The sequence below is a fragment of the Pseudomonas sp. MWU16-30322 genome, from assembly GCF_020515535.1.
Lineage (GTDB): Bacteria > Pseudomonadota > Gammaproteobacteria > Pseudomonadales > Pseudomonadaceae > Aquipseudomonas > Aquipseudomonas fluorescens_H.
Window position 1 is genome coordinate 55,826 of the sequence record NZ_JAIWYL010000001.1, and the last position, 115,343, is coordinate 171,168.

General features: G+C 61.3%; 91 protein-coding genes and 2 pseudogenes (2 of these 93 running past the window's edge). 55 read left to right on the forward strand and 38 right to left on the reverse strand.

All coding sequences use genetic code 11. The annotated features are described in order from the left end of the window. The 3 genes in view from LCH64_RS00295 to LCH64_RS00305 are tightly spaced (each overlapping or abutting the next) and all read right to left on the reverse strand, a layout consistent with a single transcriptional unit that may run on beyond the window. Positions 1 to 173 carry the 5' end (the start) of a glutathione S-transferase gene (locus tag LCH64_RS00295; protein ID WP_226499129.1) on the reverse strand. Its footprint begins 412 nt before the window's first position, so the window shows 173 of its 585 coding nt (coding positions 1-173); it begins with the start codon at positions 171 to 173; its stop codon lies off the left edge, out of view. Continuing rightward, on the reverse strand, positions 170 to 3,811 hold the full coding sequence (locus tag LCH64_RS00300) for an AAA family ATPase (RefSeq protein WP_226499130.1): 3,642 nt from the start codon (positions 3,809 to 3,811) through the stop codon (positions 170 to 172). The genes LCH64_RS00295 and LCH64_RS00300 overlap by 4 nt, the downstream gene beginning before the upstream one ends. Continuing rightward, a complete protein-coding gene (locus LCH64_RS00305; RefSeq protein ID WP_226499131.1) occupies positions 3,808 to 5,052 on the reverse strand; it encodes an exonuclease SbcCD subunit D C-terminal domain-containing protein in 1,245 nt (414 codons plus the stop codon). Before LCH64_RS00305 ends, LCH64_RS00300 begins: the two co-directional genes overlap by 4 nt. Before the next feature lie 307 nt (positions 5,053 to 5,359). Here LCH64_RS00305 and LCH64_RS00310 point away from each other — a divergent pair, with 307 nt between their 5' ends. Then, positions 5,360 to 5,662 carry a hypothetical protein gene (locus LCH64_RS00310; protein ID WP_226499132.1) on the forward strand — a complete coding sequence of 101 codons (303 nt, stop codon included), beginning with the start codon at positions 5,360 to 5,362 and terminating at the stop codon, positions 5,660 to 5,662. An 82-nt stretch (positions 5,663 to 5,744) separates the two neighbouring features. Here the strand turns inward: LCH64_RS00310 and LCH64_RS00315 are convergent. After that, positions 5,745 to 5,943: pseudogene (locus LCH64_RS00315) on the reverse strand (DUF899 family protein); the annotation flags it as partial. Between LCH64_RS00315 and LCH64_RS00320 the strand changes: the two are divergent. The 3 genes from LCH64_RS00320 to LCH64_RS00330 all read left to right on the forward strand — a co-directional run bounded on the left by LCH64_RS00320 (position 5,937) and on the right by LCH64_RS00330 (position 7,191). After that, positions 5,937 to 6,194 (forward strand): hypothetical protein, encoded by a 258-nt coding sequence (locus LCH64_RS00320; protein ID WP_226499133.1) that lies wholly within the window; start codon positions 5,937 to 5,939, stop codon positions 6,192 to 6,194. The pseudogene LCH64_RS00315 and the gene LCH64_RS00320 sit on opposite strands and share 7 nt — an antisense overlap. A gap of 175 nt (positions 6,195 to 6,369) precedes the next feature. Continuing rightward, a complete protein-coding gene (locus tag LCH64_RS00325) occupies positions 6,370 to 6,672 on the forward strand; it encodes a hypothetical protein (RefSeq protein WP_112997813.1) in 303 nt (100 codons plus the stop codon). A 150-nt stretch (positions 6,673 to 6,822) separates the two neighbouring features. After that, positions 6,823 to 7,191, forward strand: coding sequence for a hypothetical protein (locus LCH64_RS00330; protein ID WP_226499134.1), 369 nt, complete (start codon positions 6,823 to 6,825; stop codon positions 7,189 to 7,191). Positions 7,192 to 7,326: 135 nt separating this feature from the next. Here the strand turns inward: LCH64_RS00330 and LCH64_RS00335 are convergent, their stop codons facing one another. From LCH64_RS00335 to LCH64_RS00365, 7 genes are all read right to left on the reverse strand, one after another. Beyond that, complete coding sequence (locus LCH64_RS00335; protein ID WP_226499135.1) at positions 7,327 to 8,964, reverse strand: BatD family protein; 1,638 nt, start codon at positions 8,962 to 8,964, stop codon at positions 7,327 to 7,329. Beyond that, positions 8,961 to 10,703, reverse strand: coding sequence for a tetratricopeptide repeat protein (locus LCH64_RS00340; RefSeq protein WP_226499136.1), 1,743 nt, complete (start codon positions 10,701 to 10,703; stop codon positions 8,961 to 8,963). The genes LCH64_RS00335 and LCH64_RS00340 overlap by 4 nt, the downstream gene beginning before the upstream one ends. Beyond that, positions 10,700 to 11,779, reverse strand: a complete 1,080-nt coding sequence (locus LCH64_RS00345) for a VWA domain-containing protein (RefSeq protein WP_201137400.1) — start codon at positions 11,777 to 11,779, stop codon at positions 10,700 to 10,702. The genes LCH64_RS00340 and LCH64_RS00345 overlap by 4 nt, the downstream gene beginning before the upstream one ends. Further along, on the reverse strand, positions 11,772 to 12,269 hold the full coding sequence (locus LCH64_RS00350) for a DUF4381 domain-containing protein (protein WP_003225681.1): 498 nt from the start codon (positions 12,267 to 12,269) through the stop codon (positions 11,772 to 11,774). The genes LCH64_RS00345 and LCH64_RS00350 overlap by 8 nt, the downstream gene beginning before the upstream one ends. Further along, on the reverse strand, positions 12,266 to 13,210 hold the full coding sequence (locus LCH64_RS00355; protein ID WP_103520886.1) for a DUF58 domain-containing protein: 945 nt from the start codon (positions 13,208 to 13,210) through the stop codon (positions 12,266 to 12,268). The genes LCH64_RS00350 and LCH64_RS00355 overlap by 4 nt, the downstream gene beginning before the upstream one ends. 5 nt (positions 13,211 to 13,215) lie before the next feature. Continuing rightward, positions 13,216 to 14,175 carry a MoxR family ATPase gene (locus LCH64_RS00360; protein ID WP_003218556.1) on the reverse strand — a complete coding sequence of 320 codons (960 nt, stop codon included), beginning with the start codon at positions 14,173 to 14,175 and terminating at the stop codon, positions 13,216 to 13,218. Between the two features lie 268 nt (positions 14,176 to 14,443). Continuing rightward, positions 14,444 to 14,797, reverse strand: coding sequence for a hypothetical protein (locus tag LCH64_RS00365; protein ID WP_007959333.1), 354 nt, complete (start codon positions 14,795 to 14,797; stop codon positions 14,444 to 14,446). A 505-nt stretch (positions 14,798 to 15,302) separates the two neighbouring features. Here LCH64_RS00365 and LCH64_RS00370 point away from each other — a divergent pair. Continuing rightward, complete coding sequence (locus LCH64_RS00370) at positions 15,303 to 20,198, forward strand: NAD-glutamate dehydrogenase (RefSeq protein WP_226499137.1); 4,896 nt, start codon at positions 15,303 to 15,305, stop codon at positions 20,196 to 20,198. A gap of 167 nt (positions 20,199 to 20,365) precedes the next feature. On the opposite strand, the gene LCH64_RS00375 is transcribed toward LCH64_RS00370, so the two are convergent. From LCH64_RS00375 to LCH64_RS00390, 4 genes are all read right to left on the reverse strand, one after another. After that, positions 20,366 to 21,079 carry an ATPase gene (locus LCH64_RS00375; RefSeq protein ID WP_226499138.1) on the reverse strand — a complete coding sequence of 238 codons (714 nt, stop codon included), beginning with the start codon at positions 21,077 to 21,079 and terminating at the stop codon, positions 20,366 to 20,368. A gap of 240 nt (positions 21,080 to 21,319) precedes the next feature. After that, a complete protein-coding gene (locus LCH64_RS00380) occupies positions 21,320 to 21,721 on the reverse strand; it encodes a cupin domain-containing protein (RefSeq protein ID WP_103520890.1) in 402 nt (133 codons plus the stop codon). Positions 21,722 to 21,919: 198 nt separating this feature from the next. Continuing rightward, complete coding sequence (locus LCH64_RS00385; protein ID WP_226499139.1) at positions 21,920 to 22,213, reverse strand: putative quinol monooxygenase; 294 nt, start codon at positions 22,211 to 22,213, stop codon at positions 21,920 to 21,922. Between the two features lie 123 nt (positions 22,214 to 22,336). Continuing rightward, complete coding sequence (locus LCH64_RS00390) at positions 22,337 to 23,770, reverse strand: PLP-dependent aminotransferase family protein (RefSeq protein WP_003225666.1); 1,434 nt, start codon at positions 23,768 to 23,770, stop codon at positions 22,337 to 22,339. 315 nt (positions 23,771 to 24,085) lie between these two features. On the opposite strand from LCH64_RS00390, the gene LCH64_RS00395 reads away from it, so the two are divergent. Then, positions 24,086 to 24,526 carry a carboxymuconolactone decarboxylase family protein gene (locus LCH64_RS00395; protein ID WP_226499140.1) on the forward strand — a complete coding sequence of 147 codons (441 nt, stop codon included), beginning with the start codon at positions 24,086 to 24,088 and terminating at the stop codon, positions 24,524 to 24,526. Between the two features lie 293 nt (positions 24,527 to 24,819). Here LCH64_RS00395 and LCH64_RS00400 read toward each other — a convergent pair whose 3' ends face one another. Further along, on the reverse strand, positions 24,820 to 25,134 hold the full coding sequence (locus LCH64_RS00400) for a hypothetical protein (protein WP_226499141.1): 315 nt from the start codon (positions 25,132 to 25,134) through the stop codon (positions 24,820 to 24,822). 207 nt (positions 25,135 to 25,341) lie between these two features. On the opposite strand from LCH64_RS00400, the gene LCH64_RS00405 reads away from it, so the two are divergent. Genes LCH64_RS00405 through LCH64_RS00415 form a run of 3 tightly spaced genes read left to right on the forward strand, consistent with a single transcriptional unit; the run spans position 25,342 to position 27,525 of the window. Further along, positions 25,342 to 26,007, forward strand: coding sequence for a secretin and TonB N-terminal domain-containing protein (locus tag LCH64_RS00405; protein ID WP_226499142.1), 666 nt, complete (start codon positions 25,342 to 25,344; stop codon positions 26,005 to 26,007). Beyond that, complete coding sequence (locus tag LCH64_RS00410; RefSeq protein ID WP_003225656.1) at positions 26,004 to 26,555, forward strand: RNA polymerase sigma factor; 552 nt, start codon at positions 26,004 to 26,006, stop codon at positions 26,553 to 26,555. Before LCH64_RS00405 ends, LCH64_RS00410 begins: the two co-directional genes overlap by 4 nt. A 31-nt stretch (positions 26,556 to 26,586) precedes the next feature. Beyond that, positions 26,587 to 27,525, forward strand: a complete 939-nt coding sequence (locus LCH64_RS00415) for a FecR domain-containing protein (protein ID WP_226499143.1) — start codon at positions 26,587 to 26,589, stop codon at positions 27,523 to 27,525. A 326-nt stretch (positions 27,526 to 27,851) separates the two neighbouring features. Here LCH64_RS00415 and LCH64_RS00420 read toward each other — a convergent pair whose 3' ends face one another. Both LCH64_RS00420 and gspH read right to left on the reverse strand, forming a co-directional pair. Continuing rightward, positions 27,852 to 28,460 (reverse strand): prepilin-type N-terminal cleavage/methylation domain-containing protein, encoded by a 609-nt coding sequence (locus LCH64_RS00420; protein ID WP_226499144.1) that lies wholly within the window; start codon positions 28,458 to 28,460, stop codon positions 27,852 to 27,854. Next, a complete protein-coding gene (gene gspH / locus LCH64_RS00425; protein ID WP_096797248.1) occupies positions 28,457 to 28,909 on the reverse strand; it encodes a type II secretion system minor pseudopilin GspH in 453 nt (150 codons plus the stop codon). The genes LCH64_RS00420 and gspH overlap by 4 nt, the downstream gene beginning before the upstream one ends. A gap of 133 nt (positions 28,910 to 29,042) precedes the next feature. Between gspH and LCH64_RS00430 the strand changes: the two genes are divergently transcribed. The 4 genes from LCH64_RS00430 (at position 29,043) to LCH64_RS00445 (ending at position 32,310) form a co-directional block, all read left to right on the forward strand. Further along, the gene (locus LCH64_RS00430; protein WP_226499145.1) at positions 29,043 to 29,474 is read left to right on the forward strand and encodes a type II secretion system protein N; all 432 of its coding nucleotides are present in this window, start codon (positions 29,043 to 29,045) and stop codon (positions 29,472 to 29,474) included. A 342-nt stretch (positions 29,475 to 29,816) separates the two neighbouring features. Beyond that, the gene (locus LCH64_RS00435) at positions 29,817 to 30,662 is read left to right on the forward strand and encodes a hypothetical protein (RefSeq protein ID WP_226499146.1); all 846 of its coding nucleotides are present in this window, start codon (positions 29,817 to 29,819) and stop codon (positions 30,660 to 30,662) included. Then, positions 30,659 to 31,024, forward strand: a complete 366-nt coding sequence (locus tag LCH64_RS00440) for a hypothetical protein (RefSeq protein WP_226499147.1) — start codon at positions 30,659 to 30,661, stop codon at positions 31,022 to 31,024. Before LCH64_RS00435 ends, LCH64_RS00440 begins: the two co-directional genes overlap by 4 nt. Before the next feature lie 254 nt (positions 31,025 to 31,278). Further along, positions 31,279 to 32,310, forward strand: a complete 1,032-nt coding sequence (locus LCH64_RS00445) for a retron St85 family RNA-directed DNA polymerase (RefSeq protein ID WP_226499148.1) — start codon at positions 31,279 to 31,281, stop codon at positions 32,308 to 32,310. A 243-nt stretch (positions 32,311 to 32,553) separates the two neighbouring features. Here LCH64_RS00445 and LCH64_RS00450 read toward each other — a convergent pair whose 3' ends face one another. Next, positions 32,554 to 34,335 carry an AAA family ATPase gene (locus tag LCH64_RS00450; protein ID WP_226499149.1) on the reverse strand — a complete coding sequence of 594 codons (1,782 nt, stop codon included), beginning with the start codon at positions 34,333 to 34,335 and terminating at the stop codon, positions 32,554 to 32,556. A gap of 681 nt (positions 34,336 to 35,016) precedes the next feature. Between LCH64_RS00450 and LCH64_RS00455 the strand changes: the two genes are divergently transcribed. Continuing rightward, positions 35,017 to 35,376: a hypothetical protein gene (locus tag LCH64_RS00455; RefSeq protein ID WP_095136351.1), complete on the forward strand. Its 360-nt coding sequence runs from the start codon at positions 35,017 to 35,019 to the stop codon at positions 35,374 to 35,376. Positions 35,377 to 35,623: 247 nt separating this feature from the next. On the opposite strand, the gene LCH64_RS00460 is transcribed toward LCH64_RS00455, so the two are convergent. Continuing rightward, positions 35,624 to 36,262 carry an EcsC family protein gene (locus LCH64_RS00460; protein WP_047293947.1) on the reverse strand — a complete coding sequence of 213 codons (639 nt, stop codon included), beginning with the start codon at positions 36,260 to 36,262 and terminating at the stop codon, positions 35,624 to 35,626. Positions 36,263 to 36,507: 245 nt separating this feature from the next. Continuing rightward, a complete protein-coding gene (gene gspI, locus LCH64_RS00465; RefSeq protein ID WP_226499150.1) occupies positions 36,508 to 36,882 on the reverse strand; it encodes a type II secretion system minor pseudopilin GspI in 375 nt (124 codons plus the stop codon). 148 nt (positions 36,883 to 37,030) lie between these two features. Here gspI and gspG point away from each other — a divergent pair, with 148 nt between their 5' ends. The 9 genes from gspG to LCH64_RS00510 all read left to right on the forward strand — a co-directional run bounded on the left by gspG (position 37,031) and on the right by LCH64_RS00510 (position 59,901). Then, entirely contained in the window at positions 37,031 to 37,489 is a 459-nt protein-coding gene (gene gspG / locus LCH64_RS00470) for a type II secretion system major pseudopilin GspG (RefSeq protein ID WP_027613117.1), read from the forward strand. Between the two features lie 8 nt (positions 37,490 to 37,497). After that, positions 37,498 to 38,451 carry a type II secretion system minor pseudopilin GspK gene (gene gspK / locus LCH64_RS00475; protein ID WP_226499151.1) on the forward strand — a complete coding sequence of 318 codons (954 nt, stop codon included), beginning with the start codon at positions 37,498 to 37,500 and terminating at the stop codon, positions 38,449 to 38,451. Further along, the gene (gene gspL, locus LCH64_RS00480; protein ID WP_226499152.1) at positions 38,448 to 39,632 is read left to right on the forward strand and encodes a type II secretion system protein GspL; all 1,185 of its coding nucleotides are present in this window, start codon (positions 38,448 to 38,450) and stop codon (positions 39,630 to 39,632) included. The genes gspK and gspL overlap by 4 nt, the downstream gene beginning before the upstream one ends. Further along, positions 39,625 to 40,173, forward strand: a complete 549-nt coding sequence (gene gspM / locus LCH64_RS00485; protein WP_226499153.1) for a type II secretion system protein GspM — start codon at positions 39,625 to 39,627, stop codon at positions 40,171 to 40,173. Before gspL ends, gspM begins: the two co-directional genes overlap by 8 nt. Next, entirely contained in the window at positions 40,170 to 42,548 is a 2,379-nt protein-coding gene (gspD, locus tag LCH64_RS00490) for a type II secretion system secretin GspD (RefSeq protein ID WP_226499154.1), read from the forward strand. The genes gspM and gspD overlap by 4 nt, the downstream gene beginning before the upstream one ends. Positions 42,549 to 42,983: 435 nt before the next feature. Further along, positions 42,984 to 44,390: a type II secretion system ATPase GspE gene (gene gspE / locus LCH64_RS00495; RefSeq protein WP_103486397.1), complete on the forward strand. Its 1,407-nt coding sequence runs from the start codon at positions 42,984 to 42,986 to the stop codon at positions 44,388 to 44,390. Next, positions 44,390 to 45,601, forward strand: coding sequence for a type II secretion system inner membrane protein GspF (gene gspF, locus LCH64_RS00500; protein ID WP_226499155.1), 1,212 nt, complete (start codon positions 44,390 to 44,392; stop codon positions 45,599 to 45,601). Before gspE ends, gspF begins: the two co-directional genes overlap by 1 nt. 471 nt (positions 45,602 to 46,072) lie before the next feature. Further along, the gene (locus tag LCH64_RS00505) at positions 46,073 to 47,182 is read left to right on the forward strand and encodes a substrate-binding domain-containing protein (RefSeq protein ID WP_226499156.1); all 1,110 of its coding nucleotides are present in this window, start codon (positions 46,073 to 46,075) and stop codon (positions 47,180 to 47,182) included. Positions 47,183 to 47,394: 212 nt separating this feature from the next. After that, on the forward strand, positions 47,395 to 59,901 hold the full coding sequence (locus LCH64_RS00510) for a filamentous hemagglutinin family protein (RefSeq protein WP_226499157.1): 12,507 nt from the start codon (positions 47,395 to 47,397) through the stop codon (positions 59,899 to 59,901). A gap of 64 nt (positions 59,902 to 59,965) precedes the next feature. Here the strand turns inward: LCH64_RS00510 and LCH64_RS00515 are convergent, their stop codons facing one another. From LCH64_RS00515 to LCH64_RS00525, 3 genes are all read right to left on the reverse strand, one after another. Further along, positions 59,966 to 60,235 (reverse strand): type II toxin-antitoxin system RelE/ParE family toxin, encoded by a 270-nt coding sequence (locus LCH64_RS00515; RefSeq protein ID WP_045122487.1) that lies wholly within the window; start codon positions 60,233 to 60,235, stop codon positions 59,966 to 59,968. Continuing rightward, positions 60,225 to 60,416, reverse strand: a complete 192-nt coding sequence (locus tag LCH64_RS00520; RefSeq protein WP_003225628.1) for a hypothetical protein — start codon at positions 60,414 to 60,416, stop codon at positions 60,225 to 60,227. Before LCH64_RS00520 ends, LCH64_RS00515 begins: the two co-directional genes overlap by 11 nt. Positions 60,417 to 60,687: 271 nt before the next feature. Further along, positions 60,688 to 61,635, reverse strand: coding sequence for a transporter (locus LCH64_RS00525; protein WP_226499158.1), 948 nt, complete (start codon positions 61,633 to 61,635; stop codon positions 60,688 to 60,690). A 210-nt stretch (positions 61,636 to 61,845) separates the two neighbouring features. Between LCH64_RS00525 and LCH64_RS00530 the strand changes: the two genes are divergently transcribed. The 11 genes from LCH64_RS00530 (at position 61,846) to LCH64_RS00580 (ending at position 72,604) form a co-directional block, all read left to right on the forward strand. Then, positions 61,846 to 62,883: an AraC family transcriptional regulator gene (locus LCH64_RS00530; protein ID WP_003225624.1), complete on the forward strand. Its 1,038-nt coding sequence runs from the start codon at positions 61,846 to 61,848 to the stop codon at positions 62,881 to 62,883. Between the two features lie 232 nt (positions 62,884 to 63,115). Continuing rightward, positions 63,116 to 64,003 carry a Dyp-type peroxidase gene (locus tag LCH64_RS00535; protein WP_003225622.1) on the forward strand — a complete coding sequence of 296 codons (888 nt, stop codon included), beginning with the start codon at positions 63,116 to 63,118 and terminating at the stop codon, positions 64,001 to 64,003. A gap of 25 nt (positions 64,004 to 64,028) precedes the next feature. Further along, entirely contained in the window at positions 64,029 to 64,994 is a 966-nt protein-coding gene (locus LCH64_RS00540; protein WP_226499159.1) for a Gfo/Idh/MocA family oxidoreductase, read from the forward strand. Positions 64,995 to 65,220: 226 nt separating this feature from the next. Next, the gene (locus LCH64_RS00545; protein WP_047597718.1) at positions 65,221 to 65,967 is read left to right on the forward strand and encodes a GntR family transcriptional regulator; all 747 of its coding nucleotides are present in this window, start codon (positions 65,221 to 65,223) and stop codon (positions 65,965 to 65,967) included. A gap of 1 nt (position 65,968) precedes the next feature. Next, a complete protein-coding gene (locus LCH64_RS00550) occupies positions 65,969 to 67,699 on the forward strand; it encodes a fumarate reductase/succinate dehydrogenase flavoprotein subunit (protein ID WP_003225617.1) in 1,731 nt (576 codons plus the stop codon). A gap of 25 nt (positions 67,700 to 67,724) precedes the next feature. Further along, positions 67,725 to 67,970, forward strand: coding sequence for a ferredoxin family protein (locus LCH64_RS00555; protein ID WP_007959413.1), 246 nt, complete (start codon positions 67,725 to 67,727; stop codon positions 67,968 to 67,970). Between the two features lie 205 nt (positions 67,971 to 68,175). Next, positions 68,176 to 69,600, forward strand: coding sequence for an ABC transporter substrate-binding protein (locus LCH64_RS00560; RefSeq protein ID WP_226499160.1), 1,425 nt, complete (start codon positions 68,176 to 68,178; stop codon positions 69,598 to 69,600). 139 nt (positions 69,601 to 69,739) lie between these two features. Next, entirely contained in the window at positions 69,740 to 70,522 is a 783-nt protein-coding gene (locus LCH64_RS00565; protein ID WP_226499161.1) for an ABC transporter permease, read from the forward strand. Continuing rightward, positions 70,522 to 71,370, forward strand: coding sequence for an ABC transporter ATP-binding protein (locus LCH64_RS00570; RefSeq protein WP_226499162.1), 849 nt, complete (start codon positions 70,522 to 70,524; stop codon positions 71,368 to 71,370). The genes LCH64_RS00565 and LCH64_RS00570 overlap by 1 nt, the downstream gene beginning before the upstream one ends. Next, a complete protein-coding gene (locus tag LCH64_RS00575; RefSeq protein ID WP_226499163.1) occupies positions 71,367 to 72,329 on the forward strand; it encodes a HEAT repeat domain-containing protein in 963 nt (320 codons plus the stop codon). Before LCH64_RS00570 ends, LCH64_RS00575 begins: the two co-directional genes overlap by 4 nt. Continuing rightward, positions 72,326 to 72,604, forward strand: a complete 279-nt coding sequence (locus LCH64_RS00580) for a DUF971 domain-containing protein (RefSeq protein WP_103521660.1) — start codon at positions 72,326 to 72,328, stop codon at positions 72,602 to 72,604. Before LCH64_RS00575 ends, LCH64_RS00580 begins: the two co-directional genes overlap by 4 nt. Before the next feature lie 55 nt (positions 72,605 to 72,659). On the opposite strand, the gene LCH64_RS00585 is transcribed toward LCH64_RS00580, so the two are convergent. Continuing rightward, positions 72,660 to 73,397: a TorF family putative porin gene (locus LCH64_RS00585; RefSeq protein WP_226499164.1), complete on the reverse strand. Its 738-nt coding sequence runs from the start codon at positions 73,395 to 73,397 to the stop codon at positions 72,660 to 72,662. Between the two features lie 184 nt (positions 73,398 to 73,581). Then, on the reverse strand, positions 73,582 to 75,324 hold the full coding sequence (locus LCH64_RS00590) for an amidohydrolase (RefSeq protein ID WP_226499165.1): 1,743 nt from the start codon (positions 75,322 to 75,324) through the stop codon (positions 73,582 to 73,584). 103 nt (positions 75,325 to 75,427) lie between these two features. Here LCH64_RS00590 and LCH64_RS00595 point away from each other — a divergent pair, with 103 nt between their 5' ends. From LCH64_RS00595 to LCH64_RS00630, 8 genes are all read left to right on the forward strand, one after another. Continuing rightward, positions 75,428 to 76,345 (forward strand): LysR family transcriptional regulator, encoded by a 918-nt coding sequence (locus LCH64_RS00595; protein WP_226499166.1) that lies wholly within the window; start codon positions 75,428 to 75,430, stop codon positions 76,343 to 76,345. Positions 76,346 to 76,551: 206 nt separating this feature from the next. After that, complete coding sequence (lexA, locus tag LCH64_RS00600) at positions 76,552 to 77,169, forward strand: transcriptional repressor LexA (RefSeq protein WP_226499167.1); 618 nt, start codon at positions 76,552 to 76,554, stop codon at positions 77,167 to 77,169. Continuing rightward, complete coding sequence (gene imuA / locus LCH64_RS00605; protein WP_226499168.1) at positions 77,169 to 77,786, forward strand: translesion DNA synthesis-associated protein ImuA; 618 nt, start codon at positions 77,169 to 77,171, stop codon at positions 77,784 to 77,786. The genes lexA and imuA overlap by 1 nt, the downstream gene beginning before the upstream one ends. A 7-nt stretch (positions 77,787 to 77,793) precedes the next feature. Beyond that, entirely contained in the window at positions 77,794 to 79,209 is a 1,416-nt protein-coding gene (locus tag LCH64_RS00610) for a DNA polymerase Y family protein (protein ID WP_226499169.1), read from the forward strand. Then, complete coding sequence (locus LCH64_RS00615; RefSeq protein ID WP_226499170.1) at positions 79,206 to 82,283, forward strand: error-prone DNA polymerase; 3,078 nt, start codon at positions 79,206 to 79,208, stop codon at positions 82,281 to 82,283. Before LCH64_RS00610 ends, LCH64_RS00615 begins: the two co-directional genes overlap by 4 nt. Before the next feature lie 284 nt (positions 82,284 to 82,567). After that, a complete protein-coding gene (locus LCH64_RS00620; protein ID WP_167734216.1) occupies positions 82,568 to 83,254 on the forward strand; it encodes a CsgG/HfaB family protein in 687 nt (228 codons plus the stop codon). A 28-nt stretch (positions 83,255 to 83,282) separates the two neighbouring features. Beyond that, positions 83,283 to 83,651, forward strand: coding sequence for a DUF4810 domain-containing protein (locus tag LCH64_RS00625; protein ID WP_226499171.1), 369 nt, complete (start codon positions 83,283 to 83,285; stop codon positions 83,649 to 83,651). Beyond that, entirely contained in the window at positions 83,648 to 84,307 is a 660-nt protein-coding gene (locus LCH64_RS00630) for a DUF799 domain-containing protein (RefSeq protein WP_003225580.1), read from the forward strand. The genes LCH64_RS00625 and LCH64_RS00630 overlap by 4 nt, the downstream gene beginning before the upstream one ends. A 150-nt stretch (positions 84,308 to 84,457) precedes the next feature. Here LCH64_RS00630 and LCH64_RS00635 read toward each other — a convergent pair. Next, positions 84,458 to 84,535, reverse strand: a pseudogene (locus LCH64_RS00635) (flavin reductase family protein); the annotation flags it as partial. A 123-nt stretch (positions 84,536 to 84,658) separates the two neighbouring features. Between LCH64_RS00635 and LCH64_RS00640 the strand changes: the two are divergent. The 3 genes from LCH64_RS00640 to LCH64_RS00650 all read left to right on the forward strand — a co-directional run bounded on the left by LCH64_RS00640 (position 84,659) and on the right by LCH64_RS00650 (position 90,415). Then, complete coding sequence (locus LCH64_RS00640; protein ID WP_045122485.1) at positions 84,659 to 85,348, forward strand: GntR family transcriptional regulator; 690 nt, start codon at positions 84,659 to 84,661, stop codon at positions 85,346 to 85,348. A 133-nt stretch (positions 85,349 to 85,481) separates the two neighbouring features. Further along, positions 85,482 to 87,593: a PAS domain-containing hybrid sensor histidine kinase/response regulator gene (locus tag LCH64_RS00645; RefSeq protein ID WP_226499172.1), complete on the forward strand. Its 2,112-nt coding sequence runs from the start codon at positions 85,482 to 85,484 to the stop codon at positions 87,591 to 87,593. Between the two features lie 188 nt (positions 87,594 to 87,781). Continuing rightward, positions 87,782 to 90,415: an excinuclease ABC subunit UvrA gene (locus tag LCH64_RS00650; RefSeq protein WP_226499173.1), complete on the forward strand. Its 2,634-nt coding sequence runs from the start codon at positions 87,782 to 87,784 to the stop codon at positions 90,413 to 90,415. A gap of 194 nt (positions 90,416 to 90,609) precedes the next feature. Here LCH64_RS00650 and LCH64_RS00655 read toward each other — a convergent pair whose 3' ends face one another. The 7 genes from LCH64_RS00655 to LCH64_RS00685 all read right to left on the reverse strand — a co-directional run bounded on the left by LCH64_RS00655 (position 90,610) and on the right by LCH64_RS00685 (position 96,804). Further along, positions 90,610 to 92,553 (reverse strand): response regulator, encoded by a 1,944-nt coding sequence (locus LCH64_RS00655; protein WP_226499174.1) that lies wholly within the window; start codon positions 92,551 to 92,553, stop codon positions 90,610 to 90,612. Beyond that, positions 92,543 to 93,418, reverse strand: a complete 876-nt coding sequence (locus tag LCH64_RS00660) for an ATP-binding protein (RefSeq protein ID WP_003225574.1) — start codon at positions 93,416 to 93,418, stop codon at positions 92,543 to 92,545. Before LCH64_RS00660 ends, LCH64_RS00655 begins: the two co-directional genes overlap by 11 nt. Next, entirely contained in the window at positions 93,411 to 94,421 is a 1,011-nt protein-coding gene (locus tag LCH64_RS00665; RefSeq protein ID WP_226499454.1) for an ATP-binding protein, read from the reverse strand. Before LCH64_RS00665 ends, LCH64_RS00660 begins: the two co-directional genes overlap by 8 nt. Next, the gene (locus LCH64_RS00670; protein ID WP_027613681.1) at positions 94,418 to 94,822 is read right to left on the reverse strand and encodes an anti-sigma regulatory factor; all 405 of its coding nucleotides are present in this window, start codon (positions 94,820 to 94,822) and stop codon (positions 94,418 to 94,420) included. Before LCH64_RS00670 ends, LCH64_RS00665 begins: the two co-directional genes overlap by 4 nt. Further along, the gene (locus LCH64_RS00675; protein WP_003225568.1) at positions 94,819 to 95,181 is read right to left on the reverse strand and encodes an STAS domain-containing protein; all 363 of its coding nucleotides are present in this window, start codon (positions 95,179 to 95,181) and stop codon (positions 94,819 to 94,821) included. The genes LCH64_RS00670 and LCH64_RS00675 overlap by 4 nt, the downstream gene beginning before the upstream one ends. 4 nt (positions 95,182 to 95,185) lie before the next feature. After that, entirely contained in the window at positions 95,186 to 96,037 is an 852-nt protein-coding gene (locus LCH64_RS00680) for an STAS domain-containing protein (protein WP_226499175.1), read from the reverse strand. A gap of 245 nt (positions 96,038 to 96,282) precedes the next feature. Further along, the gene (locus tag LCH64_RS00685) at positions 96,283 to 96,804 is read right to left on the reverse strand and encodes a DUF4142 domain-containing protein (RefSeq protein WP_003225564.1); all 522 of its coding nucleotides are present in this window, start codon (positions 96,802 to 96,804) and stop codon (positions 96,283 to 96,285) included. Between the two features lie 204 nt (positions 96,805 to 97,008). On the opposite strand from LCH64_RS00685, the gene LCH64_RS00690 reads away from it, so the two are divergent. Further along, the gene (locus LCH64_RS00690) at positions 97,009 to 97,251 is read left to right on the forward strand and encodes a DUF465 domain-containing protein (protein ID WP_027613686.1); all 243 of its coding nucleotides are present in this window, start codon (positions 97,009 to 97,011) and stop codon (positions 97,249 to 97,251) included. 108 nt (positions 97,252 to 97,359) lie between these two features. Further along, on the forward strand, positions 97,360 to 97,524 hold the full coding sequence (locus tag LCH64_RS00695) for a hypothetical protein (protein WP_226499176.1): 165 nt from the start codon (positions 97,360 to 97,362) through the stop codon (positions 97,522 to 97,524). Positions 97,525 to 98,318: 794 nt separating this feature from the next. Here LCH64_RS00695 and LCH64_RS00700 read toward each other — a convergent pair. The 4 genes from LCH64_RS00700 to LCH64_RS00715 all read right to left on the reverse strand — a co-directional run bounded on the left by LCH64_RS00700 (position 98,319) and on the right by LCH64_RS00715 (position 103,535). Further along, positions 98,319 to 99,389, reverse strand: a complete 1,071-nt coding sequence (locus LCH64_RS00700) for an SMP-30/gluconolactonase/LRE family protein (protein ID WP_226499177.1) — start codon at positions 99,387 to 99,389, stop codon at positions 98,319 to 98,321. After that, entirely contained in the window at positions 99,386 to 100,531 is a 1,146-nt protein-coding gene (locus LCH64_RS00705; RefSeq protein ID WP_226499178.1) for an SRPBCC family protein, read from the reverse strand. Before LCH64_RS00705 ends, LCH64_RS00700 begins: the two co-directional genes overlap by 4 nt. Positions 100,532 to 100,643: 112 nt before the next feature. Next, on the reverse strand, positions 100,644 to 101,507 hold the full coding sequence (locus LCH64_RS00710) for a LysR family transcriptional regulator (RefSeq protein WP_045122483.1): 864 nt from the start codon (positions 101,505 to 101,507) through the stop codon (positions 100,644 to 100,646). A 309-nt stretch (positions 101,508 to 101,816) separates the two neighbouring features. Next, the gene (locus LCH64_RS00715; protein ID WP_226499179.1) at positions 101,817 to 103,535 is read right to left on the reverse strand and encodes a hydrogenase maturation protein; all 1,719 of its coding nucleotides are present in this window, start codon (positions 103,533 to 103,535) and stop codon (positions 101,817 to 101,819) included. 296 nt (positions 103,536 to 103,831) lie between these two features. On the opposite strand from LCH64_RS00715, the gene LCH64_RS00720 reads away from it, so the two are divergent. From LCH64_RS00720 to yejB, 8 genes are all read left to right on the forward strand, one after another. Then, positions 103,832 to 104,341 carry a sigma-70 family RNA polymerase sigma factor gene (locus tag LCH64_RS00720; protein ID WP_003225554.1) on the forward strand — a complete coding sequence of 170 codons (510 nt, stop codon included), beginning with the start codon at positions 103,832 to 103,834 and terminating at the stop codon, positions 104,339 to 104,341. After that, on the forward strand, positions 104,338 to 105,285 hold the full coding sequence (locus LCH64_RS00725) for a FecR family protein (protein WP_226499180.1): 948 nt from the start codon (positions 104,338 to 104,340) through the stop codon (positions 105,283 to 105,285). The genes LCH64_RS00720 and LCH64_RS00725 overlap by 4 nt, the downstream gene beginning before the upstream one ends. 90 nt (positions 105,286 to 105,375) lie before the next feature. Continuing rightward, positions 105,376 to 108,297, forward strand: a complete 2,922-nt coding sequence (locus tag LCH64_RS00730) for a TonB-dependent receptor (protein WP_226499181.1) — start codon at positions 105,376 to 105,378, stop codon at positions 108,295 to 108,297. A gap of 269 nt (positions 108,298 to 108,566) precedes the next feature. Further along, complete coding sequence (locus LCH64_RS00735; RefSeq protein WP_226499182.1) at positions 108,567 to 109,043, forward strand: antitoxin Xre/MbcA/ParS toxin-binding domain-containing protein; 477 nt, start codon at positions 108,567 to 108,569, stop codon at positions 109,041 to 109,043. Continuing rightward, positions 109,040 to 109,543, forward strand: coding sequence for an RES domain-containing protein (locus LCH64_RS00740; protein WP_226499183.1), 504 nt, complete (start codon positions 109,040 to 109,042; stop codon positions 109,541 to 109,543). Before LCH64_RS00735 ends, LCH64_RS00740 begins: the two co-directional genes overlap by 4 nt. A 116-nt stretch (positions 109,544 to 109,659) precedes the next feature. Then, positions 109,660 to 112,302, forward strand: a complete 2,643-nt coding sequence (locus LCH64_RS00745; protein ID WP_226499184.1) for a TonB-dependent receptor — start codon at positions 109,660 to 109,662, stop codon at positions 112,300 to 112,302. Positions 112,303 to 112,530: 228 nt separating this feature from the next. Next, on the forward strand, positions 112,531 to 114,381 hold the full coding sequence (locus LCH64_RS00750; protein WP_226499185.1) for an extracellular solute-binding protein: 1,851 nt from the start codon (positions 112,531 to 112,533) through the stop codon (positions 114,379 to 114,381). Beyond that, positions 114,368 to 115,343, forward strand: the 5' portion of a protein-coding gene (gene yejB, locus LCH64_RS00755; RefSeq protein WP_103484770.1) for a microcin C ABC transporter permease YejB. Its footprint extends 89 nt past the window's final position; 976 of the gene's 1,065 nt are visible here — the first part of the coding sequence; the start codon lies at positions 114,368 to 114,370; the stop codon falls past the right edge of the window. Before LCH64_RS00750 ends, yejB begins: the two co-directional genes overlap by 14 nt.

The following is a 115,343-nucleotide window of genomic DNA, read 5'->3' on the forward strand; positions in this document are numbered from 1 at the left end:
CGACCCTCCGCATCCAGCACCGGCACCGTGCCCTTGGGCGAGATCGCCAGCATCTCGGCCGGTTTGGCCTTGAGGCTGACTTCGACGATCTCCACCGGTACGCCCGAATAACGCAGAGCCATTCGCGCGCGCATCGCGTAAGGGCAGCGGCGGAACGAATACAGCGTGTTCATTTCACCTCCAGTGTGCTCAAACCGTTGCCTTGGCGTTGTACCTGAATCTGCACCGGAATCCGTTCGTGCATTTCCTGTACGTGGGAAATCACCGCGACCTTGCGCCCCTGCGCCTGCAAGCCGTCGAGTGCATCCATGGCCAGTTGCAGCGACTCCGGATCGAGGCTGCCGAAGCCTTCGTCGATGAACAGCGATTCGATCTTCAGCGTGCTCGACGCCATCGATGCCAGGCCCAGTGCAAGGGCCAGCGACACCAGGAAGGTCTCGCCGCCGGACAGCGAATGCACCGAGCGCAATTCGTCGCCCATCTCGGTATCCATCACCAGCAGGCCGAGCATGCTGCCGCCGCGTTTCAGGCGATAGCGTTTGACCAGTTGGCGCAACTGCACGTTGGCGTGATGCACCAGCAGATCAAGGTTGTAGGCCTGGGCGATCTTGCGGAAGGTGTCGCCGGTGGCCGAGCCGATCAACGCATTCAAACGCGCCCAGCGCTGATACTCGGCATAGGCATCGGCGATCTGCTGCGCGAGTGCCTGATTGGCGTTTTGCCGGCGCTGATCTTCGGCCTGTTCGGCGCGCAGTTCGGCGCACTGTTGCTCGCTGAGGTTGAACTGGTTCTGCAGGTCGGCGAGGGCGCTGGCGAGTTGTTCGGCATCAAGATTGCCGTTGTGCTGCGCCTGATGATCGGCCAGACGCTGATCACGTTCCTGCAGCAGCACTTTGGCCTGTTCGATGGCTTTTTCGTTGTGCTGCAAGCGCTGGCGCAATTCGCTGAGCTGCGTGTCATCGACGCGCAGCAAGTCTTCGAGACCACCGTCATCCAGCTCCGGATGACGTCCGCGCCAGTCGGCAATTTTCTGCGTCAGCTCATTGTCTTCGCTTTGCAGTGCCTGCAAGCGTTCCTGCTGCGCTTTGAGCTCGGCGCCCACCTGCACCCGTTGCGTGCGCACGTTCTGCAGTTCCGCAGCCGTGCTGGTCTCGGCGTTGCGCGCCTGCTCCACGGCCTGCTCCAGTTGCTGCTGCCAGTGCTCGGCGCTGCTGTGTTCGCCCAGCAGTTGCGCGAGTTGCGCCTGACAGGCCTGTTGCTGTGCGGCCAGTGCGCTGAACTGCTGCTCGGCGCTTTGCAATTGCTGGACGCGGCTGTGCTGGCGATCCTGTTCCTTCTCCAGGGTTTGCTGGCGTTGTTGCTGTTCGGCCAACTCTTCCTTTTGCTGATCGACTTGCGCCAGACGCTCGGCAATCTGCCGATCCAGCTGCATGAAGGTCGCCGCCGGCTCGACGCGCAAGGCTTCGAGGGTGTCGGCCGGCAGCAGGCTGGCGAACGCGGTGAGCTCTTCGTCGAGACGCTGACGGTCGCTGCTCAGTTCGCGTTGTTGGTTGCTCAGGTGATGCGCCGCTTGCTGATGCGCGGTTTCGGCGTTGCGCAGTTGCTGGGTCAGGCGCGCCGCATCCTGTTGCAGGGTGAGCAGGGCGCTCTGGCGTTGTTCGTCCTGCGTGATGCTCTGGTTCAGTTGATCGGTTTGCCGGGTCAGCCAGGCGTCACGCTTGTCGGCATCCTGATTCAGCAACTGAGGGGCCAGCGGATGCGCCTCCAGACTCGGCGCCAGTGCCTGAAGCTGGGCGGTCAATTGCTCCTGCTGTTGCAATAGCTCTTTCTGTCGGGCGATCACGCCACCGACTTCGGCGCGCAGCTCGGTGAGTTTTTCCTTGAGCTGATCCACCGCTTGCTGCGCGCTGGCCTGCTCGGACTCATCGTGACGGCCGAGGCTTTGCAGCAGCGCTTCCGGCTGATGATACGGATGTTTGTTGCTGCCGCAGACCGGGCAGGGCTGGTCGTCCTGCAACTGCGCGCGCAACTCTTCGACACTGGCACTGCGCGCCAGACGCTGGCGCTCGAGCAGTTCACGGGTGACGCTGAGGGTTTGCTCGGCGATGGTCAGTTCGGCTTTGCTTTTCACCCCATCCTGGGTCAGGCGTTCGCGTTCCTGCTGCGCGTCGAGCAGGCGCTGTTGCAGCTCGGCGCCGCGTTTTTCCAGCTCCTGCTGACTGGCCCAAAGCCGCGTCAGGTCTTCGATGGCGCGCAGCTGTTTGCGGTTGTCCTGCAACAGAGTGCCGAGGATGCCGATCTGCTCGGCGACCGCATCCGGCTCGGCGCCGGCCTCCTTGAACAGCACTTCCAGTTGCTGCTTTTGCGTGGCCAGCGCTTCGGCGCTTTGGCTTGCATTCTGTTCGAGGGTCGCCAGTTCGGCTTGCCCTTTGTTCAGTCGATTACCGATCAGCATCAACTGTTGCAGGCGATCGCGGTAGGCATTCCATGCATCGCTGAGCGGTGCCAGATGAGCACTTTGTTCGAGCTCGGTGGCCATTTTCTGCAGGCGTTCAGCAACTTCAGCCTGTTTTTCCTGCAAGGCTTGAATGGCGCTCTGGCCTTGCGTGCAGGCCTGCTCGGCGGCTTGGCGCGCGTCGGCGCTGAGGGCGGTGTCTTTGGCGAGGCGGGCGAGGGTGCTCTGCTCTTCGAAAGCCTGACGCAGCAGCGGGGCGCTTTCGCTGTTGCGCTGCTGCGCTTCGGTCAGGGCGATTTTTGCCGCATCGAGTGCCTGCTCCAGTTGCGTCTGACGCTTATTGAGTTCGCCATGCTGGCGGGTGTGCGCGGCAATTTGTGCGGCCAGCGGCGTCAGTTGCGCATCGAGTTCAGTCTTGCGCGCGAATTGGTGCCGTTGCGGGGCGAGTTGTTCCAGGCGCGTCAGCTTCAGGCGCTCGCAGGCCAGGCTTTCCCACTGTTGCTGCGCACTGTGCAGTTGTTCGGCAGCCGCTTGCTGCGCGTCCTGCAACTGGCGCAAATCCTTGAGCCAGCTGTGCTGTTGTTCCAGTTGCTTGAGCTGCGCTTGCTGCAACTTCAATTGCTGCTGGGCAGCGTTGAAACGCTCATCCAGTTCGGCCCGGGCTTCGGGGGCGAGCGGAGTGACGCCGGTGGCTTGATCCTGCAGCAGCTTGTGCGCTTCGCGGGCTTCTTTGGTCTTGTCGAACGCGCGGCGGCCGAGGCGGGTGTAGAGCGCGGTGTCGGTGAGTTTTTCCAGCAGTTCGCTGCGGTCGTTGTCGTCAGCCTTGAGAAACGCACTGAACTCGCTCTGAGCCAGCAGCACGGCGCGGGTGAACTGTTCGAAGTTCAGACCGAGTGCGGCTTCGAGCTGGGTCTTGTACTCGCCTTTCTGACTGGCGAGCAGTTGATCCTGATCGATGTCACGCAGGCTCTGACGGCTGGCCTGCAACTTGCCGCCAGCCTTTTCCCGGGCGCGGTTGGCTTCCCAGCGCGCACGGTAACGGCGGCCGTCGACGCCAACAAAATCCACCTCGGCATACCCTTCGCCGGTGCCGCGCCGCAGCAAGGTGCGCGGGTCGCCGGTGGCGATTTCACCGTCAGCGTCCGGCACCTTGGCATCGCGACCGGTGTTGTTCAGGCGCGGGACCGCACCGAACAGCGCCAGGCACAGCGCGTCGAGCAGGGTACTTTTCCCGGCGCCGGTCGGCCCGGTGATCGCGAACAGCCCGGCACTGGCCAGCGGTTCGGCGGTGAAATCAATCTCGAACGGCCCGGCCAGCGAGGCGAGGTTCTTCAAGCGAATGGCGAGAATCTTCATGGCTGCTCGCCCTCCAGTTGCACGTCTTGCAGCAGTTCGGCGAAGTCCTTGAGCGTCTGTTCATCGACCTCGTTGCCGTAATTGTCGAGCCAGGCGCGACTGAACAGTTCCTGCGGGGTGAGTTGATCGAGTTCGATCAATGCGCTGCCTTCTTCGGCACCGTCAGCACCGCGATTGCCGGCGTATTCGGCGGCAATCCGCACCAGGCGCACGGCCTTGCCTTGCAGGGCGTTTTCCACTTGATGGCGCAGATCCGGCTGTGGCTCGTCGAGGGTCACGCGCACTTCCAGCCATGGCTGGCGCTGGGTTTCAGCGAGCAGATCAATATTCGGCAGGTCGGCCAGTTGCAGCAGGATCTCCGCCAGCGGCGCCGGGCCGATGCGTTGCAGGTTGACCGAGCGCGGGATCAGTTTCGGTTCAACGCTGACCAGCGTTTCACCGTCGAGGATGACGTCGAGAATCTGGTGCTGATAACCGATCTCCGAGAACGACAACGGAATCGGCGAGCCGCTGTAGCGAATGCGCTCTTCACCGTTGACCTTCTGCGGCTTGTGCAAATGGCCGAGGGCGACGTAGCTGATGCTCGGCCCGAACAAACTGGCGGGCAGCGCTTCGGCATTACCGATGATCAGGCTGCGCTCGGAGTCTTCCGAGACCGAGCCGCCGGCCATGTGCGCATGGCTGATGGCGACCAGCGCCTGACCCGGTTGGCGCTTGGCATTCGCCGCTTCGATCAGCCATTCATGCACCTGACCGATGCCGCGCAGATAGTTGTCGCCGAGGTGTGCACCGGTCACTTCCGCCGGACGCAGGAACGGCAGCGCCAGGCACCATGCGGCGATCTCGCCTTGGGCATTCGGCAGTGGCAGCAGCAGACGTTCGGCGTCGAGTTGGCCGTCATCCAGCCACAACACCCGACCCAGCGCATGGGTGCGCAAACGGCGCATCAACGGCGCTGGCAGCTCGATGCGCGAGCCGGAATCGTGGTTGCCGGCAATCATCACGATGGTCAGCAACGGTTGCTGCTCGTGGGCGCTGACGATGAAGTCGTAGAGGCGTTCCTGGGCTTTGACCGGCGGATTGACCGTGTCAAAGATGTCCCCGGCAATCAGCAGCACATCCGGCTGCGCCAGTTGCAGTTGGCGCAGCAGCCATTCAAGAAAGCACGCATGCTCGAAATCGCGCTCCTGGCCATGCAGGTTTTGCCCAAGGTGCCAGTCGGAGGTGTGGAACAGACGCAAGGTGGACTCCGCTACAGAAATAGGTGATGGCCGCGGGGGGAAATGATGGGCGGCTAAAGAGGGGGGAGTTTACAGATTATTGCGTCAGGAGGGCTGACCGTGGCTCAGCAGGACGGTGGTATGGACGCGCAATTTGGCCATGATCGTTTATCGACAACTCAATCTGTTAATTGACGCCAAAATAGTGGCCATCTAATATCTCGGGATCTTCTCGACCTGATTCGTTGCAAGTGTTCTACACGATTGACGGTAAAACGAAATCTGTAGTGTTTGAGAACGAAGCCCGAAAAATACCGGAGATAATCGAGTGATCACAGATGATCTAGAAATCGTCAAAAAAATTTTTCAGATGGTCGAGGGGGGTGTTGTTCACGGCTACGATGCCTTCCGTTACGAGATCGAGATGGGTGAAGGGTTTATGGAGGCCGAACTGACGGTAGAGAAAGACGGTGTTGAGGTAACGGACGCTGAAATCAATTTCGATGTCTCCGACATATATTTTTTGGCAAAAGATTTAAAGGCTAATGCCGTGAAACGTGGCGAGCCATGGAAATCATTTGTGATGTCTTATCGTGACGGCGAGCAAGTGAAGACAAAATTCAACTATTGATCCGCGAAGTCTTTGCAAAAAGTTATCTTGCTATCTGAAAAACCGGCGGCACTGGTCGTCCGTTTCCAGAGTTGACGCCATTTCACTTATGGCAGCAACTCGAGGCTTTTTCATTTTCATACCGATCATGATGCGCCCCCATCCATGATCTCATCCTCATTCCTGCCCTTGGGTATGAGGTTGAAGTAGTTGTCTGCATCGACCAGCATGTCCACGCCGCGGGCATAGGTTGAATACGTAGGGAAAATCTCGCCCTTTGCATCACGATGGTAAGGTGACAGATTTATTTTTGACGAACCAGTTCCATAAAGAGGTTTATATGCTTTGCCTAAGGTGTCAGCAGGACTATATTGTTAAGGCGAAAATCAAAGCAACCGAAGCTTTTATTTTTACTTGTCCGGAGTGTGATGCAACGTGGTTCAAGATCGAAGAAATTGGGGTTGCGCCTTTTTTGGATTTCGCTACTTACATGAATAGTATTGGCCTTGCCGGAATGTGGGAAGAGTTAGAGGTTATTGCTGAAAGAGTATGAGTTTCAGTAATTTCGGCTCGAGGAGTAAAAGGTCAGCGCGTTGTCAGGGGCAAATGGGGACAAACCACTTTTAGAAAGCACTGCGAAAACGTAGTCTGTCCCCGTTTTACATTGACGGTAAACACAAAGCCGTGGCTTTTAAAAATGAACCTCATCAAATTCCGGAGGTAATAGAGTGATTACAGAGGACTTCGAACTCGTTAAATCAATTTTTGAACTGGTCGAGACCGGAATTGTTCACGGTTATGAGTCCTTTCGATACAGCATTGAGTGGGGGGGGAACTATATGGAGACCGACCTCGCTGTGGAAAAAAATGGCTCAGAAATTTGGGACGCTGAAACTGATTTCAATCACTGGAAAATCTATGTGCTTGTAGAAAAGCTACACGAGCATGCGGTTGCTCGCGGTGAGCCATGGAAGTCCTTTGTCCTGTCTTATCGCGAAGGCGAACAGGTCAAAACAAAATTCAACTATTAGACGGTGATGCGTATTCCAGGCATCCAGGGTGCAGCGGGCGGTATTGCCGGCCGCTGACTTTCCTTTGATTTGCTGATCACCTCCGGTGGTCGTAACTTGAAATCATTTCCGCTTCATACCGATGCGGTTTGAAACTGCTGGAGAATGGAGATGCGGGTTGAAAGCTTGTTCAATCAGGCCAGAGGAATGGTTAAAGGGCTATATTTTCATGCGATGGATGAACTTGGTTTTCGTCCGGAGCAAGCTTTTGCCTATGCTCAGGATGATCTGGAACTCTTGATGCGCAAAGATGCGCCCGGTCCGAATGCGATTCTTCAAACCGCCATTTACATGGAAGGACTTCGCCGCGGCATGCAGCTGTCAAAAGAAGATCCATACACGAGTGATATGTTGGGGATTTTGGCGCAGACCTACAGCAAATGCAGCGTTGAGAGCCTGATCGAGGCAGATGTCGATGACGAGGAGTTGAAAATTATCCAGTCAGATATGGAAACTGTGCGGAAGTTTTTTCTACTTTAAGTGGTCAAGTCAAATATCGTTTGAAGGTCGATTGAATCGACCATTCAACATCAAAAGATCGCAGCCTGCGGCAGCTCCTACAGGGAATAAATGCCCACTCTGTAGGAGCTGCCGCAGGATGCGATCTTTTGCTTTTTACTTCGGATAAAGCGGTGGCAACCCACTGTCACCCACCGGATCCTGCACCCGCTCCGCCGCCGGAATGGTGCGGATTGCCCGCCACAGATCTTCGCCTTGCCAATGCTGCCCCGTCTCGCTGTACAGCGCACCATTCAGCCCATCCAGCGCATCCGACAACGGCACAAACCGCGCCGCCATATCGGCAAGGGTTTCCGGTTGCTGCCGCGCCCATGCATCGAGTGCCTGACGCGTCGCTTGCGGATCGTTGGCCTGGCTCGCACGCTTGATGTCGTCCAGCAGTGTGCGCGGGCTTGGGCCGGTTTGTGCGGCGCGGTGCACCGCCGGTTGCCAGCGCGCGCGCCACCACAGGCCGAAGCCGAGGAGGGTGGTGCAGGCGAGGATCAGGGTGCTGAGTTTCCACCACCACAGCACATCGTTATCGACGACGCTCGGTTGCAGATTGCCGGCCGGGGTGTCGACCTGCAGGCTCGGGTTGTTCGCCACTTGCAGGGTGCGCGCCGGCAGGCTGGTGTGTTCCAGATGATCTTCGAAGGTGTTCCACCAGATCACGTCGACGCTCGGCAACTCGATCGCACCGCTGCGGCTCGGCACCAGCGCTTCGCGTTCTTCACGGCTGCCGATCAGGCCGCGCTCGCCGCTCTGGTTGCTCAGCACCGGTTGATCCGGGTAACGGCGCAGGCCGTTGGCGTCGGTGGCGGGCAGGGCCGGCAGTTGCGAACTGGCCAGGCCTTCGGCTTTCAGGGTCAGGCTGCGGGTCAGGGAGTCGCCGACCTGAGTGTGATCCGGCTCCGGATTCCAGCTTTCGCTCAGACTCAGGCTGCGGGCGGGCAGCCAGGGTGCGTCGGCCGGGTAAGTCAGCGGTTTCGGTTTGACCGTCAGCGGAATCTCCGAGGAACTGACGCGCAGCAGCTTGCCCGGTTTCGGGCCTTGTGCGGTCGCGTCCTGGGCGGGCTGGGTATCGACCAGCGTGGCACTGAACGTCTGCGGGGCGATGGTCAGCAAACCGCTGTGCTGCGGATAGATCGCGTAGCGCATCTCGATCACGCCATGACGCACGCCGTTGATGTCTTTCTCGTAGGTGCGCGTGTCGCCCAACTGCTCGATGCGCGCATCGGCGATCTGCAACGGGGCCAGGCTGCTGTCGTCGTACAGCGACACCGAATGATAGATGCGCAGGGTCAGGATCGCCTGCGCCTGCACATACACGCTGGACTGGTCGAGGCTGGCCTCGATAAACACCGGATCCGGATTGTTTTTCTCTTCGCGGGTATCGCTCTCGACCACTTGCACGGTGATCGGCTGGCTCTGCACATCACCCAGTTGCAGCGGCGGAATGGTCACGCTGCCGTTCTCTTTCGGCAGCAGGGTGATGATCCAGCGCGTGGTCGCACGATTGTCGCCATTGAGGGTGTTCAACTGGTTGACCTGGCGCGTGCCGCGCACCTCGAACAACGGTTCCAGCGGCGTCAGGTCGGGCTTGCCGAACTGCGTGACATCGTTGGTTTCGAGAGTGAGTTCGACCGTCTCGCCGGTGTTCAGGCGACTGCGATCCACGCTGGCCGTCAGCTCGGCCGCCTGGGCGGTGGCCATGCAGATCAGCAGGGGCAGCAAGAGAGCGGTGAAGCGGGTCATCGAGTTTTTCCCTGATCCTGATGTTGTTGCTGTTCGTACCAGAATTTGCGTCGCAGCAATTCCCCCGGGTTGTCCGGAATCTTGCCCAGCCATTGTTCCAGTGCCTGACGCTGTTCGCCTTCGAGGGTGTCCTCGCCGGGTTGCAGGATCGGCGCAGTATTCGGTGATTCATCCGGCAGGTTGCCCGGCACTTCGTTGGGTCCCGGTTGCGGTGGTGTGGTCGGCGGCGGTTCGTTGGCCGACTCGCCGGGCTGGGCCTCGCTCGGGGTGTCACTGTTGACCGCCGGTGGCGGCGCGGTCGCTGGCGGTGGTTCATCGCCGGGTACGTTCGGCTGGGCCGTTTGCGGCTGCGGCTGCGGCTCGGCCGGCGGCGGGGTGTTCTTCTGCTTGAGCAGGTTTTCCACCAGAGCCTTGTTGGTCAGCGCCGGACGCAAGTCCGGTTGCAGTTCCAACGCTTGTTCGTAGGCATCGATGGCCGCTTCCAACTCGCCACTTTTCGCCAGGGCGTTGCCACGATTGTAGTGGGCGCGGGCATCGCTGCCTTCGGCGAAACGCTGAGCGGCGCCACTGTAATCGCCGGCTTCGTACAACGCCAGCCCTTGCCACTGGTGATCTTCGAAGTGCTCGGCGGCTTCGGCCGGGCGCTTCTGCTTGAGCAGGTGCAGGCCCTGTTGGTCAGGGCGCAGCCACAGGTCTTCGAAGTCGAAAGCGTAGCTCGGCTGGGGCAGACAAAACAGCAATGGCAGACAGAACAACCAGCCACGGCGTCCGGCGCAAGCGGCCAGCAGCAACAGTGGCAACAACAGCCAGTAACCCTGATCGGCCCAAGTGTCGAGGCGCACGGTCTGGCCATCGTTGCGCAGACTGCGCGGGCCATCGAGCAGGCCGAGGGCGCGCAAATCGCTCTCGTCCAGCCGCGCACTGTGGTAGTCGCCGCCGATGCTGGCGAGGAACGCGCCGAGGCTCGGGCTGTCGAGTTGCGGCACGCGGATCGCGCCTTGTTCATCCTTGAGGAAACTACCGTCCTCCTGAGCAATCGGTGCGCCTTCAGCGGTGCCGATGCCGAGCATCAGCAGTTGCGCCGATTGTTTGCCGAGGGCGCGGCGGATGCCTTGGCGTTCTTCTTCACTCAGCGACGAGCCGATCAGCAGAATCCGCCCCTGACCGAGGGCGCCTTGCTTGAGCAATGTCAGCGCCTTGATGACCCCGAGGTCAGCGCGGTTGCCGCTTTCCGGCATCAACGACGGCTTGAGGGCGTCGAGCAGATTGCGACTGGTCGCCAGGTCATCCGACAGCGGCACCAGCGTGTGCGCACTGCCGGCGTAGACGACGATCGCGGTCTGCGCATCGCTGCGTGCCTGCAACAGGTCGAACAGTTTGCGCCGGGCCTGTTCCATTCGAGTCGGCGGTGAGTCGGTGGCGAGCATTTCCGGGGTCAGTTCCAGCACGACGACCAGCGGGTCGGCAGGCTTCTGACTAGTTTGTTCGACCCGCTCCCAGCTCGGTCCGAGCAGGGCGACAATGGTCAGCAGCCACGCCACGCCAAGGGCGACCCACGGCAGCTTACTGTCGCGACCGTTACCGCCACTGAGCAGCGTCGAGTGGAACGCCGGCGGCAGAATCATCTGCCAGCGCCCGGCGCGTTTCTGTCGGTGCCAGAGTTGCCAGAGCAACCAGCCCAGCAGCGGCAGGAGTAGCAGCCACCAGGGGCGGAACCAGTGCGGCCAGAGCGCGATCATCGGCGCCTCCGCAGACGCAAACGCTTGAGGCGTTCGCGCCAGTCAGGCAGCGGACTTTGCAGATACAGCTCCTTGGTGAACAGGCGTTGCAACGGGTTGTCCGGCCACAACTCACGGGCGACCAGCAGCAGACTGAACAGCAAGGCCAACGCCAGCGGCCACTGATACAAGGCTTGTGCGGGGCGCGCCTGGGTCGGTTGCTGAGTGACCGGTTCGAGCTGGTCGAGGGTGTTCTTGATCGCTTGCAGCTCTTTACCATCGCGGGCACGAAAATACTGACCGCCGGTGGCTTGGGCGATGGCTTTGAGCGCCGGCTCATCGAGATCCAGGCTCGGATTGACCCCAAGCAGGCCGGTGCTGCCGCTGGCTTCAGGGTCGGCACCGATGCCGATCGGGTAGATTTTTACGCCTTCGCTGGCAGCCAGTTTTGCCGCGGTCAGAGGATCGATTTCGCCGCCGTTGTTGGCGCCGTCGGTCACCAGGATCAACACTCGGCTCTGTGCCGGACGCATGCGCAGGCGTTTCAGCGCCAGACCGATAGCGTCGCCGATGGCGGTGTTTTTGCCGGCGATGCCGATGCGCGCTTCATCGAGCCAGACGCGCACGGTGTGGCGGTCGAAGGTCAGCGGCGCTTGCAGGTACGCCTGACTGCCAAACAGGATCAGACCGACACGGTCACCGTCGCGGCTTTCAAGAAAGTCGCCGAGCAGATGCTGGACCAGCGTCAAGCGGCTGACATCTTCGTCCTGCCACTGCATATCGGGGAAATCCATCGAGCCGGACACATCCACCGCCACCAGCAGATCACGCCCGCTGGCGGCTATCGGCAGCGGTTCGCCCAGCCACTGCGGGCGCGCGGCGGCAGCCAGCAGCAACAGCCACAGCAGCAGGAACGGTGCTTGCTGGCGCCACGCCGGCAGATTGGCTCGGGCACGCCGACGGGCGAGGCCTTCCAGGTCGCTGAGGAAACTCACTTTTAAGGCGGGTTCGCCACTGTCGGCCACCGGCAGCACGAGGCGCATCAGCCACGGCAGCGGCAACAGCAGGAAAATCCACGGCCAGGCAAACTCAAACATGCTTGCGGATCCAGGTGTCGACGGCTTGGGTCAGGCCGGCAATGGCTTTGTCGTCGAGTTTGCACTCGGGTTTGTAGGCGCCTTCGACCAGTACCATCCAGCGCGTCAGGCCGGCTGCCGGGCAGCGGTTGTCGAGAAACGCCAGCCATTTGCGGCCGTTGAGCGTGTGGCTCTGGCTGTAGGGGTAATGGTTGCGGCACAGGCGTTTGAGCAGGCCATTGAGTTGTTGCAGCCAGGCGCCGGCGGGTGCGCCGTCGTAAGGTTTGGGCATCTGCGCCAGTTCGGCGAGGGCGGCGATGCGCACCGGGTCGAGCGGTTGTTCGGCGCGCACGATCGGGCGTTTCTTGATCGGAATGAACCGGCGCAGGCGCCACGCGGCGAAGCCGAGCAACGGTAACAACAGAAGCAGCAACCACCAGCCCGGCGCCGGCGGCCAGAAGGCAATCGGTGGCGGGGAAATCAGCGGTTGCAGTTGTTCGAGGCCGTTCATCGTCCTGTCCCCGGACGCTGCGGATTGAGAAACTCGCGCATCTGCTCGACCATCTCGCTTTGCGTGCTCAGCGGCATCAGCAATACCCGCAGTTTCTGCGCGAGCAGCTCCCAGCGGGCGATGCGTGCTTCGGCCTGGGCGCGATACGTCTGGCGCAGCTCGAAATTCAGCGTATCGAGTTCCAGTTGCGCGCCGCGCTCGGCGAATCGTAATAGCCCGGCGGCGGGCAGGGCGTGATCCAGCGGATCGGACAGCGGCAGCAGCAGCAAGTCGCAGTGCCGTGACAGCAGGCTCAGTTGTTGTTCGGCGCTGTCCGACAATGCGCGCTCATCGCAAATCACGATGGCCAGGCTGCCCGGGCGCAGCACCTCGCGCGCGCGGCGCAGGGCCACGCCAAAGGCATCGTGATCCGGTTCGCGTTCGGTATGCAGCGACTGGTTGACCTTGACCAGCCGGTTGAGCAATTGCAGCAGGCTTTGTTTGCTGCGCCGGGGTTTGATTTCGTAGTGCTCGTTGTCACCGAACACCAGTCCGCCAACCCGGTCGTTGTGGCCGAGGGCCGCCCAGCCGATCAGCGCCGCCACTTGCGCCGCCAGCACCGACTTGAACATCAGCCCGGAGCCGAAAAACAGCCGGGTGCTTTGCTCGACCATGATGAAAATCGGGCGCTCGCGTTCTTCATGGAACAGCTTGGTGTGCGGCTCCTGGGTGCGCGCCGTCACGCGCCAGTCGATGGTGCGTACGTCGTCGCCGGCCTGATAGACCCGCACCTGATCGAAGTCGACGCCACGGCCACGGAATTTCGAGTGATGCAGACCGATCAGCGGACTGCGCTGACTGGGTGTGGAAAACAGCTGCACTTCGCGCACACGGTGGCGCATCTCGATCAGGTCGGTGAGGCTGATGCGGATGCCCGGTTCGGACGGCAGGGGGGCGTTCATGGGGGTCAAGCGACGGCTACGACGTCGAGAATCCGCTGCACCACCCGATCCTGATCGATGCCGGCGGCTTCGGCTTCAAACGACAGAATGATGCGGTGACGCAACACGTCGAACAGCACGGCCTGAATGTCCTCGGGGCTGACGAAATCGCGACCGGCCAGCCACGCGTGAGCACGGGCGCAGCGGTCGAGGGCGATCGAGCCGCGCGGGCTGGCGCCATAGGCGATCCACTCGGCCATTTCCGGGTCGAATTTGGCCGGCGTGCGCGTGGCCATGACCAGTTGCACCAGGTATTCCTCCACGGCGTCGGCCATGTACAGGCCAAGGATTTCCTTGCGCGCGGCGAAGATCGCTTGCTGGCTGACCCGGCGCTCGGGTTTGGTTTCGCCATTGAGGGCTTCGCCACGGGCCTGTTGCAGGATGCGGCGTTCGACGGCGGCGTCGGGGAAGCCGATTTTCACGTGCATCAGGAAGCGATCGAGCTGCGCTTCGGGCAGCGGGTAGGTGCCTTCCTGCTCGATCGGGTTCTGCGTGGCCATCACCAGAAACAGCGGTGACAGTTCATACGTGCTGCGTCCGACGCTGACCTGACGCTCGGCCATTGCTTCGAGCAGCGCCGATTGCACCTTGGCCGGGGCACGGTTGATTTCGTCCGCCAGTACCAGGTTGTGGAAGATCGGCCCTTGCTGGAACACGAAACTGCCGGTTTCCGGGCGATAGATCTCGGTGCCGGTGATGTCGGCCGGCAGCAGGTCCGGGGTGAACTGGATGCGATGGAACTGGGCTTCGATGCCCTCGGCGAGTTCTTTGATCGCTTTGGTCTTGGCCAGACCCGGAGCGCCCTCGACCAGCATGTGGCCGTCGGCGAGCAGGGCGATGAGCAAACGCTCGATGAGTTTTTCCTGGCCGAGAATCTGCGTTGAAAGAAAGGTTCGCAGCGCCAGCAGCGCTTCACGATGTTCCATCGGTGACTGTTCCTGGAAAGGGTGGCCGCAGGCGTTCGGATAACGCCGTGGCTGGGGGCGTTACTTTAATCCATCGAGGGGGGTGGCGACTAACGGCATTTTGCGCAAAGTGCGGGAAATGACTGGGGCAATTGTTGGAATTTTGTAGCCGGGAAGTGATTGGTTGACTGTTCCGGCCCTATCGCGAGCAGGCTCACTCCTACATAGGGGCGTCGTACACCGTACTGTAGGAGTGAGCCTGCTCGCGATGAGTCCCTTGAAGACGCCATCAAATCTGGCTAATGAAAGTGCCAGTCCCATCAAGGATGTTCTTCAGGGTTTCTTCAACTTCAGCCAGATCAACCATGTCCGGATTGAAGGTGATTTCCAGCACATCATCGCCATTCAGCGCATCGGCATCCGCCGCCGCGATCTCGATCTTCAGCAGAGTCTTGGTCAGGGTGACTTTCACGCCGTCCAGCGTCGAAGGCTCGCCATCCAGGGTGATCTCCAGCTCGTCCTCGTCCGGGTAGCGGCTCATCAGAAACATGTCGCCCTTGTCGCTGTGGCAGCAGAGCATGGCCATGTTGTCTTCTTCGTCGTCGCACGGGTTGACGATCAATAGGGCGGTGGTCATTTGCATGGGGAATTCCTGCCTCGGCGGGCGTGTTGGTCGCAATTGGGCGCGATTCTGCCAGTCCTCGGGAATTTCTGCATGTGAGAGTGTCAGAGGATGTGTCGTGAACGCGACACAGGTCAATGGTCACTTCTGGCACAGATGTACCGTGAATACGGGCATTCGAGCCGGCGTTTTGCGCCATGAATGCTAGTGTTTATCGGTGCCGAACCCCTTGTTTACGTGCCAATGACCGAATATGTCGCAGCACCGCAAGCAGACACATTGTCGCACCCATTAAGCTGCGCAACGGATGAGCACCCGTAAAGGCATTGTCGGCAGCCCTGACAGTCGTTTTTGCAGATGCTCATTCAATGGAAGGTGAATGTGACCTGAGTGTCGTGTCCAGCTTCACCCACCTGTCACCCTGTTTCCTCTGCCCGAGAATCAGGAACAGGGCGACGGAGGCCCCGAAAGGGGTTTTGCAAGCGACGCTTTCCATCAATAACAAGCCCCAAGCGGAGTACCACAGATGGCGTTCTTCACCGCAGCCAGCAAAGCCGACTTCCAGCACCAACTGCAAGCGGCACTGGCGCAGCACATCAGTGAACAGGCACTGCCACAAGTGGCGCTGTTTGCTGAACAATTCTTCGGCATCATTTCCCTGGACGAGCTGACTCAACGTCGCCTCTCCGACCTCGCTGGCTGTACTCTTTCTGCGTGGCGCCTGCTTGAGCGCTTCGATCACGCGCAACCGCAAGTGCGCGTCTACAACCCCGATTACGAGCGTCATGGCTGGCAGTCGACCCACACCGCGGTTGAGGTGCTGCACCACGACCTGCCGTTCCTGGTCGACTCGGTCCGCACCGAGCTGAACCGCCGCGGCTACAGCATCCACACCCTGCAGACCACCGTGCTCAGCGTACGTCGTGGCAGCAAGGGCGAGCTGCTGGAAATCCTGCCGAAGGGCAGCACCGGCGAAGGCGTGCTGCACGAGTCGCTGATGTACCTGGAAATCGACCGCTGCGCCAACGCGGCCGAACTCACTGTGCTGAGCAAAGAGCTGGAGCAGGTGCTCGGTGAAGTGCGCGTCGCGGTCGCTGATTTCGAGCCGATGAAGGCCAAGGTGCAGGAGATCCTCACCAAGCTCGATCACAGCGCATTCGCCGTCGATGCCGACGAAAAGACTGAAATCAAGAGCTTCCTGGAATGGCTGGTGGGCAACCACTTCACCTTCCTCGGCTACGAAGAGTTCACCGTTGTCGATCAGGCCGATGGCGGTCATATCGAATACGACCAGAATTCCTTCCTCGGCCTCACCAAACTGCTGCGCACCGGTCTGACCGACGAAGACCGTCACATCGAAGACTACGCGGTGAACTACCTGCGCGAACCGACCCTGCTGTCGTTCGCCAAGGCTGCGCACCCGAGCCGCGTACACCGTCCTGCCTACCCGGACTACGTGTCGATCCGTGAAATCGACGCCGACGGCAACGTCATCAAGGAACACCGCTTCATGGGCCTGTACACCTCCTCGGTGTATGGCGAGAGCGTGCGGGTCATTCCGTTCATCCGTCGCAAGGTCGAAGAAATCGAACGCCGCTCCGGCTTCCAGTCCAAGGCTCACCTGGGCAAGGAACTGGCGCAGGTACTCGAAGTGCTGCCGCGTGATGACCTGTTCCAGACCCCGGTCGACGAGCTGTTCAGCACCGTGATGTCGATCGTGCAGATCCAGGAACGCAACAAGATCCGCGTGTTCCTGCGCAAAGACCCGTACGGTCGCTTCTGCTACTGCCTGGCCTACGTACCGCGCGACATCTATTCCACCGAAGTGCGCCAGAAGATCCAGCAGGTGCTGATGGAGCGCCTGAAGGCCACCGACTGCGAGTTCTGGACCTTCTTCTCCGAGTCCGTGCTGGCTCGCGTGCAGCTGATCCTGCGTGTCGATCCGAAGAACCGCATCGACATCGACCCGCTGCTGCTGGAAAAAGAAGTCGTACAGGCCTGCCGCAGCTGGCAGGACGACTACGCCGCACTGACCGTCGAAAGCTTCGGCGAAGCCCACGGCACCAACGTGCTGGCGGACTTCCCGAAAGGCTTCCCGGCCGGCTACCGCGAGCGTTTCGCGGCGCATTCGGCCGTGGTCGACATGCAGCACCTGCTGAGCCTGAACGAAAAAAATCCGCTGGTGATGAGCTTCTATCAGCCGCTGGGCCAGGTGTCCGGCCAACGCGAGCTGCATTGCAAGCTGTACCACGCCGATACCCCGCTGGCGCTGTCCGACGTATTGCCGATTCTGGAAAACCTCGGCCTGCGCGTGCTCGGCGAGTTCCCGTACCGTCTGCGCCACACCAATGGCCGCGAGTTCTGGATCCACGACTTCGCGTTCACCGCAGCTGAAGGTCTGGAGCTGGATATTCAGCAACTCAACGACACTCTGCAGGACGCATTCGTCCACATCGTGCGTGGCGATGCCGAGAACGATGCGTTCAACCGTCTGGTGCTGACCGCCGGTCTGCCATGGCGCGACGTCGCGCTGCTGCGTGCCTACGCCCGTTACCTGAAGCAGATTCGTCTGGGCTTCGACCTGGGTTACATCGCCAGTACCCTGAACAACCACACCGACATCGCTCGCGAGCTGACCCGGTTGTTCAAGACCCGTTTCTACCTGGCGCGCAAGCTGGGCAGCGATGATCTGGAAGACAAGCAACAGCGTCTGGAACAAGCGATTCTGACCGCACTGGACGACGTTCAGGTGCTCAACGAAGACCGCATCCTGCGTCGCTACCTGGACCTGATCAAAGCCACCCTGCGCACCAACTTCTATCAGACTGATGCCAACGGCCAGAACAAGTCGTACTTCAGCTTCAAGTTCAACCCGCACGCGATTCCAGAGCTGCCGAAGCCGGTACCGAAGTTCGAAATCTTCGTTTACTCGCCACGCGTCGAAGGCGTGCACCTGCGCTTCGGCAACGTTGCCCGTGGTGGTCTGCGCTGGTCCGACCGTGAAGAAGACTTCCGTACCGAAGTCCTCGGCCTGGTGAAAGCCCAGCAAGTGAAGAACTCGGTCATCGTGCCGGTGGGTGCGAAGGGCGGCTTCCTGCCGCGTCGTCTGCCACTGGGCGGCAGCCGTGACGAGATCGCGGCCGAGGGCATCGCCTGCTACCGCATCTTCATCTCCGGTCTGCTGGACATCACCGACAACCTGAAAGACGGCGCGCTGGTGCCGCCGGCCAACGTCGTGCGTCATGACGACGATGACCCGTACCTCGTTGTGGCCGCGGACAAGGGCACTGCAACCTTCTCCGACATCGCCAACGGCATCGCCATCGACTACGGCTTCTGGCTGGGCGACGCGTTCGCCTCCGGTGGTTCTGCCGGTTACGACCACAAGAAAATGGGCATCACCGCCAAGGGCGCGTGGGTCGGCGTACAGCGCCACTTCCGCGAGCGCGGCATCAATGTTCAGGAAGACAGCATCACAGTGGTCGGCGTGGGTGACATGGCCGGTGACGTGTTCGGTAACGGCCTGTTGATGTCGGACAAGCTGCAACTGGTGGCCGCGTTCAACCACATGCACATCTTCATCGATCCGAACCCGAACCCGGCGACCAGCTTCGTCGAGCGTCAGCGCATGTTCGACCTGCCGCGTTCGGCCTGGACCGACTACGACACCAGCATCATGTCCGAAGGTGGCGGTATCTTCTCGCGCAGCGCGAAGAGCATCGCCATCTCGCCGCAGATGAAAGAACGCTTCGACATCAAGGCCGACAAGCTGACCCCGACCGAACTGCTGAACGCCTTGCTCAAGGCACCGGTGGATCTGCTGTGGAACGGCGGTATCGGTACTTACGTCAAGGCCAGCACCGAAAGCCATGCCGACGTGGGCGACAAGGCCAACGATGCGCTGCGCGTGAACGGCAACGAGCTGCGCTGTAAAGTCGTGGGCGAGGGCGGTAACCTCGGCATGACCCAACTGGGTCGTGTGGAATTCGGTCTCAATGGCGGCGGTTCCAACACCGACTTCATCGACAACGCCGGTGGCGTGGACTGCTCCGACCACGAAGTGAACATCAAGATCCTGCTGAACGAAGTGGTTCAGGCCGGCGACATGACCGACAAGCAACGCAACCAGTTGCTGGCGAGCATGACCGACGAAGTCGGTGGTCTGGTGTTGGGCAACAACTACAAGCAGACCCAGGCTCTGTCCCTGGCGGCGCGTCGTGCCTACGAGCGCATTGCCGAGTACAAGCGTCTGATGAGCGATCTGGAAGGCCGTGGCAAGCTGGACCGTGCCATCGAGTTCCTGCCGACCGAAGAGCAGATCAACGAGCGCGTTGCGGCAGGCCATGGCCTGACCCGTCCCGAGCTGTCGGTGCTGATCTCGTATAGCAAGATCGACCTCAAGGAACAGCTGCTGAACTCGCTGGTGCCGGACGACGACTACCTGACCCGCGACATGGAAACGGCGTTCCCGCCGACCCTGGTCAGTAAGTTCTCCGAAGCCATGCGCCGTCACCGTCTGAAGCGCGAGATCGTCAGCACCCAGATTGCCAACGATCTGGTCAACCACATGGGCATCACCTTCGTTCAGCGACTCAAAGAGTCGACCGGCATGAGCCCGGCGAACGTGGCGGGCGCTTACGTGATCGTGCGTGACATCTTCCACCTCCCGCACTGGTTCCGTCAGATTGAAGCGCTGGACTACCAGGTCAGCGCTGACGTGCAACTGGAGCTGATGGACGAGCTGATGCGTCTGGGCCGTCGCGCTACGCGCTGGTTCCTGCGTGCCCGTCGCAACGAGCAGAACGCTGCCCGTGATGTGGCGCACTTCGGTCCGCACCTGAAGGAGCTGGGTCTGAAGCTCGACGAACTGCTGAGCGGCGAAATCCGCGAAAACTGGCAGGCGCGTTATCAGGCTTACGTCGCGGCCGGTGTGCCGGAGTTGCTGGCGCGTATGGTGGCGGGTACCTCGCACCTGTACACCCTGCTGCCGATCATCGAAGCCTCCGACGTGACCGGGCAGAACCCTGCCGAAGTGGCCAAGGCCTACTTCGCCGTGGGCAGTGCGCTGGACATCACCTGGTACCTGCAACAGATCAGCGCGCTGCCGGTTGAAAACAACTGGCAGGCCCTGGCCCGTGAAGCGTTCCGTGACGACGTGGACTGGCAGCAACGTGCGATCACCATCTCCGTCCTGCAACAGGGCGACGGCACGCTGGACGTGGAAGCACGTCTGGCGCTGTGGATGGAACAGCACGAAGGCATGATCGAGCGCTGGCGCGCCATGCTGGTGGAAATCCGTGCTGCGAGCGGCACCGACTACGCCATGTACGCCGTTGCCAACCGCGAACTGCTCGACCTGGCGTTGAGTGGGCAAGCGGTAGTGCCTGCAGCTGCTGTGAATGCCGAGCTTGAGCTGGCCTGAGTAGACGCTGAATGAAGAAGCCCCGGTGTCGTGAGATGCCGGGGCTTTTTTATGTCTGTGGGTTTTGTGGTGTTTATTCTGGCCTCATCGCGAGCAGGCTCACTCCTACAGTTGGAATGCGTTTTCCCTCTGTAGGAGTGAGCCTGCTCGCGATGAGGGCCTGACTATCAATACAACTTATGTGCTTGTTTACTATCGAGCATCGACACTTTATCTGTCGCTCTGGTCAATAAATTACCGAGCGACTGGTCAAACTTCTGCAAGGCTCTTACTTGTACATCTTCCTGTTGATTGATATCGGCCACGATCTCTTCCGAACGTTTGAAGTCCGCCCATACCGGCGTCAACTCTTTCGCCTCGGAACCTTTCGCCGTACCGATGTAGTTCAACTTCGCATCATAAAAATCCGCACTGACATCGGCTTTGATGTCGGAACTGCGCGAAGTGATCAGTTGGCTGTGGGTATCGACGATCGCCACCACATCGGGGTTGGCCGCACGCAGGCTTTGCATGTCCGGGTACACCGTCACCGAGCCGAACTGCCGTTGCAGCGAGGCCTTGACCCAGTCCACCGCCATGTCGGGTTTTGAGGTGGCGACGTAGGCGTCGTGGATCGGCTGCACCAGCAGGCTCTGGCCGAAACCGGTGCCGGCGTTGGCCTGGTAGTTACGCAGGTATTCGCGGTTGGTCTGGGTGCTTGGGCTGTAGACCACGCCCAACGACACGCCGGGACCACTTTTTACCTGAGCGGCGCTGCTGCGCCCGACCGGTTGGGTAAACAATGTATCGAGGGACGAGACCGCTTGTGGCGCGGTGGGTACTGAACAGGCGGACAAGGCTAAAACCGATATCGCCAAGGTGCTGGCAAACGCAAGTTTCATGGTGAGTCTCCCGTGAAGCAACTTCAGTCGAAAGTCATTGTTGTCGCGGCTGTTTGTGATGGGCGCACGACAGTTAACTCAGACTAAACCCGCCAAGCTGTAAATAACCTGACAATTTCCCCGCTAATGATCGTGCGATAGTTTTATTTGCTTTAAGTCGAATCGGTTAATTGCCTGGGGAAATAAAAAGGCGCGAAACGATGTTTTGCGCCTTTTTATTTATGGCTGTGCAAACAACCATCAGTTTTTCAAGGGGATCAGCACTTGCTCGTCCGGGGCCAACACCATGAACACCAGCAACTTCGCCGGTTTGGTTTGGCTGGCGTTTTTCGACACCAGATGTTCGGAGCCGGCCGGTTCATACCAGAATTGGCCCTTCTTGTAGGTGATTGCCTGTTCGCCCTTGACCTGGGAAATCACTTCGCCCTCGAGCACGTAGGCCATGGCGGTGCCGTCGTGTTTGTGGGCGATGGACGATTGGCCGGGCTGGTAATCGACTTCGATCATCATGGCTTTCTTGCCGGGGGCGTTTTTCAGCATCTGGTCTTGCAGCACCGTGACTTTCTCGGACGGATCGTGGGCCAGCGCAGCGGCAGACAGGGACAGGGCGAGAACGGCGGTGAAGAGGTGCAGGGCTTTCATGGCGGATCACCTGTGGGAGGAGGGGGTGGTGATCACAGTAGTCTGCGGGGCGGGGTATTCAAACGGCCAATATTCGGGAAGATCGGGTGACCAATCAGCATTGCGGCGGTGCGGCGGAATACGCCTTCGCGAGCAAGCCCGCTCCCACAGTTGATCGCATTCCAATGTGGGAGCGGGCTTGCTCGCGAAGGGGGCAGATCAGACGATTGGGAAGCTATTGAAATCCACACTATTGGCCAGACGGCTATCGATCAGATCGATAAAGCCCTGCGCCTCAGGCCGGCTGAAGTGCGCCTGCATCGCCGCTTCCGACTGCCAGCGCGCACTCACGGTCCAGCGGTGGCTGTCCTCGGGGCAGCGGTCGACCATGTAGGCATCGCAGCCCGGTGTCTGGCGCAGGGTGTCGACGATCTTCTGCAACTGCCGGCCAAGTTCTTCCGAACGGCCGGTGGCGGCGCGCACCTGCACGGTGTTGATCACTTCGTTGGACATTGCTCACACTCCTGAATCAGGCCGGACGAATCCTGCTCATTGAGGGATAACGCCAGTGCAGAATAGGCCTGCACCCCGTGATCACCAATAACCAATCGGCGGTTAATCGCCCAGACCAATGATTCACGCCACTTGTTGCAGAATGTCGCGCAGGCGATCCAGAGCGGTGTCGATATCGAGGGTTTCAATGGCGCCGAAGCCAAAGTACAGGCCGCTCTTCACCGGTTGCTGGTAATGGAATCCGTCGATGGAATACAGCCCGACCTCGACTTTTTTCGCCAGTTCGATCACCAGCGGCAGGTCGATCGGCACCTTGCACAGCACCGCCATGTGGAACCCGGCACTGGGCGGTATCGCCTCCAGCCACGGCGCCAGATCCGTGGCCATGCGCGCCAGAATCCGCTCGCGGCGCTGGGCGTAAATCGCGTGGCAGCGGCGAATATGCTTGAGCAGGCAACCTTCAGCGATGAACTTGGCCAGCGCCCATTGCGGCAGGGTCGAGGCGTGCAGGTCGGTCAGCTGTTTGGCGCGGATCACCGCTTCGAGGATCGCCGGCGGCAGGATCGCGTAACCCAGGCGCAGCTCCGGTAGCAGAGTCTTGGAGAAGGTGCCGACGTAGGCCACAATGCCGCGCTGATCAAGGCTGAACAGAGAGTCCGTCGGCCGCCCTTCGTAGCGGAACTCGCTGTCGTAGTCGTCCTCGATGATGATCGCGCCCAGCTCATGCGCCCGGGCCAGCAAGGCCTCGCGGCGCGCCTGGCTCATCGGCATGCCCAGCGGAAACTGGTGCGACGGGGTGACGTAAATCAGCCGCGTGCCCTCGGGAATCTGTTCGACCACAATGCCTTCGGCATCCACCGGGATTCCGACCACTTCGGCGCCGTGGGTGCCGAACAGCAGGCGCGCCGGCGGATACCCCGGGTCCTCCATCGCCACCCGACTGCCGGGGCTGATCAGCACGCGGGTGATCAGGTCCAGCGCCTGTTGCGCGCCGTTGCACACCACAATGTCTTCGTCCTGACAGTTGATCCCGCGCGAAAACGCGATGTGCCGGGCAATCGCATTGCGCAGCGCCGGCAGACCCTCAGGCACGCTGTAGAAGCCCTTGGACCCGGCCATCTGGCGCATCGCGTGCGACACGCAGCGGCGCCAGTCGTCATGCGGGAACTGGCCCTTGCTGGTGGCGCCGCCGATGAAGTCATAGCGCAACGAACCTTCCAGCGACGGGTGGCGCAAAAACACCGGGAGATTGCGCCAGCGCTCGATCACCTCGGCGCTGGCCAGTTCGGTGTGGCTTTGCTTGCGCTGAATCTGCGCCGGGCGGGCGTTGACGTAGGTGCCTTTGCCGATCACCCCGGTGAGGAAATTTTCGTAAGTCAGTTGCGCGTAGGTGTCGGAAATGGTCTTGCGCGAGATCCCCAGTTGCTCGGCCAGCAGACGACTGGGCGGCAACTGCGTGCCGGCGGCCAGACGCCCGGACTCGATGGCGCCGCGCAGCTGGTTGTACAGCTGGCCGGCGAGGTCCTTGCGGCCATTGATCACGACGTGAAGTTCCATACCGACGCGGCTCCGGGGGGGGCGATTGGGGTGTCGGCCAGATTACCGCTGTTGCGTGATTGGCAGTAGTTGCGCAGCACAAAAACCCGAAATTGGTCACCGTCCCCCCTTGTAGGAGTGAGCCTGCTCGCGATGAGGTCGGCACATCCAACATGGCGGTGACTGAATGACCGCTATCGCGAGCAGGCTCACTCCTACAGAGTTGTGTGTTTGGCGGGCGGCAGTGGTGTAGCGATATTCCGTGGAATTGGGGCTGTAACGCCAGCGCATCAGCGCTTACCGTGAACTCATCATTCCGCTTCCCCGAGACCTGCCATGTCCCCGCGTCTGGACTACTACAACGCATCGCCCAAGGCGATGAAAGCGATGATCGCCATGGAGGCGCTGACCAGCGACCTGAGCATCGAAGCGCCGCTGTTGCAACTGATCAGGATCCGCGCCTCGCAGCTCAACGGCTGCGCGTTCTGCACCGACATGCATTCGGTGGACGCGCGGCGGGCCGGGGAGAGTGAGCGGCGTTTGTATGCGATCGCGGTGTGGCGCGACAGCGGCTTTTTCAATCCCCGTGAACGCGCCGCACTGGGCTGGGCTGAGGCCGTGACGCTGTTGGCGGAAAGTCATGTGCCGGACGAGGTTTACCAGTTGGCCAAAGCGCAATTCAGTGAGGCAGAACTGGTGGATCTGACCATGGCCGTCACCACCATCAACAGCTGGAATCGTCTGGCCGTTAGCTTTCGCCAAACCCCAAGCGACTGACGTGCACAAAACCCTGTGGCGAGGGAGCTTGCTCCCGCTCGGCTGCGCAGCAGTCGCAAAACCTTTGCATGCGGTCTGTCAGTTAAAACCGGTTCGGCAGATTTGGGGGCGCTGCGCACCCCAGCGGGAGCAAGCTCCCTCGCCACAAAGTTTGGTTTTCAGTTTGGTGGGCGGTGAGCTTTCGTCAGCCCCAAAGTGACTGAAGATCAAAAGATCGCAGCCTTCGGCAGCTCCTACATTCGATCCCATGTAGGAGCTGCCGAAGGCTGCGATCTTTTGACTTTGATGTTTCCCTAATTCGGTGGGCGCTGTGGTTTGACTGACGTCCCGAAGGTGTTGCCCATCCGCGTACTTGTCGCCGCCGGCGTTACGAGGCCAACCTGATTCGGTGGCCGTTTGTTCACGGGAACGTTCATTGCTTCCTGATTCTTCTGCGCAGCGGCAGCGCCCTCGGGATTGTTGCCCATCTGCTGACTCAGGCAATCGTAATTCGGCGCCTTGTAGCCGCCCACCGTCACCTCCACACAGCCCAGCGGCTGTTCGGCGTGGGCACTGGCGAAGGCGCTCAGCAGCAGCCCGCCGAGGGCGAATTTCCACAGTGATTTCATGCAAGCCTCCTGGCCGGCCCGAAGCGGCCGTTCTCTGATTGCAGTCTAGTGCAAGCCTTGCGCGAATCCCGTGATGGTTTTTTTGCACCGCCCGTCACACCAGATTCATAAACAGCCATCAGGATGACGGTTTTCAGGGGTACGTCAGCCGTGCAGCGAGGCAGTTCCAGGGACGGTCTTCAGCGTTCAGCGACTCTCGTGCGCCGGGTGAGTCTGGGGCTGCTGCTTGGCTGGTTGAGCAGTGCTGCGACAGCCGAACCCGCGCCCGCCGACTTGCGCATGACGCTGCACATCCCGGCGCAGGACCTGGCCCGGGCGCTGGATCAGTACAGCCATGCCACCGGGGTGGCGGTGCTGGTCGACAGTCAGTTGAGTCGTGGCCGGCGCTCATTGGCGGTCGATGGCGAATACACCGCTGCCGACGCCTTGCGCCGTTTGCTCGGCGGCAGTGGCCTGATGGCGCGTTATGCCCGCGACGATGCGTTCACCTTGCAGGTGGCGCAGGTCGAGGACGTGCCGTCGGCCCTGGACAAACCCACGCCGGCCAGCGCCGCCGTGAGTCGCAGCTACGCCACCGCGGTGCAAGCGGCGATCGAGCGCAACCTGTGCCGTTCGCCACTGACTCGCCCAGGCAGTTATCGCGCGGTGTTACAGGTCTGGGTCGGGCGCGACGGCGTGGTGCAGCACAACCGGTTGGTCACCACCACCGGTGATGTACGGCGCGATACCGCGCTGGTAGAGAGCTTTCGCAATCTCAGGATCGACCGGCCGACGCCCAGCGCGTTGCGTCAGCCGGTCACGTTGCTGTTGTTACCGGAGTCGTCAGGGAAACGCATGGAATGCACCAAATGGGAAGGAGTTTCCGGGGGATGAAAGACACCGGACAAGGTTCGATGGTCCAGCTGTTCCTGACGTCCTACGAGGACTTTCGGGTGCGCTTGCGCAGGCGTCTCGGTTCGGAGGATCTGGCCAACGACGTGCTGCACGAAACCTACCTGCGGGTCGACCGCATGGAAACGCCGCCGAACCTGCTGCGGCCCAACGCCTACCTCTATCGCATGGCCCTGAACATCGCCGCCGACCGCCGTCAGGCCGATGCGCGCCTGCTCACCGGTGAGGAAGTCGAAGAGCTGCTGCAAATCGGCGACGAGGCGCTGGACCCGGCGCGAGTGGTCGGCGGGCAAAAGGAAATCCAGTCGCTGCTCAGCGCCCTCTATGAGCTGCCCGCGCGGCGTCGCAGAATCTTCATCGCGGCGCGTCTGGAAGAGGCGCCGCACCTGGAAATCTCGCAGCGCTTCGGCATTTCCACGCGCATGGTCGAGAAGGAAATCAAAGCCGCGTTGGGGCACTGCGCAGCGAAACTGGAAAGAAAAGTGTTTCAGCGGTTCGGTCGCGGGGCCGGAAAACCGTCATCTGAATAGTGCCCGATCAATTCGTTGAGAACCTGCGCGTTTGAACATCTTTCGACTGACACCTGCCAAGCCATCGGCGGCCGAGAATCTGCACAACGAAGCCCACGACTGGTTGATCTTGCTGACCTCGGGCCGCGCCACCGTGGCCGACGCCCGGGCGTTGCGCGACTGGTGCGCGCAAAGCGCCGAACATGCCCGCGCTTTCGAAGAGGCCAAGGTGTTGTGGCACAACCTGCAGCCTGCCGCTGAAATGCTGCAATCGCCTCGGCGCTTCGGTCGACGGGCGTTTCTCGGTGGCGCCATCGCGGCGTCGGCGGCGTTTTTGCTGGTGCGCGGAACGATTCCAGGAGGCTTTGGTGGCCTCGGCGCCGATTACATCACTGAGGTCGGCGAACAGCGCCGGGTCGAACCGGCCGATGGCGTGAGCCTGGAACTGAATACACAAACCCGCATCAACCAGCGTTCCGGCGATGACGGCGTGCAGGGTTTCGAACTGGTCAGCGGCGAAGTCGAAGTACAGACCGCGCGGTTGCCACTGGCGATGCAGGCCGGGGGCGGGTGGTTGCGGGCGAGTCAGGCGCGGTTCAACCTGCGTAACACCGATCAGCAAGTCTGCGTGACCTGCCTGGATGGTTCGGTGGACGTCAATGTCGATGGCCGCAGTTTGCGCTTGCAGCCCGGTGAGCAACTGACCTACGACGGGCAACAGGTGGGCGCGGTGCAGAGCGTCGACACCGCAGCGGTGATGAACTGGCGCCAACAGGTACTGGTATTCAACGGCGCAACCCTCAGCCAGATGATCGACGAGATCAACCGCTACCGCCCCGGCATGTTGCTGCTGCTCAACCGCGACCTCGGCCAACGCCGCGTCCAGGCCCGCTTCAGCCTCGACCAACTCGCCGGCGTCGCCCTGCTGATCCGCGACGCCTACGGCGTCAAATGCACCGAACTACCCGGCGGCGTCGTCGTCCTCAGCTAAAACCCCACCCCCCCCCTGTGGGAGCTGACTTCCCAGCGATGACGGCCTGCCAGCCAACCAATCTCTCCCAGACCGCATACGATCCAATTGTAGGAGTGAGCCTGCTCGCGATGTCAGCCCGACAGCCGACCAATATCTACCGGCTTGTGGGAGCTGACCTGCCAGCGATGACAGCTCACAAGCCAACCATTCCCCAACTGACCAAACCCAATCCAATTGTGGGAGCGGGCTTGCTCGCGAAGGCGCCCGTCCAACCACACCATCATCAACTGACCCACCGCCTTCGCGAGCAAGCCCGCTCCCACAGGGTTTTGCAGTGATGCTAGCTACTGCAGCGGCCCCATCACCTGCCGATACCGCTCCACCCCCTGCGCCGTCTCCCGCATCAACCGCACCTCCAACCCCAACGGATCCTCCCGCCGATTCCCATTCAACTGCCGCCACCCCTTATCCACCTCCCAAACCCGCACCTGCACATCACTCACCCCATCCAACACCGCCACCCCAGCCCCCGGCGCCGGCAACGGATAACGACTGCGCGCCTCAGCCACCGCCCGATACAACGTATCCCCCTTGACCCACCACCGCACCCGCTGCAACGCCCCAGGCTGATCCGCCGCACGGCGAATAATATCCAGCCGAAACCCCTTGCTATCACTGCTCCGCACCGTCAGCGCAGGCGGCGCACTCGGCGGTTCATCATCCACGCCAACCTTCTTCGGCTCAGTCAACTCAATCCCCGCGCGCATCTCCACATCACGTTGCAACTGATTCAACGCCCGCAACAAACTGTCACTCTGCTCACTGCTCGCCTGCAAATGACTGTCCGCCCGCGTCACACTGTCCAGCCCGCGCCACGCAATCAAACTGACCACCGCCATCAGCAGAATCGCGACCATCACCTCGATCAGGGTAAAGCCCCGTTGAGCGTTCATTGCACACTGATCCTTCCACTGGCATCACGCAGCACACTCAGCCGATTGAGCCCATCAGACAAGGTCAATTGCAGCGGCGGATTAATCCACTCGGCGTTAAGCACCACCTTCTGCTTCGGCTCCACCCGCACCTCCAGCTTCGGACTCTGCCAGGTGCGCGGCCGCAACTGCGGGTCATCCTTGAAATGCTCAAACCCCCGACCACCGTCACTGCGCCGACTGAAGCGAAAGCCCTTGCCATCACTCACCCACACAATCGGCCGACCATCCGCCCGCGCCTCCGCCTGCGCCACCTGCAGCAACTGCGCCACACGCTCGGCGTCCTTGCGCAGCAACTGCAGCGGATCCGGCTTGATACTCAGGCTGATCGCCGCACTGGCAATCCCGATGATCACCAACACCACCATCAACTCGATCAGCGTAAAGCCCTGTTGCTTACCCACATTCATCGGTTGCGCGCTCCGTTGCGTCCTGCCCCGTCCCAAAAAAACATCCTGCACGGCCAACATGTAAGCCGTGTGAAATAAAACCGTGAGAATTGCCGCGTAGCCTGTCAGCAGGGACAAAAAGGAGATTCAGCCCATGATACTCACCACCCGCATATCCCCCCCGCAAACCGTCCAGGCCCTCGCACTGCTCGCCGCCCTGGTCGGCGTCGCGACCTGGTCGTCGCTACTCCTGACCTCCGCCGAATCCCACACCCCACCAGCGCCCCCGCAAATGCTCGCGGCGCGCAGTGACAGCCCGGCGTTGCAGTGGTTTTCCAACCAGACGGCACCGATGGACATCAAGGTGAGCGGGGTGATGGCGGGAGGTCGCGGGGCGGTGGCGATTTTGAGTTTGAACGATGGACCGCCGAGGAGTTTTTTGCAGGGGGAGCGGGTGGGGCCTGGGGTGAAGTTGGTGGCGGTGGAGGGGGATGGGGTGGTGATTGAGCAGGGGGGGGAGCGGGTGCGGTTGGAGGTGGAGAGGTTGGGGGAGGGGGTGGTTTTGCCGAGCCTTATGAGGCCCTGATTCGTTGAAGCGGAGTCGTTATTTTTGCCGATTAGTTGAATGCCGGTTCAAGGTACTCCAAAAGCAGGGAGCCGATACGCAAGGGAGTGCTTCTTGCCGCTTCCGGTCTGATGCAGGTAATCGAGAATGTCCGCTACCGGCCAAAAGCAGACTGTTGCGCAGGGTGTCCTAGCAGGCCTCTGTTGAGGCTTAGAAGTGTCTACGAAACCCGGGGCGATTCAGCATTATCCAACGCACCTTGGAAGGTATTGATCGGCGCTATAATGGCTTGTGGCTATTAATTTAACTGCTATGATACCGATTCTTGTCAAAGCGTGATCAGGTCAGGCGTGTAGCGCACCAATGAAAAAAGAACACTTTAATTTGATGCTTAATATAATCAGAAGTCAGCCATGGCTGGAAGGTAAGATTGATGAGCTTGAACATGTTCTTTTTTCTGATTGTCAGTGCAGTACATCAAGACAGCTTGTCTCTGATATAATAGATAGATTTCTTTATATAAATCGAGAAGATAACTATAGACTTATAAATGACCTCGCCAGCGAAATAGTTGCCAAGTATTATGATCGGGAAGCTAGTACGCTAATAACTGCGATGGGTACCGGCTCCGCAACTGACAGTTCGCAACTTGTAGCCTACACTATAAAGCCGATTATGGAGAAAAAAAAGTGGCGACGTCATGCGATAATTAATGATTTTGGAGATGTATACAAACAATACAAAAAAACCAAACACAACCACATAGTGCTAATCGATGAGTTTGTTGGCTCGGGGCAAACCGTTTTAGGTAGAGTTGCGTCAATCCATAGGCAGTTAACAACCGCTGGGGTCGTGGATTATTCTATTGCGGTGAAAGTATTAGTCTCTACTGAGTTTGGTCTTGGGAATGTGACTGCCGCTGGCATCGATATGACTGCGCAAAGGCTTGTCAAGAAGGGCATTGATGACTATTACCCATCAGGAGAGGCTGCTCAGCATCGCGACTTAATGCGACTTGTTGAGGGAAAACTTTCCACTGAGTATGAAGGCAGAGCAATGCCGAGCCTCGGTTATAATGAGGCCCAAGCAACATACTGTCGAGAAGATGGAAACGCCCCCAACAGTGTTTTTCCTATTTTCTGGTGGGCTTTCAATAGTGATGGCGAAGATAGGCATGTATTAATGACTAGGGCTATGGGGGATGCATGAATTTTAGTCCTGAAGTGCAACGCGATCTCATACTTGCCGATGTTAAGTTGTTATACATTATTTTGGCGTCATCAGGTGGGTTGGAACCGTTCACTATTTATCGTAGGAGTAGATTTTCGCTAAAGTTTTTTCTTGAAAGGTATGCTCGACTTCTAAAGTTAAACTTAATTGTCGAAAACTTAGGTGTGGCGCGTTTGTCAGTGGCAGGCGAGATAAATGCTAAAGCAGCATTACCTAGATTAGTTTCAATGAAAAAAGAGTGGCGCGAAGCACCTCCGGATTTTTTACGTCCGAAGCTTTTGGATGATTACTACATACCTAATGTGGACCTTTTAAGCAAAAAACGCTTTCAACCGAAATAGGAATGCAGTATTATCGCGCGGCCTGCAGAGGCTAGTACGTTGGAGTGTAGTCGCTCCCCGGGTAAGGTTCCCGATAACCAAGTTGTAGTGACTTCAGCGATGAAGCGCACTGAAGCCACTACACTTACAAAACGCTTCGCGTTTTGACGTTGCTCCACCCATCCGCAATTTCGCTGCGCGAAATTACAGATGGGTAAAACAAAGTCAAAAGCCAAGCTGCTAAAGTAAAGAAGGTAGCCTCTGCAGGTTTTTTTATGAATGAAGCTCTTATAAAACAATGGCTTGCACACTTCAGAAAGAGAGGGGTGTCGGGACCGCTTATTGATGTCTATGCAGTATATATTAGGACTCTTATAGGTAATTCAGTTCCTGTTATTTTTGAGTTTGAACATTTGTCTCGATTGATAGGAATCGATCAGGCTCGTTTCCGCGCAATGGTGAATTCAAGCTCTTCTTTTTATAGAACCTTTCATATTAAAAAAAGACTAGGCGGGCTACGTGAAATAAGCAGTCCGTTCCCCTCTTTGCTTATTTGCCAAGATTGGATATATAAAAATATACTATTAAATATACCAGTCCATTCCTGTGTTCACGGATATGTACCTGGTAGATCAATATTCACTAATGCCGCCCCACACTTGAATTCTAAGTGTATATTGAAGATGGATATAAAAGATTTTTTTCCTTCAATTAAGATTGACTGGGTCGCAAATTTTTTTAATCAGCTAGGATATGCCGATAACGTATCATTCTACTTGGCGGCCTTGTGCTGTAAAGATGGTTGCCTTGTTCAAGGGGCGTCAACCAGCCCGTACTTAACAAATATATTGATGCGTGGATTGGATCACAGGCTTTATAAACTCGCTCAAAGTTATAGTATGAAGTACACTCGCTATGCAGATGACTTGACTTTTTCTGGTGAATATATCCCCCATACAGTTATTGAGGTTGTCGACTCGATAGTGTCCGACTTCGGATTAGAAGTTAATACTGACAAAACTAGACTGCAAATAGACAGAAATCAGAAAATTGTCACAGGTCTATCTGTTGCTGGTAAATCAATAAGCATGCCGAGAAGCTTTAAGCGTGAATTAAAGAAAGAATTGCATTTTATTCAGAAGTATGGCTATCAATCGCATTTGTCAAAAAAGAAAATAAGAAAACCTTTTTATATTGACTCTCTTATAGGCAAGGTGAATTTTTGGTTGCAAGCGGAGCCTGCTGATACATATGCAATAAAATCTCTATTTATGCTGCATGAAATACAGAAGGGCAATTCTATTTAGGTCAGCGGTTTTATAAGTCTTAGGCTTATTGTTTCTCTAATTGAATCACCTCTTTTCGTAGATGGCTCATAACCTCAAAACGATGACCGCGTACTTCTCATGTAGGGCAACTGAGGTACGTCTTCTTCAAGGTGATAGACGGTGACTAAGCGGCTGCTTTTGGCCGACTTCCGCCTTTCGTGCCAGACAGGTGGAAGTTGGTCAGAATAAGACGTTCGACAAGGTAGCCATCGACGGATGCGTTCACTCAATTGCTCTCAACCACTCCAAGCAAGCCTTCAGCAACGGTGCCCTAGCTTCAGTCGATGCACCATCAGCACTGCGCAGAAAATCCTCTTGCTCAAGAATGGCTTCCTCACCTTTTTCGTGAATACCGAATACATCTTCGATACATCCAATAGGCCATACCCATGTAGTTCGGGTCAGAAGTTCGTGATGAACTGCTTCCGCTAATTTGAGGCCTTCAGCGTCACGTGCGAAAAGTGCCCAAGTATCTGCGGCTCTAAATCCACTAGCATTGACGGGTAGGCCGTTCCCACCCAGCGGTACACCGTGCTCTGCTCCAACTCTGGCCAAGACGTTTTTCACTTTGGCCATATCCTCACCGTCTTTTGATAACCAAGACTCTGCTCCACTTCGAGCGTGTGTGAAAGCAAAATCCAAATCTGCAATTACTCCACAGGTGATACCCATAGCTGAGAGTACCGAAACACCTTTAGGGATGCTGGAGCAACTGCCTAGCGCCACAAAACAGATGCGATCAAGTTCTGGCCTCGATCCATACAGCTTTTCGTACACCAATGGCAGCAGACGCTGATCGGTTTTACCTTCACAGAGAATTACTTTCTCAGCGAAGTAAATGTCAGCAACGTTGCCTAACTCGAAAAGAGTCCGCGATTGAGCCTGAGCTTCCTCCATCGCAGCAGCAACAGCTTCGCGTAACTGTGCGCGGACGACAGAGCCATCAACAGGATGCCTACGAACGATGACTGTATCTGGAGCGTTATCCCTGTTAAGCATTAAGGGAGAATGAGTGGTGAATACTACCTGAAAGCCCACCACCGAAAGTTGCTTAAGCGCTTCTCGAAGCTTGCGGACTCCTTGAGGGTGTAAGAAAAGTTCCGGTTCATCAATTAGCAGCATCCGCCTAGAAATTCCCGGTTCGGTGATTTGGCGCAAATCTGCCAGCAACCGAATCAGCGCCATTTGAATCGCTCGTTGTGCGCCACTTCCTACCTGGTCAAATCGTCGACGATCACCGGACGCTTCGTCGGTAACGTGTAGGTCTCCCGATTTGAAGAATTCTTTTACATCGATTGAGGGGACGTCTAAATCCAAGCGCAATCCTGGAAAGAACTCTCCAAGCGCAGCGGTAGCGTTATTGTCAAAGCTGGCTAATACTGGAGATCTCTGATCGCCATCAACCCTCAATATACGTCGAACTGCTTCCAATGCTTGCGTGACCTCGACATGTGCTGTGAGGATTGGCGTCATGATCTCATCTAGCAGCCCGCGAATAGTGCTGCCAGCTTTTCCTTTTCCTAGATCCTCCGGCACATCGTCCATAGCTTGAATATGAAGAGCTTCAGGAAGCAAAGCAGAAACAACTGATGGCAGTCCCGTTGGGTATGCGCGCCAAGTTGTAGGAATGCCATTTGCGTCCTTTTCATCAGGTTGCCAAATTTCCTGAACTGGCTTAGAGGTGCCTGTGCCTGTGGTACGAATCCATAGCTCTCCGTTAACGCAATAGGGTTCAATAGCTAGGCGATGTCTTGGCTCTGGAATTAACGCGATCAATTCTGGAGTTATTCCACAAATACAGGCGCTGAGCACTATTGGCAGCGCCGGGTCAGAGACATCATTTTTGGCGAACGCTTTGGGCGCTAGAACAATTCGGATTGCATCTAGTACTGTGGATTTACCAACGTTATTTTGTCCCACCAGAGGAGTGAAGTTGCCTAGGGATAAAGATACGTTCTTACAGGCCCGAAAGTTTTGAATGTGGATCTGGGTTAATCCATGCATTTCGCTTTCTCCTTGTTTCCCTAGCTCTGAAGGCCAGGACTCTGGAGATGAAGCGTAGAACCCTTTTGTCTGATGGGTTTTTTAAATACGGTTTTTTTGAATAGCAAAGACTTGTTTGACACTGCAGGGTCAGGTGGGTCTCCTATTTTACAAACCCTACGAATGCCCGCGTCTGCCCGAAAGCGGTTGTAAGTATGCGGCAGCTATTGGCCGGAAGCGGTTCCTTGCCGATGTCCGCGTCTGGCCGAAAGCAGCCATCCCATCGGGTCTGAGATGTAGTCCAAAAACGCAAGCCAGCTGGCCCGATGAGTGTATGGATCTATTTAGGGGATATCCTCCGCAGTAAGGTCAAGGTAAACATCGGCGTTTAAAAAGACATCTCCAGATACTCACTCGGGCTACACATCCTTGCGCCATTGCCTACAGCTACGCCAGAATCCGCCGGCTTGTGCGCCTTGGGGGCGGGTTCTATTGTGGTTCGGTCGCTGAATGTTCAGTGACCGGGTTTAGCAGCTCGCCAATTTTCAAGGCACGCAGGTTCCGCCATGACGTTATGGTGGCTTTGCGTGGGGCACTTCGGTGCGCCGGGATCCTTGAGCCTGGTCTGCTAACCCGCGTAAAGCCGCCACCTCTTCGTTTAGCAGCGATGGCTGACGGCTCCATTTCTCAAGGAGCTTCACCATGATCAAACCAACACCCAATCCACCCGAAACCGCCTCGGTTTCCCCCTACGAATCCATCGACTCAAAAAAACTCCACGAAGCTGCCGACCGCGCGCTCGACCATTACCTCTGTCCGCCCGGTTCCACGCCGCCGCCACGTAAAACCCGTGGGATGTATGCCGTGACGGCGGACAACAAAACCGAAGAGCTGCTGGTCGATGCCAGTGAAACGCTCGCTTCGGCCAAAACCCTCGCGCAGAACATCGCCAGCCTGTTGCCGGTGTCGCAGCGTCATGCGCTGGCGGGGATTGCGCAGTTGATCATGCTCGGGGAGTTGGCGGTGAATCGGGCGTTGGATAATTTGCAGTTGCCGGGGTGATGCGGGTGTCGGGATCACCTGGTGATTGATCGGGTGTTCCATTCTGGCGCCTTCGCGAGCAGGCTCGCTCCTATAGGGTTTTATGCTGATTGCAGATTTAGTGTAAGTCGCTGAAACCGGTGGGAGCCAAAGACAGAGGGGACGGATTTATTTTCGGAAAATAAATCCGTCCCCTCTGTCGCGTTTGCTGATTTTGGCTCTGCATTCCCTTGAAAACGGGAAATGCAGCTACCGCTGAGGTGGCCCGTTATGCAGTCGCCACATCTTTTGGTGTGAATGTATCGCGCGCTACATTACCGATGGTGTTGGTCGTGTAGGCATCGAAACTTCCGCCAATCAAGCCTCCCAGCAGCGGCACGGCTTTGCCAAGATTGATCACGCCTTTTTCACCAAACTTGGTGAACAGCTTGAAGCCGACCTTTTTGTTTATCTCGAGCAACGTCTTGCCGGAAATCGACTTCACGGCATTCATCGCGAGTTTGTTGCCCACGACAATACCGATGTCTTTCAGCACTTCTTTGGCGGAGTTGGCGGTGAGACAGGCGAAAACGAGGGTCTTTACCTTGTCATCCTTCACGTCGTAGCCACCCAGGTGGGCGATGGCGGCGATCATGCGAATTTGCACGAAAAGCACACTTGTGATGTTGGCGGGCAACGCTACGGGCAGTGTAATCAATCCACCCAAGCCGGTAATGAAGCCTGAGGTGGCCGATTTGGTGTTTTGCCAGCGAATCAGTGAGTTAGCTTGATCGTAAGCAGGGCTTTCTTCCTTGGCGTAGCTGGCTGCGAGCTCCTCGGCGGAATCAAGACCGGAGAACCCATTCACAGATCTCTCGTAGGCCCAATCAAGGACCTGCATTATCTTTTCTTGACTTATCAGTTCCATCTTCAGTCTCAGCGCATGAATAGTGGCCTTATGATGCCATGTCTGCCGGCTTATTTGCATCACTTCGCTTTGAACAAATTCCCTCCAAATACTTTCGCCGCCGCGCTGATGGCATAACTCCACTTTTTAAATACTCGCCCAGACCCCGCGATTACATGCAGCGGGACAGAGGGAACGCATTTGCGGGCTCGATAAACGCCAGCGTTTAAAAGGCAAAGTCAAAAGATCGCAGCCTTCGGCAGCTCCTACAGGGGGGGATTCAACAGGGTTTCCAGGCGGGCCAGCGGCGGGGCGTCCTGGTTGCGGTTGAAGACCTGGATGCCGACCTTGAGCAATCGGCCATTCTCTGCCGCTGCGATTACCTGCTCACACCGCAACAACAACCGTCCCTGATCACAATCAACGGCTTTCACACCGGTCGGCAATCGGCCTTCCAGTTGCAGCTCCGCCATGCGTGTTTGCGCTACGATCATGGCAATGGAGCGATCCCGTAGAACTCCGCTGCTTTGGGTCATAAGCCCGGCCACGCGTACGGCCGCCGACATCGCCACGGCGATGATCGCCAGCGCCACCAGCACTTCAATCAGGGTGAAACCCGTTTCTCGGGAACACGCGCGCATAAAAGGCCCAAAGCCAAAACACAGCCCTCGACCCTAACCCCCGTCCTTGACGGCTTGACGACGAAAACTCCCGAGGATTTTCAACATCCCTGACATATCTTCTTGCAACACTGCGCGTCGAATCGAATCAAGCCAAGGGAATGTCGAGATGGATATCGCGCAGTTCAAACAGCCCGGACGACCGAGCCGGATGCCCCGTGGGCAGCAGGGTTTTACCCTGATCGAGATCATGGTGGTGGTGGTGATTCTCGGGATTCTGGCGGCGATGGTGGTGCCCAAGGTGCTCGACCGGCCGGATCAGGCGCGGGCCACGGCGGCGAAGCAGGACATCGGCGGTTTGATGCAGGCGCTGAAGTTGTATCGCCTCGATCACGGTACTTATCCGAGCCAGAGTCAGGGTTTGAAAGTGCTGGTGGAGCGTCCGGCGGATGCGAAGAACAGCAACTGGCGTTCGTACCTGGAGCGCCTGCCGAATGACCCGTGGGGTCGTCCTTATCAGTACCTCAACCCCGGCGCGAATGGCGAGATCGATATCTTTTCCCTCGGTGCCGACGGTCAGCCTGACGGCGACGGCGTGAATGCCGATATCGGTTCCTGGCAGCTGTAAGGCCGGTGATGAACAGCCAATCGAACCAGCAGGGGATGGCGATCATCAGTGCGCTGTTGATTGCGGCGGTGGTCGCGGTGATTGCGGCGGGGATGTTGACCCGGCAGAGCGTTTCGACTCGTGCGCTGGAGGCGGATCAGCAGCGGGTGCAGGGGCGCTGGGTGTTGCACGGCGGTCTGGAGATCAGCCGGCAATTGCTCTGGGATGCGCGGCAGCGTGATCCGCTGACCCGACTCGATCAGCCGTGGGCGCAGCGTTTGAACGCGCAGGGTTTCGAGGGGCGGCTGGAGGATGAGCAGGGCAAGTTCAATCTGCGCAATCTGGTGGCCAACGAGCGTGTCGATGAGGCGCAGGTGCAGGCGTTTCAGCGGCTGTGCGAGTTGATCGGTATCAGCGCCGGGTTGAGTCAGCGCATCAGTCAGCGGGTGATCGGCTCTTATCCGTACCTGTTGAATCCGCAGATTGCCGAAAACACCGCGAGCAAAAACGGCTTTGACAGTGGCCGCGCCACGTCGCCGAATGCGTCGCGCAAACCGCAGAATCCGAAGTTGCCGATGCTGCGCAGTGTCGAGGATCTGCGCAGCATCGAGGGCGTGAATGACGCGGTCATTGGCAAACTGGCGCCGTACCTGACGGTGATCCCGGCGACCACTTGGCTCAATGGCAATACCGCCACTGCGCCGGTGTTGGCCGCGTATGTGCCGGGGTTGTCGCTGGAGCGGGCGCAGGCGCTGATCAATGAGCGTGACGCCGGGCGCTGGTTCATCAACCGTGGCGATTTCGTCAATCGCTTGCGCATGCCGAACCTGGAGCTGACCAGCGTCAAGGTCGGCATCACCAGCGACTGGTTTCGCCTGCGCGGTGAGGCGCGGCGTGATCAGCGTCGGGTCAGCCTCGATGCGTTGCTGCACCGCAGCGAGGATCGTCTGCCGCAAGTGATCTGGTCGCGGGTGGGCGTATGAGTCAGTTGCGTGTGAGTTTGCCGCCACTGGCGGGGTTGAGTCTCGACAGTGAAATGGACTGCGCGTGGCTAGACCGGCAGGGGCAGGTCATTCGTGAGCAGCGCCAGACTTTTAGCCAACTGGGGCAGTTAGCGAAACAGCCACCGCTCAGCGTTTTTCTGCACCCGGCGGACAGCCTGCTGGCGAGCATCGACTTGCCGCCGTTGCCGGCGAACAAGACCGCCGCAGCCGTGCAATGCGCGGCGCAGGCCCTGATGCTCGGCGACAGCAACGACATGTACATCGCTCACAGTTCGCGGGACGAAGCCGGGCAGGTGCAGATCGCCTGGGCGCCGCGTCAGCGTTTGCTGCACCTGGGGCAACTGCTGAAACAGTCCGGTCTGAATCTGCGCGGCTTGTACCCGGCGGCGTACAGTTTGCCGGTGCTGCCGGGCACGGTGGCTTGTCGGCAGGACGGCCATTTGTTGCTGCGCGAAAGCGTGCAGGTGGCGCGGGTGCAGCCGCTGTTCGACGAGGAGATTGGCGATTGGCTGCTGAGCTGCGGCACGCCGCTGCACTGGATCGGTTCTGCACCGCCGCCGCAAGCGCAATTGCCGATGGCTGAGGCGCAGCGCTGGACAGGGCCGTTGCCCGGTTGGGGCCTGCAGGGTGCGGTGCAACAGCAGCGCAGCGAGCATCGTGGTTGGGGCCGGGCGCTGGGACTTTGCGCATTGGCGGTGGCGGTGTGGGTCATCGGCTTGAACCTGTATGCCGCCCGTGAAGCCAGTCAGGGCCAGCAGCTCAAGGCGCAAATGGCGCAGCGGGTGAAGCAGGCCTTTCCCGAGTTGCCGGTGATCCTCAATCCGCTGCAGCAGGCGCGTCAGCAATTGGCGGCGCGGCAGAAGGGGGCGGCGGAGGATCCGGCGCAGCCGTTCAATCGGCTGGTGTTGCAGGCCGGCAGCGGCATGCCGTTCATGGCCGGCACGGTCGAGCGCCTGACGTTTGTCGACGGCACCTTGCAGTTGAGTTTGTTGGCGGATGCCCGGCGCAGCACCAATGACAAGGACAAGGATTGGCAAGCCGCATTGGCCCAGGTCGGGATCAGTGCGACGGCCGATGATGAAGGCTGGCTGCTGCGACCGAGCGCCGAAGTCACGACCCCCGACGAAAGCGCTGACGACAGCGGAGCAGAAGATGAATAAGGCATCGCTCGCGGTGTATCGCGCCCGTTGGCAGCGTTTCAGTGCGCAACTTCAGGCGCGCTGGCAAGCGCTGGCCCTGCGCGAAAAACGCATGGTCGGCGGCATGGCGGCGCTGCTGCTGGCGCTGTTGGTGTGGGTCGCATTGATTCAGCCGCCACTGAAAAAAATCAGCTATTGGCAAGCCGAAACCCCGAAGTTACGCGCCCAGACCGAAGCCCTCGAAGTGCTGTTGCGCGAGGTCAGCGTGCGTCCGCAGGGGCAAAGCGTCGAGCAGTCTCTTGAGCAGACCCTGCAGGCCAGCGGCCTGGCCGGGCACTACCAATTACAGGCCGGGGAGGCCGGCGCATGGCAGTTGACGTTCGACGCGGCGCCAGCCGATGCGCTGCTCGACTGGCTGTTGAGCACCCCGGCACAGCTTTCTCTGCAAGTGGTCGAGGCCCGTCTGCAACGCGCAGACAACACTTCGACCGAAGTCACCGCCGGCACATTGTCAGGCACCGTTCGCATGGATCAGGCGCTGGGCGCTAAGGAAGCTTCATGAAGGGGTCAGGATCCAAACCGGCGCGCATGGCGTTGCCGATGCTGCTGATGGCGTTGAGCGCGTGCAGCAACACCACCACGCCGCCGAACCAGCCGCCGTTGCTGGTGGACAGCGAACTCGGCCGGCCACTGGCCAACACCCAGCGCAGCGGCGATGCGCTGCTCGATCGTCAACGCGCCCAGGCGCAAGCGGCGCCGCAACCACGGCAGATGCACAACATCACTGAGCGTGCGCGCAGTGGCGCGGCTCCGCGCAGCAGCACGCTGGCGAGCAACCCGTTGGGTGATCAACCGGTGACGCTGAATTTCGTCGACGCCGATATTCAGGCGGTGGTGCGCGCGTTGTCGCGTTCCACCGGCCAGCAGTTTCTGGTCGACCCTCGGGTCAAGGGCAGCCTGACGCTGGTGTCGGAAGGTCAGGTGCCGGCGCGCCAGGCTTACGACATGTTGCTCGCGGCGTTGCGCATGCAGGGCTTCAGCGTGGTCGATGTCGGTGGCGTTGCGCAGGTGGTGCCGGAGGCCGATGCGAAACTGCTCGGCGGCCCGATCTACAGCGCCGACAAACCCGCTGGCAACGGCATGCTCACCCGCACGTTTCGCCTGCAATACGAGAACGCGGTGAACCTGATTCCGGTGCTGCGCCCGATCGTGTCGCCGAACAATCCGATCAATGCCTACCCGGGCAACAACACTATCGTCGTCACTGATTACGCCGAGAACCTGACCCGCGTCGCCCAGTTGATCCAGACCATCGACAGCCCGAGCGCGATCGACACCGACGTGGTGCAGATCCAGAACGGCATCGCCGCTGACATCGCGCCGATGGTCGCGGATCTGCTCGACGCGCCGGGCAACGATCCGACGCAGAAAATCGCGGTGATTGGCGATCCGCGCTCCAACACCATCATCATCCGCGCCGGCAGCCCCGAGCGCACCGAGCTGGCGCGCAATCTGATCTACAAACTCGACAACGCGCAGAGCAATCCGAGCAACCTGCACGTGGTTTATCTACGCAACGCGCAAGCGGCGAAACTGGCGCAGGCGTTGCGCGGGCTGCTCACCGGCGAGAGCGACAGCGGCACCAGCGACAGTGCGCGCTCGGTGCTCAGTGCCATGGGCAGCAACGGCAACAATGGCGGTTCGAGCGCGCAGAGCGGCACGCAAAGCAGTGGCAACACCTCGACCACCTCAAGCACTGGCAATACCGGCGGCAGTTACGCGCAGGGCAGCAGTGCGACCAGCAGCGCCGGCAAACAGGCCAGTGAACAGAACGTTGCGTTCAGCGCCGGCGGGGTGACGATTCAGGCCGACGCCACCACCAACACCTTACTGATTTCCGCGCCGGACCCGTTGTATCGCAATCTGCGCGAGGTCATCGATTTGCTCGACCAGCGTCGTGCGCAAGTGGTGATCGAGAGCCTGATCGTTGAGGTCGGCGAGGACGATGCCAGCGAGTTTGGCGTACAGTGGCAAACCGGTAATCTCGGCGGCAAAGGCGTGATCGGCGGGGCGAACCTCGGTGGGGCAGGGATCAATCTCAACGGCAAGACCAGTCTCGACGTGCTGCCGCAAGGCTTGAACGTCGGCTACGTCAACGGCACGGTCGACATCCCCGGCATCGGCAAGATCCTCGACCTCAAAGTGCTGGCCCGAGCGTTGAAGAGCAAGGGCGGCACCAACGTGCTGTCGACGCCAAACCTGCTGACCCTCGATAACGAAGCGGCGAGCATTTTTGTCGGCCAGACCATTCCGTTTGTCAGCGGCAGCTACGTTACTGGCGGTGGTGGCACCAGCAACAACCCGTTCCAGACCGTGACCCGTGAAGAGGTGGGGTTGAAGCTGAATGTGCGGCCACAGATTTCCGAGGGCGGGACGGTCAAGCTTGATATCTATCAGGAGGTCAGCAGCATCGACGAGCGCGCTTCGGCCAGTGCGGCGTCGGCGGGCATCGTCACCAACAAACGGGCGATCGACACCAGCATCCTGCTCGACGACGGCCAGATCATGGTCCTCGGCGGCTTGCTGCAGGACGGCTACAGCCAGAGCAACGAAGCGGTGCCATGGCTGGGGACGCTGCCGGGGATCGGTGCACTGTTTCGCAACGAACGCCGGGCAATCACCAAGACCAACCTGATGGTGTTCCTGCGCCCGTACATCATCCGCGACAGCGAAGCGGGGCGCAGCATCACCCTCAACCGCTACGACTTCATGCGCCGCGCCCAGGGCGGGCTGCAACCGGAACGCAGCTGGGCAATGCCGGACATGCAGGCGCCGCAGTTGCCGACGGCGGCGCAGGGGGTTCCGAGTTCGGTTCCGGCTTCGGGACCCCGTGCGACCATCAAAGCTGTGCCGATCGAAGGGAGCACACGCTTTTGAATCCCTCCATCAATCTGAAAATTTACTCTGTGGTGAGGGGATTTATCCCCGCTGGGCTGCGCAGCAGACCCAAAGCCTGCTACCCCATTCTTCCAGATTCACCCTGCATGCCGGATTTACGGGGGCTTCGCCCCCGAGCGGGAGCAAGCTCCCTCGCCACAAAAACATGTCCAGACCCTGGAGTTGGGGAGAGCATGAGATGAGTTCGCTTCCCTGCGCTTGGTCCAAGGCCATGAACTCGGTCCGCAAGCTGAAAAACATTCCTGTGGCGAGGGAGCTTGCTCCCGCTGGGCTGCGCAGCAGCCCTAAAACCTGCTACCCCATTCTTCCAGATACACCCTGCATGCCGGATTTACGGGGGCTTCGCCCCCGAGCGGGAGCAAGCTCCCTCGCCACACAAACATGTACAGACCCTGGGGTTGGGGAGGGCATGAGATGAGTGCGCTTCCCTACGCCTGGGCCAAGGCCCAGCGCATTCTGTTGTGCGACGGCGTGCTGACCGTGTGCCCATCGACGCCGGGCTGGTCGATCAGTGAGGTGCGGCGCCAGTTCGGTGAAACCTCGCTCAAGCGCGTGCGCGATGACGAGCTCGACGGCTTGCTCGCCACCGCCTATGCCGACACCGGCAGCGCCGCCGCTGTGGTCGGTGCGGCGGAGAACGAAGTCGATCTCGACCGGCTGATGCAGGACATGCCGGAAATCACCGATCTGCTCGACACTCAGGACGGCGCGCCGGTGATCCGCATGATCAACGCTTTGCTCACGCAGGCCGCGCGGGACGAGGCCAGCGACATTCACATCGAACCGTTCGAAACCCATTCGGTGGTGCGCTACCGGGTCGACGGCACCCTGCGTGATGTGGTCTCGCCGCGCAAGGCGCTGCACGGCGCGCTGGTGTCGCGGATCAAGATCATGGCCCAGCTCGACATCGCCGAAAAACGCTTGCCGCAGGACGGCCGTATCGCGCTGCGTGTGGCTGGGCGGCCGATCGATATTCGCGTGTCGACCGTGCCCACCGGGCATGGCGAACGCGTTGTCATGCGCTTGCTCGACAAGCAGGCGGGGCGCCTGCATCTGGAAACACTGGGCATGGACGCGCAGGTGCTGGCCAAACTCGATCACTTGATCCGCCAGCCCCACGGCATCGTGCTGGTCACCGGCCCCACCGGCAGCGGCAAGACCACCAGCCTGTACGCTGCGCTGGCGCGCCTGGATGCCAGCACCAGCAACATCCTCACCGTCGAAGACCCGGTGGAATACGACCTGCCGGGGATCAGCCAGATTCAGGTCAACGCCAAGATCGACATGACCTTCGCCCTGGCCTTGCGGGCGATTCTGCGCCAGGACCCGGACATCATCATGATCGGCGAAATCCGCGATCTGGAAACCGCACAAATCGCCGTGCAGGCCTCGCTCACCGGGCACCTGGTGCTGGCGACGCTGCACACCAACGACGCGGTGTCGGCGGTCAATCGCTTGATCGACATGGGTGTCGAACCGTTTCTGCTGGCCTCGTCGATGCTTGGTGTGCTGGCCCAGCGTCTGGTGCGACGCCTTTGCAAAGAGTGCAAACAGGAAGATCCGGCTGCGCCGGGAACGTGGCGGCCAGTGGGCTGCCCAGCGTGCAATCACACCGGCTATAGCGGCCGTACCGGCATCCACGAATTGTTCTGCATCGACGACGACATCCGCACCCTGATTCACCAAGGGGCAGGGGAGCAGGCCTTGCGTGCGGCGGCGTCAAAGGCCGGGATGTTCAGCCTGCGCGAGGACGGCGAGCGCTGGATTCGCAGCGGTGCCACCGCCCCTGAAGAAATTCTCCGTGTGACCCGGGACGCCTGATGAATCGCTATCGTTTTGAAGCCGCCGACGCCACTGGCAAGATCGAGTCCGGGCATCTGGAAGCCGACAGTCAGGGCGCCGCGTTTGGCGTGTTGCGCAGCCGTGGGTTGACTGCGTTATCGGTGCACAAGGAGAGCAACGTCGCCCAGCATGGCGGCGGTGGCCTGTTCAGTGCGCGCCTGTCGGATAACGATTTGGCCTGGGCTACGCGGCAACTGGCGAGTCTGCTCGGTGCGAGCCTGCCGCTGGAAGCGGCACTCAGCGCAACGGTGGAGCAGGCCGAGAAAAAACACATCGCCCACACCCTCAGTGCAGTGCGTGCAGACGTGCGCAGCGGCATGCGTCTGGCCGAATCGCTGGCCGCACGGCCACGGGATTTTCCCGAGATCTACCGCGCGCTGATCGCCGCCGGGGAGGAGTCCGGTGATCTGGCGCAGGTGATGGAGCGACTGGCGGATTACATCGAGGAGCGCAATAACCTGCGCGGCAAGATCCTGACTGCGTTTATCTATCCGGGGGTGGTCGGGCTGGTGTCGATCGGCATCGTGATTTTCTTGCTCAGTTACGTGGTACCGCAGGTGGTCAGTGCGTTTTCCCAGGCGCGGCAGGACTTGCCGGGGCTGACGTTGGCGATGCTCACCGCCAGTGATTTCATTCGGGCGTGGGGCTGGTTATGTGCGGCGCTGATCGCGGGCGCTTTCTGGAGCTGGCGCCTGTACCTGCGCAATCCGGCGGCACGTTTGAGTTGGCATCATCGGGTGCTGAAATTGCCGCTGATCGGACGTTTCGTCCTGGGCCTGAACACCGCACGCTTTGCCTCGACGCTGGCGATTCTCGGCGGTGCCGGCGTGCCGTTGTTGCGCGCGCTGGAGGCGGCACGGCAGACGCTGTCCAATGATCGCCTGAGTCTGAGTGTCAGCGACGCCACGGCCAAGGTTCGTGAAGGGGTAAATCTTGCGGCGGCGCTGCGGGTGGAGAATGTGTTTCCGCCGGTATTGATTCACCTGATCGCCAGCGGCGAGAAAACCGGCGCACTGCCGCCGATGCTCGAACGGGCGGCGCAGACTCTGTCCCGCGATATCGAACGGCGGGCAATGGGCATGACCGCGTTGCTCGAGCCGCTGATGATCGTGGTGATGGGCGGGGTGGTGCTGGTGATTGTGATGGCGGTGTTGTTGCCGATCATTGAGATCAACCAGTTGGTCCAGTAGTGGTGTGTCTGAGGGTTTGAGGTTGTCTGGACTGGCCTCTTCGCGAGCAAGCCCGCTCCCACATTTGAAATGCGTTCCCCTGTGGGAGCGGGCTTGCTCGCGAAGAGGCCCATCAGGGCAATAAATTATTCAGATTTTTTCCAGGACTTCAGCATCACCCGACCCTGATTTCCCCCATCCTCGGGTTCTCCTTTCTGTCATCTGCAACCACCCCGCAACGGCTGCAGCCAGTTTCAGCAAAACCCCCGATCCAGACCCCTCGCAATCCCCCACAAACACCCGAGAAAACCACCGGAAAATCAGCCCGCAGCTCCCGAGGTTTTTTCCTTTATCTGTCACCGGAAACTGCGAATTTCTCAGTGCGACTTAACCACGGACCCCGCTTGCGAAGGTCAGCGGTGAGTCTTCCCAGTGTCATGCAAGACCCCTGAAAACCTGTGTTCACAACCATCGTTGAAAAGGAGATTCTTCATGTTCAAGCGCACTCTGATCGCAGCTTCCCTGACCGTCGCCGCGCTGGCTTCCGCTCAAGCCATGGCCGTTACCGGTGGTGGCGCTACTCTGCCAGCCGCTCTGTACAAAGGTTCGGCCGACAGCATCCTGCCTGTCAACTTCAGCTACGCCGCCGTGGGTAGCGGTGCCGGCAAGACTGCCTTCCTGACCAACGTTGCCACTGGCTTCGGCACCACCGGTACTGTGCACTTCGCCGGTAGCGACTCGGTACTCAGCGCTTCGGAAATCAGCACCTACAACACCAACTTCGGCGCTGCCTACGGCCCGCTGATCCAGCTGCCATCGGTTGCCACTTCGGTTGCCATCCCGTACAAAAAATCCGGTCAGACCGCGCTGAACCTGACCAGCGCTCAACTGTGCGACGCTTTCTCGGGCTCCGTCACCACTTGGGGCGGCCTGCTGGGCACTGCTGACACCACCCCGATCCGCATCGTTTATCGCAACGTGTCCAGCGGTACTTCGGAAATCCTCACCCGTCACCTGAACGCGGTCTGCCCAACCAAGTTCACCACCAACTCGACGTTCGTCAACGCCCGTCCAGCCGGTTCCACCCTGCCATCGAACTGGGTTGGCGTCGCCAACACTGCTGACGTGGCACCTGCTGTGGCCGCGGTTGACGGTTCGCTCGGCTATGTCGGTCCGGACGGTGTAGACGCCACCAGCAACGCGCTGGTTGCCCGCGTCAACAACGTTCAGCCAACTTCCGCCAACGTTGCACTGGCACTGTCTTCGGTGACCCCACCTTCGACCGCTGCCCTGGCTGCCGACCCGACTCGCTGGTCGCCAGTGGTGGCTAACCCGGCCATCGGTTACAAACTGGCAGCCTACACCAACTTCATCGTCGGTCAGTGCTACAAGGATGCAGCCGTGGCCAACGACGTGAAGGCTTTCCTGACCACGCACTACAACACCACCACCAACGACCTGGCGGTCAAGAACCACGGTTTCGTGACCGTGCCTGCCGCCTGGAAAACCAAGGTGTACGAAACATTCGTCAGCAACGCTGCCGGCTACAACCTGGACATCAACAACACCAGCGTCTGCAACACCATCGGTCGTCCTTTGTAAGACGTTCGATTCAACCCGCAAGACGAATGGCGGCCCTTCGGGGCTGCCATTTTTTTTGCCCGCACAAGTCGCCTGCGCCCCGCGAATACTCCGCCAACATGAAGTTTGTGTGACATCCGTTCGGTCGCGGGCCGCGCCAACTGCCTATGTCGTAACAGCAGGTTTTTGCAGGCCTGCGGCCTCGTGTGGCAACTCAAAAGGATCTCGTAGTGATGCTCGCTCGCCCATCCCGTCGTCGTAGCAACGCCCAGTCATTCAAGCGTGAACTCGCGGAGCCGGCGCTGTGGTTGCTCAAGCCGTTGGCACACGCCGTGGCGTTGTGTCTGGTGGCGGGCAGTGCGCAGGCGCAGACGGCGTTCAGCCCGGGCTGGTTTGCCGCCAAGGGCGCGGCACAGCAAGCAGCCGCTGCGCGTCCGAGCGTCGGTGGTTTGCCGGGAATGACCCCGCCATTGGCGCAGCAGCAGAAAGCCAGTCAGCAGTTGCAGCGTTCGATCCAGACCCTGAACAACACCGTGGCTGCGATTGCCGCGCAACAGGCAGCCCAGGCCGCCGGACGTGCCACGGCGCTTGGCACTGTGCAAACGGTGCCGGATGGCTTGGGCGAGGGTGGCCTGAAGGTCGATAACAGCCTCACGCAAGGTTGGCAGAACGCCAAAGGCCCGCAACAGACTCAGGCCGACGGCAAGACCACGGTGAAGATCGAGCAGACTGCCGACAAGGCCATCCTCAACTGGGAGACCTTCAACGTCGGGCGTAACACCAGCGTCGAATTCGCCCAGCAGTCGGACTGGGCCGTGCTCAACCGGGTCAACGATCCGAATGCGCGCGCCAGTCAGATTCAAGGTCAGATCAAGGGTGACGGCACGGTGATGCTGATCAACCGGAACGGCATCGTGTTCAGCGGCAGCAGTCAGGTCAACGTGCGCAATCTGGTGGCGGCCGCCGCGAATATCACCGACATCCAGTTCCGTGAACGTGGCCTGTATTTCGACAGCAACGGCACGCAGCCGACGTTCACCGAGGCTGCCGGCAAGGTGCTGGTGGAACGTGGTGCGAGCATCGCCACGCACAAACCGGCGGCGTCCACCGATGCTGGCGGTTATGCCTTGCTGCTCGGCAGCGAAGTGCAGAACGACGGCAGCATCAGCACCGCCAAGGGCCAGACCGTGCTGGCCGCCGGTGATCGCTTCTACATTCGCAAGGGTTCGGGCACCGAAGGCAATGCGCTGTCCACGACCTTCGGCAGCGAAGTCATTCCGGGCTTCAAGGCCGGCGTTGCTGCGGGCAAGGTCAGCAACAACGGCCTGATCCAGTCCGCCACCGGCGACATCACCCTGACCGGCCACGAGGTGGTGCAGAACGGCGTATTGCTCGCCAGCACCTCGGTGGCGACACGCGGCACGATTCATCTGAGCAACCCGAGCACCGACAGCAGCGGCAGCGTCACGCTGGGGCAGGGCAGCGCGACGGCGATCATGCTCGACAGCAGCGACCTGACGGCGCTCGACAGCCAGCATGACGCCGCCCTGACCGGCGTCAGTGCGAACAACCGGATTCGTGGCGACCAGTCGCGCATCGAGATCCAGAGCGGCGGCAGCGTCGAGTTCCAGAACGGCTCGATCACTCTGGCCACCGGCGGCCAGGTCGCTGTCAGCGCACAGCGCCGCAGCCTGGTGCGTGACGGCGCGTTGATTGATGTGTCAGGTGCGGTTGGCGTCAACGTGGCGATGGAAAGCAACAGCATCAAGATCAACGTGCAGGGCAACGAGCAGCGCGATGCGTCGGTCAACCGCGAGAAGGGCGCGCTCAACAGCAACGACATCTGGGTCGATGTGCGTGAGCTGGTGTACGTCCCGGCCGGCACCAACGGCTATGCCACGGATCGCTGGTACACGGCCGGTGGCTTGCTTGAAGTCGGCGGCTATCTCGGCACTCAGGGTCACAGCATCGGCGAGTGGATGGCCCAGGGCGGTACGGTGAGTTTTGCCGGCAATGACGTGGTCACCGAGAAGGGCTCATTGATCAATCTGTCGGGCGGCACACTGGATGTGCAGGGCGGCGAGATTCGCCAGAGCTGGCTGCGCGGCGCCGACGGCAAACTGTACGAAGTCTCCCGTGCCCCGGGGGATCTGCTCTACACCGGACTGTACAAAGGTTATGAAGACAGCAGCGAGCGCTGGGGCCAGACCCGTTATTACTACAGTCCGCTGATCGCGCCGCGCTCGCGTTTCGAATCGGGTTACACCGTGGGACGCGACGCCGGGCAACTGGTGATCTCCACCGCCAACGCCGTACTCGATGGGCAGATGCTCGGCGAGGTGTATCAGGGCGAGCGGCAGAACCAGGCGCCACAAGCGGTACTTGATGGTTATGACCAGAGCCAGAACGCACTGGCGCGTCGTGCGCAACTGATCGTCGGCAGCTATGACCCGGCCTACGTGGCAGCGGCCAGTGGCCTGTTGTACTCGCTCAATCCCCTGCTTGATCAAGTGCAGATTGGCGGCCAGCGTCCAGTCACCGGCACTGACCCGGATCTGACCGGAGCCGTGGCGGACTTGCGCAAGGGCAAGCTGTTTCTTGATAACGATCAGCTCAACGGTTTCCGTCTCGGCGCGCTCAAGGTCGCGGCCCGGGACCAGATCGCTGTCGCTGGCGCGCTGGGTGTCGACAACGGTGGCGACCTCACCCTGTATGCGCCGGATGTGCAGATTGACGCCAACCTGAGTGCGCGCAGCGGCAGCTTGCATCTGGGCAACGTGCTCAACCAGTTCAATGGCACCGAGCGTACCGATACCCGGCTCACGGCGAAAACCGACAAGGTCACGCAAGTGGCGGTGGCCGCAGGCGTACACCTCGATACCCGTGGGGTGTGGAGCAACCTGCGCACCAATCCCGACGCCAGCGCCGGCCTCGGCGCTCTCAACGGTGGTCTGCTGTCGATCCGCAGCAGTGGTGATATCGACATTGCCTCTGACAGCCTGCTCGACGTTTCTTCGGGCGGCGCGCTGCTCGCCAACGGCAAGACCCAGGGCGGCAAGGGCGGCGATCTGACGCTGGAGTCCAGTGCGATTTCCGCACCGGGCCAATCGCATTTGCGCCTGGAGGGTGAACTGCGTGGCTATGGCGTCACGGGTGGCGGCACGCTGACCGTGCAGGCCAACAGGATTCAGATCGGCCAGGCCGACACGTTGCCCGCGACCAACACTCTGCAACTGTCTGCGGACCTGTTCGGCAAGGGTTTCTCGGCTTACAACCTCATTGGCTTGAACGGCCTGGACGTCGCCGAAGGTACTGCGATTGATGTGACGATGCCGGTCTATCGCTATGCGGATTCGGCACCCAATCAGGCCAGCGGCGTCGATCCGCAATCGGCGCTGGAGCTGTGGACGCCGGCGCTGTACCAGGAGGATCCGACCAAGGGCGTCCTGACGCAGCGCGGCGGTGCCAGCCTGACGCTGCAAGGCGGGGCCAGTCTGATCAACCTGATCGATGCGGCCAACAGCCCGCTGAGCATTGGCCGCGGCGCGCGCATCAGTGTCGATCCTGGCCAGAGCATCAAACTGCGCGGGGCCGGGCAGATCACCGTGGACGGCGAGCTCAATGCCTGGGGCGGCACGATCGACATTCGCCAGCAGCAATTGGGCTCGATCAAACCGGCCACCTCCGATCAAAAGGCTGACCCGAACGCACACAACCGTTCGATCTGGATCGGTGAACACGCTGTGCTCGACGTGGCCGGGCGGGCCAGCACCGCCGTCGATGCGTTGGGGCGCCGTTACGGTCAGGTCGGCAAGGGCGGCAGTATCATCCTTGGCGGCGAGATCGACGCGAAACTCGCCACGGCCACGGCGGCCGATGCTTACGTGATCGTGCGCCAAGGCGCGCGTCTGGACGCTTCCGGCAGCGAAGCGCTGCTCGACATCGCCGGTCAAGGCCCGACCCGCGTCGCCACGGACGGCGGGCGCATCAGCCTGAGTTCCTACAACGGCCTGTTCATCGACGGTGATCTGCGGGCAACGGCCGGTGGCGTCGGGGCGGCGGGCGGGCGTCTGGAGATCGCTCTGGAAACGCCGCTGTACGCCGACTCGGCGGATAACAGCGTACGAGCGCTGAGGGAGATGATCATCGGCCAAGGCATGTCTGAAGAGCGGCTCGCGGCGGATCTGCGACCGGGGCAGGGCGCCGCTGGCTTGCGCTATGGACAGGCGCGCTTGAGCGCCGATGGCCTGATGTCTGGCGGCTTCGATAATCTGAGCCTGTTGAGCAACGGCTTGCTGTCATTCGATGGCGACGTCAACTTGCACATGAATCAGAGTCTGAGCCTGTACGCCGGTGCGCTGTCGCTGGCTGAGTCGGCGCAGGACGCTACGCGTGTCGACGTGAGCGCACCGTATCTGCGCTTGTCCGGTGTTGGCAGCTACTACGGCATCGTCGGTGCGATTCGGCCACGCTTGACGAATAACCCGACCACGCAGTTGTCGCAGGCGCAGTTCAACGCCTCGGCCGACTTGCTGGATCTGGGCAATGGCCTGTCGTTCGGTACTCAGGGTTCGATTCTGCAACTCAAGGCGCCGGCCGCTGAATACAGCCGTCGGGCGTTCGGGCAGGTGAGTCTCGACAGCCGTGGCGATCTGCGTTTCCTGGCACCGACCGATGGCGCGCAGAAGTCGCGGTTGTGGACCCCGGGCGACTTGAACCTGAGTGCTGCGCAGATCTATCCCGCCAGTGGTGTTCAGGCCGAGGTGCGCGTCGGTTATCAGGGCGCCGTGCCGGTTTCCCGACACACCTTGCGCATCAGCGGCCACGGCGCGGCACCGGCAGCGATGCCGTATTCGGTGTTTGGCAGGCTGGAACTTTCAGCAGCTTACATCGAGCAGGGCGGCGTGCTTCGTGCGCCGCTCGGCATGATCACCCTGGGCGACGATTTGCTGACGACCACCCGCGAAGTTCGCTTGTTACCCGGCAGTGTGACCTCGGTCAGTGGCGCCGGATTGGTCATGCCTTATGGCGGTACCACCGACGGCATCGACTATCGCTATGACGGCAAGTCTGTGGAGTTGAACGGCATCACTGGCGAGACCGCTGGTGTGTCGATGCGCTCGCAATTGATCGATGTACAGCATGGCGCATTGCTTGATCTGTCGGGTGGCGGTGACCTGCGTGGCGCCGGTTTCGTGTCCGGACGCGGCGGGTCCACCGATGCTCGGTTCAACCCGCTGGTGCGCAACGCCACCGACGGCACGTTCAGCCTGCCGGGGCTGGCGAGCAATCCGGTGTACGCCATCGTGCCGGGCAATCAAAGCATTTACGCACCGATGCTCGCCGAAGGCGGCGCGGTTGATCCGCGTATCGGCCAGCAAATCACTCTCGGTGCCGGTGTCCCGGGGTTGGCCGCTGGCACCTATACGCTGCTGCCTTCGACCTTTGCCCTGTTGCCCGGCGCGTTCCGGGTCGAGGTCAATGGCCAGGCGACGGCGGCAGCACCAGGAGCGGCGTTGGCGCTGCGCAATGGTTCATGGACCAGCAGCGGGCAGCTGTCGATCGCCAACACCGGTTTGCGCGACAGCCTCGCCAGTCAGGTCATCCTGACCTCCGCCGACGTGTTGCGTCGTTACTCGCAATACAACGAAACCAGTTTCACCCAGTTCATTCAGAGCGATGCGGCACGCCGCGGCGTACCACGCGCGCTGGCACCCATGGACGGCAAAACTCTGGACTTGCGTCTGGTGGCCGGTGGCGAGCAGGACATCGCCTTGCAGTTCAACGGGCGCGCGCAATTCAATGCTGCCGAGGGAGGGCTGGTCGGCACGGCGGCGGTGCGCAGTGGTAACGCCCGCACCCGCTTCGAAATCCTCGGGGCCGGTCAGGCGCCGACCCAGGATTTCGACGGCATTTCGCTGTACGCCGACACCCTCAACCAGTTGGGCGCCGCACGCTTGACCCTCGGCGCGTTGCCGACGGTGAACTACAACACCGCCGGCAACATCATCAACTTCACTGGCGACACCAGCGACATCGTGTTGCGTCAGGGGGCCGTCCTTTCGGCACCGGAAGTCTTGTTGCGCACCAACTCCGCGCAGGGCGCGATCACCATCGAAGCCGGTGCCGGCATCAACACGCTGGGGCGCGGCAATGTCGCTTACGACTCGACGGCCGGCTACATCTATCAGCCCGGTGCCGCGAGCCTGTTGGTGATGTCCAACGGCTGGACCAACGTGCTCGCTCCCGAGGCGGGCAGCAATGCTTTCGGCGCTGGCGACATCCGCATCGGCGTCTGCTCGACGGGGCTGTGCAACAGCCCGACCCAGCTCTATTCCAACGGCAGCATTACCGCCGCCACCGACCGACAGTTCGAACTCGGCGAAGCGGTGCGCTTCGGCACGCGTCACCTGGCGCTGGCCGTCGGTGCGGTGAACGCCGGCAGTGCCGAAGCGCTGGCCGCTGCGGGTAACCGGGTGCCGGCCGGGCTGACCTTGAACCAGAACGTGCTGGATCGCCTGATGCGCGGTGATAGCCAATTCGGTGCGCCCGCTCTGGAAACCCTGAGCCTGACCACCCGCGATGCCTTCAATCTGTACGGCAGCGTGACCCTCGACACCCTGGATCCGCAGACCGGACAGAGCAAATTGCAGAATCTGCTGCTCGCCACCCCGGCGATTTACGGGGCGGGCAATGCCAATGATGTGGCGACCATCCGCACCGCCAACCTGATCTGGAACGGCGCGACTCAGGATCCGGGCAGTGTGATCGCTGGTGGCGCCGACACCGGCAGCGGCACGCTGGAGATTCAGGCTCAACGTATCGAACTGGGTTACGGCCCGATGCCGCAACCGAACGGGCTGGATCACAACAGCCGTCTGGCGCTGGGGTTTGCCAACGTCAACCTGACGGCCAGCGAACGCATTACCGCCAACCACAAGGGCAGTCTGGCGGTATATCAGGAACAGGGCGCTTACGATCCGCTCAAGGGCTACCTCTACAACGGCGGCAACCTCAATCTGCGTACGCCGTTGCTTACCGGCGAAGCGGCGTCGGTCAACCTGCTCAAGGCTGGCAACAACCTGACGCTCAGCGGCACTGGCGCCGGCAATTCTGCCGCGGCGGATGCCCTGGGCGCCGAGTTGAATCTGCAAGCCGAGCGCATTGTGCTCGACAGTCGTATCGCGCTGGCCAGCGGCAAACTGGCGGTCACGGCCGAGCACGATCTGACCCTCGCCAGCGGCGCGCAGCTGGACCTTGCCGGGCGCACCTTGCCGTTCAACGATGTCAGCAAGTACAGCTGGGGCGGCGATGTGTCGCTGTTGAGCCATAGTGGCAATATCCGCCAGGCGCCCGGTTCGCGCATCGACCTGTCGGCGAAAAACAATCAGGCCGGCAACCTCAGTGCGGTCGCGTTGGCGAGCGCGGCGGGCATCGTCGACTTGCAGGGTGAAATTCGCGGTGGCAGCAGCGGCTATTACGACGCTGGCGGCACGCTGGTGCCGTACAAGTCCGGTGGCGTGGAGATTCGCGCCCAGCGTCTGGGCGCAGACGCGAGTGAACAGTTCGCCGCCCTCAATCAGCGTCTGAATGCCGGTCAGGTTTTCGGCAGTCGCAGCTTGCAGCTCAAGCAAGGTGATCTGTTTATTGGCGACGGCATGAAGGCGAGCGAGGTCAATGTATCGGTGGACGCCGGCAAGCTGACGGTCGGTGGTCTGATCGATGCCAGTGGCGAGCGTGTCGGCAGCATTCGGCTGTCGGCCAGGGACGGTCTGACCCTGGCCGGCAACAGTGTGCTCGACGCCCATGGCCGCGTGTTGCGCGTCGACAGTTACGGCAAGATCATTGATGCGCCGAACCGCGCGATGGTCGAACTCAACTCCGGTGACGGCGTGTTGACCCTGGCTTCCGGCGCACGCATCGACTTGCGTCATGGTACCGATGCGGTACCGGGGTATCTGGCGGGGCAGCATGACCAGATGCTGCGTGGCACGCTGGAACTGAACGCACCGCGCCTGGGTGTCGGCGACATTGCCATCGATGCCAGCGGCACCCTGACTATTCAGGGCGCGCGTTCGATCGGCCTCAATGGCATGCGACGTTACACCGATGCTCGCGATGGGCTCGATCCGGCGGTCAGCGGTCGGCCTTATCAAGTGATCGATCAGGCCCTGTTCGAGCGTATCGATGGCGACAGCACTACGTTCATCAATGCCGCGCTGGGCAACACCGATCTGCTGCAACGCAAACTGGCGGGGCTGAACAATGCCACTTACGCCGATGCGTTCCATCTGCGTCCCGGGGTCGAGATCGCCAGTAAAACCGCCGATGGCGATCTGGTGGTGGAGGGCGACATCGATCTGTCCCGTTACCGCTATGCCAGCCTCAACCCGCACACGCAGAATGTCGCCGGCGTCTACGGCTCGGGCGAGTCCGGCAGTCTGGTGATTCGCGCCGGCGGTAACCTGGATATCTACGGCAGCCTCAACGACGGCTTCGCGCCGCCACCGGAAACCGCTGACGATGCCGGCTGGAAACTGTTGCCGGGCGTGCAACCGTTCGGTGGCGACCTGATTGTGCCGGGCACCGGCGTGACGCTGGCTGAGGGTACGCAGTTCCCGTCGGGTACCACGCTGAACTACGACTTGCCGATCCAGGCCACCACGCTGGTCAGCGGCACGCTGTTGCCGGTTGAGGTGCAACTGGCCACGCCATATACCTTCAATGCCGGCACCGTGTTGGCGGGCGCCGTGCACGACGCATCGGGCAATCTGTTGTACGCCGCCGGAACGCTGCTCAGCGAAAACCTGACCTTGCCCGCCAACAGCCGTCTGGGCGCCGGCATTCGCTTGAACCGCAATACCGCTTTGCAGGCGATCGACTGGCCAAAAGGTGTACCGCTGCCGGGGGCGTTCGACGTCGATACCGGCAGCAGCAAAAACCTGCTGTTGCGCGGTTCGCTGGCGCTGTTGCGCGGCTCGTTGATTCCGTCCATGACCAACGTGGTTCTGGCTGACGGCGCTGCCTTCGTCGAACTGCGTCCGTTGGCCGGGACACGCCAGGGCGCGAACTGGGCGCTGGCAAGCATGTTGCCGGCGGGCAGCTCGTCGTGGTCGATGCGCGTGGTGGCGGGCGCGGATTTGGGTGCGGCGGATAACCGTGCGGTGCAGCCGCTGACCCGCGAAGGCAACCTGCGTCTGGCGGACACTCATTACGGCGCCAAGGTGACGCAGGGCAATCCGAAACCGGTGTGGTCGGAGACCAATCAGTACGGCTTTCCGGCCTTTGAACCGGTGCCTGAAGAGTATCTGGTGCTGTGCGACATCGACCCGGGAGCCTGTGCCCCGATGGCGCGCTGGACCTGGGCGCCGGGCAATATGTTCGGGTTCCAGGATTACGCGCCGATTCCCGAAGAGTATTTGGCCCTGTGCGACAGTTATCCGGAAGTCTGTGTCGAGAGCAATCCGGCGACCAGTGCGCGAATCCACAGCCAGATGTTCAGTGTGCTGCGCACCGGCACCGGCGATCTGGACCTGTTGGCGGCGGGTAACCTGAGCATGAATTCGCCGTTTGGCGTGTACACCGCCGGTACGCAGTCGAGCGATGTCGATCCACGTTTCAATCAAGTGCGCGGACGCCTGTCGGATGACGGATCAGTGCTGGGCAGCGCTGGTGCTGACTCCGAGAAGTGGGTCAACGGCGGCACCGAAAGCCTTTATCAGGCCTGGTACCCGCAAATGGGCGGCAACCTGACGGTCAGCGCTGGCGGTTCTGTTTCCGGTGACAGCCTGGGGCGTCGGGAGACCGCTACCGGTGGCACTTACCGGGAGCAGCAGTCGAGCGTGGCCGTGGGTAACTGGCTGTGGCGTCAGGGCACCGGCAGCAGCGATGTGCCGACCGCGTGGTGGATCAACTTCGGCAGCTACGCCAGTCAACCGCTGCCGGATGAAGGCGCCGACGCCGCGCCATACCTGGTGGGATTCACCGGTTTCGGCACGCTGGGTGGCGGCAACATCAGTCTGCGCGTCGGTGACGATGGCGGCATGCTCAGACCGCTAGGTGATTCCCGGGTCAATCTGCGCAGTCAGGGGCTGATCGTCGCCGTGGGCAGCACCGGTCGGGTCGGCAGCGATGGCCGTCTGGAGTTGACCGGTGGCGGCGACATGGATATTCGCATCGGCGGCACGCTCAATCCGTCATTGCAGGCCCGGGCGGGTGCGCTGGGTACCAGTCAGCCGAAGCACGACCTGCAAGGCGCCCTGATCAATCTGCGCGGCGCTGCGCAATTGACCGGCAGCGCGGTGGGCGGGATCAACCTGCAATACGGCGCGAACAAGTCAGTTCACGATGCCCGTGAAACCCGCGCGGCCGATCCGTTTACCTCGACCAGCAGCAATGCTTCCGGTGGCCTGGTGCTGATACCCGGTGACTCGGGCATGCGCATCAACACCCGGGGGGATCTGGTGCTGGGGGGCGCGGTGGACCCGGGGCGGGTGCAGTTGCAGAACGCCACGCCGCTGTTCGACAGCGACGGCACGGCCAGCAAGGGCGGGATCCTCAGCGGTTTCTCGCTGTGGACTGCGCACACGGCCATTGATCTGTTCTCGGCCGGGGGCAACCTCACGCCGAGCACGCAATTGGCCGAAACCGATACCAACGGGCCACTCACCGGTCACAACACCTCGCCCACCGACAGCCGTTTCGTCTACCCGTCGATACTGCGTGCGGTGGCCGCACAAGGTTCGATCTATGCCGGGTCGTCGGCCACCTATGGGGTGGGCAATGAAGCGCCGGCGATGGGTTATTCGCTGCTGTTGGCACCTTCGACTGCCGGTCAGCTCGAGTTGCTGGCCGGTGATTCGATTTATGCCGGCGGCTATGCGATCAACCAGTCCGGTGCCAGCCCGTTGGCGATTGCCACACCGTTCGCCCCGGCGTTCAACGGGTTTGCCAGCAACAAGTCGCAAACTCCGTTCATCAGCAACAGCGGCAGCGATGGCGTCGCGGCCGATGCCAACAGGCGTTACCCGCTGTTCGCGTTCGGCAGTAACACCTATTCCGGTCTGAATGACGTGCAGGGGCCTGCGCGCTTCTATGCGTTGACCGGCGATCTGGTCGGCGTGCGCAGCGGCGAGACCCTGCGGGCGAGTGATTCGCTGCGTACCTGGTACGAAGCTGCCGGCCCGGTGTGGATGCTGGCCGGTCGCGACATCGTGGCGTCCGGCACCAACCTGGGCAGTCCGACGACGTCTGCCAAGGACGGGGTCGGCACCACCAAGGACACGATCTACTCCACCGGCAACCTGTTCGTGCATAACGATCCACGGGATGTTTCGAAGGTTTCAGCCGGGCGCGACATTCTGTACAGCAGCTTCGACATCGCCGGCCCCGGCACGCTGGAAGTCAATGCCGGGCGCAATATCCTCATGGAGGATCGCGCCAGTATCACCAGCACCGGGCCGCTGGCGCCAGGTGACAAGCGTGCGGGGGCAAACGTGGTGTTGCAGGCCGGGGTTGGTGTGCAGGGGCCGGATTATTCGCGGTTCATTGCCCGTTATCTGAATCCGCAGAACGTTGCCAATACGGACGTGGCGCTCAGTGCGCAACCGGGCAAAGTGGTCAAGACCTACCTCGACGAGTTGCAGAGCTGGCTCAGCCTCGGCTACGGCTTCAGCGGCAATCAGGAGCAGGCGCAAGCGTTCTTTGTCGCGCTGCCGAGTTCCGCGCAGGCGATCTTCGCGCGGCAGGTGTACTTCGCCGAATTGCGCGCCGGCGGCCTGGAATACAACGACGTCGACGGCCCGCGCAAAGGCAGTTACCTGCGCGGTCGCAACGCCATCGCCGCGCTGTTCCCGACCACCGATGTGGCGGGCAATCCGCTCCGCTACGACGGCGACATCACGCTGTACGGTGGTGCCGGGGTCAAGACCCTGTTCGGCGGCGACATTCAGATACTCACGCCGGGCGGCGGTCAGGTGTTCGGCATCGAAGGCGCAGCACCACCGTCCACGGCGGGGATCATTACGCAGGGTTCGGGCAACATTCAGCTCTACTCGCAGGGCAGTATTCTGTTGGGGCAGAGCCGGATCATGACCACCTTCGGCGGCTCGATCCTGGGCTGGTCGGCAGAGGGCGACATCAACGCCGGTCGCGGCTCGAAAACCACGGTGGTCTACACCCCACCGAAACGCGTGTACGACACCTGGGGCAACGTAACCCTGTCGCCATCGGTGCCGAGCACTGGCGCGGGTATCGCCACACTCAACCCGATCGCTGAAGTGGCACCCGGCGACATCGACCTGATTGCTCCGCTGGGCACCATCGATGCGGGGGAGGCGGGCATCCGCGTCTCGGGCAACGTCAACATCGCCGCGCTGACCGTGGTCAACGCCGCCAACATTTCGGTGCAGGGCAAGGCGACGGGTGTGCCTGTTGTGTCGGCGGTGAACACCGGGGCGATCACCTCGGCAAGCTCCGCTGCCTCTTCAGCGACCCAGGCCGCTGAGGACGTGGCGCGTCAGCAGCAAGCAGCGGCGCGGCAGAGCCAGGCATCGGTGTTCACCGTGCAGGTGCTGAGTTTCGGCAACGAGCAACTGGCGCCGAACCGCGATGGAGCAAGCCGTGCGCCGGCGACCGGATACAACCCGAACAGCCCGGTGCAGGTGTTGGGGGCAGGGGCGCTGGATGAACAGGCGAAACAGCAGTTGACCGAGGAGGAGCGGGGCCAGCTGACGTTGTAAAAGACTCTCGTGTAGTACTTTGGGCGGCCGGTGGGTCGCCCTTTTTTTGTGTGGGTGGGAAAGCTTAGGGATATGCTTGTCGAGCGTGCAAAAGGTTGAGAATCTCGATCCGGTCGGTCACCCGATAAACCACGACGTAGTTGGGATGGACAACGATTTCCCGTGTACCGGCGACCTTGCCGAAGCGATAAAGGTAGGGGTGAAGTGGGAGGGCGGAGGTAGCCGCTTCGATGGCGGCGTTCAGTTGACTGGCCGCAACGGCGTTACGGTCAGCGATGTAGTTCAGGGTTTGCCAGAGTTGAGTGCGAGCTTCAGGTCGCCAGTCAACCCGCACTGTTTTTGTTGAGTTTCGATTCGATGAGGGCGCGCATCTCGGCCATCACCTGCTCGTGGGGGATGTTGGGCCGCGGATCATCCATCGAGGCCTGTACCTGTGCCCGGAACCAGCGATCGTAGCTGGCGGCCTGCTCTGGGGTTTCGAAGTCTGAAACGATAAGTGAAAGTTCGGCGCTCATAGTGACCTCCATGATCAATGTGAAGCAGTCTAAGGGGGATGTGGCTCGCTGTCGTCACTGGCAGGACGAAGTGCCCAGTATCCATTGGGGCGATTGATAACGCAGTCAGACGTTTCCGTGGATCAGGTGGGCATTTCCACGGGGCCTGTAGGCTTCATCACATCTGTGGGAGCGGGCTTGCTCGCGAAAGCGCCGTGTCAGGCAACGTATGGGTTACTGACAGACCGCTTTCGCGAGCAAGCCCGCTCCCACAATGGAATGGCGGCGCAGGTCAGAAGGCGTAGGGGATGCTGACCTTGGCCCAGAGCATGTCGCCTTCCGGCCGGTTCTCCACGTCAAATTCCCTGGCCCAGCGAATCTCCGCGCTGGCGTACTTGAGAAAGGTCAGGTGCAACGCCGGGCCAATCGCGAAGACTTTGCCGCGCACGCCGTCGTCCACATCCTGCCCCGCGAACTGCACAGTGTGGCCGAACTGTTTGTCGTCGGTGGTCTGCTTGAGGTAGTAGCCGTTGAGGCCGAACATCACATCGTCGGTGATCCTGTAGCTGGCCGAGTAATCGAAGTGGAAGATCTGCCCGGACTTGTAGTCGGTGTCCTTGTTCTTTTCGTTGAAGCTGTAGGTGGTCTTCATCGACACTTCGGTCTTGTCGGTCGGCAACCAGGTGAAGGAGAACAGCGGCTTGTAGGTGTAGAAATTGTTGCTGGTGTTGGCCAGCCGATCGACGCTGTATTCACCCGTGGGCACCGTGACTTCAAGGGCTGCGCCGAGGGTCAGGTTCTTGCCCATGTCCCACAGGATGATCGGCGCAATGGTGGTATCGCCCATGCCTTCGCGGGTATCGCTGAGGCCGTAGACCGAGACTTCCTGCTTCAGCCAGGGCTGGGCGATGTAGCCGGCCAGACGTCCGCCGAACACTCGTACCGGGCTCAGGTAATCAATACGCGGGATCACCGCTGTGGATTCGATCTCGACATTCGGCACCTTGCCGCCCAACGAACTGATGTTGAGCTTCGTCGACTTGTAATGGTTGTAGTAGAGGTTGAACGCGACCATGTTCTCCGGAAGGCTGTCGACCTCCAGCGGCAGCATGAAGAAACCATCGGTACCGGGGCCGATGTTGTCGACCCCGGCTTCGGTGGCCAGGGCCGGCAGGGCCGCTGAGCAACCGAGCAGAGTCAGTGCCAGACGCAAGGGGAATGTGGCGCGGTTCGGGCTCATGGCTGTCCTCATTATTATTGTGTTGGGACGTGGCGCCGGTACGCAGAACGTCCGGCACCATAGAAATAAGCGCTTGGCGTGCGACGGGGCAGGGTATTGGCGGACAGTTAGGGGGGCTTCTGCGGACAGTCGGCCAACCCTGTGCTAACTTCCTTCGACATAACCGGTTACAAAAATAACAATCAAGCGTGATCCGGAATGTCAGTCCCCATGAACGTAAAAGTCCAAGACCCCACTTTTGAACTGGCGCTGGTCTCGCCGTTTCTCCTGCAAACCCTCGCCGAAGTCGCGCAGAACAAAGGCATCGACCCCGAAAGCCTGTGCCGTGGCCTGGGGTTCACCTTTGAAGATCTGCAGGATCCGGCGCAACGCATTTCCTACCGTCAGGCCGTGGCGATGATTCAACGCGCGCTCAAAGTGCTGCCCAATCAGGGGCTGGGGCTGTGGGTCGGGGCGCAGAATGTGTTGGGTACGCTGGGGTTGCTCGGGCACGTGCTGTCGCTGTGCAAGACCTTGCGTGATGCCTTTGCCTTGGGTATCCGCCACCAGCACACCTCCGGCGGAATCGTGGTGTCCAGTGTCGATGTGGTCGGCGATCAGGTGCACCTCGATGCCGAATGTCGCTTGCCGTTCGCCGATGTGCAGGTGTTCGCCGTCGAAGAGTTTTTCGCCAGCCTGCTGGTGTATGGCCGGGCCTTGGTGGGCCATGAGTTCAAGGCGATTGCCGTGGAGTTCGTGCACGCTGCGCCGGATTACCTGAGCGAATACCACCGCTTGCTCGGACCTGATGTGCGCTTCGGCTGCCTGCACAATCGCATGCTGATCGATGTCCAGTGGCTGGACGTCAACCTGCCCAATCATCATTCGCTGGCGCTGCGTCAGGCGGTTGCCTTGCTGGAGCTGGAAGCGGCGCAGGTACATCAGAAACTCGATCTGATCCAGGCAGTGGAACGGGCGATTGCCCGGGACTTGAGCCGGGGCAGCCATATCGAAAAAATCGCCGGCGACCTGAACATGAGCAGCCGCACCCTGCGCCGCCGTTTGACCGAGCATGCACTGACGTTCGAGGCGCTGCTGGAACAGGTGCGCCAGGCGCGGACCATGAGTCTGCTGGCCAATCCTGAGATGCCGATTGAACGCATCACCGAAGAGGTTGGCTACAGCGACGTGCGCAGCTTTCGCCGAGCATTCAAGCGCTGGACGGGGATGAGCCCGAGTGCGTGGCGCCAGGATGCAAGCACCGCTTAGACATCGGTCCCCTGTGGCGAGGGAGCTTGCTCCCGCCGGGCTGCGCAGCAGACCCAAAACCTGCCACGCCATTCCTCCAGACACACCTTGCCGGCGGGGTTTGCGGGTGCTTCGCCCCCGAGCGGGAGCAAGCTCCCTCGCCACAGGCTTCCGTGCGCCACTCACCAGTATTTCAACCCCACAAACCCTCCGGCTACAGGTAAACTCCCGCGCACTTTCCCAAGGAGTTCACATGAGTTACTACCAGCCGGGCATTCTCGCCACCCCTGTTCCTGCGCAAGCACGTCACCTGTTTTTCGCCCTTGAGTCGGTAGCCGCACTGCCGCAGGCGATCGACAACCTGATGAATCTGGTGGACGGCAAATCGGCTGTGATCGGTTTCGGTGAATCCCTGACCAAGGCCCTGAATGTGCAGATCGACGGCCTGCGCAGCTTCCCGGCCATGACTGGCGTCGGCGTGGAAAACCCGTCGACCCAGCACGCACTGTGGGTCTGGCTGCACGGTGTCGACCGTGGTGAATTGCTCAATCGCTGCAACGCCTTCGAAGCCGCGCTGGCCCCGGCGCTGCGTCTGGTCCAGGCCCAGGAAACCTTTCGCCACAAGGACGGCCATGACCTGACCGGCTACGAAGATGGCACCGAAAACCCGCACGATGACGCCGCGATTGCCGCCGCGTTGCTGGGCGAGGGCGCTGATGGTCTGGTCGGTGGCAGTTTCGCCGCGATCCAGCAGTGGCAGCACGACCTCAAGGGTTTCCACAAGCTGTCCGCCGAAGACAAGGACAACATCATGGGCCGTCGCCTCAGCGATAACGAAGAGATCGACGACGCGCCGGTCTCCGCCCACGTCAAACGTACCGCCCAGGAAAGCTTCGCCCCCGAAGCCTTCGTCGTGCGTCGTTCGATGCCGTGGATCGAAGGCGAGCGTGCCGGTCTGATGTTCCTCGCGTTCGGTGTTTCGCTGGACGCCTTCGAAGCCCAGCTGCGGCGCATGAGCGGTCTGGAAGACGGCATCACTGACGGTCTGTATCGCATCAGCCGGCCGATCACCGGCGGCTACTACTGGTGCCCGCCGCTGAAGGACGGCCACCTCGATCTGCGCGCGTTGCGCATCGGCTGAGTGTTTCAAACAAAGGGAGTTGAGCATGGACGTGGTGCGTTGGGGCATGATCGGTTGCGGCAGCGTCACGGAACGCAAGAGCGGGCCGGCCTTTTACAAGGCGCCCGGCTCGGCGCTGGTGGCGGTGATGGGCCGCCGCCTTGAAGCGGTGACCGATTACGCCGCGCGCCACGGCATCGCCCGGGTTTATACCGATGTCGATGCATTGATCAACGACCCCGAGGTGGACGCGGTGTACATCGCCACGCCCCCCGACAGTCACCACGCCTACAGCCTGAAAGTCGCCGCCGCCGGCAAGCATTGCTGCGTCGAGAAACCGATGGCGCTCAACGCCAGGCAGAGTCGTGAGATGCAGCAGGCGTTTGCCGCCGCCGGTTTGCACCTGTTTGTGTCCTACTACCGCCGTTCGTTGCCGCGTTTTGCCCAAGTGCGCCAATGGCTGGCGCAGGGCCGCATCGGCGAGGTGCGGCACCTGAGCTGGACGCTGACCAAGGCCCCCTCGGCGGCGGATCTGGACGGCAGCGCCAACTGGCGAACCGACCCGAACGTGGCCGGTGGCGGTTACTTTGCCGACCTGGCCAGCCATGGTTTCGACCTGTTTCAGTACCTGCTCGGCGATATCGTTGAAGTCGCCGGTTTCACCGCGCGCCAGGCCGGTTTGTATGCGGCGGAAGACGCGGTCAGCGCCAGTTGGCGCTTCGCCTGCGGAGCACTGGGCATGGGCTGCTGGAGCTTTGTCGCGGATCGGCGCGAGGACCGGGTGGAGATTATCGGCAGTGGAGGGCGCATCAGTTTTTCCGTATTCGATGAGCATCCGGTCCAGCTATTTGCCGACGAACAGATCAGTCTGGAAATCCCCCATCACGAACACATTCAGTGGCACCACGTCCTCGGCATGAATGCGCATATTCGTGGTGATTCGCAACATCCGGCGGTGGCCGAACAAGCCCTGAAGACCGATTGGGTGATGGACCAGATCCTCAAACGGTAGTGATCCTCAAGACCACAACATCATTTCCTTGTGGGAGGGGGCTTGCTCCCGAAGAGGCCGGCATTGCTGGCATTTCCATCGCCTGACACACCGCCTTCGGGAGCAAGCCCCCTCCCACAAAGGTCTGTGTGTCGTCGTGTCTAAGGTTATGCCCAAACAATATTTCTCAAGCTTGTCATAACGTCTCTAAGATCACGTCATAACTCGTTATAACAAGTGATCCCTGATGACCGATAACGTCCTGTCCCTCAGTAGCGTCCCGCTGCACACCCAACTGCGTGACGTCCTGCGCGCACGCATTCTTGACGGCGAATACCCGCAAGACAGCCAGATGCCGTCCGAAAGCGAACTCGGCACGCTGTTCAAAGTCAGCCGCATCACCGTGCGCCAGGCGCTGGGTGATCTGCAGAAAGAAGGGCTGATCTTCAAGATCCATGGCAAAGGCACCTTCGTCGCCAAGCCGAAAACCTTTCAAAACGTCAGCAGCCTGCAAGGCCTCGCCGAGTCCATGACCGGGCGCGGCTACGAGGTGATCAACCGTCTGCGCAGCTTCAAATTCATCCCCGCCGACAAACGTGTCGCCGAACGCCTGCAAGTCGCCGAAGGCGAGACCGTGGCACAGATCAAACGCGTTCGGCTGATCAACCGCGAGCCTATATCGCTGGAAATCACCTACCTGCCCAAAGCCATCGGCGAACGGCTGGAGAAGGCCGATCTGGTGACTCGCGACATCTTCCTGATTCTGGAAAACGACTGCGGCATCGCCCTCGGTCACGCCGATCTGGCGATCGACGCGGTGCTGGCTGACAGCGACCTGACCCAGGCGCTGAACGTCGAGGCCGGCTCGCCGATCATGCGCATCGAGCGTCTGACCCACGACGCCAACGGCCAGCCGCTGGACTTCGAACACCTTTACTACCGTGGCGATGCGTTCCAGTACCGCCTGCGGATCGACCGGCAAAAAGGGGCGTGACATGACCCGCAAGACCTTGGAACAGGAATACGACATCGTCGTGATCGGCGGTGGCACCGCCGGCCCGATGGCGGCGATCAAGGCCAAAGAGAAGAACCGTGATTTGCGCGTGCTGCTGGTCGACAAGGCCAACGTCAAACGCAGCGGCGCGATCAGCATGGGCATGGACGGCCTGAACAACGCGATCATCCCCGGCCACTCGACGCCGGAGCAGTACACCAAAGAAATCACCATTGCCAACGACGGCATCGTCAATCAGGCGGCGGTGTACGCCTACGCCACTCACAGTTTCGAAACCATCGAGCAACTCGACCGTTGGGGCGTGAAGTTCGAGAAGGACGAGACCGGTGATTACGCGGTGAAAAAAGTCCACCACATGGGTGCCTACGTGCTGCCGATGCCGGAAGGGCACGACATCAAAAAGGTCCTTTATCGCCAGTTGAAACGTGCGCGGGTGAGCATCACCAATCGCCTGGTCTGCACCCGTTTGCTCACCGACGAGGAGGGCGCGGTCAACGGCGTGATGGGCTTCGATTGCCGCAGCGCTGACTTCCATGTGATCAAGGCCAAAGCGGTGATTCTCGCGTGTGGCGCGGCCGGACGCTTGGGGCTGCCGTCCTCGGGCTACCTGATGGGCACCTACGAGAACCCGACCAATGCCGGCGACGGCTACGCCATGGCGTATCACGCCGGGGCCGAGCTGGCCAACCTCGAATGCTTCCAGATCAACCCGTTGATCAAGGATTACAACGGCCCGGCCTGCGCCTATGTCACCGGCCCGCTCGGCGGTTACACCGCCAACAACAAGGGCGAACGCTTCATCGAGTGCGATTACTGGAGCGGACAGATGATGTGGGAGTTCCACCAGGAACTGGAAAGCGGCAACGGCCCGGTGTTCCTCAAACTCGATCACCTGGCCGAGGAAACCATCCAGAACATCGAGGAAATCCTGCACAGCAACGAACGCCCGAGTCGCGGCCAGTTCCACGCCAATCGCGGCACCGATTACCGCACGCAGATGGTCGAGATGCACATCTCGGAGATCGGTTTTTGCAGCGGCCATTCGGCGTCCGGGGTGTGGGTCAACGAGCGTGCCGAGACCTCGGTGAAAGGTTTGTACTCGGCGGGTGACATGGCCGCTGTGCCGCACAACTACATGCTCGGCGCGTTTACCTACGGCTGGTTCGCCGGGCACAACGCGGCGGATTTTGTCGCCGGGCGTGAGTTTTCCGCGCTGGATGCCGCACAGATCGAAAAGGAGCAAGCGCGGGTCTACGCACCGCTCGATCGAGAGCACGGGCTGCCGCCGGCGCAGGTCGAGTACAAGCTGCGGCGCTTCGTCAACGACTACCTGCAACCGCCGAAAGTGACCAAAAAAATGCAGATCGGTCTGCAGCGCTTCAGCGACATCGAACGCGACCTCGAGCAGATGAAAGCCAACAACGCTCACGAGCTGATGCGCGCCATGGAAACCAGCGTGATCCGCGACTGCGCGGAAATGGCCGCACGCGCTTCGCTGTTCCGCGCCGAGAGCCGCTGGGGCCTGTACCACTACCGCGTCGATCATCCGCAGCGCAACGACAGCGAGTGGTTCTGCCATTGCCATTTGAAGAAGGGTGAAGACGGCCGCATGACCAGTTTCAAGAAACCCGTCGAGCCGTACATCATCCCGCTCGATGCCGAAGAAATGCAGGCTTACGACCGCTTGCGCGTGGGCGCGTTCGCCGCTTGATGCATCACCAGAGAGAGTCCGAACCATGGCCTATCAAGCCCAGGAAATCTTCTTCCGCTCCAACGCCCCGGTCACCGTGGACGAGGACAAATGCATCGCCGAAAAAGGCTGCACCGTGTGCGTCGACGTCTGCCCGATGGACCTGCTGGCGATCAACCCGGCCACACAAAAGGCCTACATGGCGTTCGATGAATGCTGGTACTGCATGCCCTGTGAGAAGGATTGCCCGACCGGTGCCGTCAAGGTCGAAATCCCCTATCTCCTGCGTTAAACGCTTTCCCCTGTAGGAGTGAGCCTGCTCGCGATAGCGGTGTGTCAGACAACACATCGACATCCAATACACCGCTATCGCGAGCAGGCTCACTCCTACAGAGATCTACGACACCCTAAAGCTACCCGGAAACCCCGGACGCTAATTTACAGACCCCCTCGTTTCCCACCGCGCCCTGATCGCGGCGGAGACGAACATCCTATAAATGATTCGAGGGGAAACACTCATGTTGCGTGCAGCAATCGCCGGTCTGGTACTGGCTTCATTCACCCTGTCGGCCTCGGCCGAAACCATCCGTATCGCCATCGGCACCCAGGACACCACCATCAACTGCGCCGCCGGCGGACTGTTGATTCGTGAGCTCGGTCTGCTCGACAAATACCTGCCGCACGACGGCGCCTATAAAGACGCGAAATACGACGTGCAGTGGAAGAACTTCACCAGCGGCGCGCCGCTGACCAACGAAATGGTCGCCGGCAAACTCGACTTCGGCGCCATGGCCGATTTCCCTGGCGCGTTCAACGGTGTGGCGTTCGAAACCGCCGGCAAGCACAGCCTGTTCATCAGCGTGTTGTCGGGCAGCATCAAGGGCAGCGGCAACGGCATTGTGGTGCCGAGTGCGTCCGGGGTGCGGTCTCTGAGCGAACTCAAGGGCAAGACCATCTCGGTGCCTTTCGCCTCGACCGCCCACGGCATGCTGCTGCGCGCGGTGGCGGAGCAGGGCTGGGATCCACTGAAAGACGTGAACATCATCGCTCAGCCACCGGAAGTCGCCGGCTCCGCGTTGCAGGCCGGCAAGATCGACGCCCACGCCGATTTCGTGCCGTTCGCCGAGCTGTTCCCGAGCCGTGGTTTCGCCCGCAAGATCTACGACGGCGCCCAGGCCAATGCGCCGACTTTCCACGGCGCGCTGGTCGATCAGGCCTACGCGAAACAGTACCCGGAAATCGTCGTCGCCTACCTGCGCGCGAGCATCGAGGCCAACCAGTTGCTGGCCGCTGAACCTGAGAAGTACAGCGAGCTGATCGCCAAAGTCACCGGCGTCGATGCCGAGGTCAACTACCTGTTCCACGGCCCGCTCGGCGTGCAGACCCGCGACCTGAGCTGGAAGCCGGAGTACCGTCAGGCAGTGGGCACGGCGATCGACACCCTGAAGCTGCTGAAGAAGGCTGATCGCGGCCTCGACCTCAACACCTTCATCGACGATCAGTACATCCGCGCCGCCTTCAAGGCCTCGAATCTGGACTACACCGCGCAACTCGCCAATTACGCGCAAACACCGTTGAAAGCGCTGGATGCGGCCAGCGGCAAAGCGATCACTGACTTCAGCCACGTCGCCGAAATCTGGGTGCGCGGCGAAGACAAGGTGCGCCAGTACGCCTCGGCTGAATCCGCGTTCACTGCGCTGGCCGCGTTGAAGCAGGAAGGCAAAAACATCCGCGCGGTGTATGCCCAGGCCAGTGACAGCGGGATCAAGTTGCTCGCCGATCAGGCGTGGTTCGCCAGTGATGCCAAGGGCCGCCTGAGCGCGTTTCTGCTCAAGGGCCAGGCCCAGCAATTTGCGGCGGCGCAGGGTGGCAAGGTCTTCGATTTCACCGATGCCACGACCCAGGCCGTAGCTGCCCGCTGATCTTAGGCACACCACATTCCCTTGTGGGAGCGGGCTTGCTCGCGAATGCGGTGTATCAGTAAGCAAATGATTGCCTGACACCCCGCATTCGCGAGCAAGCCCGCTCCCACAAGGGGGATCTCGGTTGAGAGGAAAAATTGTGTACCGATCATTTTCACGCTGGGTTCCAAGGGCCGCTTCTTTGCTGCTCTGCCTGCTGTTCTGGCAACTCGCCGCCAGCCACCACTGGAACCTTGGCCTGGTCACCTTCGCCAACGTGCCGACCCCACTGGCCGTGATCGAAGCGGCGCTGGGTCTGGGCGATTCCGGCAAGTTGCTGCAACACCTGACCGCCAGCCTCAGCCGCGTGTTCGCCGGCTATCTCGCGGCATTGATCATCGGCATCGCCCTGGGTCTCGCCATCGGCCGCTCGAAATGGGCCGAAGACCTGCTGTTGCCACCACTCGAAGTGCTGCGTCCGATTCCGGCGGTGGCGTGGATTCCACTGGCGATCCTGATGTTCCCGTCGTCGGAGCTGTCGATGGTGTTCATCACTTTTACGGGGGCGCTGTTCCCGATCCTGCTCAACACCGTGCACGGCGTCGAAGGCGTCGACCCACGGCTGATCGCCTCGGCAAAAAGCCTCGGGGCAGGGCGCCGGGCGATTCTGCTGGAAGTGATTTTGCCGGGTGCCGCCCCGAGCATCATTACTGGCCTCGCCATCGGCATGGGCACCTCGTGGTTCTGCCTGGTCACGGCGGAAATGATCTCCGGCCAGTTCGGCATCGGTTACTACACCTGGGAGTCCTACACCATTCAGAACTACGCCGACATCGTCGTCGGCATGCTGCTGATCGGTGTGCTGGGCATGGGCAGCAGTCTGCTGATCAAGCGTCTGGGCGGGCTGTTCACGCCCTGGCACCGACCACGAGGAAAAGCCTGATGAGCGCAATGCAAACCCCCGAAGGGCGGATCGATATTCGCCAGTTGTCGATCGTTCTCGGCGAAGGCCAACACGCTTTCGAGGCCGTGCAGGGGCTGGATTGCCAGATCGAACCGGGCCAGTTCGTGTGCATTCTCGGCCCGTCCGGTTGCGGTAAATCGACCTTGCTCGGCGCCTTGGCCGGGCACTTGCAGGCCCACGCCGGCAGCCTCAAAGTCGATGGCGGCGAGGTGTCCGGGCCGTCGCCGCAACGTGGCATGGTGTTCCAGCATCACACGCTGTTTCCGTGGCGCACGGTGCGCGACAACGTCGCTTTCGGCCTGAAGATGCGCGGCATCGGCAAGGCTGAGCGCCATCGCGCGGCGGACGAAATGCTCAAACTGGTCGGCCTCGACGGCTTCGCCCAACGCTGGCCCGATCAGCTCTCCGGCGGCATGCAACAACGGGTCGAGATCGCGCGGGTGCTGGTCAACCGTCCACGGCTGTTGTTGATGGACGAACCGTTTGGTGCGCTGGATGCCTTGACCCGCTTGAACATGCAGGAACTGCTGCTGGACATCTGGACGCGCATCCGCACCACCGTGGTGTTCGTTACTCACGATATCGACGAGGCGCTGTTTCTCGCCGATCGCTTGCTGGTGATGAGCGCGCGACCGGGGCGAATCATCGAGGACCTGCGCCTGGACTTCCCGCGTCCGCGTACCAGCGAACTGGTGACCAGCCTCGAATTCTCCCGCCTCAAACGCCATTGCCTCGACCTGCTGCGCCACGACAACCCCCGACCGCTGCCGCGCCTCAACCCGCTCGGCCTGCCTCCCGAAAACCCTTTGCCGCGATTTGCCCTATGACCTCATTTTTTGCTGTGACCGATAACGACGACATCCTTGCCCTGCAACCGCGTCTGACCGCTGACGATGCCGGTGTGCGGCGCATTGCCCTGATCGAACTGGCTGATCTGGAGGAGCCGGACGGCCTGCTGTGGCTGGTTGAAAAACTGAGCGAAGATCCCGCCGAAGAAGTCCGCGCCGAAGCCGCGCGGCTGCTGGAAGCCTGGGAGGACGAACCGGTGGTGACTACGCTGTGTCAGGCGCTGACCGATCCGTCTCCGGCCGTGCAGGCGGCCGCCGCGCAAAGCCTGAGTCTGCTCAAAACCGAAGCGGCAGGCCGGGTGATTCTGCCGTGGACCGATCACGCCGAAGTCAGTGTGCGAATCGCCGCATTCCGTGCCTTGCGCGAACTGCGTTTCGCCGAGGCCGCACCGGCTGCAATTGCGGCACTCAACGACAGCGACGCCAACGTACGCCGCGAAGCCGTGGGCGTTCTGGGCTGGCTCAAACAGCTCGACGCACTGCCGTCCCTGGCGCGACTGGCCAGCGCCGACCCGGACACCGAAGTGCGACGCGCCGCCACCGGTGCCCTCGGTCTGGCGTCCGGTGCCGAAGTGCTGCCGGCCCTGCGTCAGGCACTGCAGGACGCTGCCTGGCAAGTGCGCGAAGAAGCGGCCACGACGCTGGGCAAAGTCGGCCACAGCGACGCCGGTCCGGCGTTGATCGCCGCCCTCGGCGATGACTATTGGCAAGTGCGCTTGCGCGCCACTCGCAGCCTCGGTCGTTTGCGTTTTGCACCGGCGCTGGACGCTCTGATCGAGACCCTCGGCCATCGCATCAGCAACCTGCGCAAGGAAGCCGCGCTGGCTCTCGGTGAGTTGAATGATCGCGGCGCGGTGGCGGCGTTGCAGGCGGCGCAGGATGACGGTGATCCGGAAGTGCGCAAAGCGGTGCGGATTGCCTTGAGTCAGCTGCAATGAACCCGCTGTCGCTGGGCAATTCGCAGAGCGAGCAAACCCTGCGCCTGAGCTGGCCGGACGGCCGCGAGTCGCTGTTCAATCACGCCGAACTACGCCGCCAGTGCCCGTGCTCGCAGTGCCGTGCGTTTCGCCTGAAAGGCGTTACTCCGCTGGTGGATGACCGTGTTCGTCTGATCGAGATCAACCCGCAGGGGTACGGCGTGCAACTGGTGTTCAGCGACGGCCATCAACGCGGGATCTACCCGTGGGACTACCTGGCACAGCTCGGTTCTTAGCTTCACCACAATCAACTGTGGGAGCAAGCCTGCTCCCACAGGGGAATCGTGATTTTCAGAAGGATTTACTCAGGCTGGCGACGACAGTGGCGGTGCACACATCCTTGAATCCCCAGTTGCTCAGGCACTGGCTCTGCGACAGATCGGTGTCGATGTAGCTCAGGCCCAACACCACCCCGGCCAGATTGTGGGTCAGTTTGACCTCCCATTCGCGATAGCTGTTCTCGCCATGCCCGGACGCCGAGTACAGGTGCGGGTCCTTGAAGTCCATGTTGCCGTAACGCAGTTTCAGCCCGGAATCGAACGGCAGCTCGGTTTCATAACCGACATAGGTGTAGAGCGAGCTCTGCTTGCTGTCGACCCCCGGCGCATCGCTGGAGTAATACGCCGCCAGCTTCACCCCGTAGACGCCGAGAATCCCGTAGACCTCGCTCTGGTTGAACTGGCTTTCCTTGGGGTAGGCGTACTTGAGGTAACCCAGATCGAGGCTGACGTCCTCGGTGGCCTGCCACAGCCAGCCGGCGTAGTAGTCGATTTCCTGACGGGTTTTCAGACCACCGCCGAAATCGACGTTGGAGCTCCAGGCACTCGCGTACAAACCGCTGCTGTGCGTCAGGGTCAGGCCGGCTTGCAGGGCCGGGTCGTTTTGCGTTTGCGAGATGCCGCGGGTCCGGTAGTCGCTGGCCAGAGTCAGGTCGACCAGCATGGCGAAGTCGTCGTTCAAGGGGATCGCGTGGCTACTCAGGGGCAACAGACTCAAGGAACTCAGGGCGAGCAAGGGCAAGGCTTTCATGTGAAGTCCCGATGTTGTGATTGTTATGGGGGCTGGAAAATGCAGTGGAAATGCTTGGGTAGGGTGAAAGTCCCTGTGGGAGCGGGCTTGCTCGAGAAGACGGTGGGTCAGGTATCGAAATGTTTGCTGACCGGACGCCTTCGGGAGCAAGCCCCCTCCCACAAAAGAGGGAGGGATCCTGTTGTTATTGGGCGGCGGTGTAGACCTGACGCCCACCAAACCAGGTTTGTAGAACCTGGGTGTCATGCAGGGCTTTTTCGTCGACGCTGAACACGTCGCGGTCGACCACGATGAAATCCGCCTGTTTGCCCGGCGTCAGCGAGCCGATCTGCTGGTCGAGGCCGATGGTCCGCGCCGCGTTGGCGGTGTAGGCGTAGAACATGATTTCGCGGTCCAGACGCTCGTCGGCATTCAGCACCCCCAGCGGGCCGACGCGGGTGATGGCCTGGGCCATGGCGTTGAACGGATTGGGCGACGACACCGGCCAGTCGCTGGCACCGGCAATCGTCGCACCCTGTTTCAACAGCGAGTGCGCCGGGTATTGATAGCGGAAGGCGAGGGCGCTGACGTAGGGCTTGATCATGTCGGTGGTGTAGTCATCGGCGCTGGCCCACAGCAATTGCATCGAGGCGACCACGTTCAGCGGTTTGAAGCGGGCGAACTCTTTTGGATTGACCATTTGCAGGTGGGTGATCGAGTGAGTAATGCCGCTCTGCCGATCCTTGCGCGCGCGTTCGATGCCATTGAGTGATTCCCGCACCGCACGGTCGCCGATGGCGTGGATGTGCACCAGCCAGCCGCGCTGGTCGATGGCGCTGACCAGTTCGCCGAAATGCTGCGGGTCAATCAGCAGCTCGCCCTGTTTGTGCGAGTTGCGGTACGGATCGATCATCGCCGCGCTCTGCGCCGGGTACTCGATCACGCCATCGGCGAAGATCTTGACTCCGGGCAGGGTCAGGTTGGGGATGTCCTGAAATTGATGGCGCACCTTATCCAGCGTATCGAGATCGGCCGGCAGGCTTTTCGGGTTGGCGACCAGCAACGCTGCAACGTGCACGCTCATGTCGCCGCTTTCCGACAGCGCTTTGTAGGCCGGCAGCACGCCGACGGTTTTCTCGGTGGGTTTGAGGGCGAAGACCGGCTCGCCCGGTGCGGCGTTGGCGGCGGGGTCCATCCACGCGGTGATGCCGAGGCTGTTGTTGAAGCGCACAGCGGATTTGGCCGCGGTGAGCATATCGGCCGGGCTCGGCACCGGCATTTTCGCGGCGACCCGGTCCCAACCGGCATCGACCAGAAAGCCGTTGGGCTCGCCGCTGGCCAGTTTGCCGATCGTGTCTTGTTCCGCAGCGGGCAGGGTCTTGAGCAACGCCGCGTCGATGCCGGCGCGCTTGAGCATCACGTTGTTGGCCCACGCGGTGTGGTGATCGCTGCCGGTGAACACCACCGGCACGTCAGCCCATTCGCCGTGGTTGAAGGTCTTGCCCAGCGCTTCGGCCTGCGCCCAGTACGCTGAACTCATGCCGGCAATGCTCAGCACATCGCCATGTCTGGCCTTGCCGTCGTCACGCCAGGCGCGCAGGCGTTTTTCCAGTTCATCGAGGGCGACGACTTCGTCTTCCATGTTGGCCGAGACCATTTCCAGGCCACCGAAAATCGCGTGGGAATGGCTGTCGATCAAGCCAGGCATCAGTGTCTTGCCGCCGAGGTCGATGACTTGGGTGCCGGGCTCGATCAGCGCCTTGATCTGTGCGTCGCTACCGACTTTCAGCACTTTGCCGTTTTCCACGGCCAGCGCCTGCACCTCCGGTTGCGTGCGGTCGGCAGTGAAAATCTTGCCGTTGACCAGTACCAGATCGGTGGCGGCCATGGCTTCCATCGAGGCAAAACTTATAGCGGTAACCAACAGGCTCGGGATGAATCTTTTCATTGAAGATTTCCTTGTTATTGCGTCTGATGGCCAGATTAGTGGCTGACACTGGCCGACAGAACGCCTTCCTCACGAAAAACGTTTTTGCCTGAATGGAAAAAGCATGGACAAGCTGGGTGCACTGAAAATGTTCGTGGTCACCGCACAGTTCGGCAGTTTCAGCCGTGCGGCCGAGCAACTGGGCAAGACTCCGTCGGCCCTGACCAAAGCGGTCAATCACCTGGAAATGGAACTCGGCGCGCGACTGTTTGAGCGCAGCACACGGCGGATTCTGCTCACCGAAATCGGCCGGGTCTATCTGGAAACCGCGCGGCTGGTGTTGCAGCGGCTGGAGGAGGCCAGCGAGGAAATCGAGCAGTTGCAGCACGGTCTGCGCGGCAGCCTGAAAATCACTGCACCGTTGGCGTACGGGCGGGCTTTTCTCGATCAGGCGTGTGACGGTTTTTTGCAGCAATACCCGCAGATCAGCCTGCAAGTGGATCTGTGCGACGCGTTCGTCAATCTGCTGGAAAGCGGCTATGACCTGGCCTTGCGCGAAGGCCATGACGACCTGCCGGGGCTGATTGCCCGGGTGGTCGGCAGCAACCGTCTGGCGTTGTGCGGCAGCGCGGACTATCTGGCGCGCAAAGGGTTGCCGGTCACCCCGCAAACCCTCGAACAGCATGAATGGCTGCTGTATCAGCATCCGTTGCTCAGCCGCGAGTTCTGGTGGGCCGAGCGCGACGGCCAGCGCCTGAGCCTGGCGCAACCGACGGCGCCGCGCTTGCGCAGCGACAATTACGACCTGTTGCTGGCCAGCGCGCTGGCCGGACGCGGCTTGCTGCACACGCCGCTGTGGAGCGCCGCGCCGTACATTGCCGATGGGCGTCTGGTGCGGGTCATGGCTGACTACGAAATCGACCCCGACACCTTCGGCCCGCACATTCTTGCGGTGTACCCGAGCCATCGGCGGGCCACGGCCAAGGTCGTCGCATTCATCGATTACATCGCCTCCTTCCTCGCCGAACGTGGCCTCAACTGACACCCCGTTCCCCTGTAGGAGCTGCCGCAGGCTGCGATCTTTAAAAAGATCAAAAGATCGCAGCCTTCGGCAGCTCCTACACAGTCCCGAGTCGCCTCCTTTGTAGGAGCTGCCGAGTGAAACGAGGCTGCGATCTTTTGATCTTTGTGGAAGGTCGGCTTGGGCCGACTGGCGGTGCTTGTCAGTAAAATCCCGCAGGAGTACAAATGTACTCCATGACAAACCTGACTCCCCGCCGTACCGCCATCATGACCTTTATCCGCGAACGCATCGCCGAACACGGTCAGCCCCCAAGCCTCGCTGAAATCAGCGAGGCTTTTGGTTTTGCCTCGCGCAGCGTGGCGCGCAAGCATGTGCTGGCGCTTACCGAAGCCGGGTTTATCGAGGTCAATCCGCATCAGGCCCGGGGCATTCGCCTGCTCGGGCAGCCGGCGCGGCCGGAGCTGCTGGATATTCCGGTGCTCGGCCGGGTGGCCGCCGGTGCGCCGATCGGTGCCGATGCCGATATCCATAGCCGCTTGATGCTCGACCCGGCGCTGTTCTCCCGTACCCCCGACTACATGCTGCGGGTGCAGGGCGATTCGATGATCGAGGACGGCATTCTCGACGGCGATCTGGTCGGTGTGCGGCGCAATCCCGAAGCGCTCAACGGCCAGATCGTCGTGGCGCGGCTCGATGGCGAAGTGACGATCAAACGCTTCGAGCGCGTCGGCGATGAGGTCCGGCTGCTGCCGCGCAACCCGGCGTACCAGCCGATTGTCGTGCGCGATGATCAGGACCTGGCCATCGAAGGCGTGTTCTGCGGTCTGGTGAGGCAAGGCTGATGGGCGCCGTCGTTGCACTCGATACGCTGTTCAATGGCGGCCAGGTCTGGAAGGGCCGGCCTGCGCCGCCGACGGCCAGCCCGCAACCCACCGGCCATGCCGCGCTGGATGCGGCACTGCCCAGCGGTGGCTGGCCGGAAGCGGCGCTGAGCGAAATCCTCCTGGCCGGGCCCGGGGTCGGCGAGCTGCAACTGGTGTGGCCGACCCTGGCGCGGCTGTCGGCGGCGGGCGAGCGCATCGTGCTGGTGGCACCACCGTTCGTGCCGTACCCGCAGGCGTGGGCGAACGCCGGGGTCGATCTGCGTCAGTTGTCGGTGATTCAGGCCAGCGAGCGCGATGCCTTGTGGGCGGCGGAACAATGCCTGCGCTCGGGCAGTTGCGGCGCGGTGCTGTGCTGGCCGCAAAAGGCCGATGACCGCGCGTTGCGGCGTTTGCAGGTGGCGGCGGAAACCGGCCAGACCCTGGCGTTTGCCTGGCGCCCGTTGAGCGAGGCGATCAATCCCTCGCCGGCCGCGTTGCGCATCGCCATCGACGCCAGACCGGCCCAGTTGCGCGTGCTCAAGTGCCGTGGCGGACTGGCGCGCACGGCGCCGATTGCGTTTGCCGTGGGGCACTGAGGTCATCATGCGCTGGGTGTGTATCTTGTTCCCGCAATTGGCCCTCGACGCCGTGCTGCGTCAGCGTGCCGATCCCGCTGAGCCGTTGGTGCTGCTCAGTGGCCCGGCCCAGCGCCGGGTGCTGCAAGCGGTCAATCCGGCGGCGCGTCAGCTCGGCCTGCGCGCCGGGCAGTCGATGACCGCCGCGCAAGCCCTGAGCAAAGGCTTTGCCACCGCCGATTACGACCTGGCCGAGGTCGAGCGCTGGCAGCAGTTTCTCGCCGCGTGGGCTTACCGGTTCAGCGCGCAGGTCAGCGTGCATTACCCGCGCACCGTGGTGTTCGAGATCGAGTCGAGCCTGGGTCTGTTCGGCTCCTGGGCGCAGTTCGAAGCGCGGCTGCGCAAGGAACTGACTGAGCTGGGTTTCCGCCATCGCATCGTTGCCGCGCCCAATCCGGTGGCGGCGCGGGTGCTGGCCAACGCCTACGACGGCCTCGTAGTACCGGACGGCGAAGCCCTGCAGCATCACCTCGGACAGTTGCCTGTCGACCGCGTCGGGCTGGAGCCGCAGGTCGCCACCGCGCTGACGCGTATGGGCCTGCGCAACCTGAACCAACTGCAGAGCCTGCCGCGTCAGGCCCTGGCCCGGCGCTTCGAAGCGTCGATGCTCAAGCATCTCGACACCTTGTTCGGGGCACGACCGCTGGCCTTGGCGTTCTATCTGCCGCCGGATCGTTTCGATGTGCGCATCGAACTGAATTTCGACGTGCAATCCCATCAGGCGCTGCTGTTCCCGTTACGGCGTCTGACCGCTGACCTGTCGGCGTTCCTCTGCGGGCGTGACAGCGGCGTGCAGCGTTTCGACCTGCATTTGGAACACGCCGGGCTGCCAGACACGCTGATCAAGGTCGGCCTGCTCAGCGCCGAGCGCGATCCGGCGATGCTTTTCGAGCTGGCCCGTGGACGACTGGAGCAAGTCCAGGTCGAGGCCCCGGTGCGTGGCTTCCGCCTGCGTGCCGAAGATCTGCCGAGTTTTGTGCCGCAGTGTCAGGAACTGTTCGATGACCGTCCGCAACAGACCTTGCCCTGGGAGCAATTGCGCGAACGCCTGCGTGCGCGGCTCGGCGATGAGGCGGTGCAGGGCCTGCGCTTCCAGGCCGACCATCGCCCGGAATGCGCCTGGCAGAACGCTGTCGACAAGCAACGTTGCACAGGTTTACCGAGCGTGCAGCGCCCGGGCTGGCTGCTCGGCGAACCGCAAAGCGTGCCGGACGGTTCGGCGCGGATCCTCATGGGCCCCGAGCGCATCGAATCCGGCTGGTGGGACGGTGACGATGTGCGCCGCGATTACTACCTGATCCAGAACCGTGCCGGTCAGCAGGGCTGGGCCTATCGGGCCGTGGGCGAGGGTGGTCCGTTGTGGCTGCAGGGCTGGTTTGCATGAACGACGGCTATGCCGAGCTGCACTGCCTGTCGAACTTCAGTTTCCAGCGCGGCGCCTCCAGTGCCCTTGAGCTGTTCCAGCGGGCGAAAAAGCACGGCTATCAGGCGCTGGCGATCACCGATGAGTGCACGCTGGCCGGGATCGTTCGGGCCTGGCAAGCGGCGAAATCGGTTGAACTGCCGCTGATCATCGGCAGCGAAATCCGCATCGACAACGGCCCGAAACTGGTACTGCTGGTGGAGAACCTTGCGGGCTATCAGGCCTTGTGCGGCTTGATCACTCAGGCCCGACGGCGTACGCAGAAGGGCCAGTACCAAGTGCTGCGCGAGGACCTCAGCGAGCCGTTGCCGGGTTTGCTCACGCTGTGGGTGCCGGACAGCGTCGATGACGTGGAGGAGGGGCGCTGGCTGAAGCAGACCTTCGGCGAGCGCCTGTATCTGGCGGTGCAGCTGCATCGCGGGCAGGACGACCAGCGTCGGTTGGCGGCACTGCTTAACCTGGCGGACCAGCTGCAGATTCTCGCCGTGGCCAGCGGCGATGTGCACATGCACGCCCGTGGCCGGCGCGCCCTGCAGGACACCATGACCGCGATCCGCCATCACGTCCCGGTGGCCGAGGCCGGATTGCGCCTGCACCCCAATGGCGAGCGGCATCTGCGCAGCCTCGACGTGTTGCGCGAGCTGTATCCGCAAGCGTTGCTCGACACCTCGGTGCAACTGGCGCGGCGCTGCACTTTCGAGCTGAGCGAGTTGCGCTATCAGTATCCGAAGGAGCTGGTGCCAGAGGATCACACCGGCAGTTCCTGGCTGCGCCAGTTGACTAAAGAGGGCATCGCCTGGCGCTGGAAAAAAGGCGCGCCCTTCAAGGTGCTGAGGCAGATCAACAAGGAACTGAAGCTGATCGCCGAACTCGGCTACGAAAGCTACTTCCTCACCGTGCACGACGTGGTGCGCTTTGCCCGCGATCAGCAGATTCTCTGTCAGGGCCGCGGTTCGGCGGCCAATTCGGCGGTGTGTTATGCCTTGGGCATCACCGAGATCGATCCGGATCGCACCACGCTGCTGTTCGAACGTTTCATGTCGAAAGAGCGCAACGAGCCGCCGGACATCGACGTCGACTTCGAGCACGAACGCCGTGAAGAAGTCCTGCAATACGTGTTCCGCCGTTATGGCCGGCGGCGTGCGGCGCTGACGGCGGTGGTCAGCACCTACCACGCCGCCGGGGCGGTGCGTGATGTGGCCAAGGCCCTTGGGCTGCCGCCGGATCAGATCAATGCACTGGCCGATTGCTGCGGCCACTGGAGCGACGAAACACCGCCACTGGCGCGCTTGCTCGAAGGCGGGTTCGACCCCGACAGCCCGGTGCTGCGTCGGGTGCTGAGCTTGACCGGGCAACTGATCGGCTTCCCCCGGCACTTGTCGCAGCATCCTGGCGGCTTCGTGATTTCCGAGCAGCCGCTGGATACGCTGGTGCCGGTGGAAAACGCCGCCATGGCCGAGCGCACGATCATTCAGTGGGACAAGGACGACCTCGATGCGGTCGGGCTGCTCAAGGTCGACATCCTCGCCCTCGGCATGCTCAGTGCCATCCGCCGTTGCTTCGATCTGCTGCGTCGTCACCGGCATCTCGATCTGAGCCTGGCGACGATTCCAGACAAAGACAAACCGACCTACGAGATGATCAGCCGCGCCGACACCATCGGCGTGTTTCAGATCGAGTCGCGGGCGCAGATGTCGATGCTGCCGCGGCTGAAACCGGCGAAGTTCTACGATCTGGTGATCGAAGTGGCGATCGTCCGCCCAGGGCCGATTCAGGGCGGGATGGTCCATCCGTACCTGCGCCGGCGTAACAAGGAAGAACCGGAAACCTATCCCTCGCCGGAGCTGGAAGTGGTGCTCAAACGCACCCTCGGCGTGCCGCTGTTTCAGGAACAGGTGATGCAGATCGCCATCGTCGCCGCCGACTACAGTCCCGGCGAGGCCGATCAGTTGCGTCGTTCGATGGCCGCGTGGAAACGCCATGGCGGCCTGGAGCCGCACAAGGAACGCCTCGCCGCCGGCATGAAGAAAAACGGCTACACCGAGGAATTCGCCGCGCAGATCTTCGAGCAGATCAAGGGTTTCGGCAGCTATGGTTTTCCCGAGTCCCACGCCGCCAGTTTTGCTTTGCTGACCTACGCCAGTTGCTGGCTGAAGTGCCACGAACCGGCAGCGTTTGCCTGCGCGTTGATCAACAGTTGGCCGATGGGTTTTTACAGCCCGGATCAGATCCTTCAGGACGCCCGTCGGCATCAGTTGCAGATCCGTCCGGTGGACGTGCGCGCCAGCGACTGGGATTGCAGCCTGGAACCGATCAGCGGCGCGCAGCCGGCGATCCGCATGGGCCTGCGGATGATCAAGGGCTTTCGCGAGGATGACGCCCGGCGCATCGAAGCGGCGCGGGCGCGCGGGGCGTTTGCCGATGTCGCCGATATGGGCGAGCGGGCCGCGCTCGACAGTCGCGCCCAGGCGCTGTTGGCTGACTCCGGCGCGTTGCGCGGCATGGCCGGGCATCGGCATCGCGCACGCTGGGAAGTGGCCGGGGTGCAGAAACAGCTGGGCCTGTTTGCCGGGTTGCCGAGCCAGGAAGAGCCCGATGTGCTGCTGCCCAAACCGAGTGTCGGCGAGGACCTGCAAGCCGATTACGCGACCATCGGCACCACGCTGGGGCCGCATCCGTTGGCGCTGCTGCGTGGCGAACTGAAGGCGCGACGTTGTCGCAGTTCGCAGGAGTTGCTGGACGTCGAACACGGTCGGCCGGTGAGCGTCGCCGGGCTGGTCACCGGGCGTCAGCGACCGGGCACTGCCAGCGGCGTGACTTTCGTCACCCTCGAAGACGAGTTCGGCAACGTCAACGTGGTGGTCTGGCGCGATCTGGCCGAGCGTCAGCGGCAGGTGCTGGTCGGCTCGCAACTGCTCAGGGTCGATGGCCGCTGGGAGCGCGAGGGCGAAGTGCGGCATTTGATCGCCGGACGGCTGAGCGACCTGAGTCCGCTGCTGGATGGCATTCGCGTGCAGAGCCGCGATTTTCACTAAACCCCAGAACACCCCAAATCCCCCCTGTGGGAGCGGGCTTGCTCGCGAAGACGGTGTGTCAGTTGGCAAATAAGTGGCTGACACACCGCTTTCGTCGGAACGCCGCCCGGAGCAAGCCCGCTCCCACAGGGGGATTTGTGTGCGTCCAGACAAGCCAATTCATTGGCGTCAAAAATATCTGTCGCCAATGATGGCACTTTGTCATAATGCCGCCCCTTTTCCGCTCCCCACCACCTTGCCGTGCCGGGACACACCGTTTTTTTCAGAAGGAATGCACAGTGAGAATGATCTCCCGGATGTTGGTCTCAGGCGTTGCGATTGCCGTGCTCGGCACTATCGCCGGCTCCCTTGCCGGCTGCGCCACCGAAAGCTCCCGCGCACTGCCGGTGGCCAAGGTCGAGAGCGCCACGCAAGTCTGGACCGGTGCTCGCGTACCGATGGCGGTGGGCAAGTTCGATAACCGCTCCAGCTACATGCGCGGGATCTTCTCCGATGGCGTTGATCGTCTCGGTGGCCAGGCCAAGACCATCCTGATCACTCACTTGCAGCAGACCAACCGTTTCTCGGTACTGGATCGCGACAACATGGGCGAGATCCAGCAGGAAGCGGCGATCAAGGGCCAGGCCCAGCGCCTCAAGGGTGCCGACTACGTGGTCACCGGTGACGTCACCGAGTTCGGCCGCAAGGAAACCGGCGACCACCAGTTGTTCGGCATTCTCGGCCGTGGCAAGACCCAGGTTGCCTACGCCAAGGTCAACCTGAACATCGTCAATATCAGCACGTCCGAAGTGGTGTATTCGACCCAGGGCGCCGGCGAGTACGCCTTGTCCAACCGCGAAATCATCGGCTTCGGCGGCACCGCTGCGTACGACTCCACCCTCAACGGCAAAGTCCTCGATCTGGCCATGCGCGAGGCGATCAATCGTCTGGTTGATGGCATGAACGCCGGCGCCTGGAAACCGGGTAACTGATCGACACCCATTGCAAGGAGCAACACCCATGAATCTGACTTTGTCGCGGTCGCTGCTGGCCCTGACGCTGGCCGCCAGCGCCTTGCTGGCCGGTTGCAGCAGCCCGAAAACCCTGTACCAGTGGGAAGATTACCAACCGCAGGTTTACGAATATTTCAAAGGCGAAGAGCCAAAAGAAGCCCAGGCCGAAGTGCTGGAGCGTGACCTGCAGAAGATCCGTTCCACCGGCAAGGCCGTGCCGCCGGGTTACCACGCGCACCTGGGCCTGCTGTACCTGAGCATGGGCAAGGACGATCAGATGGTGCATCAGTTCCGTACCGAGAAAGCGCTGTTCCCCGAGTCCGGCCCGTACATGGATTTTCTGCTTAAAAACGCCAAGACCGGAGACGCCAAATGATCTCGCGTACCCTTAAACTGCTGGCCGCCGGATTGGCCCTGACCGTACTCGGTGGTTGCGTCGCACCGAAAACCGTCGACTATTCGGCGTACAAGCAGGCGCGCCCGAAGACCATTCTGGTGCTGCCACCGCTGAACACCTCGCCGGACGTCAAGGCTTCCTACAGCTTGCTGTCGCAGGTGACGTTCCCATTGGCCGAAGCCGGTTACTACGTGTTGCCGATCACTCTGGTGGATGAAACTTTCCGCCAGAACGGCCTGACCACGCCGGATGACATTCATCAGGCACCGGCCAACAAGCTGAAGGAAATCTTCGGCGCCGACGCTGCGCTGTACATCACCGTGACCGAGTACGGCACGCGCTACATGGTCATCAGCAGCGAAACCGCCGTGACCGCCACCGCCAGACTGGTGGATCTGAAATCCGGCACCACGCTGTGGACCGGTTCGGCACGGGCGTCGAGCGAAGAGGGCGGCAACAACAGTGGTGGCGGCCTGGTCGGCATGCTGATCACCGCCGCGGTAAAGCAGGTGATCAACAGTTCGACCGACGCCGGATACCCGATTGCCGGCGTGGCGAGCAATCGCCTGTTGTCGGCCGGTCAGCGCGCAGGCCTGCTGTATGGCCCGCGTTCGCCGAAATACGGTACTGACTGACAATTACCGGCACGCCTGAAATCTCCTGTGGGAGCGGGCTTGCTCGCGAAAGCGGTGTGTCAGCCACTTATTTGCCAACTGACACACCGCTTTCGCGAGCAAGCCCGCTCCCACAAGGGGAAGGCGTTTCGCAGCCGATTTATTTGGCGTCGGCCAAAACCGCTCGCCAACGCCCGGTGCTTCCGTCCACGCTTGCAATGAGCGGGTCGGCAAATCGAAATCATCCCGCCGACCAATCGTATCCAGACCCTGCATCTCGACGCCGAAGGCGATATCCTGCGCCACACTTATCTGTGCAACGGCGCATAACGCTGGAACACCGTGTTCGCCCGAGGCTAAAGGAGTGTTCGAATGACCGAGAAGAAACTGGAAACCACGGTCGACCGCGTCTACCAAGGGATTTACCAGGCGATCAGCAAGCGTTCGCTGCGTCCGGGGATGAAGCTGGGCGAAGCGTCGCTGGCCGAACTGTTCAATGTCAGCCGCACGTCGGTACGCGCCGCGCTCAAGCAACTGGAAGCCGAGGGGCTGGTCACCACCGAGCCCAATAAGGGTGCATCGGTGTCGCTGCCGAGCAACGAAGAGATCCGCTCGCTGTTCGAAACCCGCCGGCTGATCGAAATCGGTATGGTCACCGAACTTTGTCGGCGTAAGGACACCGCCGCCATGCAGGTCCTGCGTGAGCACCTGCTACTGGAAGACGCAGCCCACGCGGCGGGCGATCACGAGCAACTGATTTACCTGCTCGGCGAGTTCCACCTCAAACTGGCGCGCAGCCTCAATAACCCGGTGCTGCTCGACTGGTTCCAGAAGCTGATTTCCCGCGCCTCGCTGTACGTCGCCGCGCTGGATGACGACAGCCATGAAGCCTGCCGCGACAACGAACATTTGCGCCTGATCGAATACATTGAAGCGGGTGACCAGAGCGCCGCCATCGAACTGACCTGCACGCATTTGAACGGCATCGAGAAGGCGATTCTCGACGTCGCGGCGAAGATGAAAACTGGCTACCATCCGCTCAAGCACCTGATCGGGGTTTAAAGCCGAATCGGGTGTGAAATCGGCTATAACCTAATGAAACCATTACGGCCGGTGACGCTCGAAACAGACGGGCGTCGCGGCGTTCTGCCGTCGCGATGTATCGGGCAAACACCACAGGACACCGAGTCAATCGATGCAGTTTTTATCCGATAGCCACGGTTGTGAGGGCTGGAAAGGCGAGATGGCCGGGCGCATTTGTGCGTTCGACTGGAGTCAGACCGAACTCGGCCCGCTGGACGCCTGGCCCGCCAGTCTGTGCAGCGCCGTGCAGTTGATGCTGGCGTCCCCCTTGCCGATGGTGATGCTATGGGGCCGCGCCGGCTACATGATCTACAACGACGCCTACTCGCAGTTTGCCGGTGGCCGCCACCCGTATCTGCTAGGGGTGCCGGTGGAACTGGGCTGGCCGGAAGTCGCCGAATTCAATCGGCATGTGGTCGATACCTGTCTGGCGGGTGGCACCTTGTCGTTTCGCAACAAAGAACTGGTGCTGTTGCGTGATGGCGTGCCCGAAGACGTCTGGATGGATCTGTATTACAGCCCGGTGGCGAACGATGACGGTGTGCCGGCCGGGGTAATGGCGATGGTGGTCGAGACCACCGACTTAGTGCGCTCCGAGCGCCTGCGTCAGGCGGCTGAAGATGCCTATCGCGCCGACAACGAGCGGGTACGTCTGGCGCTGAATGCCGGAGCCTTGCTTGGCTCGTTTGTCTGGGATGTGAAGAACAATGTGTTGTCGGCGGACGAGCGTTTCGCCCGCACGTTTTCGTATCCACCGGGTCAGGACCTGAGCAATCTGCCGCAGTCCCACTGCGAAGCGCGGATCCACGCGGATGATCTGGCGTGGGTGAACGATCGGGTCAGCCATTCGCTGCAGACCGGTGAGCCCTACAACGCCGAGTACCGGGTACAGCGCCCGGACGGCAGTTATCTGTGGGTGCTGGCCAGCGGCGCCTGCGAGTTCGACGAACACGGTTCGCCGTTTCGATTCCCCGGGGTGTTGATCGACATTCACGAGCGCAAGAACGCCGAAGAGTCCCTGCTCAAATTCACCCGCAACCTCGAACAGCGTGTGGCCGATGAAGTCGGGGCGCGGCTGGCGGCCGAGGAGCAATTGCGTCAGTCGCAGAAGCTCGAAGCCATCGGCGGACTGACCGGCGGCGTGGCCCACGACTTCAACAACCTGCTGCAGGTGATCGCCGGCAATCTGCACCTGCTGGCGCGGCATGAGCCGGACAATGCCAACGTGCAACGGCGGGTCAGCGCGTCGCTGGCGGCGGTCGAGCGTGGGGCCAAGCTGTCGTCGCAATTGCTCGCCTTCGCCCGGCGTCAGCCGTTGTCACCGGCGGTCTGCGATCCACGGCAGATCTTCGATGGTGTTGGCGAACTGCTGCAACGCGCCCTCGGTGAGACCATTCAAATCGACGTGCAGTTGCCGCATGAGCCGTGGCACATCAACGTCGACCGCAATCAACTGGAAAACGCCATTCTCAACCTGGCGATCAACGCCCGGGACGCGATGAAGGGCGAGGGCACCATTGTCCTCAGCGCCGTCAATACTCGGCTGGACAGCAGCTTTTGCACCGGCAAAGGCATCGTTGCCGGCGATTTCGTGCGGGTGATGGTCAGCGATACCGGCGTCGGCATTGCACCGCAAATGCTCGAGCAAGTGTTCGAGCCGTTCTTCACCACCAAGGCCGATGGTCAGGGCACCGGGCTCGGTCTGAGCATGGTGTTCGGCTTCGTCAAACAGAGTGGCGGCCACGTCGAGATCGAAAGCACCGTGGGCGAAGGCACTCGGGTGCAATTGTTCTTTCCGCGCAGCCTGCGCCCGATCCTCGAAGAGTCACCGAGCCTCGGCAAGCAGCAGGGTGGCGGCCATGAAACCATTCTGGTGGTCGAGGACAACGACGCGGTGCGCGCCTCGGCCGTGGAGTTGCTGCGCGAAGAGGGTTACCGCGTGCTGACCGCCGGCAATGGCGACGTGGCGATGCAGATGCTGCTGGACGGCGCGAAGGTGGATCTGATTTTCACCGACGTGGTGATGCCGGGGCTGATCAAAAGTTCTGATCTGGCCGCGTGGGCCAAGGTGCAGAGGCCAGCAGTGGCGGTGCTGTTCACCTCCGGCCATACCCGCGACATCATCTCGCGCAACCACCAGTTGAGCCCGGACACGCACTTGCTGGGCAAACCGTATGGCCCGCAGGCGTTGTTGCAGATGATTCGCTCGGTGCTCAGTGCCTGACTGGCTAATTCCCCTGTGGCGAGGGAGCTTGCTCCCGCTCGGCTGCGCAGCAGTCGTAAACCCGGGAACCGCAGTTTACCTGCCGGGTTGATTCGTCTGGATTTGGGGCCGCTTCGCAGCCCAGCGGGAGCAAGCTCCCTCGCCACAGGTTTTGGGTTCGACTCACATTTTCCGATCAAGGCCCGCCAATGACTTCCAAGCGTAATTCCAAGGCACCCACCGGCATGGTCCGGGTGCGTGGCGCCCGGGAACATAATCTGAAAAACGTCGACGTCGATATCCCCCGCGATGCGCTGGTGGTGTTCACCGGTGTATCCGGTTCGGGCAAGTCGTCGTTGGCCTTTTCGACCTTGTACGCTGAAGCCCAACGGCGCTATTTCGAGTCGGTGGCGCCGTATGCGCGGCGGCTGATCGACCAGGTTGGCGTGCCGGATGTCGATTCCATCGAAGGCCTGCCGCCGGCCGTGGCCCTGCAACAGCAGCGTGGCACGCCGAGCACGCGCTCGTCGGTGGGCAGCGTGACCACGCTGTCGAGCCTGATCCGCATGCTCTACTCCCGCGCCGGCAGTTACCCGCCGGGTCAGCCGATGCTCTACGCCGAGGATTTTTCGCCGAACACGCCACAGGGTGCGTGCCCCGAGTGCCATGGCCTTGGGCGAGTCTATGAGGTGACCGAGGCGCTGATGGTGCCCGATCCGAACCTGACCATCCGCCAACGCGCCGTGGCCTCCTGGCCGCTGGCCTGGCAAGGCCAGAACCTGCGCGACATCCTCGTGACCATGGGCATCGACGTCGATATCCCCTGGAAGAAACTGCCGAAAAAGCAGCGCGACTGGATTCTGTTTACCGAAGAAACCCCGACCGTGCCTGTGTACGCCGGGCTGACCCCGGAAGAAACCCGGGTTGCCCTCAAGCGCAAGATGGAGCCGAGTTATCAGGGCACCTTCACCGGCGCCCGCCGCTACATCCTGCACACCTTCACCCACTCGCAAAGTGCGCTGATGAAGAAGCGTGTTTCGCAGTTCATGCTCGGCAGCCCGTGTCCGTTGTGCGACGGCAAGCGCCTCAAGCGCGAAGCGTTGTCGGTGACCTTTGCCGGTTACGACATCGGTGAACTGTCGCAGATGCCGTTGCTGCAAGTGGCCGAAGTACTGCGGCCAGTCGCAGCTGCAACGTATCTGCAGCAGTCCGAAGAAAGCGGCGAAACCCTCAGTCATGCGCAAACCCGTGAGGCCCGCCAGCAGCGTGTCGCTCATGGTGCCAGCGGCCACACAAGTGCGCCGGACGTGCGCCACACACCGAACCTGTCGCTGGAAAAACGCCTGGCGGCGCAACGGATTGCCGAGGACTTGCTGGAACGGGTCAGCACCCTGACCGATCTGGGTCTCGGTTATCTGGCGCTGGAGCGCAGCACGCCGACGCTGTCGTCCGGCGAGCTGCAGCGTCTGCGTCTGGCGACGCAATTGGGTTCGCAGTTGTTCGGCGTGATCTATGTGCTCGACGAGCCGTCCGCCGGTCTGCATCCGGCCGATGGCGAGGCGCTGTTCGAAGCCTTGCAGCGCTTGAAGGCCGACGGCAATACGCTGTTTGTGGTCGAGCATGACCTGGAAACCATGCGCCGCGCCGACTGGCTGATCGACGTCGGCCCGGCAGCGGGCGAGAAGGGTGGGCGGGTGCTGTACAGCGGCCCGCCGGCCGGGCTGGCCGAGGTTGCAGCGTCGCAGACCCGCGCCTATCTGTTCGCGGAAAGCCAGCGGCAGGTCCGTACTGTGCGCAAGCCGACCGGGTGGCTGAAACTCGATGGCATCAGCCGCAATAACCTGCACAACCTCAGCGCTGAATTTCCCTTGGGCTGCTTCACCTCGGTGACCGGGGTTTCCGGTTCGGGCAAGTCGAGTCTGGTCAGTCAGGCGTTGCTGGAGCTGGTCGGCGCGCAACTCGGGCGGTCGGTTGTGGAGGACGAGCCGGAAGAACTCAGCCTCGAAGACGATGCGCCACAGGCCAGCAGCGGTCAGGTGACAGCGGGGCTGGAGACGATCAAGCGCCTGGTCCAGGTCGATCAAAAGCCCATCGGCCGCACGCCGCGCTCCAACCTGGCGACCTACACCGGGCTGTTCGACAACGTGCGCAAGCTGTTCGCCGCCACGCCCGAGGCACGGGCGGCGGGGTATGACGCCGGGCAGTTTTCCTTCAACGTCGCCAAGGGCCGCTGTCCGACTTGCGAGGGTGAGGGTTTTGTCAGCGTCGAGTTGCTGTTCATGCCCAGCGTGTATGCGCCGTGCCCGACCTGTCATGGCGCGCGCTACAACCCGCAGACGTTGGCGATTGAGTGGCAAGGCCTGAGCATCGCGCAGGTGTTGCAACTGACCGTGGATGAAGCGGTCGAGGTGTTTGCCGAGCAACCGGGGATTCGTCGTTCGCTGGAGGTGCTGAGGGATATTGGCCTCGGATATCTGCGTCTGGGCCAACCGGCCACCGAGTTGTCGGGTGGCGAGGCGCAACGGATCAAACTGGCCACCGAGTTGCAGCGCAATCAGCGTGGCGCGACCTTGTATGTGCTGGATGAGCCGACCACCGGGCTGCATCCGCGTGACGTCGATCGGTTGTTGGAGCAACTGGATACGCTGGTCACCGCAGGACACACGGTGATCGTGGTCGAGCATGAAATGCGCGTGGTCGCACAGAGTGACTGGGTGATCGACATCGGCCCGGGGGCCGGGGATCAGGGCGGCAGGATTGTTGTGGCGGGCACGCCGCAAAAAGTGGCGGCGAGCAAGAAGAGCCGCACGGCGCCGTTTCTGGCGCGGGCCTTGAGCCGATAGCGACGCCGTCCCGACCGGCCCCCCGGGGGCTGCGGTGTACTCGGAAGATGACACACCGCAATCCCTTGTAGGAGTGAGCCTGCTCGCGATAGCGAAGTGTCTGCCAGAAATGAATTAACTGACCTGACGCCATCGCGAGCAGGCTCACTCCTACAGGGTCTGTGTTCTCAACCGAGCAACCTGATGGCGGTATGTCAGGCACCATCAAGCGTGCGACGAACCTTGTCCAGCAGTTCGCTGATCTGGAAGGGTTTGACCAGCATATCCATACCGCTGCCGAGGAACACCTGACGATTGATCGCGGTTTCGGCATAACCGGTCATGAACAGGATCGGCAAACCGTCACGCCAGCCCCGCGCCACGTCCGCCAGCTTGCGGCCACTCATGCGCGGCAGGCCGACGTCGCTCAGCAGCAGGTTGATCGTCGGGTCATTCTGCAAACGATCCAGCGCGGTTTCGATATCCGCTGCCTGGGTGCAGCGATAACCCGCGTCCTCCAGCACTTCGGTGACGAACATGCGCACCGCCGGCATGTCCTCGACAATCAGCACATGCTCGCCCGAGCCCTGCGGGTCGACCACCACCGGAGCAACATCAGCTCCAGTCGGGTCGCTGGTGGCCGGCAGCATGATCGTCACTTCAGTGCCGCGCCGTGCCACGCTGCGAATGTGGGCATCGCCGCCGGACTGGCGGGCGAAACCGTAGATTGTCGACAGTCCCAACCCGGTGCCCTGGCCCAGCGGTTTGGTGGTGAAGAACGGGTCGAACACCTTGTCGATCACGCTGTGCTCGATGCCGGTGCCGTCATCGCGCACCGACAGTGCGACATAGGCGCCATCGGCCAGGTTCGGATCGCCATGGGAATAGGCGGCATAGGTGTTGACCCAGATATTGCCGCCCTTGGGCAGCGCATCCCGGGCGTTGATCACCAGATTCAGCACCGCGCTTTCCAGTTGCACCGGATCGACCAGGGCGATCGCCGGTTTGTTGGTCAGCTCAAGTTTGAGGGTGATGCGTTCGCCGATGGTGCGCATCAGCAATTCTTCCAGTGAGCGCACCTGCTCGTTGATGTCTACCGGTCGCGTATCCAGCGGCTGTTGACGGGCGAAGGCCAGCAGGCGATGGGTCAGGGACGCTGCGCTCATCGCCGAATTGAGTGCCGCTTCGGCGTAGAACTGCACCTTGTCCGGACGCGCATCGGCCATGCGTTTCTGGATCAGTTCGAGGCTGGTGATGATCCCGGTGAGCAGGTTGTTGAAGTCGTGGGCGATGCCGCCGGTGAGCTTGCCCAGCGCGTCCATTTTCTGCACTTGCAGCAGCTGCGCTTCGGCGCGCACCCGCTCGGCGACTTCCTTGGCCAGTTGTGTCGTGGTGTCGTCCAGCCGCGCCAGGTGCGAGCGCTCGCGATGGCGGTGTTCAGTGATGTCCTCGACAAACACCAGGCTCAGCTGCGGCGTGCGGTACGGCGAGATTTGCCACTCGGTTTCGCGTACCTCGCCGCGCACGCGCATGTTCAGCGTGCCTTTCCAGCGCTCGCCATCGACCAGCCGCAGGCGCAGCTCGTTGAGGATCGCGCCCTGGTCCTCGTCGAAGCATTCGCTGAGGGTATCGGGGTTGCGGTTGTCCTGAATCATCCGGGTGAAGGCGTGGTTGCACTCATGCACTTTCAGGTTGGCATCGAGCACGGCAATCGGCGCTGAAACGTTGACGAAAATCTCGCGAAAGCGTGCCTCGCTTTCACGCAGCGCGTTTTCCGTGTCGCGTACCCGCAGCAGGGTGCGCAGGGTCGCCAGCAAGACGTCCGGGTCCACCGGGTGAATCAGGTAGGCATCGGCGCCGGCGTCGAGGCCGGTGATGATGTCGCCGGTCTGGATCGACGCGGCAGACACGTGGATCACCGGCAGCAACGCAGTGCGTGCATCGGCGCGCAAGATGCGCACGATGTCGAAGCCGCTCATGTCCGGCAGGTTGACGTCGAGGATCAGCGCCTCGAGCGGCTCGCTCTCGATCAGCGCCAGGCCCTCGCTGCCGGTGCCGGCCTCCAGCACTTCGTAGCCATGGCGCTCCAGGCGCCGGCGCAAGGCGTAGCGGGTGGCGACGTTGTCGTCGACGATCAACAGACGGATGTCACGTTTCATCGACGTTCTCCAAGGCGAGCGCCAGTGGAATGATCACGAAAAAGGTCGAGCCGACCCCCGGTGTACTGTCCATCCCGACCTCGCCGCCGAGCAGCGCCGCGAAGCGCTTGCACAGCGACAAGCCGAGGCCGGTACCGCGCAGGCGTTTCTGCAGTGGCGAGTCGACCTGCGAGAAGTCCTCGAACAATGCACCATGCAGCTCCGGCGCGATACCGATGCCGGTGTCGCTGACGGCAAAACGTACTTTGTCCGAGCCTTCCAGGCGCGCCGAAACCCGCACTTCGCCACGGGTGGTGAACTTCAGCGAGTTGGAAATGAAGTTGCGCAGAATCTGCGCGAGTTTCTTGTCGTCGGTGTACAGGCGCGGCAGGCCGACCGGCTCTTCGAAGATCAAGTCTACCGCCGAGGCATCGACGATCGGCCGGAACATCCCGCGAAGGGCGGAAAACAGGTCGAACATGTCGAACCACGCCGGGGAAATGGTGATCCGCCCGGCCTCGATCTTCGCCAGATCGAGCAAGTCATCGACCATGTCGCTGAGTTCACGGGCGGCGCTGCTGACGAACGCCACCTGCTTGTGCTGCTCGGGGCTGAGCGGGCCGTCGAGCTCGTCGGCCAGCAAACTGTTGATGCTCAGGATCGAGCCCAGCGGGGTGCGGAACTCATGGCTCATGTACGACAGAAAACGGCTTTTCAGGTCCGAGGCCTGCTTCAGCTCTTCCGCCTGGGTATCGAGTTCGGCGTAGAGCGCCAGCACGCCCTGATTGGTTTCGTCGAGTTCTTCGCGCAGGGCGGCGGTCTCGCTCTGCAACTGGGCAATCAGCGCAGCCTGCTCGGCGGGGTTCAGGGTTGGCGACTCAGCCATGGGCGGCCTCCAGGGCAACGACCAGCACCGTTACATCGTCGCGCCCGCGACAGAAGTCGCGGTGCAGGACGCTGGCTATCACGGCGGGATGGCGGTGCACCAGGCCGGGGTAGTCTTGAAGATTCCAACGGGACTGCAAGCCGTCGCTGTACATGATCAATAGATGTCCGTTCACGTGAGCATAGTCAAAGGGCTGGGCTTTCCGGTATTGGCCGCCGACGATGCCCGGATGCGAGGCCAGCCCCCGCGACTTGTCGGCGGTGATCAGGCTGGCGCCGATGTTGCCCACGCCAGTAAAGGTCAGGCCGTCGCGGGCGGCATTGAACTGGGCGAACGCTGCGGCGCCGCCACGGCTGCCGATCATGTCGCGGTGCATGTCCTCCATCAGCAGCACCGGGCTGGCGAACGGGGTCGCGGCGAACACCCGCTCGCCGGCCTTGGCCGCGCGCTCGGCATCCTCCCCGTGACCGAGGCCGTCGATGATCAGCGCACTGACGTTAGCGCCGTTGTACGCCAGGTGCCAGGTGTCGCCGCACGCCGGGTCGTTGTGCAACGAGTGCTGGCTGACGCCGTAGCGCAAGTCTGGCTCACGATCGCCGCGTGGATACAAACGCGCCAGCAGCACCGCGCCACGGGCGTCGGCGTGGACGTCAAACACTTCGGTCTGCCGCGCCACGGCACCCAGTCCAATGCCTTGGGTGCCACCGGTGGAAAAACCGTCGGTGAGGCAGGCGTCGAGGTCAAAGCCCTGGGCGCGATCCACCGCGATCATCTCGATGCCGTACCCGTTGGGGCGCGGCAGCAGGCGCAGGTGAACTTCGCCGCGGCTGGCGTGCTTGAGCACATTGCTCGCCAGTTCGGTGGCAACCAGCGCCACGCGCCCGGCATCGGTTGCATCAAAGCCGTGTTGCTCGGCCAGCCGTTGTGCGGTGCGCCGGGCATGGCCGATCTGGCTGCTGTCTTCGATCAGCAGCACCTGGGTCAGCGACCCTGCGATATTCATGTCCATCGGGTGATCGTTATTCGCGTGCCCTTGCCGGGCGCAGTGTCCAGTTCGAACTCCTCGACCAGGCGTTTTGCCCCGGTCAGGCCCAGGCCCATGCCGCTGCCGGAGGTCCAGCCGTCGGTCATCGCCAGTTTGATATCGGCAATACCGGGGCCTTCGTCGCGGAACGTCAAGCGCAGACCGACCTTGTGATCTTCATCGAGAATCTGCCAGTCCATGTCGCCGCCGCCACCGTAAACCATGGTGTTGCGGGCCAGTTCGCTGACCGCCGTGACCATTTTGGTCAGGTCGATCAGGCGCATCCCGCATTCGGTGGCCAGTTTGCGGGCGGTCTGGCGTGCGAGCACGACATCCTGCTCGATATGGATGGGTTGAGTACCGCTGCTGCGTACGGTCATTGCCGGTTTACTCGTTCCTGCAGCAGTTTCATCCCGCGCTCGACGTTCAGTGCGGTGCTGACACCCGGCAGGGTCAGGCCGAGTTCGACCAGGGTGATCGCCACCGCCGGCTGCATGCCGACCAGCATGGTTTCGGCGTCCATGATTTTTGACAGGGCGGAAATCGTGCTGATCATCCGGCCAATGAACGAGTCGACCATGTCCAGCGCCGAGATGTCGATCAGCACGCCACGCGCCGAGGTGTTGCTGATGCGCTCGGACAAGTCGTCCTGCAACGTGAGGGCGAGCTGGTCATGCATGTCGACCTGAATGGTCACCAGCAGGAACTTGCCCATTTGGAGAATCGGGATACGTTCCATCGGCTCAGACCGCTTGGCCGAGGCTGATGCCCAGGCGGGTGAGGGCGAGTTTCAGTGCGTCGGCCAGGTTCGCCTTGGTCACCACACCTTGCAGGTCGAGGCCGAGGTGGACGATGGTCTGGGCGATTTGCGGACGCACGCCGCTGATGATGCAGTCGGCACCCATCAGACGAATCGCGGTCACGGTTTTCAGCAGGTGCTGGGCGACCAGCGTGTCGACGGTCGGCACACCGGTGATGTCGATGATGGCGATTTCCGATCCCGTGTCGACGATGCGTTGCAGGAGCGATTCCATCACCACTTGGGTGCGTTGCGAATCGAGGGTGCCGATCATCGGCAGCGCCAGCACGCCGTCCCACAGCTTGACCACCGGAGTGGACAGCTCCAGCAGTTCTTCCTGCTGACGCTTGATCACCGCCTCGCGGGATTTCTGGAAGGTGCGGATGGTGTGCAAGCCGAAGGCGTCGAACAACTCGGAAATTTCCCAGAGTTGTTCGGCCAGCAGCGCGGGTTGTTCGCGGTAGTGACTTTGCAGCAGGGAGAACAGCGGGCCTTTGAGGGCGAAGATGAAACTGGCGGTCTGTTGCGAATCCTGACCGAGCAGGGCACGGCTATGGGAGAGCTTTTCGAGGAACTGGCGGGTGGACTCCCAGCCCGGCGCATTGATGTTGGTGCCGTTGTCGTCCTGCAGGCCGTTGAGCACCAGTTGCAGGAATTCGCTGGTCTGCTGTTGCAGGTCGTGTTCTTTGAGGTTGCGGTTGGCGCCGCTGGTTTCCAGTCCGTTGATCCATTCGCCCAGCAGTTGTGGTTGTTTGTTCTTCATCGCATCGAGTGTGCTGTTCTGCAGTGCTGCCATGTGCCTGTTGCTCCGTAACGAATTGGGGGCCGATTCTGCAAAAATTGACCGGCGCGAAGTCAGTGACCTTTGCCGTTCAAAATAGTTGTTCGGTTGCGCGAGGATATTTTTGACCTGACGCAAAGAATGCCCCGATAACTCTAGTCGGCATGGCTGCAGTCGGCGGCTTTTTGCTTGCAGAACGGGAGGCACGGCCACAAAAAAGCCGCATCGACCGAATGCGGCTTCAGGGGCGGGCGAGCGGATTATTTGCTTGGATGCTTGGCTTGCAGGTCTTTGGCCGCGGCCAGGTGTTTTTCCAGCGCCGGGAGCATTTTCTGGGCGAAAGCTTTCAACTCGGTGGCACCTTTGACCTGGTCGTCGGTCACGGTGTTGGCCTCTTTCTTGAACAGCTCGATGGTTTCTTCGTGGGCCTTGACCTGGTTGTTGGCGTAGGCCGCATCGAACGATTCATCGCGCATGTCGAGGATCTTTTCCTTGGCCTGCTTGACCAGGGTGGTGGTGTCCGGAACCTTGATGTCATGGGCCTGGGCAATGCTGGCCAGCTCATCGTTGGCCTTGCTGTGGTCAGTGATCATCATGTTGGCGAAGGCCTTGATGTCGGCCGACTGGCTTTTTTCCAGGGCGAGACGGCTGGTTTCGATCTCGGAAATGCCACCGGCTGCGGCGTTGTCGACAAAGCTGTTCGAGGTGGCGGCGAAGGCACTGCCCATGCCGGCGCTCAGGGCGACAGCCAAAACGAGATGACGCAGGTTGAATCCGTCCATTGATGTTTCTCCACACAGGTTTTTGTTGACGTTATGCAATGGAGGGAGCGGAGCGGGAAAAGGTTTGATCGCGTTTCCGACAGGGCGACGAACGGCCACCGCTGGTCTGACAGGAGGTCGACAGAACGGCCCGACCAAGGCCATTCTGATAACTGCCAGCGCAATCGGTCGCGTTGGCTACCGATCAACTGACGGAGGTGTTCCATGCCGGTGACTCATGACCTGTATCAGGATTTGAAGCTAACGAAGGAAGAGGTCCAGCAAAAACGCACCGAGGATCCGTTTCTGGATGCGCTGATCAACAAGTACTCCCAGGCGGACGCCGAAGTAGTCAAGGCCGAGACGGCGACCTCGGATGCACCCAGCGATGACACACTGAAAAAGCTCAAAGAGAAACGCTTGCAGGTCAAAGACAAGATCGTCGCGCAGTTACAGGCTCGATCCTGACCGTCAGTCGCTTCACCGATCCGCGATGGTGAAATGACTGAACGCAGCCCCCGACCGGCACCTCGAATGTACAGAGTCTTCACTCAGCGACTCATTGCGAGGTGCCTCATGAACAGACCCAGATTCCCCAGTGAAGAGCAGGGCGGTTTCGACCCGGTTCCCACGCATCCCGAACCCAACAGCCCGGCGCACACCACCACTTTTCCCGAAGAGCCGGATGAGGATCTGCCTGAAGATGAAGATCCGGACAAGTTTGATAGATCCGGTAACTGATAAACCGCTATCGCGAGCAGGCTCACTCCTACAACTGGAATGCAATCCCCCTGTGGGAGCGGGCTTGCTCGCGAAGAGGCCTGCACAGGCGAAATCATTGTTGCCTGACACACCGCTTTCGCGAGCAAGCCCGCTCTCACATTTGCCATGCATCATTTCAATGCATCCGCCAACGGCAATCGCGCCATGTGCGTAGCCTTCAGCGACCCCAGATACAGCCAGTCCCCATATTCCCGCGCCGTGGTGAAAGTTGACCCAGTCCCAGTGTGGGAGCGGGCTTGCTCGCGAAGAGGCCTGCACAGGCGAAATCATTGTTGCCTGACACACCGCTTTCGCGAGCAAGCCCGCTCCCACATTTGCCATGCATCATTTCAATGCATCAGCGAACGGCAATCGCGCCATGTGCGTAGCCTTCAGCGACCCCAGATACAGCCAGTCCCCATATTCCCGCGCCGTGGTGAAAGTTGACCCAGTCCCAGTGTGGGAGCGGGCTTGCTCGCGAAGAGGCCTGCACAGGCGAAATCATTGTTGCCTGACACACCGCTTTCGCGAGCAAGCCCGCTCCCACATTTGCCATGCATCATTTCAATGCATCCGCCAACGGCAATCGCGCTATGTGCGTAGCCTTCAGCGACCCCAGATACAGCCAGTCCCCATAATCCCGCGCCTTGGTGAAAGTTGACCCAGTCCCAGTGTGGGAGCGGGCTTGCTCGCGAAGAGGCCTGCACAGGCGAAATCATTGTTGCCTGACACACCGCTTTCGCGAGCAAGCCCGCTCCCACATTGGCCCGGACTCACTTCAATGCATCCGCCAACGGCAACCGCGCCATGTGCGTAGCCTTCAGCGACCCCAGATACAACCAGTCCCCATACTCGCGCGCCGTGGTGATCGGCGAGTAATTTCCGCTGCTGGCGTCCTGCAGATTGGCGATCACCTTGCCCTCAAGATCCAGCCCCAGGACAAACCCGCGCTTCTCCACCGGTTTGGGCAATACCGTCAGCGCGCGCACGATCATCTTGCGTACGAACGGATGCCCGGCGGTGCTATCGAGCAAGGCACTGCGTGGCGCGTAGAGCGCGACCCAGAAGCGGTTGCTGCCGTTGAAGGCGAGGTTGTCCGGCAGGCCGGGCAGGTTGTCGATGAACAGGTCATGGGTGCCAGCCTTGGGCCCCGTCAGCCAGTAGCGGCTGATGCGGTAGGCGCCGGTTTCGTTGACCAGCACATAGGCGTCATCCGGGCCGAGGGTCACGCCGTTGGCAAACTCCAGTTTGTCGAGCAGCACGCTGGTCTTGCCGGTCTGAAAGTCATAACGCAGCAAACGGCCGTCGCCAGCGTGTTCGATGATCGCTTCGCCGTCATGGCCATAGCTCCAGCGGCTGCTGGCGTCGCTGAAATAGGCGTAGTGTCCGGACTTGTCGATCGCCACATCGTCGGTAAAACCGAAGGGCAGGCCATTGGCCTCGGTGGTCAGAGGAATCAATCGGCCCTGAGCGTCGAGCGACAGCAGACCTTTGACCGCGTCGGCGATCACCAGCAAACCATTGGGATGCCGCGCCAGACCCAGCGGCCGGCCGCCGGTGTCGGTCAGCACCTTGCGCTCCTTGCCATCGAGGCTGGTGCGGATCAGTCGCCCGTCATGCAGGCCGGTGATCAGGAAGTCGCCTTCCAGCAGCAGTGCTTCGGGGCCGTCGATGTCGCTCGGGCCTACCTGTTTGGCGGCCTTGAGCCGCTGGTTTTCCGCGTACGGCCCTTCGTTCAGAGACGGCGCCGCTGGCGGCTTCCACGCCACCGGCTGCACCCTGGTCGGCATCAGCAGCAGAAACGCGATGACGAGGATCACCAGCACTGACAGCAGGCGCTTCATGAACGGTGCCCCGTCAGCGCCAAGTGTCTGAGCGCCATGCCGCGCAGGGCCTGCATCGAGGTCGCCGATTCACGTTCGATGCGGCGCTTGAGCAACAAGCGATTGGCAAGGCGCATGCCCAGGCCATCGAATTGGTAATCCAGGGTGCGCACGAACCGCGTGCCATCGGCTTCTGCCGCGCATTCGTAGGTCAGCAGCAGCGATAAACCGTGATCGCCGCGCGCTTTTGCGCACCAGCGTCGACCGGGCAGGTACTCGGTGACTTCCCAGCGCAAATGGCCGGCGCGCCCACCGGCATGAATGTCTTCTTCGAAACGCGCACCGGCATGCAGCGGGCCTTGCGGGCCGTCGATTTTCAGCGACGACGGGTGCCACTCGGGCCAGTGGCTGACGCTGGCGGCGTAGCGGAGCACGGCAATCGGCTCGCCGGCGATGTCGATCTGGTGCTGCATGCGGGTCATGGGTGATCTCGAATAGCGCAACGGGGCGGGGTGCGGCTCCCAGTACAGGGTGCCGAACAGGTAATCCATCAGCGGGAAAACGATATTGAAATTGCGTTCCTGCATGCGCTCGCGACGGTGATGCAACTCATGCAGATGACGCATCTGACGGATCCACGGCAGGCGGGTCAGCAGGTTGTGCGCTGGCAAATGCTCGCAGGCGTGAAACACCTCGTAGGCCAGATAGCCCAGCACCATACAGCCGCCGAACAGCCCGGCGACATTGGTATTGAGCTGCGCAAGCAGCCACCACAACGGCAGGGTAATGACTAGCGTATGCACCACGATCAGCCAGGCCGGAAACAGAATCACCCGCCAGTCGCGAGCGCCGTCATAGGTCATGTGGCCGGGGGTGAAAAAGCTGTGATGATCGCCGGCGTGCCGGGCGTAGAACAGCTTGGCGAAAGTCTTTTTGTGGTGGCCGAGATGGCGATGAACCATGTACACGCCGAAGTTGAAGAACAGCAGGGTCAGCGGCACGCTCAGCCATTCCAGCGGCTGTACCTGATGCGCGCTGCTCCAGAATGCGCCGATCGCCAGCACGCCGAACAGCAGCACGAAGGCGCCATGCAGCCACGGGTTGTACAACGGATGAATGGCCGCGCGGTAGCGGCTGCGGAATGCCTCGGTGGTCTGCCTCACTGCGTTCACCTGTGGGTATTGTTGTTATACCCGGCAGATTAGCCGATCCGGCCGTTTGTGCAGGCCGCACCTTGAGGTCACTTGCGCCATGCTCCGGTGTAAAGCGGCCGATTCAGCTCAACGGGTTCCAGCGTTGCGACCAGTCGTCATCGGTGGCGATCACCTGGCGCAGCAGATCGAAGGCCTGTTGCAGCGTGGCCGAGTCACGTTCGCGGGCGTACACCAGATAGGTCGGGTAACCGAATTCCGGGGCTTTGGTCACTGCTTCCAGCGCCCCGGTTTCCAGATAGCTGCGCACCACGCGCGTGCGGAAGTAGCCGCTGCCGCCATGTTCGAGGATGTATTGCAGGGCCAGCGGGCCGAGGTTGAAACTCAGCGCGGCTTTGGCCTTGTCCGGCAGGGCGGCGTCGTGCTGACGGCGGAAATCCGGACCCCAGTCGATGTAGACGTAGGGATCCGGGCGGTTCGGCGCACGCACCAGAATCAGCTTCTCTTCCAACACCTGCTCGACCTGCAGGCCCGGCCAGTATTCCGGCTGATAGACCAGTGCGGCATCGAGCACGCCAAGTTCGAGTTGACGCAGGAGGTTTTCGCCGTCGCGGATTTCCATGCGCAGGGCATGCCCGGGGATCTTCTCGCGCAGTTCGGCGGCCCAACTGAGCATCAACGGATTGCACAGGCTGACTTCGCCGCCGATGTGCAGCACGTTGTGATAACCGTCCAGCAGCGGCAGGTCGCGCCGCGCGGCTTCCCAGGTCTGCACCAGTTGATTGGCATAGACCACGAAGGCTTCGCCATTGGCGGTGAGTTTCGCCCCGGCACGGTTGCGCACGAACAGCGTGCTGCCCAACTGACTTTCAAGTTTCTGCACCCGGGCGGTGATCGCCGTCTGCGTGACGAACAGCTTCTGCGCCGCCGCAGCGAGACTGCCGTGGCGAACGATTTCCAGAAAGGTGCGGGCGAGATCGATGTCCATGGGCGGGCCGGTGTCTGAGGTGCGCGCATTGTAAGTGCCGGCTCGCTACCGCGTCATCGTTCATCGCGAGCAGGCTCACTCCTACAGGGGTGTTGTATCGTTCGCGAAATCGATGGCCACCGCAGAACCCTGTAGGAGTGAGCCTGCTCGCGATGGCGGAATGTCTGTCTAATCAGTGCCGCCTGACACACCGCCATCGCTGGCAAGCCAGCTCCCACAAGTACTGTGTCGGACGCAAGATTTGTGAGCGCCGCAGAAACCTGTGGGAGTCTGGCTTGCCAGCGATGAGGCCGTGGTGGGTGGTGAAGATCAGCCGGCCAACTCGACCTTGCGCACCCGCGCCCAGTCTTCCACCAACCGCGCCGGTGTGCCGCAGGCCTTGCGCTTGTAGACGAAGTGGCGGCACTTCTCGGCAAACTGGTTGCGGTCGTAGAGCATGTCTTCCTGCATTTCCTGCAGTTCGTTTTCCCGGCACTGCTGGATCAGCACCTGATCGACCCGCAACTTGCGCTCGCGCACGGCGGCGTAGGTCGGATCGCTCAGCGTTGCGTTGGCCCTCTGCAGCAGCCACAGCGAAAACTCATCCGGGCAGCGCGGGCCGATTTCCTGGACCATGCCCAGTTGCAGCGCCTGCGTGGCACTGACCGGCAGACAGGCCTGGGTCAGTTGCTCGGCCATCGCCGGGCCGACGGCGCGGGGCAGGCTGTAGGTCCAGTATTCCGAGCCATACAGGCCCATGCTCTTGTAATGCGGATTGAGCACGATGTCGGCGCGGGCAAACACGATGTCGGCGGCCAGCGCCAGCATCACGCCGCCGGCCCCGGCATTGCCGGTTACGCCGCTGACCACCAGTTGCCGCGCGCTGAGCAGTTCGGCGCAGACATCGTCGATCGCCTGAATATTCGCCCACGCTTCGGCCCCCGGGTCCTGCGCAGCCTGGATCACGTTCAGGTGCACACCGTTGGAGAAACTCCCGCGCCCGCCCTTGATCAACAGCACGCGAGTGTCCCGAGACTTGGCCCAGCGCAGCGCCTCGACCATGCGCTGGCACTGTTCGGTGCTCATCGCGCCGTTGTAGAACTCGAACGTCAGCTCACCGACATGCCCGGATTCGCGATAGCGGATCGGCTGATAGGCCTCGTCGCTGAACGGCTGGCTGGCAATCGACCAGTCGAGGGTCGGTACGCCGGCCAATTGCCCGGCCAGCACATGCCGCGCCGGTTGCTTGAAGGTTTCTTCACCGGGTAGCGGTTTGCGCCGCAGCGAGCCGATCCACAAGCTGTGATCGCCGGTCGCGACCAGCACCGCGTCGTCATGTACCGCGAGAATCTTGCCGGGAATGCCGGTGCGCTGATCAAGGTGCGCGTCGTACACGTAATACTGCCCGCCGGCCAGACTCGCCAAAACTCCGGGCTGGCCATCGGCGGCGTCGATGCAGCGTTTGATGAAGCGCGAACAGTCGTGCCAGCTGAAGGTACGGTCGTCCTGCTTCATGTTCGGCTGCAAGCGGCCGCGGACTTTGGGGTCGGTGTAATCCAGTGCGACCGGTTGCACGCCGTCGATGAATTTCTCGACCACTTCGCGAATACAGCGAATCGCCGCATCGCTGACCCGACCGTTGTACAGCTCGGACTTGCGCAGGCCCGACGGCAGATTGAATTCGCAGGTGGCCCAGACCGGGCCGGCGTCCATTTCTTCCACCGCTTGCAGGGCGGTCACGCCCCAGCGTGTCAGTTCATTGCTGATCGCCCAATCCAGCGCGCTGGCGCCACGATCGCCGACGATTCCCGGGTGGATGATCACCACCGGACGCCGGGCATTGCTCCACAGCGCATGCGGCACGCGATCCTTGAGGAACGGGCAGATCACCAGATCGGCGCCGCTGTGTTCGATCTGTTCGCACACCGAGGCTTCATCGGTGAACACCACAACGCTGGGCGAATGCCCGGCTTGGCGCAGCTCGAGCCAGGCGCGTTGGGTCAGGCCGTTGAATGCCGAGGACAGCAGAATAATCTTCAGTGATCGCATGGTTTTCTTCCTTGAAGGGATAGCCGCGGGCTCCCGGTGAGCCGTCCTTGGCGTTCGATGGAGCGCGCAGATTAGAGAGTGCTTCAGGGCGGGCAACTGACCGGGATCAACGTTGTGTCAGTCAATATTTCTGCGGCGACGGCGCGTCTTATTCTCAATAGTTTGCTTATCCTGATTTTTAATTACTTCAAATGTAAGCGGCGCTATTGCACAGTCGCCCCCTGATCTGGAGCCGGACGATCCCGGCAGAACGATGGTTTTTCGCAGCGGGTGGGACCCGTTTCAGGGAGCAAGACATGGGTGATGTTCAAAACCCGCATTACCGGATGATTGGGCAAATGTTCCAAAAGGACTATCGCTGGCTGTGCGCTGCCGTTGGCCGCACGCTGGGTTGCCCGCACAGTGCACAAGACATCGCATCGGAAACCTTTCTACGGGTGTTGGCCCTGCCGGACCCGACCGCCATTCGCGAGCCGCGGGCGCTGCTGACCACCATCGCCCGGCGGCTGGTCTATGAAGGCTGGCGCCGCCAGGACCTGGAACGCGCCTATCTGGAAAGCCTGGCGCTGGCGCCGGAACCGGTGCATCCATCCCCGGAGGAGCGGGCGCTGGTGATCGAGGCGCTGCTGGCGGTCGATCGCCTGCTCAACGGTTTGTCGGCCAAGGCCAAAGCCGCGTTTCTCTACCATCAGCTCGACGGTTTGACCTACAGCGAAATCGGCGAACGGCTGGGGGTTTCCACCAGCCGGGTGCAGCAGTACATGGTCGAGGCCTTCAAGCGTTGCTATCAGGCGATGCAGGCATGAGGCCGGACGAAGCGGTGATCGATGAGGCGGCGCAGTGGATGGCACTGTTGCAGTCCGGCGAGGCCAGCGCAGGCGAGCGTGCCGCGTTCGAAGCGTGGCGCGCGGCCGACCCGAGGCACCAGCGGATCATCGAGCAAATGGGCGGCGGCCTTAACCTGCTGCGTAATCCGACCTTGCGCGGGCTGCCGCGTAACAGCCTGCTGCACAGCCTGAACGCACCGTCGAGTCGGCGGCGCTTTCTCAGCGGCAGCTTGAGTGTGCTCGGCATCGCGGTGCTGGCCGGGTTGCTCGGGCGTCGTTACGGCTGGCTGCCGGAAGCCGGTGAACTGGCGACCGGCACCGGCGAACGACGCGATTTCACTCTGGAGGATGGCAGTGCGCTGAGCCTGAATGCGCGGACGCGGGTAGTGACGCAATTCGATGCGGTTCAGCGCTTGTTGGCATTGCGCACGGGCGAGTTGTTGGTGGATGTCGCCAGGGATCCTGCGCGGCCATTCGTGGTCGAGACCGAGCACGGTCGGATGCGTGCGCTGGGGACGAAATTCCTCGTGCAACAAAACGATGATTTCACCCGGCTGGTGATGCTGCACTCGCAGGTCGAAGTGGTTACCGCCGGCGGTGCGCGGCAGGTGGTGGAGGCGGGGGAGAGTCTGCGGTTCAACGCCCAGGACATTCTGGCTCTGGAGCGCAGCAACGGCCAGGAAAGCGCCTGGGTACAAGGTCGCCTGGAAGTGCGCGACCGACCGTTGAGCGAAGTGATCGACGGCCTGCGCCCATACCGACGCGGCATCCTGCACCTGAGCCCCGAAGTGGCCGGTCTGCGCCTGAGCGGTCTCTATCCGCTGGACGATAGCGACCGCACCCTGCAACTGCTGGAGCGCTCGCTGCCGATCCGCGTCACCTGGCACAACCCGTACTGGGTCAGCATCGGCGCACGGTTATAGCGTCATAACTTCTTGGCCTAATCGCCGCCCTATAAAAAGCGCCGGCCCGCTGCTCATTCCCTGCAGACGCCTTCAACAGGGAAGCCCTTGATGATTTCATTCAAACAACAATTACCGCGCCTGACCCTCGCCGCCGCACTGGCGATGGGGCTCGGACCGACAGTGGTTCATGCGCAGGATTCTGCCGCCCAGGTGTACACCTTCGACATCGCCAGCGGCCCGCTCGATGAGGTCCTGCTGGACATCTCGCGTCAGACCGGCGTACCGATCTCGTTCAGCCAGAATCTGGTGCAAGGCAAACGCAGCAGTGCGGTGCGCGGTGCGTTGGGTGGACGTCAGGCAGTCGAGAAGGCGTTGCTTGGCAGCGGCCTGCAAGTCGAGCAGAGCGCCCAGGGCCTGAGTGTGCGCGAAGGTGAGGCGAACACGCCGGTGGCGGCCAAAGTCAGCGCCGTGGCCCCAGCGACCAGCGCCGATTACCGCATGGAAAAAGTCACCGTCACCGGCTCGCGAATCGCTCGCGCGCAAAGCGATGGTGCGACCCCGGTCAACGTCATCACTCACGAAGAGATGGAAGCGCGCGGCTACAAGAACGTCTACGACGCCCTGGCGACCCAGACGCAAAATACCGGCATGACTCAGGGCGAAGACTATGGCAACACCTGGCAGCCGGCGGCCAGTGCGATCAACCTGCGCGGACTCGGCCCCAATCACACACTGGTGCTGATCAACGGCCGACGCGTCGCCGATTATCCGACCCCGTACGACGGCAAGGTCAACTTCACCAACCTGGCGAACATTCCCTCGGCGGTCATCGAACGCATCGAAATTCTCAGCAGCGGCGCCTCGGCGATCTACGGTTCGGACGCGATTGCCGGGGTGGTCAACATCATCCTCAAGAAGCAGATCAATGGCATCGACGTCAACCTCAAGGGCGGCACCAGCGAGCGTGGCGGTGGCGACAATCAGCGCCTGCAAATCAGCGGCGGCGGCAGTTGGGGCGACTTCGACGGCTTGTTCGGCCTGGAGCTGACCAACCGCGATCCGATCTGGGCCGACGACCGAGGCTTCATGCAGAGTGGCCCGCTGGCGGACGTCGGTTACCGTCGCGACCTGAGCAACAACCGCTACCTTGGCCCCGGTTGCGGTGCCTATCAAGGCACCTTCGACAACAAGCTGTTGAACAACGGCGGACGCTGCCGCACCGATCAGATGTACAACGATTACTGGACCATTCAGACGCAAAAGGAAAACTACGACGGCTACACCCGCGGCACCTGGCACTTCAGCGATAGCGGCCAGGTGTTTGCCGACTTGATGTATGGCCTCGATCACATCCAGAACAACACCCGGGGCCCGACCTTCACCTCACCGGATTTCATCAACCAGAACAGTGGCAATCTTGAGCGCTGGTATCGCCGTTATGGAGAAGAGGAAATCGGTGGTCGTACCAGCAACAACAGCAAGTGGACCGACACGTCGTGGACCGGCACTCTCGGCCTCTCGGACAAGATCGCCGACACCGGCTGGAACTACGATCTGGCCGCCAACCGCTCGGAATACCGCAGCGTCAGAACCACGCGCTACACACCGCTGTCATCGATTCAGGATTTCTACCTCGGCCCGCAATTGGGCACACGTAACGGTTACCCGGTGTTCTCTCCCGATGCCTCGCGTCTCGATCGCCCACTGACGCCACAGGAATGGGATCAGTTTCGCAGCAACCTGACCCAGAACAGCAAGTCGGTTTCCACCAGCTACAACGCCTCGGTCAACGGCGATCTGTTTGATTTGCCGGCCGGCCCGGTCGGATTTGCCGGTGTGCTGGAGGCGGGCAAGCAGGAATATCGCGTCGACCCGGACGACGGTCTGAATGACGGCACTTTCTATGGCGTGAGCCCGGCACAAAGCTCCGGCGGTTCGCGCAAGCGCTATGCGGCCGGTGGCGAGTTCAGCATTCCGCTGACCGACACCGTGCTGGCCACCGCCGCCGGGCGTTGGGACCAGTACAAATTCAGTGGCCGCAGCGAGCAGCAGAAGACCTATAACCTTGGGCTTGAATGGCGTCCGGTCACCAGCCTGTTGCTGCGCGGCAGCTATGGCACCAGTTTCCGCGCACCGGACCTGAACTACATCTATCAGTCCGACAGCAACGGTTACTACCCGGCGCAGATCGACTACTACGGTTGCAGCCAGGGTGTGCAGGGTGCGTGTGATCGCGGGCGGGTCGACTACACCCAGAGCGGGACCCCGGACCTTGAGTCCGAACGCGGTAAATCCTGGACCTATGGTTTTGTCTGGTCACCGTCGCGCAATTTCGATTTCTCCACCGATTTCTGGCGTGTAGAGATCGACGACCTGCTGACCACCGTCGACGAAAACCGCCTGCTGCAACAAGAGAACGAATGCCGCAACGGCACCCAGGACATCAACTCGGCCAACTGCCAGTCGACCCTGGCGCGCATCGACCGCAACCCGGGCAATGCCGCTATCGATCCCAACCAGTTGCAACGGGTGCGAGTCAATGCGATCAATGCCGCCAGCGAGCGGGTCAGCGGTCTGGACTTCAAGAGCAACATTCGTTGGGGGGCCGGCCAGTACGGCGCATTCAGCTCGGCGCTGGGCTACACCCTGGTGCTGTCGCATTTCTACAAGGAGTCCGACGAGGCGCCGACTCAGGACTGGCGCACTTCGCGAACCAACTACGACTGGCGCAGCAAGGTCAACGCCAGTCTGACCTGGGATTACCAGAAAGCCACGGCGACGCTGATGGGCATTCGCTATGGCTCGGTGACCAACGGCGCGGGCGACGGGCGTCTGTCGCCATGGACGGTGTTCAATGCCAGTGCGCGCTACAAGCTCAATGACCGCGCCAGTGTCGGCCTGACCGTGAACAACGTGCTTAACCAGATCAAGCACGATGACTCGGCCGGCTGGCCGTATTACCCGACCGGTAACTATGACCCGTACGGGCGGCAGTGGTGGCTGGATGTGAGTTATCACTTCGGCAGTTGAGCACGCGTTATTTGTCCGTAACGTCCTACGGAAACAGGTGGGGTTTTCGCATAAGTGGGGATATTTCCGACGACATTCTCAGGTTGGTCGTCGGAAGCGCGATCTATAGCATCGGACATGACATTGAAGTCGTACATGGCCTGGACGTTCAGGCCTCTGATAACGGATGGATCATGCGAACTCACCACCTCGAATACGAAACGCCTGTTTATTCCCATCGCCTTCAATGGCGTGACGATCGTGCCAGATGCCCCGTGGAGGATGTCGCGATGCCCAGCGTCAAGATACCCCGGCTGACGGGTGTGAAGAGGGCCGAGGGCAATCCGGTCGACTTGCTCGTGCATGGCCAGAACATAGGTGACGACGCCTTTCTGATCGTTCAACTTACCGACGAAGGTTTTGAGCTGAACGATGTGGTCAATATGCTTTCAACCTCTGAACTGTATCTGCAAGGCGATATGGTCAAACGTATCACCGGCAAGTCGGTCAGAACCGTACGACGATTACTGAAGGAAGGTAAACCGGTACGGCTTGATCCCCAGCAGAGCGTCGTCGCCTACCAATATGCCTTGGTGCTGGAAAAGGCCATTCACGCCTTCGGGAGGCAGTCACGGGCCGAAGAGTGGCTGCGCAAACCCAGCACCTACCTGAGCGGTCGCGTACCCATCGAGTTTATCCGGCACTCACTGGGGTTTCAGATGGTGGAGCAGTATCTGGGGCAGCTGATATACGGGGTTTACCCATGAATCCCTTGCCCTGGGACGAGCATTGGTATGCCTGGCGGCTGGACCCCGAGATTTACGGAGGGACGTGGGACAGCGGGATGGGTTCGAATCTCAATGGTGGCCGATGGAACATACCAGGGCGGCGAGTCGTTTATGCATCAGTCGATCCGTCCTCGGCAATTCTGGAAGTGGCAGCCAATCGCAGTTTTGATGCGCTCGACAGCGAACGTTATGTACTCACATGCTTTGAGGTCATCAGCGAAGCAAAGGTGAAAATCGTCCAGCCGGAGGAGGTGCCGAATCCTTACTGGTTGAGCCCGGCAAAGCCTTCACCCAATCAACAACTGTTTGCCGATGCGTTACTCGCTGAGCATCCGTTTGTGCTGATCCCCTCGGCGGCGACCCGGCACTCCTGGAATCTGCTGGTGAGCTGCGAATTGGCAGAGGGGCAGTTCAGGATGGTTTCCCAGGAGCGGTTTGGGCTGGATACCCGGTTGCTGAAGGAGAGGGAACTGGCTTGATCCACGCCTGCCATTTTTTGCATAACCTCATCACCCAACGGTCTAAATCGGGCTCTATAAAACGCTGCTGTCCATTGCACATCCCTGCATAAACCAAAACGCAGGGATGGCTGTTCATGATCCATTTTTTACCCGTTCGATCTCGTTTGAGCCTGGCCTTGCTGCTGGCAATCAACACCTTGCCGGCGGTCGCCGCTGACGAGCCGACAACCCAGCTGCAACGAGTCGAGGTCACCGGCACGGCGATTCGCCGGGTCGATGCTGAAACAGCGGTGCCGGTCACTATTCTGCGAGTTGAAGAACTGCGCGAGCAGGGCGTGACCACCACCGAAGAACTGGTGAGCCGGATTTCCGCAAACCAGTCCTCAGTCGGCTCGGGGCGTTCGGTGGGTTCGAGCAGCGGCGGTGCGTCGTATGCGGATTTGCGTGGCATCGGCCCGAACAAGACGCTGGTGCTGCTCAATGGTCGGCGGCTGAGCAACAACGCGACCAATGCGATCAATGGTTCCGGGGTTGACCTGAATACCATCCCGTTCGCCGCCATCGATCGTGTCGAGGTGCTGCGTGATGGCGCCTCGGCGCTGTACGGCACTGATGCGATCGGCGGGGTGATCAACTTCATCACCAAGACCAGCCTCACCGAAGGGCAGCTCAGCACCAACTACGACACGCCGACCCATGCCGGCGGTGGTGAAAGTCGTAATTTCAGCGGCAGTTGGGGCTTTGGCGATTTGCAGGATGACCGTTTCAACGTGTTCGGCGTGGTCAGTTATGACAAGCAGCAACGCCTGGCTGCCGAGGATCGTGGCTACACCTACAACTATCAGCCTGGACGCGGCCTCGACTACACCTCCGGCACTGCATCACCGGCGAACTGGAGCCAGGGCAGCAACGCCACCAACCCGCTGGCCAGTTCCGGCTGCAACGCCCCGGGCCTGTTGGCGCGCAATGGTATCTGCCGCCAGAGTCTGTGGAACTACCTCGACCTGGTGCCGGAAACCGAGAAGACCTCGGCCTTCGCCAAAGCAACCGGCAAGCTTTCGGACGACCACAACGTCAGCCTCGAATACTTCTGGGCGCGCAACGAAAACCGCACGCAGATCGGTCCCGGCACGTTGATGGGTAACCAGGTCAATCCCGGCACGGCGTTTTATCCCGGCAACGGCATTACCCCAGGCCCGAACAGCTTCGCTCTCGACCCGACGCAGCCGGTCGATGTGAATTGGCGTGAAAGCGCTGTCGGCGCCCGTCAGCATGAAGACGACAACACCGGGCAGCGTTTGCTGCTGAGCTTTGACGGCAGCGTGGTCGGTTGGGACTACAACGTCGGTGCGTCGTACAACCAGAACAAAGTGGTCAACAGCATCGAGGCCGGCTATGTCAACGACCGCGCCGTCAGCGCCGGCATTGCCAATGGCATCATCAACCCGTTCGGTGCGCAGACTGCTGCCGGGCAGGCGCTGCTGGCAGCCAATTCCGTAGACGGCGATTACGGCACGGCGGTCGGCCGCGTGAAGGCGATTGACGGGCGTGTCAGCCGCGAGATCGGTGACTGGTTCGGTGCCGGCCCTTCGGCGCTGGCGCTGGGTGGCGAATACCGCAAGGAAGATTTCCATCAGGACTTCGCCCAGTTCGCCGCCGACGTGCAGAGCCTGGGTGTCGACCCCAATGCCAGTGTCGCCGGGGATCGCAGTGTCTCGGCGCAGTACGCCGAGGTCAACGTGCCGGTGCTCGACAGCCTCGAATTGTCCGCCGCCGTGCGCCACGACAAGTACAGCGATTTTGGCAGCACCACCAACCCGAAATACTCGTTCCGCTTCCAGCCGTTCAAGGAACTGGTGGTGCGTGGCGCCTACAGTGAAGGTTTCCGCGCGCCGTCACTGTACGAGTTGTACAACCCCAACTTCACCACATTCACGGTCGCCAACTACAACGACCCTCGGCTGTGCGCAGGCGGCAACCCGAGCAACGGCGGGATCGCCAACCGTGACTGCGCCCAGCAGTTCTACAGCAGAACCGGTGGCAACACTGACCTGAGTCCGGAAACCGCACGCAACGTTACCCTCGGCTTCGTCTATCAGCCGTTCGAACGCCTGACCACCGGGCTGGATTTCTGGTGGATCAACATCGCCAACCAGATCGCGGAGTTTCCGGAATCGGCGGTGTTCGAGAACCCGGAGCTGTACCCGGACCGCCTGATTCGCAAGCCTGACGGTTCCATCGATCACATCGTCACGGGCTTGGCCAACCTCGGCAAGATCAAGACCAATGGCGTCGACGTCAGCTTCGACTACCGTTTGCCGAGCACTCCGTACGGCAACTTCGGGATCGGCCTGCAGGGCACTTATGTCAGTCGGTACGAGTACCAGCAGCAGCTCAAGGGCGACTACATCGACAAGCTCGGTGATTTCCGCGGCGGCGACTTCTCCTCGGCGGGTGCCGTGGCCCGCTGGCGCCACAGCCTGACCGGCAGCTGGAACTACGGCCCCTACGGCGTGGCGCTGACCAACCGCTACACCAGCGGCTACCACGACTCCGACCGCGAGACCCACGATTACGTTGGCTCGTACAACGTCTGGGATCTGGCTGGCACCTACACCTGGCGCAAAACCCTGAGCGTAACGCTCGGCGCGAAGAACCTGTTCGATCGTGAGCCACCGTTCAGCAACCAGACCTACACCTTCCAGAGCGGCTACGACCCGAAATACGGCGACCCGTTCGGGCGGACGCTGTACACGCGGGTCAATTACAAGTTCTGAAAATGCCCAGAGGGGGCGGGTTTTAGTCACTTATCGTTCTAAGACCCGCCCTATAAAAATCGCCGGCCTGTTGTACATCACAGGTAGGCAGGATGTTTGGTGACTGTACTGGCGCCTTCGCGAGCAAGCCCGCTCCCACAGGGGAGCAGCGGTGAGCACAACTTCCTTATGGGAGCGGGCTTGCTCGCGAAGAGGCCAGTAGCAACACCGTGCAAAAAGGATCTGCCAATGCTCTCCAGGCTCATTCTGTTCAGCGCTTTTGCGCTGTTAAGCCCATTCAGTTGGGCCGCCCCGCAACCCGCCCTCACGGTCTATGGCGAAGCCCCCAAATACGCCCCGGACTTTCAACACCTGGCCTACGCCAACCCCAACGCTCCCAAGGGCGGAACGTTGCGCCGCTCTTCACTGGAAAGCGGCCCGTTCGATCACCTGATTCCGTACATCGACAAAGGCACCGGCGTCGCCGACATCGACGGCTGGCTCTACGCGCCGCTGGCCTATCGCAGCAAGGACGAACCCTACAGCGTCTACGGCCTGGTGGCGCAGCAGATGGAACTGGCTGCAGATCGCCGCTGGCTGCGCTTCTACCTCAACCCCAACGCGCGCTTCGACGACGGCACGCCGATCACCGCGCAAGACGTGCGTTACACCTTCGAGCTGTTCACCACTCAGGGCAGCCTCAAATATCGCCAGCAGTTTCGTGATGTCGCCGACGTCGTGGTGGAATCGCCGACACAAGTGCGCTTCAACTTCAAGAACAACGACAGCCGCACCTTGCCGCTGGATCTGGCGACGCTGCCGGTGTTGCCCGAGCACTGGTGGCGTACGCGCAATTTCGCCGAGGGCGCCGGTTTCGAGATCCCGCCGGGCAGTGGCCCGTATCGGATCAGCGCCGTGGATGCCGGGCGCAGTGTGAAATTCCAGCGTGTTGCCGACTGGTGGGCCAAGGATCTGCCGATCACTCGCGGCCTCTATAACTTCGATCACTTGAGCGTGGAGTTCTTCGCCGACACCGATGTTGCAAGGCAGGTGCTCAAGGCTGGCGGCTTCGACTATAACCGCGAATTTTCCGCGACCAGTTACACCATCGGCTATGCCGGGGCGGCGCTGGAGCAGGGCAGATTGCTTCGCGAACATCTGGCTCCGGGTGCCGCGCAGGGCTCGCAAGGGTTCGCGTTCAATCTGCAGAAACCGCTGTTTCAGGATCGCCGGGTACGTCAGGCGATCGCCATGCTCTGGGATTTCGAATGGAGCAATCGGCAAATGATGCGCAGCATGTACCTGCGCCAGCGCAGTTACTTCTCGCACAGTGCGTTGTCGGCCACCGAGTTACCGGATGCCGAGGAGCTGAAAATTCTCGAGCCGTGGCGCGGCAAGATCCCCGACGAGGTGTTTACCCAAGTCTTCGAAGCGCCGAAAACCGACGGCAGCGGCAACATCCGCGCCGAGCAGTTGCAGGCCTTGAAGCTGCTCGAAGCCGCCGGCTGGAAACCCCGTGGTGATCAGTTGGTGAATGCCAGTGGCAAGCCGCTGCAGTTCACTTTTCTCAACGGTCAGAAGGGCTTTGAACGGCTGCTGCTGCCGTTCAAGCGCAACCTGGCGCAGATCGGCATCGGCTTCGATATCCGCCAGGTCGACACCGCGCAGTACACCAACCGCGTGCGCAATCGCGACTACGACATGATCGTCGTCGGCTACCCGGTGAGTCAGGCGCCGGGGCGCGAGATGTTCAATTACTTCGGCTCCGACGGCGCCGACGATCCCGGCTCGAACAACTACATGGTGCTGCGCGATCCGGCCGTCGATGCCCTGCTCGAAGGTCTGGTGCAGGCCGACAATCGCGAAAGCCTGCTGCGCCATGCCCATGCCTTGGATCGGGTGTTGCAGTGGGGCTATTACTGGATCCCCAATTACTACCCACCGGGGATTTCCACGGTGTGGTGGAACCGTTTCGGCCGCCCGGCGACGGCGCCGTTGTACGACGCCGGACTCGACACCTGGTGGGAAATCAGCCCGACCGCGCTGACGGCCGCGCAGATGCAGCAACAGCAAAAGGAGTATGCGCATGTGGGGTTATAGCCTGCGGCGTCTGCTGCTGATCGTGCCAACTTTGCTCGCCATTCTGCTGGTCAATTTTGTCATCGTGCAGGCCGCGCCGGGTGGCCCGGTGGAACAGGCGATTGCCCGGTTGCAGGGCATTGGTGTCGGCGCGGCGGTGGGCGGTGGCCATGTCGAAACCATTGGTGGCGAATCCCGCGCCACCCGGGGTCTCGACCCGAAACTGGTGGCCGACATCGAACGTCAGTACGGCTTCGACAAGCCGGCCGGTGAGCGCCTGTGGCTGATGCTCAAGAGCTACGCGCAGCTGGATTTCGGTCAGAGCTTTTTCCGTGGTGCCAGCGTCACCGAACTGATCTGGCAGAAGCTGCCAGTGACCTTGTCGCTGGGCTTGTGGGCCACGTTGATCACTTATCTGGTGTCGATTCCGCTGGGCATCCGCAAGGCCGTGCACAACGGTTCGGCGTTCGATGTCTGGAGCAGCGTGGCGATCATCATCGGCTACGCGATGCCGGGTTTTCTGTTCGCACTGCTGCTGATCATCGTGTTCGCCGGCGGCACCGCGCTGGACTGGTTTCCGGTGCGCGGGCTGGTCTCGGACAACTTCGCGGAGCTGTCACCGTGGGGCAAAGTGGCCGATTACTTCTGGCATCTGGTGCTGCCGGTCACGGCGCTGGTGATCGGCGGATTCGCCACGCTGACGATCCTCACCAAGAACAGTTTTCTCAACGAGATCTCGCGCCTGTACGTGGTGACGGCGCGGGCCAAGGGCCTCAGCCAGCGTCAGGTTTTATACGGCCATGTGTTTCGCAACGCGATGCTGCTGGTGGTCGCCGGGTTGCCGCAGGCCCTGGTGACGGTGTTTTTCGGCGGTTCGTTGCTGATCGAAGTGATCTTCTCGCTCGATGGCCTCGGCCGTCTCAGCTACGAGGCGGCCGTGTCGCGCGACTACCCGGTGGTGTTCGGCTCGCTGTTCATCTTCA

Excerpts from the sequence above, each read along its gene's own strand:
- LCH64_RS00410 (WP_003225656.1), top strand. The coding sequence starts at position 26,004 with ATGAAAGACACCGGACAAGGTTCGATGGTCCAGCTGTTCCTGACGTCC.
- LCH64_RS00520 (WP_003225628.1), bottom strand. The coding sequence starts at position 60,416 with ATGAGCGCCGAACTTTCACTTATCGTTTCAGACTTCGAAACCCCAGAG.
- LCH64_RS00725 (WP_226499180.1), top strand. The coding sequence starts at position 104,338 with ATGAGGCCGGACGAAGCGGTGATCGATGAGGCGGCGCAGTGGATGGCA.
- LCH64_RS00645 (WP_226499172.1), top strand. The coding sequence starts at position 85,482 with ATGCAGTTTTTATCCGATAGCCACGGTTGTGAGGGCTGGAAAGGCGAG.
- LCH64_RS00670 (WP_027613681.1), bottom strand. The coding sequence starts at position 94,822 with ATGACCGTACGCAGCAGCGGTACTCAACCCATCCATATCGAGCAGGAT.
- LCH64_RS00540 (WP_226499159.1), top strand. The coding sequence starts at position 64,029 with ATGGACGTGGTGCGTTGGGGCATGATCGGTTGCGGCAGCGTCACGGAA.
- LCH64_RS00430 (WP_226499145.1), top strand. The coding sequence starts at position 29,043 with ATGATACTCACCACCCGCATATCCCCCCCGCAAACCGTCCAGGCCCTC.
- LCH64_RS00525 (WP_226499158.1), bottom strand. The coding sequence starts at position 61,635 with ATGAGCCCGAACCGCGCCACATTCCCCTTGCGTCTGGCACTGACTCTG.
- gspD (WP_226499154.1), top strand. The coding sequence starts at position 40,170 with ATGAAGGGGTCAGGATCCAAACCGGCGCGCATGGCGTTGCCGATGCTG.
- LCH64_RS00610 (WP_226499169.1), top strand. The coding sequence starts at position 77,794 with ATGCGCTGGGTGTGTATCTTGTTCCCGCAATTGGCCCTCGACGCCGTG.
- gspI (WP_226499150.1), bottom strand. The coding sequence starts at position 36,882 with ATGCGCGCGTGTTCCCGAGAAACGGGTTTCACCCTGATTGAAGTGCTG.
- LCH64_RS00595 (WP_226499166.1), top strand. The coding sequence starts at position 75,428 with ATGGACAAGCTGGGTGCACTGAAAATGTTCGTGGTCACCGCACAGTTC.
- LCH64_RS00735 (WP_226499182.1), top strand. The coding sequence starts at position 108,567 with ATGCCCAGCGTCAAGATACCCCGGCTGACGGGTGTGAAGAGGGCCGAG.
- LCH64_RS00620 (WP_167734216.1), top strand. The coding sequence starts at position 82,568 with ATGATCTCCCGGATGTTGGTCTCAGGCGTTGCGATTGCCGTGCTCGGC.
- LCH64_RS00340 (WP_226499136.1), bottom strand. The coding sequence starts at position 10,703 with ATGATCGCGCTCTGGCCGCACTGGTTCCGCCCCTGGTGGCTGCTACTC.
- LCH64_RS00685 (WP_003225564.1), bottom strand. The coding sequence starts at position 96,804 with ATGGACGGATTCAACCTGCGTCATCTCGTTTTGGCTGTCGCCCTGAGC.
- LCH64_RS00625 (WP_226499171.1), top strand. The coding sequence starts at position 83,283 with ATGAATCTGACTTTGTCGCGGTCGCTGCTGGCCCTGACGCTGGCCGCC.
- LCH64_RS00300 (WP_226499130.1), bottom strand. The coding sequence starts at position 3,811 with ATGAAGATTCTCGCCATTCGCTTGAAGAACCTCGCCTCGCTGGCCGGG.
- LCH64_RS00330 (WP_226499134.1), top strand. The coding sequence starts at position 6,823 with ATGCGGGTTGAAAGCTTGTTCAATCAGGCCAGAGGAATGGTTAAAGGG.
- LCH64_RS00380 (WP_103520890.1), bottom strand. The coding sequence starts at position 21,721 with ATGAAAGCCCTGCACCTCTTCACCGCCGTTCTCGCCCTGTCCCTGTCT.
- LCH64_RS00585 (WP_226499164.1), bottom strand. The coding sequence starts at position 73,397 with ATGAAAGCCTTGCCCTTGCTCGCCCTGAGTTCCTTGAGTCTGTTGCCC.
- LCH64_RS00740 (WP_226499183.1), top strand. The coding sequence starts at position 109,040 with ATGAATCCCTTGCCCTGGGACGAGCATTGGTATGCCTGGCGGCTGGAC.
- LCH64_RS00570 (WP_226499162.1), top strand. The coding sequence starts at position 70,522 with ATGAGCGCAATGCAAACCCCCGAAGGGCGGATCGATATTCGCCAGTTG.
- gspE (WP_103486397.1), top strand. The coding sequence starts at position 42,984 with ATGAGTGCGCTTCCCTACGCCTGGGCCAAGGCCCAGCGCATTCTGTTG.
- LCH64_RS00550 (WP_003225617.1), top strand. The coding sequence starts at position 65,969 with ATGACCCGCAAGACCTTGGAACAGGAATACGACATCGTCGTGATCGGC.
- LCH64_RS00335 (WP_226499135.1), bottom strand. The coding sequence starts at position 8,964 with ATGACCCGCTTCACCGCTCTCTTGCTGCCCCTGCTGATCTGCATGGCC.
- gspH (WP_096797248.1), bottom strand. The coding sequence starts at position 28,909 with ATGAATGTGGGTAAGCAACAGGGCTTTACGCTGATCGAGTTGATGGTG.
- LCH64_RS00375 (WP_226499138.1), bottom strand. The coding sequence starts at position 21,079 with ATGAAACTTGCGTTTGCCAGCACCTTGGCGATATCGGTTTTAGCCTTG.
- LCH64_RS00575 (WP_226499163.1), top strand. The coding sequence starts at position 71,367 with ATGACCTCATTTTTTGCTGTGACCGATAACGACGACATCCTTGCCCTG.
- LCH64_RS00655 (WP_226499174.1), bottom strand. The coding sequence starts at position 92,553 with ATGAAACGTGACATCCGTCTGTTGATCGTCGACGACAACGTCGCCACC.
- LCH64_RS00745 (WP_226499184.1), top strand. The coding sequence starts at position 109,660 with ATGATCCATTTTTTACCCGTTCGATCTCGTTTGAGCCTGGCCTTGCTG.
- LCH64_RS00590 (WP_226499165.1), bottom strand. The coding sequence starts at position 75,324 with ATGAAAAGATTCATCCCGAGCCTGTTGGTTACCGCTATAAGTTTTGCC.
- LCH64_RS00370 (WP_226499137.1), top strand. The coding sequence starts at position 15,303 with ATGGCGTTCTTCACCGCAGCCAGCAAAGCCGACTTCCAGCACCAACTG.
- LCH64_RS00460 (WP_047293947.1), bottom strand. The coding sequence starts at position 36,262 with ATGGAACTGATAAGTCAAGAAAAGATAATGCAGGTCCTTGATTGGGCC.
- LCH64_RS00650 (WP_226499173.1), top strand. The coding sequence starts at position 87,782 with ATGACTTCCAAGCGTAATTCCAAGGCACCCACCGGCATGGTCCGGGTG.
- LCH64_RS00750 (WP_226499185.1), top strand. The coding sequence starts at position 112,531 with ATGCTCTCCAGGCTCATTCTGTTCAGCGCTTTTGCGCTGTTAAGCCCA.
- LCH64_RS00535 (WP_003225622.1), top strand. The coding sequence starts at position 63,116 with ATGAGTTACTACCAGCCGGGCATTCTCGCCACCCCTGTTCCTGCGCAA.
- LCH64_RS00505 (WP_226499156.1), top strand. The coding sequence starts at position 46,073 with ATGTTCAAGCGCACTCTGATCGCAGCTTCCCTGACCGTCGCCGCGCTG.
- LCH64_RS00545 (WP_047597718.1), top strand. The coding sequence starts at position 65,221 with ATGACCGATAACGTCCTGTCCCTCAGTAGCGTCCCGCTGCACACCCAA.
- LCH64_RS00530 (WP_003225624.1), top strand. The coding sequence starts at position 61,846 with ATGAACGTAAAAGTCCAAGACCCCACTTTTGAACTGGCGCTGGTCTCG.
- LCH64_RS00630 (WP_003225580.1), top strand. The coding sequence starts at position 83,648 with ATGATCTCGCGTACCCTTAAACTGCTGGCCGCCGGATTGGCCCTGACC.
- LCH64_RS00560 (WP_226499160.1), top strand. The coding sequence starts at position 68,176 with ATGATTCGAGGGGAAACACTCATGTTGCGTGCAGCAATCGCCGGTCTG.
- LCH64_RS00435 (WP_226499146.1), top strand. The coding sequence starts at position 29,817 with ATGAAAAAAGAACACTTTAATTTGATGCTTAATATAATCAGAAGTCAG.
- LCH64_RS00665 (WP_226499454.1), bottom strand. The coding sequence starts at position 94,421 with ATGAATATCGCAGGGTCGCTGACCCAGGTGCTGCTGATCGAAGACAGC.
- LCH64_RS00690 (WP_027613686.1), top strand. The coding sequence starts at position 97,009 with ATGCCGGTGACTCATGACCTGTATCAGGATTTGAAGCTAACGAAGGAA.
- LCH64_RS00510 (WP_226499157.1), top strand. The coding sequence starts at position 47,395 with ATGCTCGCTCGCCCATCCCGTCGTCGTAGCAACGCCCAGTCATTCAAG.
- gspK (WP_226499151.1), top strand. The coding sequence starts at position 37,498 with ATGAACAGCCAATCGAACCAGCAGGGGATGGCGATCATCAGTGCGCTG.
- LCH64_RS00350 (WP_003225681.1), bottom strand. The coding sequence starts at position 12,269 with ATGAACGGCCTCGAACAACTGCAACCGCTGATTTCCCCGCCACCGATT.
- LCH64_RS00700 (WP_226499177.1), bottom strand. The coding sequence starts at position 99,389 with ATGAAGCGCCTGCTGTCAGTGCTGGTGATCCTCGTCATCGCGTTTCTG.
- LCH64_RS00395 (WP_226499140.1), top strand. The coding sequence starts at position 24,086 with ATGTCCCCGCGTCTGGACTACTACAACGCATCGCCCAAGGCGATGAAA.
- LCH64_RS00615 (WP_226499170.1), top strand. The coding sequence starts at position 79,206 with ATGAACGACGGCTATGCCGAGCTGCACTGCCTGTCGAACTTCAGTTTC.
- LCH64_RS00640 (WP_045122485.1), top strand. The coding sequence starts at position 84,659 with ATGACCGAGAAGAAACTGGAAACCACGGTCGACCGCGTCTACCAAGGG.
- gspM (WP_226499153.1), top strand. The coding sequence starts at position 39,625 with ATGAATAAGGCATCGCTCGCGGTGTATCGCGCCCGTTGGCAGCGTTTC.
- LCH64_RS00355 (WP_103520886.1), bottom strand. The coding sequence starts at position 13,210 with ATGAACGCCCCCCTGCCGTCCGAACCGGGCATCCGCATCAGCCTCACC.
- gspF (WP_226499155.1), top strand. The coding sequence starts at position 44,390 with ATGAATCGCTATCGTTTTGAAGCCGCCGACGCCACTGGCAAGATCGAG.
- LCH64_RS00720 (WP_003225554.1), top strand. The coding sequence starts at position 103,832 with ATGGGTGATGTTCAAAACCCGCATTACCGGATGATTGGGCAAATGTTC.
- LCH64_RS00675 (WP_003225568.1), bottom strand. The coding sequence starts at position 95,181 with ATGGAACGTATCCCGATTCTCCAAATGGGCAAGTTCCTGCTGGTGACC.
- LCH64_RS00445 (WP_226499148.1), top strand. The coding sequence starts at position 31,279 with ATGAATGAAGCTCTTATAAAACAATGGCTTGCACACTTCAGAAAGAGA.
- gspG (WP_027613117.1), top strand. The coding sequence starts at position 37,031 with ATGGATATCGCGCAGTTCAAACAGCCCGGACGACCGAGCCGGATGCCC.
- LCH64_RS00730 (WP_226499181.1), top strand. The coding sequence starts at position 105,376 with ATGATTTCATTCAAACAACAATTACCGCGCCTGACCCTCGCCGCCGCA.
- LCH64_RS00385 (WP_226499139.1), bottom strand. The coding sequence starts at position 22,213 with ATGTCCAACGAAGTGATCAACACCGTGCAGGTGCGCGCCGCCACCGGC.
- LCH64_RS00660 (WP_003225574.1), bottom strand. The coding sequence starts at position 93,418 with ATGGCTGAGTCGCCAACCCTGAACCCCGCCGAGCAGGCTGCGCTGATT.
- LCH64_RS00420 (WP_226499144.1), bottom strand. The coding sequence starts at position 28,460 with ATGAACGCTCAACGGGGCTTTACCCTGATCGAGGTGATGGTCGCGATT.
- LCH64_RS00450 (WP_226499149.1), bottom strand. The coding sequence starts at position 34,335 with ATGCATGGATTAACCCAGATCCACATTCAAAACTTTCGGGCCTGTAAG.
- LCH64_RS00390 (WP_003225666.1), bottom strand. The coding sequence starts at position 23,770 with ATGGAACTTCACGTCGTGATCAATGGCCGCAAGGACCTCGCCGGCCAG.
- LCH64_RS00440 (WP_226499147.1), top strand. The coding sequence starts at position 30,659 with ATGAATTTTAGTCCTGAAGTGCAACGCGATCTCATACTTGCCGATGTT.
- imuA (WP_226499168.1), top strand. The coding sequence starts at position 77,169 with ATGGGCGCCGTCGTTGCACTCGATACGCTGTTCAATGGCGGCCAGGTC.
- LCH64_RS00580 (WP_103521660.1), top strand. The coding sequence starts at position 72,326 with ATGAACCCGCTGTCGCTGGGCAATTCGCAGAGCGAGCAAACCCTGCGC.
- LCH64_RS00715 (WP_226499179.1), bottom strand. The coding sequence starts at position 103,535 with ATGCGATCACTGAAGATTATTCTGCTGTCCTCGGCATTCAACGGCCTG.
- LCH64_RS00455 (WP_095136351.1), top strand. The coding sequence starts at position 35,017 with ATGATCAAACCAACACCCAATCCACCCGAAACCGCCTCGGTTTCCCCC.
- LCH64_RS00400 (WP_226499141.1), bottom strand. The coding sequence starts at position 25,134 with ATGAAATCACTGTGGAAATTCGCCCTCGGCGGGCTGCTGCTGAGCGCC.
- LCH64_RS00555 (WP_007959413.1), top strand. The coding sequence starts at position 67,725 with ATGGCCTATCAAGCCCAGGAAATCTTCTTCCGCTCCAACGCCCCGGTC.
- LCH64_RS00710 (WP_045122483.1), bottom strand. The coding sequence starts at position 101,507 with ATGGACATCGATCTCGCCCGCACCTTTCTGGAAATCGTTCGCCACGGC.
- LCH64_RS00695 (WP_226499176.1), top strand. The coding sequence starts at position 97,360 with ATGAACAGACCCAGATTCCCCAGTGAAGAGCAGGGCGGTTTCGACCCG.
- LCH64_RS00365 (WP_007959333.1), bottom strand. The coding sequence starts at position 14,797 with ATGCAAATGACCACCGCCCTATTGATCGTCAACCCGTGCGACGACGAA.
- lexA (WP_226499167.1), top strand. The coding sequence starts at position 76,552 with ATGTACTCCATGACAAACCTGACTCCCCGCCGTACCGCCATCATGACC.
- LCH64_RS00360 (WP_003218556.1), bottom strand. The coding sequence starts at position 14,175 with ATGGAACATCGTGAAGCGCTGCTGGCGCTGCGAACCTTTCTTTCAACG.
- gspL (WP_226499152.1), top strand. The coding sequence starts at position 38,448 with ATGAGTCAGTTGCGTGTGAGTTTGCCGCCACTGGCGGGGTTGAGTCTC.
- LCH64_RS00680 (WP_226499175.1), bottom strand. The coding sequence starts at position 96,037 with ATGGCAGCACTGCAGAACAGCACACTCGATGCGATGAAGAACAAACAA.
- LCH64_RS00345 (WP_201137400.1), bottom strand. The coding sequence starts at position 11,779 with ATGTTTGAGTTTGCCTGGCCGTGGATTTTCCTGCTGTTGCCGCTGCCG.